Genomic DNA, 113,658 nt, shown 5'->3' with positions numbered 1-113,658 from the left:
GGTGCCGTGCCTGAATTGTTTAACCCCAGTCGCCCGGCGGGGCGGCGTTTACGGCATTCGGGACATTTTCTCGAATCCGCCGATGCTAATACATGCTTATATCCTCGCGGGTCCTAAAGTGTGACTTATGCAAATTCGCCCTCTGGACCTTCATGATGACGTTGTTATGGCCGATGCCTACCGCATTGAATGCGCGGCAACGCAAAGCGTCCGAACCGGTTGGACTCCCCTCGGCAAGGAAGCCCGGTTCCTGGCGTGGCGAACACCGAATGGGTGGCGGAACCATGTGGTCGGAGCATGGCACGGGACCACCCTGCTTGGCTTCGCGGCCGGCATGAATTCAGCCGATACCCCGGACACCACCTGGATATTCGTTTGGGTCGATCCTGCCCACCAAAACGCCGGGGTTGGGTCCGCGTTGGCGTGTGCGGCCGAAGGCGCCAGCCCGACGTCGACCAGGAGGTTCGTGGCAAGCGCTTACCGTTCCACCCCGGCCGAAATCGACGCGTTCACTCGAAACTTCGCTTGCCCTCTGGGCTACTCTCCGGCAACCACCGAAACCGTTGTGGAATTGGTTCTCCGCGACAGCCAGCTTGCCGGACCGACGACGGCGCCCGGTTACGAAATTTCCACCTACGTCAATGGCGTCCCGGAGCAGTTCCGTGAACAGGTGGGGCAGATTAAGGGCCTGGTCGATGCCGAGGCGCCAAACGGTGAGCTGGGCTGGGGCGAGACCACGGTATCGCCCGAGGAATATGCCGAGGAGATGAATCTCTGGGTCGCCCAAGGGTCCACGGTGTTTGAGTCGATCGCCGTGGACGAAGCTGGAAATGTTGCGGCATGGACCTGCCTGGTGGCGGCCGCCGATCCCGAACGGCCGGCGCAGATTGAAGGAACGCTTGTGGTCTCCGCCCACCGCGGCCACGGTCTCGGAGCAGCCGTGAAGCTGGCGTCGCTGCAGCGTGCTGCTGAGACGGGCAATGTCTCCAAGGTCCGGACCAGCAGCGATGACCGGAATGTGTGGATGCGCTCCATCAACACCAGGATGGGTTTCACGCCGGTCGAAACGGAGATCATCCTGCAGAAGGCAACCGTCAGGGCGTAGCGGTATCCGCTGTCAGGTGGGCGGCATACATCTTCTCGAAAGTGGCATGCAGGGACCAGAACTGGGAGGCGGGTATGGCGGTACCGGCGACGGCGGCTTCCATATACGTCAGGTGGGTAATCCAGCCGGGCCCGTAGGAATCAACGAGGGTCCCGAGATCGTGATGCGCGAAGTTCATCACGGTTCCTGTATCGGTGCCGCGAAGCTGGATGACGATGCGCGATTCGGGTTCCTCCGGGAACTCCCAAGACATGGCCAGCTTACGAGGGCGGTCCATATCAGTGATGACGCTCCTGGACAGATAGCCTCCGCCATGGTCCACAGAGACCATCCCGCGCGGCCTGACGTCGCATTCGGTCGGCCGGCCCAGCCACTGGGACAAGAGGGCGGCGTCAGTGAATCCTGCCCAGACGGCCTGTGCCGGCGCGGGAAACGCCCAGGAAATCAGAAGTGTTCCGTCGGCGGTTGATAAAGAGGTGAGCGGCATGGCCACGATTGTGGCACATACCTGGCGCCCGCCGCCCGGATCAGTTTGCGATGGCCAGTGCCATCTGTTCAGCGGACGCGACATCGGCCAGCACCACCTGGTAGCGGTGTCCGCCCGCGTCGGAAAACGTGACAGCACCGGCGCCCCCCATGTTCAGTCTCGTCAGGGAGCCGTGTCGGTGCCGCGTCACCGGCCAGTTCACGAGCCCGGTGTTCAGCCCGTTGTCTTTGGCCACCGTGACGTCCTGTACGTTTACGCGCTGAATGGAGCGCTTCCACAGGGGTCCTCTCAGGGTGACGGACTGCTGGTCCACCGCGACCGTAATCCGTGCAAGGAAACACCACCAGCCGGCAGCGAGCAAGAACGCTGCGGCGGCTAAATACAGCAGCCAGACCGACTCGGTGGCTGCCCCAACCGCAAACGCGGCTCCGACGGCTGCCAGAAAGGCACCGCCTCCCCACCGAAGCCATCCGGGCGAACGTTCCACAAACCTGCCACTGCTTACCGGTGCCTGCGGCGCCATGACCTTCCCCCTCATCGTTTCCGCCGGCGGTCCTGATTAGGGAACGCTACCTCATTTCCCTGCCGCCCCGAGGACAGCCGCTTATCGCATCCGTTCTTCCAGCTCGGCCAGGAACCCGCGGGCAGCGGACATTCCGGGGTCCGCTGCATCGGCGCGACGGATGGCGCCCGAGAGGATCTTCGCAGCCTGGACGGTATCGCCCTTGCTGTCAGCGAGGACTACGGCATTAGCCAGGCTCCGGGCAAGCGGTGACGTCTCCCCTTCCGAACGGGGAACAGGGCCTTCATTCATGATTCGAATCCAGTTTCCCGCCGGATCGATCAGACTGAATCCGGTCCTGCCGTCGGCATTCGCGCGTTGGCGCGGCCGGGTGATGCGCGGATAGCCGGATATGGGCAGCTTTCCGTAGGCGGTCTTCAGACCTGCAGCGAAAGCTTCAAAAAGGGATCCAGTGTCTGCCACCAGGATGCCGCAGGTGCTGTGTGATTCCTCGGCACGGTGCCCCTCCAGCCCGTAGTAGTGCAGCGGAAAACCATATCCTTCCACTGCGACGTAAGGGTTGGGCTTGGTCTGCCGGTACCGGATCTGAAAGCCCAGTGCGGAGAAGAAGGCAGACATTTCGTCGATATCCGCGCACGGAAGCATCGGAATGACCTGCGGAGGCATGCCCATATTGTGCGCCTCTGCGCAGCCAGCGAACAGGGCCGCAGGAAACTACCGTGGATCAGTCCCCGGGAGTGAACGGACCACGTCGTTGTAGACCCGGGACAGTTCCCGGTGACCCAGGCCCAGCTGCATCACGGGTGCCACGGAGACGTGACCGTACAGCTCAATCACCGTCTCTCCAACCGACCAAACGGCGGATCGGTTTCCCTTTATACCGGGCATTGTCAGGTTGCCCTCTATCGACGATTCCACCAGACACCTGGCCGCGGCTGCCTCGTCGTACACCCGATACCCGCAAGGTACTCCCCCAAACCGCCCGGATACTCCGGCCAGGCCCGGCCCACCACCTTGCCCACCAGCTCCACGATGAAGTCAGGGCTCGGGTCGAGCGGGATCTCGGTGCCTGCTGGAACGCTCATGCCCGTACTGTATGTCTGCAATCCCTGCCGACGCACCATGTTTGCCGGGCCCGGTTGAAAGGAACCTTCCATGACTATTGCCATCTTCGGCGCCACCGGGCAGCTCGGCGGTCTCACGATCGACTCCCTGATCAGACGCGGAACCGCGCCGGGCAACATCCTTGCCCTGGGCCGGAACCAGGATCGACTGACTGAACTCGCGGACCACGGCCTGCGCACCGCTCGGGTCGACCTCGACGATGCCGCCACCCTAGCCGGTGTGCTGGACGGCGTCGAAAAGGTATTCCTCATTTCGATGAACGAACCGGGACGCCGGGTTGCGCAGCATACCAACGCCGTCGAAGCGGCGCGGACCGCCGGCGTCCGGCAGCTGGTCTACACCTCAGTACTTGAGGCGCCGACGACGGTTCTCGCCCTCGCGCCCGAGCATCGTGCCACCGAGGAACTCATCACCGCGTCTGGCATTCCGGCGACGTTTCTCCGCCACGGCTGGTACACGGAGAACCACAGGCAGGAGTTCGACGTCGCCCGCCAAACCGGCGTCGTCGCCAACAGTGTTGGTGGAGGGCGTATTGCCAGCGCTCCGCGCCAAGACTATGCCGAAGCCGCAGCCGTCGTGCTCAGCACCCCCGGCCACGAAGGCAAAGCGTATGAACTGTCCGGGGACACCGGCTGGACCTATACGGAGTTCGCGGCGGCCGCACAGGAGGTCCTAGGGACCCCCGTCCGCTATGAGGTCCTGACTCCGGAGCAGGAACAGAAGCAGCTGATCGGCCTCGGACTGGATGAAGGAACCGCAGGATTCCTCGGCATGCTCAACGCCAACATGCGCGACGGCGCGTTGGCTCCGGCGACGGGTGAGCTGTCCAAACTGATCGGCAGGCCCACCGAGCCGCTGATTGAGACTATGCGTTCCTGGATGCCCTGAGGCATACTCCCGCACGAGGTCTCCATACTCGCTTCGGGGCCTCTCGAACTACTTGGTTTTTCTGCATCACGACGCGACTCATGTGCGGAAACTACGTGGTCGCCGAACCCGGCCGATCCTAGGCTCAGAATGCCTCGGCCGGGGGCGTGGCGGGAACCATGGGAGGCCTCGAGGCGAGTCTCGCATTGCACACCACCAATGCTGAGGAGATCACAGTGAAGAAATCATCACCCGTACTCGCCGTCCTCGCGGCTACGGCAGCCCTGGGGTTGGCGGCCGCACCTGCGTCCGCCGGCGGCCGGCACCACACACCGTCACCATCCCCCGTACCTGTTGCCGGGGAGGTGACCATGGTCGCCGACAGCCTGGTCAGCCCCCTGAGTTTCGCCGTCGGACGCGGCGGCACCCTCGACGTCGCCCAGTCCTTTATTGGACTCCTGACCCGCATCACCGACGACGGCGAACCGGAGGTCATCGCGGCGGCGCCCGAAGGCTATGGGACGGCCTCTGTTTCCCGCACGCGCGGCACCACCTACTACACCGTGGGCACCGGCGCAGGCACGAACGATCCGGCGGCGAACATCACGCTGCTTCAGTCGGTTGACCAGGACGGCACCATCCAAACCGTCGCCGACATCTCCGCCTTTGAATACGCCGAGAACCCGGACAGCATCAACACGTACGGATTCGAACAGGCGCTTCCCGCCGAATGCGCGGCACAGCTGCCGCCGGGTATCGGGGCATCCCCCTACACCGGCCTGCCCGACTCGAACCCGGTGGCTTCCCTTCCCGGTTTCGGCGGCATCATCGTTGCCGATGCGGGAATGAACGCCCTCATCCAGGTGGGCGACGACGGCGCCATCGAGACTGTCGCGGTGCTGCCGCCGGTGCCGCTCACCATTACCGCCGACACGGCCGCGGCCTTCGGATTGCCGGCATGCACTGCGGGACTGACCTACAACCTGGAACCGGTGCCGACCGACGTCGAACGCGGCCCGGACGGCGCGCTGTACGTGACGTCGCTGCCGGGCGGCCCGGAAGGGACAACACCGGGGGCGGTTTTCCGGGTTGATGATTCCACGGGTGAGTCGGAACTGGTGGCCACAGGGTTTGCCGGGGCCACCGGACTGGCAGTGAACGACAACGGCGACATCTTTGTCGCAGAGCTGTTCGGCAGCCGGATCTCGGTTGTGCCTGCAGGTTCGGACACCCCCGAACTCTTCCTTGAGGTTAATCAGCCGGCCGCACTGGAATTGCGTGGCGATGCGCTGTACGCCTCGGTGGATGCCCTGGTCGGCGGGACCCCGCCAGAGCCAGGCACTGAGGAACCGCCTACTCAGGAGCCCCCGGAGCCGCCGGCCGAGCCGGAGCCGTTGACGGGGAGCAGCATCATCCGGATTTCCCTCGACGACAACTGCGGCGGGTACCACCACGGCGGCGGACATTCCGGAAACGGCCTCCACGATGACGGCTCCGGAGAATAAGCCGATATGCCCGCAGAGAAAAAACCTTTCCTCCACCCCCTTGCGGGACCTACGATGGATGCGAACGGGAAACGAGCGGGTTTCCCCTGTGAAAGGAGGTGATCCGTGTCTGTATTTGACGAGCTCAAGGGCAGGGCCGGTGAGCTGAAGGAAAAGGCCAGCGGATTTGTCGGACAGAATGCCGACAAGATCAAGGGCGGCATCGACCAGGCAGGCAACTTCGTCGACCAGAAGACGGGTCGCAAGTACTCCAGCAAGATCGATGGTTTCCAGAGCAAGGCCTCCGAGGCGGTTGATAAGACCAACCGCAACCGCGAGCCGGGTACCGGCAACGGTCCCGGGCAGACGCCTCCGGCCTAACCAGCCCCAAGAGCACGACAAAGAAGCACCGGTCCCGCCGTGAGGCGGCACCGGTGCTTCCGTCGCTTAAGTGGGTAGTGCTAGGACTCTTCGCCGGTCTGGCCTTCGCGGGCCAGTGCGGTCAGGCGGGAAACGGCGCGGAAGTACTTCTTCATGTAGCCTCCGGCCATCATTTCCTTCGTGAACAGCTGGTCGAACGGCACGCCGCTGGCCAGGATCGGCACGTCCTTGTCGTACAGCCGGTCCGCGAGGACCACAAAACGCAGCGCCACCGACTGCTCGGTGATGGTCTGCACGTTGTGCCACGCCACGGCGTCCACCCCGTCAATCATCTGGCGGTACCGGCTCGGGTGCACCTGCGAGAGGTGGTTGATGAGTTCGGAGAAATCATCAACGGCCACGGTCCGGCCGGAGAACTCGGTTTCCATCCGCGCCTCGAGCTCCCCGTCGGCCAGCGGCTGCGGGGACTCCGGCAGGCCGCGGTGGCGGTAGTCCTCACCGTCGATGCGCACGACGTCGAACTGGTCCGCCAGGACCTGGATCTCGCGCTGGAAGTCGACGGCGGCAAAGCGGCCTTCGCCGAGGGAACCAGGCAGGGTGTTGGACGTGGCGGCGAGCTTGACGCCGGCGTCGGCCAGTTCCCGCATCAGGCGGGACATCAGCACGGTGTCGCCCGGATCGTCGAGCTCAAATTCGTCAATGCAGACCAGCTTGTAGGCGCTCAGCGCGTCCACGGTCTTGCGGAAGGACAGGGCACCGACGAGGTTGGTGTATTCCACGAACGTGCCGAACGCCTTGGGCCCTTCCACTGCGTGCCAGAGGGAGGCCAGCAGGTGGGTCTTGCCGACACCGAAGCCACCGTCCAGGTAGAACCCTGCCTTGGTTTCGGGCTTCCTGCCGCCGAAGAACTTCCGCAGGCCGCTGGGCTCGGGGACGTCGACGTCGGCCGCGAAGGAACGCATCGCGGAGACGGCTTTGGCCTGTGAGGGCTGCGCCGGATCGGGACGGTAGGAATCAAAGGAGACGCTGCCGAACCGGGGTGAGGGGAAGAATCCCTGCAGCAGTTCATCCACCGATACCTGGGGAGTCCGTTCTGTCAGGTGCTCGAGTTGTGCCACTGCGCGCTTTTCCGTCCGTTTGGTGCCCTGCCGGCAAAGGTCTGCCGGTTCTGATGCTGTTATCTGGCGGCGTTTTGCCGCTCTGCAAACGATACGCCAACGCGCCCGTGATTCCGGAAACGCTGCCGGTGGACCGGGGCGGGTCTGCGGTTCATAGTCGGAGTATGAGGCTGTGGGAAACAACCGTACGGTCCGGGCAGTATTCGCCGGAAGAGCGGGCCTTGATGGCTCTGGAGTTTAGTACTGCCACAGCGTCCATGAGCGCCGGCATACTTCTGGCACTGCGGCCCGACGGCGCCTTTCTACATTCCGCTCCATCCGTGCTGCGGCGTACCCCGTTTTCCGACTGGCGGCTTCCCGGTCTCCTCCTTGCCGGGGGTTGCGGCAGCGGTTACCTGACCGCCGGGCTGCTGCATCTGCGGCGTAACCGAGCTGCCCGGCGTGTTTCCGTGGCCGCCGGGCTTGCGCTCATCGGTCTGGAAGCGTGGGAAATGGCCTTCATTGAGTATCAGCTGCTGGAGCTGGTGCTCTCCGGGGTCGGAGCCGCCGTCGTCGTGCTGGCGCTGCGCCTTCCGAGGGGAACGGGTCATAACGGCGGCACCCGTTCCTGCAGTGATCCCTTCACCTCAGGCTCCTCCTGTTTCGCTCGGGTGGCATTCATACCCCGAGCTGATGCCGATACGGCAGTGTCCAGTTCCAGGAAGGGCTCGGTCCGGTAGACCCTCCCGGTCGGTGAGGTCCACTCGATCACCCCGGGCGTCGGTTGGCAGGCTTTCCAGTAGCCCAGTGTCTTGAACCGGTGATGCCGCCGGCACAGGTGTTCCAGGTTTCCGTGGTCGGTGGGACCGCCTTTTGCCCAGTCGATCGTGTGGTCGATGTCCGAGCTTGCGGTGCTGACCCGGCAGCCCGGGAACCGGCAGGTCCCGTCCCGGGCTCGGAGCCAACGGCGTAGTCCGGCTGGGACTTTTCTCCGCCTTCCCACCCCGAGGATTTCCCCGGTCCGCGGATCCCGGGCCAGTCCGGTCCAGCCTGCCGCGTTGCGGGCCAATCGGCGGGCGGCTTCTGCGCTGATAGGTCCGTAGCCGTGCAGTTCTGCCGGCCGGTCGTCGGCGCCGAAGAGGGTTTCGGCGTTGATGAGGACCATGATTTCCGCCCGGGGCACGGCAGTGGCTTCATCACTGTTGGTCGTGCCGGCTGGGGCCGCTTCGTGGTCAACGCCGATCATGTCTGCCCCGTTCGTCCCTCCGCCAGGCGGTGACCCGAAGCCGCCGTTACGCGGCGAGCCGAGACCGCCCATCAGCAGCTGCGCCAGGATGTCGGCCCGCAGCTGATCCGCAGTCCTCGGATCCCCGTCCGCTTGCTCTCCCCGCGCTGCGGTAGTCAGGGCCGTGTAGACCTGCTGGGCTTCTTCCGCCCGCAGATGAGCCGACAGGCAGGACATGCCATCCTCTTCACGATCCAGAGTGACCTTGCGCTGCTCGAACGCGGTGAGGTGCCTTTTCGCGATCGTGTCCGGATATTGTTTCTCCCGCAGCCGCCGGGCCTTGGCGGACAACTGCGCCCGGGTCTGCCCCTCGGCGGCCTTGAGCAGGCTGGCTTCGAATTCCGGCAGCGCATCAGCGGGAAGGTTCTCACACTGGTCCAGGACGACCTGCGCGTGGGCGTAGCTGAACCGTCCTTCCTCCATACCGGCCAGCGTGGCGGAATGGGTGTTGCAGAGGGTTCCCGCTTCGAACATCAACCGCTGGGCGGTGACCTGCGGAACGTTCAGAATGGCCGCGCATTCGGACGCTGCAACACTGAACGCCATCCCCGGCTCGACCCGCCCCGAACCCGCGGAGAAGCGGTTCCGGAAGATCTCCTCCATCCGGTCCATCAGACGGGCCTGCTGCGCCTGCGCCCAGAAATGAGGTGTGCCATCCTGCCCAGGGCTTCACCGGCCATGTCCTCGTCGAAAGCTTCGAGGTTTTGCAAAGCCAACACCCCGGTGAAACCGTCCGGGTACGCAGGATCGCGGCTGGGGTCCGCGTCAGCGGCAGGCTCAGCGGTGGCGGCGTCGGCAGGACCGGCGGCGGCAGGCTCAGCGGCGTCCACGTCTGCTTCCCCGGCACCTAAGTCGGCCCGGAACGCCGACAACGTGCAGGACACCTCGGCCTGACCCGCCGGCACGTCCGGCGGGTGGTCTTCGCTGCCTGGCTCTTCGGTTATCGGTTCGGTGTTCCCGAGCTGATCCATACCTCAGGATTTCATCCGGCACTGACATTTTTGGGTCCAATAACGGGCTCAAACGGGCCGATCAGAAACCTTCAAATACCCGTCTTTTTGAGCTCATTACCTGCCCGGAACCACGCACCCCGCTGGCCAGCATCCCGGCTCCAACCTTCACCGAAAGGTCCACTCCAGGTCGGGCGAGGACCTCCGGAAGATGTCCCCCCTGGCGTCCGACCCAAGCTGTCGGCACGCGACAGCCGGACCCCGCGCACCTCCAGGCCCCAGCCCGTGGAAGTTTTCCGTCGCCGTCGTCGTTAGGCTAGTAAGAAGCCCGATTTCCGAGGAAAGAAGTTTGTACGTATGTCGATCACCGCTGACAGCAATCCCAAGTTCGCCGCCTACGCCCATCCCGAACGCCTGGTCTCCACCCAGTGGCTGGCCGAGCACCTGGACGCGGAGAACCTGGTGGTCCTTGAATCCAACGAGGACATCCTGCTGTACGAAACGGGGCACATCCCGGGCGCCCGGAAGATCGACTGGCACACCGACCTCAACGACGCCGATACCCGCGACTTCGTCGACGGCGAAGCCTTCGCCCGGCTGATGGCCCGCAAGGGCGTCACCCGCGACTCCACCGTGGTCATCTACGGTGACAAGAGCAACTGGTGGGCAGCGTACGCCCTGTGGGTATTCACCCTTTTCGGCCACGAAGATGTCCGCCTGCTCGACGGCGGCCGCGACAAGTGGGTTGCCGAAGACCGCCCGTTCACCACGGACAAGGTCTCGGTTGAACCCACCGAGTACCCCGTGGTGGAGCGCAACGACGAGAAGATCCGCGCCTTCCTGCCCGACGTCGTCGGGCACCTGGGCAAGGGACCGCTGATCGACGTCCGCTCCCCCGCCGAATACACCGGCGAACGCACCCACATGCCGGACTACATGGACGAAGGTGCCATGAAGGGCGGGCACATCCCCACCGCGAAGTCCGTCCCGTGGAGCAAGGCCGCCGCCGAAGACGGCACCTTCCGTGCGCGCGAGGAACTCGAGGCGCTCTACAAGGACGACGCCGGCCTGAAGGAGGGCGACGACGTCGTGGCCTACTGCCGCATCGGTGAACGTTCCAGCCACACCTGGTTTGTGCTCAAGCACCTGCTCGGCTTCGAGTCCGTCCGCAACTATGACGGGTCATGGACCGAGTGGGGCAACGCCGTACGCGTCCCGATTGCCCGCGGTGAAGAACCCGGCAACGCCCCCAGCTGATCGTCCCCCGCTCCAAAGAGAGATTTACGCATGACTGCCACACCCGAAACCTCCGTCCCGAACTCCCTGGCGGAGATCATCGACGATTTCCAGGCGATGGAGGAATCCGACCGCCTGGAACTGCTGCTGGAATTCTCCCGCAGCCTGCCGGACCTGCCTGCCGAAATCGCCGACCGGCCCGAGCTGCTGGAGCAGGTGGTGGAATGCCAGTCGCCGGTCTTCCTCAGCCTGGACGTGGACGACTCCCCCGAGCACATCGTCACCCTGTTCTTCAAAGCCCCGCCTGAAGCGCCCACCACCCGCGGGTTTGCCAGCGTGCTGTACGAGGGCCTGAACGGGCTGCCGGCCGCCGATATCCTCGCAGTCCCGGCCGATGTTCCTGACCGTCTGGGCCTCACCCGGGCCATCACCCCGCTGCGCATGCGGGGAATGTCAGCCATGCTGGGACGCATCAAGCGCCGGCTCGCCCAGCACGAAAAGCTTTCACAGGGATAACTTTCGGCGCGGGACCAGACCCGGGCCAGGCTCGGGACCTTAGGAGGCAGCCATGTCAGGGAACCGCGACAAGCATTCAGGCAAAAGCGCGACGCCGGCCATCCGGGTGTTGGACGAAGCCGGAGTCTCCTACACGGTGCATCACTATGAGCACGACGCCGCTGCGCCGTCGTACGGACTGGAAGCCGCCGAGAAACTCGGCCTGCCGCCCGAAACGGTCTACAAAACGTTGATGGTGGATCTGGGCGGGCACCTGGCAGTGGCCATGGTTCCGGTGGCCCTCAACCTGGACCTGAAGAAGTTCGCCTCGCTGATGGGGGCGCGCAAAGCCGTCATGGCGGACCGGCGGGATGCGGAACGGCGCACCGGATACATGGTGGGCGGCATTTCCCCGCTGGGACAGAAACACTCCTCCCCCGCTGGCATTGATTCGCCGGTGGAGCTGCTGGACACCGTGTATGTATCGGGCGGGCGGCGGGGGCTGCAGATCGGGCTGTCGCCGTTTGACCTGATCCGGCTCACGCACGCCGTCGCAGCACCGATCGGTACGGCGCCTGCCTGACGGACGGTTTGCGGGGCGGCGGGTGGTTCATACGGCGGCGGGTTGTTCCTGCTGCTCGCTAAGTGCTCCCGTGCTTCAGTCCTTCCGAAGGTGGTGCAGCGCGTAGCCGTAGCTGAGCCGGACGCGCTGCGGATCGTTGCTTAGCCATTCATCAGCAGTCCCGTTGGGGAATTCCATGCTGATGACATCCGCCAGATCCTGCGGCTGATCGAAGGTCCAGCTGCTCATGACGACAGATGTTGAGGCACCCTTCTCCGCCCACCAGCTTTTGATGTAGTCGCCCTCGCCTTGGTGGGCCGATGCGTCAGCGGCCTTCAGCAATCCCGCAAACTCGCCGTCGCGCTGATCGTTGTCGATGACCACGAGCGAGCCGCCCGGACGCAGCACCCGCAGGACTTCCTCCAACCCTGCTGTGCAGTCGTTCTGCGGTAACGGGAAGAAGTACGCGAATCGGGCATGGACAACATCCACCGAAGCGTCAGGCAGCGGAATATGCTCGGCTGATCCGTGCAGGACCTCGGCTCCGCCGGGCCGCGCACGGGCAGCGCCGAGCAGCTCCGGATCGGGCTCGACGCCGATGACCGTATCGGCGTGCTCGGCATAGCGCGGCAGCCAGAAGCCGGTGCCGCAGCCGAGGTCGAGAAGGGTCCGGCCCGCCAACGGGGCCAGGTGCTCAAGTGCTGCCCAGACCACGCCTTCACGGTCCAGGGCCTGATTCTCGACTTCATACAGCTCAGGATGTGAGCCCTGGTTCCAAGCCCGGAAGAAGTCCTCCGGCACCGTGGTTTCCTGTTGATCCGGCATTTTGTCCCCCATGAGCGTCTTCGTGCGCCTTTAACCTACTCCGCGTCAACCCGGTGCTCGGAGGGATGCCGGGTGCGGCCCAGGGCATCGTTCAGCCAGCCCAGCACCACACGCTCCCACCGCTCGGGATCCACGTTGTATTCCTTGGTATGCCCGGCCTTGGTGAACGGCTCGAAGGTAATGACGTCCGGGTTTTTCTCCGCCAGTTCCGCGGACGGCCCGTACGGCACAAAATCGTCGTCCTTGCTGTGCAGGATGAGCGTGGGGATCCGGATTTCCTCCGCGCGGGTCACCCAGTCCATGCTCTTCAGGTCCAGCGGAGCGGCCAGCCCGGTCAGGGCGCGGCCTGCAGCGTTGGAGATCAGCCACTGGCCCAGACGCCCGGCCTGCGCCGGAATCCGGTTGACCCGGGCATGGTGGGCCAGCACATCCACCCAGTTGATCACCGGACCGTCCAGCACCATGGCGCGGATGTACCGGCGCAGCGGCGAACGGTCCGCAGCCTGCAGGCTGATCGCCCCGCCCATGGACCAACCGAACAGCACCACATCCTGGGCACCGTGTTCCAGTGCGTACCGGATGGCCGCCTCCACGTCCTGCCACTCGGTCAGGCCCAGCCCGTACCGTCCGTCGGACGCGTAGGGGGCCTCGCCGTCGTTCCGGTAGGAAATCAGGAGGCTGGTGAGACCGGACTCGCGGGCGGTGCGCACAGCACGCAGGCATTCGGTGCGCCGGGCCCCGCGTCCGTGGACCATGATCGCCCAGGTCTCGGCGCCGGGTGCACGCACCAGCCACGCCGGAGCGGTGCCGTTCTCGACCGGGATTTCGACTTCTTCTTCCGGAAGCCCGACGGCGGCGGGCGAAGGATAGATCGAGCCGCTCCACCAGCCGCGCCGCGCCTTGGCCAGGTCGCCGCTGTACACCTCTTCCACATCCCGCTGGACGGTGCCCTCACGCGGTACGTAGGAGCGGATGGCACCAATCCGGGCGTGCCCTTCGCCGTTGTCGAAGTACAGGCTGTACGTGCCTTCAACCGTGGTGTCTGCATTTGCCGGCAGGATCACCTGCCGGCCGTGCTCGCTCCCGGTGACCGCCAGGATCTCCAGATTGGCGTCCCTGTGGCGGGCCGGGGTGACCACCTGGCGCGCGAAGTAAATGCCGAGACCGGAGGCCGCGGCCACAAGCGCAGTGGATGCGGCAGCGCCAACACCGGCACCAAACGCCGTCCACCGGACCCACGGAACCGAAAGGACGGGAGCGGCACCGGCGGATGCATCAGAAGGAACGGAGATAGCCATACAACATTTTTACCGGATGGGCAGCGGGTCCGTGTAACGGCAGGCCGGTGGGCCGTGGCTGGTGTGCCGGGACGGGCGTACTAGGCTGGTGCGCATGACTTCGACAATTGTGGTGCTGACGGAAGAATCGCTGGGTAGCCGCGACGTTGAGAACCTGCTGGCCCTGGCCGGCGAGAACCCCACCCATTACGAGGTGCTGGTTCCTGCCGATCCGGGCCGAAACCTGCTGGTGGACGTGCTGGATAACCTCAGCCTGCTGGATTTTGCCGAGGCCTTCCGGAACCTCACCGGCGGCCGTCCCTCCAAAGCCGAGGAAGTGAAGGAGGCGGTAACCTCGCTTGCGGACTCGCTGGAGCAGCTTTCCGCAGCAGGCCTGGACGCGACGGGCACGGTGACCGGTGAAGACCCGGTGGCCGCCGTCGTCGAAACCGCCAAGCGCACCAACGCGGACCAGGTTGTCGTCATCACCACCCCGCACGCCATTGAGGACACCTTCGGCACCGACTGGGCGAACGAGGCACAGGACCGTCTGGGCGTGCCGGTGCTGCACCTGTACAGCGGCTCGGGATTTATTGGCGACTCTTAAGCGTTGACGCGGATATGACTACCGAAGAAAACACCGGAACCGTTCCCGTCCAGAAGTCCGATGAGCAGTGGCGCGAGGAACTGACTCCGCAGGAGTACGCGGTGCTGCGCAAGGCGGGCACCGAACGCCCCTACACGGGCGAGTACTGGGACACGAAGACCGCCGGCGTCTACCAGTGCCGCGCCTGCGGAAGCGACCTGTTTACCAGCAGCGAGAAGTTTGATTCGCACTGCGGCTGGCCGTCCTTCTTCGCGCCGCTCGCCGAAGGCAAGGTGCGCTACCTGCATGACCGCAGCATGGGCATGGACCGGGTTGAGGTCCGCTGCGCCAACTGCGATTCTCACATGGGCCACCTGTTCGAGGGCGAAGGTTTCGATACGCCCACCGACCAGCGCTTCTGCATCAACTCCATCTCCGTGAAGCTGGTCCCCCAGGACGCCTCCGCCGCCACCGCGGAGTAGGAATCCATGGAGCACGGAGTATTTCCCGGGGAAAGCGTCACAGCGCCGGATGTCCCGGACGAGGTCATTGACCGGTACCGGGAGCTGAGCGCGGACATCGCGTCCGGCGTCGGCGTGGTGTCCACACGCCTGCGCGGACGCGATTACGCGGCCACCGTCAGCGGGTTCCTCTCCGTCTCCTATGATCCGCCGACCCTCCTCGTGAGCCTGTACGCCGAGGCACGCATCGCGGAGGCAGTGCTCGACGCCGGCAGCTGGGTCCTGAGCCTGCTGCCGGCCCGGCTGCGGGGCACCGCCAACTGGCTTGCCAGTCCCGGATCGCCCCTCGAGGGGCTGCTGAATCAGGTCGACTACGGCCGCGCGCCGGAGACTGGCGCCGCCGTCATCGAGGATTCCATCGCCTGGTTCGAGGTCCGCACCACGCAGGTCATGACGGCGGCAACCCACCAGCTGATCGTGGGTGAGGTGGTGTCCATGGGCAGGCGCGCGGACGCCGACGACGAATCGGACCCCCTGCTGCACTTCGCCTCCGCCTACGCCCGGCTGGGCCGCTGACCCGTACCCCTGCGGCCCGCCGGGCTTGCGCCGCATACCCCAGGTTGCCGCCCGGAACCATTGTTTCCGCAGCGTGCCCCACGTAACGTCGAAGGACGGGGGAAACGTTCCGCAGCCGTCTGGACCGCGGGACCATCACCGGTCTTCAGGAGATGCAAATGGCCACAGACCAGTACCATGAGCCACCTTCCGAACTTCCCGCGGAAACCCGGACGTTTGCACGCATGTGTGCCAGCCTCGCCGAGGAAGCCGAGGCGATCGGCTGGTACGTCCAGCGGATGGCAGTGGAGCCCGACGCCGAGTCGCGGGCCATCATGCTCGATTCGCTGGGCGAGGAATTCAAGCACTTCAGCATGGAACTCGAATTCCTGCTGCGCCGCACGCCTCTCTGGAGGGAAATCGCCCAAGGCATCCTCTTCACCGACGGCGACATAGTCCGGCACGGCGAGGCCTCGGAGGCTGAAGCAACCGGCGAGTAGCTGCACCCAATCTTTCCTCCGCTCAGGGAGGTGCCGCATGGCACGCAACAGCCTGCTGGACCGTTTCCGTCCCGTTGGAGCCCCCGGCCCGGCCGGTCCTGCCGGGGTGCCGGCCCTCGACGACGAAGGGCCCGCCGCCGAACTGATCCCCGTCTTCGAAGCCCTCGATCCCGCGATCAGCGAAGCCCGCGGGCGGACCGATGCGGCAGCAGCCCATGCCCAGCAGACCGTTGCCGCCGCCCGCCGGCAGGCCGCGGCCCTCGTGGAGCAGGCCCGGATGGACAGTGCCGCCGTCCGGGCAGAAGCCGCGGACCAGGTCTCCGCAGCAGCCGCACGCGAGGATGAGCAGCTGCTCGCCGATGCCCGGGCGGAGGCACAGACACTTCGGAGCCGGGGCGAATCCCGCGTTCCCGAGCTTGCTTCCGCCATTGTCGCGGACCTGGTGCAGGACCTTCTGGGCCGCGGAACGGACACCGGCTGATGCGCGCCGACTGGGTGGCACCCTCAGTCCGGGCACGGTCCATGGCACAGCGGCGGGTTGGCGCCGGTACGTGCCGGAACCTTGCTGAACTGCCGGACCTGCCCGCTGCCGTGGAGACCCTGGACGGGTCCCTGTATGCCGGGGAGCTTTCCTCCGCCCGCACCTTGGACTCGGCACAGCAGGCCACCCGGACCACCGTACTGTGGCAGCTGCGGGTCCTGGCCGGCTGGCTGCCCGCCGGCGGAACGCAGCTGATCCGCGCCGCCGCCGCACGGTTTGAAGCGGACAACATCGTCGCCCTTGCCGCCGCACTGCAGGCGGCTGCCGCGCCTGCAACACCTGCCGGAGCTGCCGGCACCGGGACACCGGCCGTTTCCTCCCCCGCCCCCGCCTTCGACCTGGGCGGACTGGCGACAGCCTGGCCGCGGCTGCGTACCGCCGACTCCCCCGAAACGCTGCTGGCCATGCTTGCCTCCTCGCCCTGGGGCGAAGCCGGGCAGGCACCGGCCCTCCCGGATCTGCTCACCGCCGTCTGGCTCCGGCGCCTTGCCGCCGCCGCCCCCGCAGCGCGCCCCTGGGCCGTTGCAGGAGCCGTGCTGCTGGCCGCCCGCCTGCTGCTGGTGGACGCCGCCCGGCCGCCGGAACGGCTGGTGTCCCTGCTGCGCCCGCTGATCGGCACGGGATGGACCGAGGCCGGCTCCCTGCCGGAACTGACGCAGACGCTGAGCCCTGCCGCCGGCCAGGTCCTGGCCGAAGTGCAGGAGCCGCAGGAACTGTGGCAGGCCGAGGCCCGGCTTGCGGTCCGCGTGGAGGCGGACGGCTTCGATCTGCTGCGGGCTGGACTGCCCGGACCGGACGTGGTGCTCGGCGCGATGGCGGTCCTGGCCGTGGACGCCTGGCGGGTCCGGGCGGCGCTGGCCGCCGCCGCCGCCGGTACCGGAAGAAGCGAGGTGCTCGATGCCGTGGCGTGAAACCCTGAGCCCGGTCCGGATGGAGCGCATTGCCCTGGTCTGCCCGGCCGATGCCCGCCGTCCCGTCCTGGCGGAGGTGGCTGCCAGTGCCGCCGTCGAACTGGATCTGCCCTACGAGCCCGGCGACGGTCCCGAGGAGCTGGACCGCGCGGCGGATGCCGCCGTCGTGCACGGTCCCGTCGCAGCACTGGTGGGCTGGTCCCCTACCCGTGAGCTCCCCGGCCTGCGCAAGGCCCTGGAACCGCACGGCGCCTCCGCCGTTCCGCTGCGGCGTCCGCGCGGAGTGCAGCCGCCCACCCAGCTGACCGGCGACGAACGGCGCCGGCCGCGGCTGTCCCGGCTCCTCGTGGACACGTACACCACGGTGCCGTATGCGGACCTCGATCCGGCGCGGATAGCCGCGGTGGCGTACGTGGTGATGTTCGGGATGATGTTCGGCGACGCCGGGCAGGGGGCGCTGCTGGTGATCGCCGGACTGCTGGTCCGCTTCCTTCCGGTTCCGTGGCTGGAGCGTTACCGCCGGACCTGGCTCTTCATCACCGGGGCGGGCGCGGCCGCGGTGTTCTTCGGCGTGCTGTACGGCGAGTTCTTCGGTCCCACCCATGTGCTGCCGGTGCTGTGGCTGGAACCGCTCGAGGAACCCATCCCGCTCATCGTTGCCGCCCTGGTCCTCGGGGCGGTGCTGCTGGCCGGGTCCTATGTGCTCGGTACCATCAACCGGGTCCGGGAGGGCGGCTGGGCCTATGCCCTGTACGCCCGCTCGGGGCTGGCCGGGGCGCTGCTGTTCGCCGCGATCGGGCTGGTCGCGTGGGGGCTGCTGGCCGGGAGCCCGGTGATCCTGGTGGCCGCCGGAACCGCGGCGCTCATTGCCCTGGTGTTTATCTTCATCGGCCTGTTCGTGGAATCCGGCGGCGGTCCCACCGGTGGACTGCAGGCCACCGTGGAGCTGGTGGACACCGTGGTCCAGCTCGCGTCCAATCTGGTGTCCTTTACCCGCCTGGCCGCGTTCGGCCTCACCCATGCGGCCCTGATGATGGTGGTCTGGCAGGCCACCACCGCGATCTGGGAACCGGGCTGGCGGATCATTCCGGCCATCCTGATGTTTGTGCTGGGCAATGTGCTCACGTTCGCCCTGGAAGGCCTCGTCGCCGGCATCCAGGCCCTGCGGCTGGAGTACTACGAACTGTTCTCCCGTGTTTTTACCGAGGAGGGACGCCGTTTCCGGCCCTGGGCACCCGACCTCGGCGCCGCAACGGGCACTGCCGCCGCCTCCGCGCTTCCCCCTGTTGAAAGGCATCTGCCGTGAATCCCTGGTTTGCCGTCCTTCCGCTGGTCCTGGTCCTTACTGTCGTGCTGGCCGGAGGAGCGCTGGCCCTGATCCGGCGCCGCCGCCGGACGGGCGTCCGGGCGTTGCTGGGATTGAACGCCGTCCTCATGGCCGGCGCCCTGGCACTGCTGGTCTCCGCCCTGAACGCGGCCCCTGCGACGGCGGACGGCGGTGCCGCCGCCACCGCCGTGGCTGCTGCCACCGACGGCAGCGACAGCAGCGGGGCGGCGTTGATCGGAGCCGCCATCGCCGTCGCCGGATCCTCCATCGGTGCGGCAATAGCCGTCGCCTACACCGGCTCCGCTGCCCTGGCAGCAATGAGCGAACGGCCGGAGATCTTCGGGCGGGCGATGGTGGTGGTGGGCCTCGCCGAAGGCATCGCCATTTACGGGCTGATCATCTCCATCATCCTCATCGGCCAGGCATGAGCCGCCGGGAAGGAACCGTGGCCGCGCTCGGAAGCCCGGCCCTGCTCCAGGGATACCGGCTGGCAGGGGCGGTGCTGTATCCGGCCTCCGGCGCGGCGGACGTGCGGGCCGTCTGGCGCGGACTGCCCGACTCCGTGTGCGTCGTGCTCCTGGCTCCCGGCGCCGCGGCGGACCTCGGCATCGAACTCGCCGATCCGTCGTCGCCCCTCACCGTGGTGCTGCCATCATGACCCGGTTGCCGCAGGGCGCCGATGCCACCCTGGACCCGGTCCGGCAGGCACTGAAGCGGGACGCGGAGACGGCAGCGGCCCGGACCGACGCCGAGGCCCGCCGGCAGGCCGCCGATCTGTTGGGCCGCGCCCAGGCGGAAGCGGACGCCATCCGCCGCACCGCCCAGCGCGAAGGCGCCGAAGCCGCCCGGGCCGACGCCGTTGCCTCCTCCGCCCGTGCCCGCCGGCAGGCGCGGCGGACGGTGCTGTCCGAACAGGAGCACCTCCGGTCCCTGCTGGCCTCAGAGGTGCAGGAGCAGGTGCGAGAAGTGCGGCGGGATCCCCGCTATCCGCAGATCCTGCGTCGGTTGACCGCCCAGGCGGACCGGGTGCTCGGACCCATGGCGTCGGTGACGGAAAGCTACAAGGGCGGCGTGACCGGTACGGCAGGCTCACGGCGGCTCGACTTGTCCCTGCCCACCCTGGCCGGACAGGCGCTGGAGGACCACTCCGGGGAGGTGCGCCGGCTATGGGAGCACGCGTGAGGACCACGGGCGCCAACGCTGCAGACGGAGCGGCACAGAGCAGCACGCCACAGCGGGGCCAAATAACCCGGGTGAACGGACCCCTGGTGGAAATCAACGGACTGCCGGGATTGTCCATGCTCGAGGTGGTCAACATCGGCCCCGACGGCATTGCCGCGCAGGCGGTCTCCATCAACGGCGACGAAGCCACCCTGCAGGCGTACGAATACACCGGCGGACTGAAGGCGGGCGACCCGGCCGAACGGACCGGGCACCAGCTCTCCGGGCTGCTGGGACCGGGACTGCTGGGCACGGTCTTCGACGGCCTGCTGCGCCCGCTTACCTCCGCTCCCCTGTGGCTGACGCAGGAACGGCAGTCTTCCGCGGAGGACCCGGCCGTGCTGGACACCCGGTGGGAGTTCGCCCCGTCGGTAACCGTTGGGGACAATGTGCGTGCCGGCCAGGTGCTGGGCACCGTCCCCGGAGTGGGGACCATCGAGTTCCGGGTCCTGGCACCGCCGTCGGTCTCCGGGGAAGTCACCTGGGTGGCCGAGGGCAAGGTCCGGCCGCTGGATCCGGTGGCCCGGATCGGGGGCGTGGAGGTACCGCTGGCGCAGCGCTGGCCGGTACACCGTCCCCGGCCCTTCGGCGAGCGCATCACCGATCTGGCGCCGCTGCAGACCGGACAGCGGGTGCTGGATCTGCTCTTCCCCGTTCCCCGTGGTGCGGCAGCGGCGGTCCCCGGCGGCTTCGGCACCGGCAAGACCCTGACCCTGCAGCAGATCGCCAAGTGGTCCGACGCCGATGTGATTGTCTACGTGGGCTGCGGCGAGCGCGGCAACGAGATGGCCGACGTACTGGAGGGGCTCTCCGGACTGGACGATCCCCGCACCGGCGGCAAGCTCATCGACCGGACCGTCATCATCGCGAACACCTCCAACATGCCGATGATGGCCCGGGAGGCGTCCATTGCCACCGGCGTCACCGTGGCCGAGTTCTTCCGGGACATGGGCTACGACGCCGTGGTGATTGCCGATTCCACCTCCCGCTGGGCTGAAGCGCTGCGCGAGTTCGCCAACCGCAACGGTGACCTCCCCGCCGAGGAAGGCTACCCGGCCTCCCTCGCCAGTGAACTCGCCGCGTTCTACGAGCGTGCCGCCCGGGTCCGCACCCTGGGCGGGGCGACGGCGTCGGTCACCGTGATCGGGGCGGTCTCCCCTCCCGGCGGTGACATGAGCGAACCGGTCACCACGGGCACCCAGCGCTTTGTCCGCTCCCTGTGGCTGCTGGACCGGGACCTCGCCTATTCCCGGCACTACCCCGCGGTCAGCTGGCGCGGTTCGTTCTCCCGCGATGCCGAATCCCTGGGCCGCTGGTACTCCGCCCACGGGGACCCGGAGTGGGCGCAGCGCCGGGCGCGTGCCTCACTGCTGCTGTCCGAAGCGGACCGGCTCACCGCCCTGGCGGAAATCATCGGCGCCACCTCCCTCCCCGGGCATGAACAGATGGTGCTGCTGGGCGGGCGGCTAATACGCGACGGAGTGCTGCTGCAGAACGCGCTCAGCCCCAACGACGGCTACAGCTCCGCAGGCAAGGGTGCCGCCCTGCTGCAGACGATGCTGGACGTGGTCGAGACCTGCCAGACACTGGTGGCGCGCGGCGTGCCGCCCGCCGACGTCGAGCGTTATGACTTCTCCCCCGTCCTCCGCCTGCGGGAGGACACCGGGCCCACCGATGCTGACGGCGTCCGCGAGCGCGGCCGGGCGTTTGTGCGCCGGCTTACCGAGACACTGGACCAGCCAACGACCGGAGACGCCAATGGCTAGCGGAAACCGGGCGCAGGTAGGCCACAGCGACGTACGGGAACTGCGCGGACCGCTGCTGGTCCTCGGAGACACCGAGGGGGTGGGCTGGGACGAGTTCGCCACGGTCGACGTCGACGGCGGTCCGCAGCGGCACGGGCTGGTGCTGGAGGTCGACGGCGACGAAACCACCCTGCAGGTGCTTGAAGGCACCGAGGGCATGGCGCTGGGCGGAGTGGAGGTCCGGTTCCAGGGCAGGCCGCTGGCGGTACCGGTGGGCACCGGCTGGCTTGGCCGGGTCTGCAACGGTCGCGGTGAGCCGCTCGACGGCGGTCCACCCGTCACGGCGGACCATGTTTCCCCGGTAGGCGGCTGGCCCCTAAACCCCGTCTACCGGGAGCCGCCCCAGGATCCGGTGATCACCGGCGTCTCCGTGGTGGATGCCCTGACCACCCTGGTCCGGGGGCAGAAGCTGCCGATCTTCTCCATCCCCGGGCTGCCGCATCTGACCCTGGCCACGCAGATCGCCGCGCAGGCCACCGCTTCCTCCGGACGGGCGTTCCGGGTGGTCTTCGCGGCCATGGGCATGACCCACGCCGACATCGCCTATATCCGGGACCGGCTGGAGGAACGCTCCGCCGCCGGTGAGCTGGTGCTGCTGCTCAATGCCGCCGACGATCCGGTGATTGAACGCATCCTCACCCCGCGGATCGCCCTCACCATCGCCGAGTCCCTGGCGTACGACGACGGCTCGGACGTGCTGGTGGTGATGTCGGATATGACCAGCTATGCCGAGGCCGTACGCGAAGTTTCCGCCGCGCGCCGGGAAATCCCCGCCCGGCGCGGCTACCCCGGCTATCTGTACAGCGACCTGGCGACTCTCTACGAACGCTGCGGCCGGGTCCGCGGGCGGGAAGGGTCGGTGACCGTTGTGCCGGTGCTGACCATGCCCGCCGGGGACATCACCCACCCCGTGCCGGACCTCACCGGCTACATCACCGAGGGGCAGGTGGTGCTCGACGGCGACATCGACGCCCGCGGGATCTATCCGCCGGTGGACGTGCTCTCCTCCCTCTCCCGCCTGATGCGCAGCGGCGCCGGGCGGGGACGCACCCGGGAGGACCACCTCGACGTCGCCGCGCAGATTCTATCGGCCATGGCCCGTGCCCGCTCTGCCTCGGAACTCGCTGAACTGGTGGGTGCGGCGGCCCTGAGTGACACCGACAAGGCCTACATCGAGTTCCGGACCGTCGTGGAGCGGGAACTGCTCAACCAGGGGCGCGACGAGCTGCGCAGCCTGGAGCAGACCCTGGACCTGGCCTGGCAGGCTCTGTCCCTGCTGCCGCGCCGGGAACTGACCATGCTGTCCTCCGAGTTCCTGGACCGGTATCTGCCCGGTGCGGGCGGCGGGGCGGGGTTGTGAGCTGGCTCGTGGGAGGACTCTTGGGCGGGCGTTTGAGCTGGTTCGCGAGTGGAACGCAGCCATGAGCGGGTTCCGGTCCGGCGGCAGCCGCGCGGAGCGGGCCGAAGTGCAGCGCAGGCTCGCCACGGCCCGGCGGGGTGCGGAACTGCTGGAACGCAAGCAGCGGATCCTGCAGGCGGCTATCGACGGGCTACGGGAGCAGGCCGAGGCTGGGACCCGGACGTGGGAAACCGCTGCCCGTGCGGCTGCGGTGTGGCTGCAGCGCAGTACCGGGCTGGACGGTGCGGACCGGCTGCTGGCGGCGTCGCCGTCGGACGCTGCGGTCGCCGTCGTGCAGTGGGGCGGGGCCATGGGCATTTCCTATCCCGAGGCGGCGTCCTGCACTGTGCCGTCCGCTCCGCCCGCTGGGGGCAGCTCGGCCCTGGCCTATGCGGCGTCGGCGCACCGGTCCGCATTGGAAGCGGCGGTGTCCGCAGCGGCCGGGCAGCGTGCGCTGCTGCTGGTCTCCGAGGAACTGGCCGCCACCCGTACCCGGCAGCGGGCGGTGGAAAACCGCTGGATCCCCCGGCTGGAGGAACAGCTGGCCGCCATCGAGCGCCGGATCGCCGAGCAGGAGCTGGAGGAGAGCCTGCGGCTGCGCTGGGCTGCAGGGCTGATGTGAGGGCGGGACGCTTCCCGTTTCAGCAATCGATTCAGCAACATTTACGGTTTCAGCAATCGATTCAGCACGATTTACCGTTTTTGCGGCCGGAAATCGGTAAATTGTGCTGAATCGAGGCGGAACGCGCCGTCGTGAAGGTCCCCGGACCCCCGCTACAGCCGGAAGCCCTCGTCGAGGCGCTCGATGATGGTGACGTTGGCCTGGCCGCCGCCCTCGCACATGGTCTGCAGCCCGTAGCGGCCGCCGGTGCGCTCGAGCTCGTGCAGCAGGGTGGTCATGATCCGGGCACCCGTGGCACCGATCGGATGGCCCAGCGCGATGCCGCCGCCGTTGACGTTCACCTTGTCCATGTCGACGCCGAGTTCCCGCTGCCAGGCCAGCACCACGGAGGCGAAGGCCTCGTTGATTTCGAGCAGGTCCATGTCCCCGATACTCATCCCGGTGCGCTTCAGGGCATGCCGGGTGGCTTCGATGGGGGCGCTGAGCATCATGACGGGATCATCGCCGCGGGCGGAAATCGAGTGGATCCGGGCGCGGGGCTTAAGCCCGTAGCGGCGCACCGCATCTTCGGATGCCACCAGCAGCACGGCGGCGGCGTCGGAAATCTGCGACGACGTGGCCGCGGTCAGGGACCCGCCCTCCGCCAGCGGTGCCAGGGTGGCGATCTTTGCACGGTTCGGGTCGCGGGGACCCTCGTCCGCGGTGACGCCGTTCATCGGCAGGATTTCCCGGTCGAAGCGGCCCCCGGCCTGCGCGGCAATGGCGCGGACGTGGGATTCGACGGCGAAGTCCTCCATCTCCTCACGGGTCAGGCCCCACTGCTTCACCATCATTTCCGCCCCGATGAACTGGGAGATCTGCTGGTTCCCGTAACGCTTTTCCCAACCCACGGAGCCGGCAAACGGGTTCGGGAAACCCAGCTCCTTGGCTGCGGAGTTCGCGAAGGACAGCGGCACGGAGGACATGCTCTGCACCCCGCCGGCAATCACCAGGTCGCTGGTTCCGCTCATGACGGCCTGCGCGGCGTAGGACACAGCCTGCTGGCCGGAGCCGCACTGGCGCTCCACGGTGGTGCCGGGAACCCGTTCGGACAGTCCGGCGGCGAGCCAGGAGGTGCGGGCGATATCCATGGCCTGCGGTCCCACCTGGTCAATGGCACCGAGGATGACCTCGTCGTACTCCTCGGAGTCGATCCCCGCGCGCCGGACCGTTTCGGCGATCACGTGCGCGGCGAGGTCGGCAGGGTGGACCTTGCTCAGGCCCCCGTTGCGCTTGCCGACGGGAGTGCGGACGGCGTCGATGATGAACGCTTCAGCCATGGTGGCGGGCCTTTCGTCGTTGTAAGGCAGTCTGGTTCCAGGTCTTTCGGACCCGGGTGCGGCACCCGATGCCGGAGGCACGTGCCGTGCACCACAATAGGCGCTCCAGCCGGGCCGGTCACCAGACCACTGGTATGTGTCCGGCCGCGCCGCCTTCCCTCTCTGCAGTGCCCGGCGACGACGGCGGCACACCCGTCCGGGCGCCCGGCGGCTGACGGGTAGAATGAAAAAGCTGTGTTCTGAGCAGCCGGCTGCCGGGTACCACGCAGTTCCACCCACCAGCAGTTCCACCACCAGAGTCTGAAAGCAGCGGAGTGTCCCAACAGGTTTCCACCCCCGTCAGCGCCACCGCCACCAAAGAGATCGTCAAGGAGTCCGCCCGACGGCGTACCTTTGCCGTCATCTCGCACCCCGACGCCGGTAAGTCCACGCTCACCGAAGCGCTGGCCCTGCACGCCCGGGTGATCGGCACGGCCGGTGCCACCAACGGCAAGGAAAACCGCCGCGAAACGGTGTCCGACTGGATGCAGATGGAAAAGGACCGCGGCATCTCCATCAGCTCCACGGCCCTGCAGTTCGCCTACCGCGACACCGTGATCAACCTGCTGGACACCCCCGGCCACGCCGACTTCTCCGAGGACACCTACCGCGTCCTCGCCGCCGTGGACTGCGCCGTCATGCTGGTGGACGCCGCCAAGGGCCTGGAAACCCAGACCATGAAGCTCTTCGAGGTCTGCCGCTCCCGGAACCTGCCCATCATCACCGTCATCAACAAGTGGGACCGGCCCGGCCTGGACCCGCTGGCCCTGATGGATGAGATCACCGAACGCACCGGCCTCGAGCCCATGCCGCTGACCTGGGCCGTGGGCATTGCCGGCGATTTCCGCGGCGTGTGGGACCTGCAGAAGGACGAATACGTCCACTTCGAACGGCAGAACTCCGGCGCTTCCCTCGCAAAGGAAGAGCACTTCACCCCCGAGCAGGCCGTGGAACGCGAAGGCGACGTCTGGACCGATTCGCTGGACGAAGCCGAACTGGTCATTGACGGCCGTGAATTCGACCGCAACAAGTTCCTGGACGCCAAGGCGACGCCGATCCTGTTCTCCTCCGCTGCCTTGAACTTCGGCGTCAAGCAGATCCTGGATGCCCTGGTGGACCTGGCGCCGTCGGCCACCGCACGCGAAGACAAGGACGGCGGCCTCCGCCCGGTCGAGGCACCGTTCTCCGGATTCGTGTTCAAGGTGCAGGCCGGCATGAACAAGGCCCACCGCGACCACGTGGCGTTCATCCGTGTCTGCTCCGGCATCTTCGAACGCGGCATGGTGGTCACGCACTCCAACACCGGCAAGACCTTCGCCACCAAGTATGCCCAGCACCTGTTCGGCCGCGAACGCGAAGTCATCGACCAGGCGTATCCGGGCGACGTCGTCGGGCTGGTCAACGCCTCCGCCCTGCGGGTGGGCGACAGCCTCTATGTCGAGGAACCGGTGGAATACCCGCCCATCCCGTTCTTCTCCCCCGAACACTTCCGCGTGGCACGGTCCCAGGACCCCAGCCGGTACAAGCAGTTCCGGCGCGGCATCGACCAGCTCGAGCACGAGGGCATCATCCAGGTGCTTCGCTCGGACCGGCGCGGCGATCAGGCTCCGGTGCTGGCCGCCGTCGGCCCGATGCAGTTCGAAGTGGTCGAGGACCGCATGACGCAGGACTTCAACGCGCCCATGCGTTACGAGCAGCTCTCCTACTCAGTGGCCCGGCTCACCACCGCCGACGCCGCGGAGATCCTCAGTAACGTGCACGGCGCCGAAGTGCTGGTAAGGACCGACGGCGCCTACGTGGCCGTGTTCAACGATGTCTGGGCGCTGCGCCGGGTCGAGAAGAACCACCCGGAGATCAGCCTGACCGTCATCGGCACCGAGTCCCCGAACAGCAGCCGCGGCTACTAGGACCGCTGTACCTAGAGCGGAAGGTGTCGGCCAGCCTCCTCGGCAGCCCGGGGCCCGGACCGCGCCAGCCTTGGGCTCGTCGCTCATCCCCGGATCGCCCGGCGTGGTCCTCAGCGGTGATGCTGTCCCAGCAGGCCGGCTCAGGACAGCTGGAATTCCGGACTAAGAAACCGGCGACGCCGTGACAATGACATTCTTGCCCCACAGATCCTCGGTATAGCAGCTGATAATCACCAACCGGTTCGGGATGATTTGCCAGATGTCGCTGTCCTTGAGCGTGTCCTTGTCGTGCGTCGTGATCGAATCAACGACGTACTTCAGGGACCCGGCCTCGGTCTCCAGCGTGATGGCATCACCCACCGAGCTATGGGTGCTGAGCCGGTTGAACGGCGCCTCCCTGCCATCCCAGCTGTGCCCCGTCAGGTACGTGGTGTTGGAGGATCCCTCACCCGGCTGGCCATACGTGGCAAGCCAGTACCCGTCCTCCGTCATGGGAGGCACAATGGCCTGGTCGGCCAGCGCCTCCTCGGACGGCAGGAGCGGGAGGATCGGGACGGAGATCTCAGCGGCTTCGATGACCAGTCTCGTGGGCGGGGACGCTTCGACGGCTACGTCGTGGTCGCCGGCGTCTGCCGACGGGGAAACCGGTCCGTTAGCTGCCGGCGCGGCCGCTGAAGGACTGGGTTCGGCCCCCCGGGGACCGGCTGCCAGCAACCACGCCGCACACGCCATGAGGATCACCAACACTACGGCGCAACAGCCTGCCAGGACGGCCGTTTTCCGGGACGGTACACGCACCGATTTCCGCCGTTCGATTTAGTGTTTCCTGGGCGTACGGCGCGCGGCGGCCGTTACGCCGGCGACGAGAGCCAAAATTACTGCCGCAATGCCCGTTGCGATAGCGATGGCAGACGGTTCCGCACTGGACCCGGCGGAGTCGATATTTGTTCCGCGGTTGGTTCCTGGGGCCTCGTCAGCCCCGGTGGCTGCCCCCGGTTCCGGGGTTGCCGTCGGAGCGGAAGGAGCCGAGGGCGGTGCGGATGCGGTCGGAGCCGGCGCGCAGTTCGGTGCGGTAAAGGTGTTGTCCTCTAGTGTGACTGAGCCGTTCCGTGCCAGCGCCCTGCCCTCAACCACAGTATTGGTGGTGGCCGTGATCGATGTCAGGGCAAGAATGGTACCCATGAAGGATGAGTTAGTGCCCAGTGTCGCGGAACTGCCGACCTGCCAGTACACGTTGCAGGCCTGGGCGCCGCCAATGAGATTAACGCTGCTGGCGCTGGCGGTGATCAACGTATCCGCGGCCTGGAAAATGAACACGGCATTGGGATCACCCTGGGCATCCAAGGTCAGGGTGCCGCTCAGGGCAAGGGGGCCGGTCGAGTTGTACACGCCGGGACCCAGGGTTCGACCGACGAGGTCCCCGGCAACACTTTCCGTGGGAGCCCGGCCTGCCGCGTCGTCATAGGCGATGACAACATCGGCCTGTGCCTGTGCCGCCTGGGCATTAGCCAAATTCACCGATCCGCCCGCAAGTCCCGGCGGGAAACCGGTAATTTCTGAACCCGGACTTACCCCGAGATCAGCGTTCAGCCGACTCGGTCCGGTGTTGGTGACCGTTTGTCCGCCAAGTACCGAATAGCTGGCGGCCGTGCCCAGGCCCACTGGCGCTTCGGCGGCAAATGCTGCTGACTGGCCGGCCAGGACAGACAGGACTGTCAGTACTGCGGCGCCGATCCCGGCGGCCTTGCTGACAGCCGGAATTTTTGACGCCGTGGATTTTTGTGCACTGGTGGTACTCACAATCTTGCCTTTCAAACGGGGAAAGCGCCCAAAGTGAGATTCCACCGCTGCAAATCCAGCAAATGGCTCCGGGCCACGTCACAGAGACTGAATAAAAATTTCTTTGCGGCAATCCTGCCACTGAATGCGACTTTACCCAGACGCGGGCCGGCCGGGTGAATATGACTTTTTTCCGGCGTGTTTCCGTTCGTGTCCTGTGTAACATTCCGCGCCGGCGTCTCGTTTTCCTGCCGACAGCGGCGGGATTGCCTCGCCCTCCCACTTGGCAGGCGAGGGCGGGGCAGGCAAAGCTCGGCTTATGGTCGCCATCACGGTCTCGACGGCAGCATTAGAATCTCTTATCAATTGCGGGGTTTCCGGTAAGCATTAGGAATTCGTGAGTATGCTGGCGGCACAACTCCGCCTGCCGCCCCAGCGTCACAGGGGAAGGCCCGTTCCGGAAGGCAACCATGTCCTCCTCTGTTTCCGCATCCCTTTCCCGCCCGGTTTTCGCCCCAGTTCCCGCGGATGCCCGCCCCGCAGAAACGGAAGCGTGGGCTGCACTCAAACAGGCGGCCGTGGACCTGCAGCCCCTGCAGAACAAGAACGGTTCCGTGGATCCCGGACACCGCACCGAGGCAACCGGACTAATCGGAACCATCACCGCCGCGGTCACGGCCCTTGCCCCGGCCTTCCCGCACGACGCCGGGTACCTCCGCCTGGTGGTGGAAGACTTTGAACGCTGGGTGGACACCGGTCTGGAGACCGAGCCCGATTTCCTCGACTCCCTGCTGGCCTTTTCCCCGCAGCAGCACCGCACCAACGGTCTGGCCCATCTGGTGGTGTTCCCCATGTACACCCAGAACGGCAGTTCCAACCGCCTCGTGGAGGCCGTACTGATCGAGGTCATCTGGCCCGAGTTTGTGGCCGAACTCGAAGCCGGAGAATACTCCAACAAGCTGTTCGTCCCCATCCGATTCCTCGACTTCACCCCCGGCTACGACACCAATTCCGCAGTGCTTTTCCCGGAAACCGTCGCCGTCCGCGAAACCCCCGCCTTCACCTGGGGCGCCATCTTTGCCGACCGTGAAGCGGCCCGCTTCCGCCGTGTCCTGTCCGCCGCCGCGGACATCACCTCGCTGCAGCTGCCCGCCGAAGCCGCGGAACTGCTGCAGGACCAGCAGCTCACCGAGGAAACCTTCATCATGTGGGACCTCATCCACGACCGCACCCACATGCGCGGGGACCTGCCCTTCGATCCGTTCATGATCAAGCAGCGCATGCCTTACTTCCTCTACTCGCTGGAGGAACTGCGCTGTGATCTCACCGCCTTCCGCGAAGCCGTGAAGATCCAGCATGACGAGGACGCCCCGGAAGACACCCGCCGGCACGCGCGGCTGGTCCAGTACGCAGTCATCTTTGACCGCATTTTCCGCTTTGCCATCACCGGCAGCCGGGTGCGCAACTACGACGGCCTGGGTGGCCAGCTTCTCTTCGCCTGGATGCACCAGAACCACGTCCTGCACTGGACCGATGGGAAGCTGAGCATCGACTGGGAGGAAACGGCCGACGTCGTCGTCCGCCTCGGCGCGGAAATCGAGGACCTGTACTGGCGCTCCATTGACCGGCCCAAGACCGCCCACTGGCTGGCGGCCTACGATCTGGTGGCCGGAACGCTGACGCCGAACCCGGCCTCGGTCTGGGCCCAGGGACCGCAGGCACTGCCGCTGGACGGCCCGCCGCGCGGCCTTACCGACCAGGTGCTCGACGACGAGTTCCCGCTGTCCATGTTCTATGAGGCCCTGTCCAGGAAGATGGCACCGGTCATTGAATCCACCGCCGGAATCACCGGCACCAGGACGGGAGGCGTCCCCGAATGAGCGCAGAAGTCCGCACCGCGGCAGACGCAGCCGCGCTGGCGGGCCGGACGGTCCTCGTGGCCGGTGCCGGAAGCCCCTCGGGCACCGCCGTCTGCGCAGCCCTCGGGGCGGCGGGCGCCAAGGTGGTGGCGGTCGGCCGCGACGCCGCGCGCCTGGAGAAGACCCTGGCCCGCCCGGACGACGCCGATCTGCGCACCTGCGACCTCAGCGACGCCGGAGAGGTGGCGGCCCTGGCGGACGGCCTGCAGGAAACCTACGGCGGAATCGACGGCGTGATCCACCTGGTGGGCGGCTGGCGGGCCGGAACGGGCATCATCTCCCAGACCGAGGAGGACTGGGACTTCCTGGAGACCAACATCCTGCACACGCTGCGCAACGTGAGCCGCAGCTTCCACGGCCAGCTCGCTGCGTCCCCGGACGGCCGGCTGGCGATCGTTTCCTCCACGGCCGTCGACTCTCCCACCGCCGCGGGTGCCGGATACGCCGCTGCCAAGGCCGCCGCGGAAACCTGGGTCCGGGCGGTGGCCGCAGGGTTCCACGCCGCCCAGTCCGGGCGGAGTCACACCCCGGAACCGCAGCACTCGGCCGCCGCCGTTTTCGTGGTCAAGGCGCTGGTGGACTCCGAGCAGCGTTCCGCCGCCCCGGAGCGCAGGTTCCCGGGGCACACCGATGTCACAGACCTGGCCGCCGCCGTCGTCCGGCTCTTTCAGCAGGACGCCGCAGACGTCAATGGGCAGCGGATTTCCCTCGTCCCCGCGAAGTGACCTGAACTACACCGAGGTAAGAGATACTAGGAACCGTGACTGACATTCTCCCCCTGCACGACACCGCTATTAAGGCTTTTGCCTCCGATAACTACTCCGGCGTCCATCCGGAAATCCTCGCCGCACTCACTGCCGCGAACCAGGGCCACCAGGTTGCCTACGGCGAAGATGTCTACACCGCGAAGCTGCGCGAGGTCCTGACCGACCAGTTCGGCCACTCCATCCGTGCGTTCCCGGTGTTCAACGGCACCGGTGCCAACGTCATCGCGCTGCAGTCGCTGCTGCCCCGCTGGGGCGCGGTCATCTGCCCGACGACGGCGCACATCAACGTGGACGAGAACGGCGCTCCCGAGCGGGTCGGCGGCATGAAGCTGCTGGGCATCCCGACCGAGGACGGCAAACTCACTCCCGAACTGATCGACCGCGAGGCGTGGGGCTGGGGCGACGAGCACCGGGCCCAGCCGCTGGCCGTCTCCATCACCCAGTCCACCGAACTCGGCACGCTCTACACCGTGGACGAGATCACCGCGATTGCGGACCACATCCACGCCCGCGGCATGAAGCTGCACATGGACGGCGCCCGGCTGGGCAACGCCGCCGCGGCGCTGGGCGTCTCGTTCAAGGAAATGACCGCCGACGCCGGCGTGGACATCCTCTCCCTCGGCGGCACTAAGAATGGGATGATGTACGGCGAATGCATCATCACCTTCAATCCGGAGGCCTCCCCCGGGCTGGACTACCTGCGCAAGATGAACATGCAGCTGGCTTCCAAGATGCGGTTCATTTCCGCCCAGTTCGTCACGCTCTACGGCACCGACCTGTGGGAGCGCTCGGCCTCGCACGCCAATGCCATGGCCACCCGGCTGCGTGCCGCCGTCGAGAAGATCGACGGCGTGGAAATCACCCAGCCCACGCAGGTCAACGCTGTCTTCGCCAAACTGCCGGCCGGCGTCGCTGACCGCCTGCGCGGGGACTTCCGGTTCTATGACTGGGACCTGTCCACCGGCGAGGTGCGGTGGATGTGCACCTTCGATACTTCCGAGGATGATGTCGATGCCTTTGCCGCTGCCATCGCCCGTGAAGTCGCGGCGGATCCGGCGCCGCTGGCCGCCCACTGACCCCTCGTTGCCGGCCGTCCGTCCGCAGCCGCGGGACGGGCGGCGGGTAACGAAACGGTCACGGCGGCGAGCCTGCCCTGCCCGCCGTGTTCCCCAGGCCATAGTCTGCGGAGGTGAGTGCAATAGGTGACCTGTCCCAGGTGCCCCCGGATTTCCTGACCGCCCTCGGCGCCCTGCGCCGGGCAGCCTGCCGGGCCGAGCTGAAGCTTGAAGAGATCCCGGCACCCACCCGCCTGGCACCGTATGCCGTTTCCCTCGGCGCGGAGGTCCTGGCCCCCGGCCCCGCCGGCCCCGGAAGCCTCCACGGCCCCGCGGCCCTGCAGGTCCCCGAACAGCTCGAGCTGGCCACCGGGCGGTTCATCCTGCTGCACGATCCGGCCGGTTCACAGGTCTGGAACGGCACCTTCCGCATCGTCACGTACATCCGCGCCGAACTGGAACCGGACATGGGCAACGACCAGCTTCTCGGCTCGGTGGCCTGGACGTGGCTGGTGGAGGCACTGGAGCAGCACGGCGCCCGCCATTCCATGGCCGGCGGCACCGCCACCCGCGTGCTCTCGGAAAGCTACGGCACCCTCGAAGGCCGGGACGACTCCATCGACATTGAACTCCGCGCATCCTGGACCCCGGCCGACGCCGATGTGCAGTCGCATCTGGAGGCCTGGTCGGACATGGTGTGCACCTTCGCCGGCCTGCCCCCGCTGCCCGACGGCGTCACACCCCTTCCCGGGCGGCGCCGCAGTTAGGCACGGAACCGCACCCTGCGGCTGCCCGGGCACCGATGGCGCTGTCTGCGGCAACGGTCTTCCTCGGTAGAATGGAATCCTTATGACCGCGCACATACCCGGCAAGACCGAAAATCCATCCAGCACCGCCCCGGCCGATGCCGAAGAGACGCCGGAGCCACAGCCCATTCCGATGCTGGAGATGCCGCGGGACGGCGTGCCGCTGGTCATCGATTCCCAGCGCGGCCTCGAGCGGGCAGCCGCCGCCCTGGCCGCCGGCACCGGACCTGCAGGCGTCGATGCCGAACGCGCCTCCGGGTTCCGCTACGGACAGCGTGCCATGCTGGTCCAGATCCGGCGCGAAGGTTCCGGCACATGGCTTATTGATCCCGAAGCGTTCGACGACCTGCGGATCATCAATGATGCCCTGAGCGGCGTCGAATGGATCCTGCACGCCGCCACACAGGACCTGCCCTGCCTTTCAGCGCTCGGCATGTGGCCGGACAAGCTCTTCGACACTGAACTTGCCGCCCGGCTGGCCGGACTGCCGCGTGTGGGTTTGGCCGCCGTTATCGAGAGCCTGCTGGGCTTCTCGCTGGCCAAGGAACACTCGGCCGCCGACTGGTCCACCCGGCCCCTTCCCGAGCCGTGGCTGCGGTACGCCGCGCTCGACGTCGAGGTCCTCGCCGAGCTCCGCATCGAACTGATCCGCGTCCTTGACGAGGCGGGGAAACTCGAACTTGCCGAAGAGGAATTCGAAGCCATCCGAACCGCTCCGCCGGCACCGCCGCGGGTCGATCCGTGGCGCCGCACCTCCGGAATGCACCAGCTCCGGGACCGCCGCCAGCTTGCTGCGGTACGGGAGCTGTGGACCGAACGCGAGCACCTGGCTGAACTGCGGGACACCGCACCCGGCCGGCTGATTCCCGACTCGGCCATCGTTGCGGCGGCCCGGGCCATGCCGACCACCGTGCCGCAGCTGCTGAAGACCCCCGGGTTCCACGGCCGCGCCGCGCAGAAGGAAGCACCGCGCTGGCTGCGCTGCATCTCCGCCGCACGCTCCACCGGCGACCTGCCCCCGCTGCACATCCCCACCCATGCCCCGCCGCCCCCGCGCGTCTGGGCCAAGAACGATCCCGCCGCTGCGGCCCGGCTGCAGACTGCCAAGCCGCGGCTGACCGCCCTCGCGGAGAAGTTGAACCTGCCGCTGGAGAACCTGCTCACCCCCGACCACCTGCGGCGCCTCGCCTGGCGTCCGCCGGCCGAAATCAACCTGGACACGGTTGGTGCGGCGCTGCGCGCACTCGGCGCCCGGGAATGGCAGATCGAGCAGACCGCCGCCGTCCTCACCGTCGCCTTCCTGGATCCTGATCCGCTGGAGGACAAGCCGGCGGAGGACCGGCCGGCTCGGGAACAGCCAGCGGGCGGGCGTCGCCGGTAGTTCCTGTTCCACCTTGGAGCAGTCGACCCCGGCACCTACACCCGGTTGAAGGCGGCCCGAAGAAGCGTTTCCGGTGGCCTGGCACTCTAGAAGGCCCGGAGGGTTGGGCCGGCCGTTGGGCGGGGCAATAATGGGGGATGCCACTTCTCACATCGACCCCTGACACCCTGCAGGTGGGACGGTTTGCCCTCCATATCGTGACATCCCAGGACTGGCCCCTGGAGCAGTCGCTGTCGATGGACGACGACGTCATCCGGTGGACCCTGTTCCCGCCGCACCTCAGCGACGAGCTGGCACGGTACCGGATGACACGGGCCGAAGAGGCCCGCGGGGAGAGTCTGCTGGCCCGGTACACCGTGTGGGACAGCGGGGATGTGCTGGGTACGGCCGGGATTTCCGCCACCGTGGACGGGGCACCGGAACTGTTTTACGCACTCCTCCCTTCCGGGCGCGGACGGGGAGCCGCCACGGCCGCCACACGCGGTCTGAGCGACTGGGCGCTGGCCAACGGCTTTCCTCGAGTGGCGCTGCGCACCATTTACGGGAACACCCTGAGTGAAGCCGTCGCCCGGCGCGCACGGTTCCGCCCGGTTAGGACCGAGCAGCAGCGCCAGCGCGGGAGCATGGTCAAGATGCTCTACTGGACCCGGTCGGCCCGGGACGCAGCCCGGTAGGTGCACGTGCCAGGAGCGCGGGCCGTCAGCTTTACATAGGGAAGCTGACCGGCTAGGTTGGAACTCCCTTGGTTTAGACGTGGGCCTGGGTTCCTAAGTTAGGACTCTCATGACCCAACGTCCCATTGTCTCCGTCGATGTTTTCCCTGATCTGTCCACGATGACGGTCAGCACACTCGAGTCCCTGTCCGATCAGGCGTTTATCCAACTCGAAGATGGCCCCGTTGTTGAAGGTCTCCTCGGCTTCTATTTGTCCGTCCAGACAGAACTTGAAGACCGCCAGTCCCCCGCCGAGCCGCACGGGATTCACCGCCAGACTTCATCGGAGCCCGTTCCCGTCTAAAGCACGGCGCTGGTGCCGGTCCTGTTCACTGGTCCGGTTGGAATATAGTCCGGTTGAAACAGCCCCCTAAACAAAAACGTCCCGGTACTCCATGACGGAGTACCGGGACGGTTCGTTTAATCGGCCGGGTTAGCGGCGGACCTGGTTGCCCTTGCCGCGGCCGGCAACGCCTTCGGCGACACCGATCAGCAGGACCGACGCGATCACGGCGACGATGAATCCAACCACGTTGAGTTCCCAGATGTCTCCGGTGCCCAGCAGATTGGCGATGACTCCGCCAATCACGGAGCCGACGAGGCCAAGCAGCAGGGTGGCCACAATGCCCAGGTTCTGGCGGCCCGGCTTAATCAGCCGTGCCAGTGCGCCGATAATGAGGCCTGCAACGATAAATCCGATCATGGTTCTGTTCCCTTCATAACGGTGAATGCGGAAAGCGCGGAGCTCCGCAGGTTCCTGTCTGCCATCAATCCTAGACGGAGACACACCGATTTCCCTAAGCCTGCTGTCTAATCCGGCGCGCCGGGCCGGGATAGCCGGCGGCTTTAGCCCGGCCGTCCCGGCCAGCGGGCAGGCTCTCCCGGCCAGCGGGCAGTGGATACCGTTATTCGAAGACGGGTACTCCGTTCCGCACCAAACGCCAGTTGTTTTCAGCGAAGTCGGCCGGATCCACGGCCCCCTCGGCCACCACGTAGTCAATGAGCAGCTGGCGGATTTCCGTCTGCTGGTTCACCAGTACCGGAGCCGTGCTGATGTGCGGGAAGTTGCCGCCGCCGGACTGCCGGTAGTTGTTGGTCGCCACGGCGAACCGCTGGGCCGGATCCACCGGCGCCCCGTTGAAGCTCAGGTTGACTATCCGCTCCCCCACGGGCCGGCTGATATCGATGTCGTAGGAGACGCCGGACATCATGTCGTAGTTGTAGTCGGGGGTACCGTTCGCATTGGTCAGCGTGGCGGGATCCACGGGGACACCCGGGGCGGTCTGGTTGAAGTACTTCGCCGAGTACTCCAGATAGTCCTTGACCTGGGCGCCGGTCATTTCCACGCCGAAGAGGGTGTTCGGGAAGACGTACAAACCGGCCAGGTCGCGGATGGTGACCGGACCGGCCGGGATTTCCGCGGTCCTGCTGAACGGTGCCACCAGCGAAAGAACCGGCAGGTCGGCGTTGGGGCCGCCGTCGAGCGCCAGGTCCACCGCCTGGGCCTGGACGGAATTCACGAAGTCCATAACGGCGGTGTCGCGGTAACGGGATTCCTCCGCAGGCATTGACTCGGTGGCGGTGCCGACCGGCGTATTCACATATTCGATGACGCGCTGGTGCTGCTCGGCAACCAGCTTGGAGACCACGGGGTCCGCCTCAACGGTGTTGGCGTTCAGGAGCGACGACGACGCCGACACCACGTCCCACTGTCCGCGCACCTTGGCCAGTTCGAAGTCCATCACGGACAGCCGCATACCCCAGTTCAGCGGCTCGGTCAGCAGGACCTGCTCACCGGTGGTCTTGTTGGCCACGAAACGCTCCGGGATTTCCTGATGCGCATGGCCCACCAGAATGGCATCAATGCCGGGCACGGTTTCCGCCAGCTGGGTGGACGCGTTTTCCAGGGGCAGGTCGTCGCCATAGGAGGAGGTGCCGGAGGTTCCGGAATGCGAGCTGACCACCACGACGTCGGCACCGCGGGCCTTCATCTCCGGTACGTACTTCTGTGCCTGCTCCACGATGCCGGGGAATTCGAGTTTTCCATCAACATTGTTCTTGTCCCAGATGGCCACCCCGGGATTGGTGAGGCCCAGGATTCCGACCTTTACGGGTTTGTTGCCCTTGGTCTTCACTGTCTTGATGATGTACGGGGTGAAGGCCGGTTTGTCCGTTGCGGAATCCACCGCGTTTGCTCCGAGCAGCGGGAAGTCCAGCTGGTCCTCGAACTTCCGCAGCAGCTCCAGGCCGTAATTGAATTCGTGGTTTCCCAACGCGGCGGCGTCATAGTCCATGGAATTCATTGCCGCGGCCATGGGATGGATTTCCCCGGTTTCGGTGATCGGCTCCGTATTGGCGAAGTAGTCGGTCAGGGAAGTGCCCTGGATCGTGTCGCCGGCGTCAATCAGCATCGTCGACTCCGGGCCCCGGTCTGCACGGACCGAGTCCACCAGGGTCGAAACCTTGGCCAGTCCGACGTCGTTGTGGGCGGCGTCGTCATACTCGGCGTCGTTGAAATAGTCCCAGTTCTCGATGTAGCCGTGCATGTCGGAGGTACCCATCACCGTGACCCTGGTTTTCTGGTCCTTGCCGGCATGTTCCGGCGGTGCGGCGGCCGCGGGTGCCATCGACACGAGTGTTACTGCCACGGCCGTAGTGACTGCGGTGGCAGCACCCCGGCGTCGGGCGGATGAATGCATCAATCTCAACAACTCCTCATAGTGCGTGTAAATGTCCCCTTAGGCACCCTTACAGGTGAAAGGTGCATTCCGGAAGCCCGAGCCACGATACTGCTGCATCTTTTCTTCACATTCGACAAACACCGGCATGTTCTCCCCCACCGGGCACCGGTGAAACGTAATGTGACGGCACCTCACCCGCATTTCTGTTCTAAGGGGAAGCCTTGAAAATCGAAAACAGGCACCGGAGTTTCCGGTCCGCATTGGTGCTCGCCATTGGCAGTGCCGTTGTCCTTTCCCCGGTCGCGGCTGTCGCCGCCCCGGCCAAGCCAGTGCAGGCGCCCGGAGCGTTCTCCGGTGCACCGGGAGCCGAGGGGAACGCCGCCAAAGCCGACGACCGTTCCGATCCGGCAGCCGATGAGCGGCGCCAGCTGAACCAGCAGGCCATCGAAAAGGTGATCCGCGGCGAAGCGCCCGTCCAGGCCAAGGGCGGTTCCAAGTCCGTCCAGGTGGCCCCGGGCCAGTGGGCCGAATACGGGCTGGAGGACAGCGACCAGATCCTGTCCTTCCTCATCGACTTCGGCGACCAGGTGGATCCGCGCTTCCCGGCTGCAGGGCCGGGACCCCAGCACAACGAGATCCCCCAGCCCAACCGTGCGGTAGACAACTCCACTTACTGGGAGCCGGACTTTGACCGGCAGCATTACCTGGACATGTTCTTCGATCCGCAGGAAGAGTCGCTGAAGACCCTGTATGAGGAAATGTCCAGCGGCCGCTACACCGTTGACGGCGATGTCAGCGACTGGGTCACGGTCCCCTACAACTCCGCCAGCTACGGTGAAACCGAGAGCCAAGTGGACATGACCCGCTTCGTGCAGGACGCGGCCGACGCCTGGTACGACGCCCAGATCGCTGCCGGAAAGAGTCCTGCGGAGATTGACGCCTACCTGGCCGGATTCGACCAGTGGGACCGCTACGACTACAACAACAACGGCAACTTCGATGAAGCCGACGGCTACATCGACCACTTCCAGGCCATCCACGCAGGTGAAGGCGAGGAAGCCGGCGCTCCGACGTCGACCATCTGGGCACACCGCTGGTCCGTGGGACAGGCGGGCACCGGCACGCAGGGGCCGGGCACCAACCCGTTCGGTGGTATCCGGATCGGCGACTCGAAGGTCTGGATCCGGGATTACACCACGGAGCCGGAAAACGGCGGACTAGGCGTCTTCGCCCATGAGTACGCCCACGATCTCGGACTTCCGGACCTCTACGACACCAGCGGCGGGGAGAACAGCACCGGCTTCTGGACGCTGATGAGTTCCGGTTCCTGGCTGGGCCACGGCAACGGCACCATCGGCACCACACCCAACCACATGGGGGCCTGGGAAAAGCTGCAGCTCGGCTGGCTGGATTACGATACGGCCGCTGCGGGTGCGAAATCCACGCACAAGCTCGGCCCGTCCTACCATGCCACCAAGAAGCAGCAGGCACTGGTGGTCACGCTGCCCCGGGATGCCGCCGGCAACGGCCGCTACTACATCGCGGAGAACCGGCAGTACATGAGCTACGACGACACGCTGCGCACCGGTCCGTACAACTTTGGCTGGGCACTCAGCGCCCCGGACCGGGTGGAGCATTACCCGTACCAGGACGGCCTGCTTGTGACCTACTGGAACGCCGGACAGCGGAACAACAATACCCAGCAGCATCCCGGGGCGGGCCTGGTCCTGCCTGTGGATTCACATCCGCAGACACTCCGGTGGTCCGACGGCACTATCGCCCGCAACCGGATCCAGAGTTTCGATGCCACCTTCGGCAAGGAAGCCACGGATCCGATTTCCCTGCACCGTGAAACTGCGGCCGGAATGACCACCCTCCAGGCACCGGCCCGGCCCGGCGTCCCGGTCTTCGATGACACCAATCCGAACGCCTACTACGATCCGGCCAATCCGCAGGCCAGCGTAGTGGTGGCGGGGACGGGCACGAAGATTACCGTCGTGAACAGTAATCCGAAGGGCATGATGACGGTTCGGGTGAACTAGGGCGTTTTTGCGGAGGGTCCGCTTCTTCGGCTTGGCCCGCCTGCGGGGCCTGGCTCCGGCGGCAACGAAATTCCAAAGCTCGCAGAGCTCGCTTGGAATATTAAAGCCGCCTCCGCCAGGCCCCTACGGCTAAAGCGGCAGCGTCACCGCACGCACAAAAGAAAAGGCAGGTCCCCGGGATTGTCCGGGGCCTGCCTTTTCGTTGCCGTCGTCCCTAAAGGATCCGCTGGAAGAGAAGGTGGTCCTGCCACTTCCCGGCGATGCGGAGGTAGTCCGGTGCCATGCCTATCCGCTCAAACCCGGAGCGGGCCAGGACTTTCTGCGACGCGGCGTTCTCCAGCAGTGTCGCGGCCTGGACCCGGTGCAGTCCCAGTTCGCTGCGGGACAGTTCGACGACGGCGGCCACCGCGGCTGTGCCGATCCCCCGGCCCGCGTAGTCGCCGTCGACCCAGTAACCCAGGTTGCCCGACTGGAAGGGACCGCCGACTATCCCGGTAAGGGTAATCGTGCCGATGATCCGCTCCTCGTGGACCAGGACCCAGGGAACCTCCGTACCCGCTGCATGCTGGACGAGCTTTGCCCGCAGAACCTCACGCTGGCCCGCGGGGGTGAAGAACGTGTCCTCCCGGAGTGGTTCCCAAGGCGCCAGATAGCTCCTGTTCCGCTGGTACGCGGCGGCGAGGGAATCGGCGTCGGACAGGTCCGCGGTCTTAAGGCGGACGCCGTGCAGCAACTGGGTGGCGGGGAACGGTTCGCTAAGCACGCTTCAGCGTAGCTCCACTGTTCCCGGTCACAGCTAAAGCGGATACGGCCGCGCGTCGGCGTCTGCGGGGATGCCGGCGAGGCTAACTCGCAGGTTCGCGTGGAAGACTTGCCGGATGATGACGACGGAACAGATCCCGCCATGGCTGCGCCGCACCGGCATTGAGGTGGCGGGGTGGTCCCTGGTCGTTCTGGGCCTGGCTGCCCTGGTGCTCCCCGGGCCCGGATTGCTGATGGTTGTCGCCGGGCTGGCTGTGCTGTCCCTGCGCTATCACTGGGCACACCGCTGGCTGCATCCGGTCAAGGAACGTGCCTTCCGGGCAGCCGCCCAGCAAGTGCAGACCGTGCCGCGGATCATCGCCACCGTCTGCGGCGGTCTGCTTGTGATCGCGGCCGGCGTGATCTGGGGGCTCTGGCGGCAGGTGCCAAACTGGTGGCCCCTGCAGGATTCCTGGTGGCTGCCCGGCGGCTGGGTCACTGGTGGGACCCTTATCGGGTCCGGCTGCATCGGCCTGGCACTGATCGTCTACAGCTACATACGCTTCCGCCGCCCGGGCTCGTCCCCGCACAGCTAAGCGGCGCCCCTTCCGTTTAATGCGAAGGGCGCCGCCGGTGCTTACCGAAGCTGCTTGAGCGCGGCCGAAAGATACGGTGCCGTCCGGCTGGCGTCGCAGGCGGCGACGTCGTCGGCGGTGCCGGCGCAGATAATCCGGCCGCCTTCCTCACCGCCGGAGGGTCCCATGTCGATGACCCAGTCCGCGGACGCAACCACGTTCATGGAATGCTCCACCACCACCACGGTGTTTCCGGCATCCACCAGCCGGTTCAGCTGGCGCAGCAGCAGCTGCACGTCCTGCGGGTGCAGGCCGGTGGTCGGCTCGTCCAGCAGGAACAGTGTGGAGCCGCGGCGGGCGCGCTGCAGTTCGGTGGCAAGCTTGATCCGCTGTGCCTCGCCGCCGGAGAGTTCGGTGGCGGGCTGGCCCAGGCGGAGGTAACCCAGTCCGACGTCGAGCAGCGTCTGCAGGCTCCGCGAGGCCGCCGGCACATCGGCCAGGAACTCGGCTGCTGTCTCCACCCGCATTCCGAGCACATCGGCGATGCTCTTGCCGCGGTAGGTGACTTCGAGGGTTTCCTCGTTGTAGCGGGCGCCGTGGCAGACCGGGCAGGGCCCGTAGGTGCCGGGCAGGAACAGGAGTTCGACGGCGAGGAAACCTTCGCCCTGGCAGGTCTCGCAGCGGCCGCCGGTCACGTTGAAGGAGAACCGGCCGGCGTTGTAGCCGCGGGCGCGGGCTTCCTCGGTGCCGGCGTAGAGCTTACGGACGGCGTCGAAGAGGCCGGTGTAGGTGGCCAGGTTGGAGCGCGGGGTGCGGCCGATGGGCCGCTGGTCCACCCGGACCAGCCGGTCCAGGTGCTCCAGTCCGGCGATGCTGCGCACATGCGCCCCGGGGTCGGTGTCTTCCGCAGCGTCGGGGTCCTCGGGTTCCGTCGGTACACCGTTAATCTGGCGGCCCACGGTTTCGGCCAGCACCTGGCTGACCAGGGTGGACTTGCCGGAGCCGGACACACCGGTGACCGCCGTGAAGACACCCAGCGGAATCTCGGCATCCAGGCCGCGCAGGTTGTGCCGGGTGATGCCCTTCAGGCTCAGCCACTGGTCCGGGGTCCGGCGGGCGGGCTTCGCCGTCTCCGCTTCCCCGAACAGGAACGGACGGGTCGCGCTCTCGGCAATCTCCGCCAGCCCCGCCACGGGTCCGCTGTAGAGCACGGTTCCGCCGCCGTCGCCGGCCTGGGGCCCTACATCGACGATCCATTCGGCGCTGCGCACCACGTCCATGTTGTGTTCGACAACGAACACGGAGTTGCCGGCGTCCTTAAGTTCCTGCAGCACGGTGAGCAGCGGCTCGGCGTCGGCCGGGTGCAGTCCCGCGGAAGGTTCATCCAGGACGTAGATAACCCCGAAGAGGCCCGAGCGCAGCTGCGTGGCGATGCGCAGGCGCTGCATTTCCCCGGGCGAGAGGGTGGGAGTGGCGCGGGAGAGGCTCAGGTAGCCCAGTCCCAGTCCGATCAGCACTTCCAACCGGCCCAGCAGGTCCCGGGTGATGGTCACGGCCACTTCGGTGTCTTCGTTGGACGCCGCGGCGCGGGAGGCGGTGCCCGCGGACTTCAGTTCCGCCGTCGGCCGGATGATCTCGGCCAGCTCCGCCAGCGTGGCTCCGTTGAGCTCGGCGATGTTCCGGCCGGCGAACGTCACCGCGAGGGCCTCGGGGCGCAGGCCTGCTCCCCCGCACACCGGGCACGGGCCGGAAACCATATAGGCCAGGACGCGTTCGCGCATCTGGGCGCTGCCCGAATCGGCGAGCGTGTGCATGACGTAGCTCTTGGCGCTCCAGAACCGTCCCTTGTACGGTTTGGCCACGCGGTCACGCTGCGGGGTAATCATCACCACCGGCTGTTCTTCGGTGAACAGGATCCAGTCGCGGTCCTTCCTGGACAGCTGATTCCAGGGCACATCGACGTCGTAGCCGAGCTGGATGAGGATGTCGCGCAGGTTCTTGCCCTGCCAGGCGCCGGGCCAGGCCGCAATGGCACCGTCCCGGATGCTGAGGCTGGGATCGGGAACCAGGGAGTCCTCGGTGACGGTGTGGGCAATACCGAGTCCGGAGCACTCGCGGCAGGCGCCGGCGGCAGTGTTGGGCGAGAACGCATCGGAGTCGAGGCTGCCCGGTTCGGCGTCGGCCGGATAGGTGCCGCCGCGGGAGAAGAGCATCCGCATGGAATTGGAAAGAGTGGTGAGCGTGCCGACGGTGGAGCGCGAGCTGGGGGCTCCACGGCGCTGCTGGAGTGCGACGGCGGGCGGCAGGCCGGCGATTTCCTCCACCTTCGGGTTGGACCCCTGGGCGAGCAGCCGGCGTGCATACGGTGCCACCGACTCGAAATAGCGGCGCTGCGCCTCTGCGTAGATGGTGCCGAAGGCCAGGGAAGATTTACCCGAACCCGACACCCCGGTGAAGGCGACAATCGCGTCGCGCGGGATGTCGACGTCGACGTTGCGCAGGTTGTTCTCCTGCGCTCCGCGGACGCGCACCATGCCGCTGGCGTGCAGATTAGGGGCAGATTCCGGGGAAGTTTTCGCGCTACTCATCATCTTTAGGTTACCGAGGCTTCCCCCGCGGAGCTAAACGGTAAGCCTGCTTTCCGCCGAGGGCGTGACCTGCCGGACCGGACGTTCGCCAACCCGCAGCCGATTTCGTGCACTGCGGCTAGGGACCGGGATGCTGGTCTAAAATGCGGCACAAGATATGTTGTGCCGAAGGAATGGACGGAACGTCCTGTGCAACGGCATTAAACGTTGACATTTCGGCAATTGAATTCAAATGGGGGAACTTTGAGCAACAATCAGCAGTCACCGGAGCCGTGGCAGCCGCCATCCACCGGCCAGGAGGGAACGCCCACTCAGTACCAGGCGCCGCCCGCAGAGCAGCAGTACCCGGCGTACCCCGGCGCCCAGCAGAACCCCGCCCAGCAGTACCCGGCGTACCCCGGCGCCCAGCAGAATCAGCCGTACCCCGGCGCCCAGCAGTATCCCGCGCAGCAATACCCCGGCGCCCCCGCCACGGGGCTGGGCTACGGTGTACCGCCCCAGCCGGGGCGGCAGACGGGAAAACGGATCACCAGCATGGTGTTCCTGGTTATCGGCTACGTCGTGGGGGGCCTCTTTCTACTCGCTGTTCCCTCGGTACTGCCGGGAGTGTTTGCAGACGCTGAAACGGAAGGTGGCGCCTACTTGATAGGCGGGATAATCGGCACATTCCTTTTCCCCGTGCTCTCCGCTGGTCTCGTGGTTGCCATGCACCTGTGGCGCCGCAGGATTAAGCAGGATGAGCTTCGCAAAATGAAATACTGACGCAGCTTTTTCCTGCGGCCGTCCTGGCGAGTCATCAAGGCGGCCGCAGATCAGCACCCTCGCTGGCCATCCAACGCCTGGCCGTCAGCCACCCGTCTCAGGGAAACGCCGTACTGCCCCAGCAATGCGTCTCCTGCCTGACGTGCCGCCGGCGACACGGTATCCAGCGTCAGGAAGCCATGGACGAGGCCGGCGTGGGGAACATACTCGACGTCCCCTCCTGCCGCAGCCAGCGCATCGGCCAGCAGTTTTCCCTCGTCCCGCAGGGGATCGTGTTCGGCAGTAGCCAGAATGGTTGGCACCGCCGACGCTGGGCCGGGGACGGAGAATCCGTGCACCGGGCTGAACTCCGCCAAGGCTCCGGGCGAGGGATCCGGAACCCATTGCGAGAGGTAAAAGGACAGGTCCCGCACCGATAACCCCCACCCTTCGCCCTTGGCCCGGGCGCTGGGCAGGCTGAGGGTCAGATCGGCGTTCGGATAGGCCAGGAACAGGAGCACCGGCTGGGACGGCGTGCCGGCCAGCCGGCGCGCTGCGAGAAACGCAATGAGTCCCCCGGAACTGTCGCCGGCCAGACCGGTACCCGGCAGCACCGGCCCCAGCTCTCCCGGTCCTCCGGCCACCCAGGCCAGCACCGCAGCGACGTCGTCCACCGCTGCCGGGGCCGGATGCTCGGGCGCCAGCCGGTAATCCACGGCGAGCACGGCTGTTCCGGCCAGCAGGGCCAGCCGCCGGCACAGCCGGTCGTGTGATTCCAGGCCGCCGAACACGAATCCCCCGCCGTGGACAAACACCGTCACGGGCTGGGGCTCTGTGCTGGAGCGGTACAGCCGGCACGGCACCGGAACGCGCGAGGGAACCAGCACGTCCCGCACCTGGTCCACATCGGGACCGGCCGGGCGTGGACGCGGCAGGCGCAGCTGCCGGATCCGTTCCAGTGACGGCTCCTCCGCCTCACCGCGGCGGACCTCCTGCAGCCAGGCGGCCAGCTGGGGATCGGCGACAGTATCCATCGGGCCAACCTAGCACCGGGTTTCTCGAACAGCAGTATGTCGGTAGGGTCGGTGCGGGGACACAGCGTGATCCAGGACATAGCGGGTTCCTGCGCTGCCGTCCCCGGCGTCCTTGCAGCCTATGTTACTCACGAGTAACATCGAGCCGGACGTAGTTCCGTTTCATATCTCAAAGAGGAGTAAGTACGTGAGCCCACAAAGCCGATCGCGGCAGATCAGGGACGTAGTTTTCGTTGACGGAGTGCGGACCCCGTTCGGCAAAGCCGGCGAAAAGGGTATCTACGCCGGCATGCGGGCTGATGACCTGGTGGTCAAGTGCATCCGCGAGCTGATGCGCCGCAACCCCTCCCTTCCTCCGGAACGCATTGACGAAGTGGCCATTGCCGCCACCACCCAGTCCGGCGACCAGGGCATGACCATCGGGCGCACCGCCGCGCTCCTGGCCGGCCTGCCGCGCACCGTGCCCGGCTTCGCCATCGACCGCATGTGCGCCGGCGCCATGACGGCCGTGACCACCACCGCTTCCGGCATCGGCTTCGGCGCCTACGACGTCGTCATCGCCGGCGGTGTGGAGCACATGGGCAACCACCCGATGGGCAAGGACGCCGATCCGAACCCGCGCTTCATGACCGAGCGCCTGGTGGACCCCGCGGCCCTGAACATGGGCAACACCGCGGAGAACCTGCACGACCGGTTCCCGCACATCACCAAGGACCGCACCGATGCCTACGCGGCCGCCAGCCAGGAGAAGCTGGCCAAGGCCTACGCCGGCAACTCCATCCAGCCGGACCTGGTGCCCGTGGCCACGAAAAAGCCCGGCACCGGCTGGACCCTGAACACCGTGGATGAGCCCCCGCGGCCCGGCACCACCGTCGAGGACCTCGCGCAGCTGCGCACTCCGTTCCGTGCACACGGCCGGGTCACCGCCGGCAACGCCGCCGGCCTGAACGACGGCGCCACCACCGCTCTGCTGGCCTCCGCCGAAGCCGCCGAGGAACTTGGCCTGGGCGTCAAGATGCGCCTGGTCGGTTATGCCTTCGCCGGCGTCGAACCCGAGGTCATGGGCTACGGCCCGGTCCCCGCCACTGAGAAGGTGCTGGAGCAGACCGGACTGTCCATCGAAGACATCGGCCTGTTTGAAATCAACGAGGCGTTCGCCATCCAGGTGCTGGCCTTCCTGGACCACTTCGGCATCGCCGACGACGATCCCCGCGTGAACCGCTACGGCGGCGCGATCGCCGTCGGGCACCCGCTGGCTTCCTCGGGTGTGCGCCTGATGAACCAGCTGGCCCGCCAGTTCGAGGAAGACCCGACCGTCCGCTACGGCATGACCACCATGTGCATTGGCCTGGGCATGGGCGCGACCGTCATCTGGGAAAACCCGAACCACCCCGACTACAACACCGATTCCACGGAGGCCACGAAGTAATGTCTGCTCCTGACTACCAGCGCCTCGCGGGACTGTTCCCCACCGAGGTCGTCACCCACTCCTACGTCTCCGACATCCAGCTGCCGGGCAACCAGGGCACCTTCGCGCTGATCACCCTGGACAACGACGTCGACCACTCCCGTCCCACCACGCTCGGACCCAACACCCTGCTGGAGCTGGGAACGAAGCTCGACGAGCTCAAGGCCCGCGCGGACCGCGGCGAGATCGTCGGCGTCGGCGTCACCGGCAAGCCGTTCTACCTGGTTGCCGGCGCGGACCTTTCGGCCGTGAAGTCGATCTCCGAATACGAAGACGGCGTCGCCATGGCCCACCTCGGCCACGACGTCTACGCCAAGCTCGGCAATCTGGGCGTCCCCAGCTTCGCATTCATCAACGGCGTTGCCCTCGGCGGCGGCCTCGAGATTGCGCTGCAGTCCGACTACCGCACCGTGTCCACCGGCGCCGGCGCGCTCTCGCTGCCGGAAGCCTTCATCGGCCTGGTACCCGGCTGGGGCGGCGTTTACCTGCTGCCGCGCCTCATCGGTCCCGAGAACGCCGTGAAGGTGATGATCGAGAACCCGCTGAGCAACAACCGCACGCTTTCCGGCAAGGCCGCCTTCGATTTGGGCATCGCCGATGCATTGTTTGAACCGGCGGATTTCCTGGAGCAGTCCCTCGCCTGGGCCTCCCGCGTGATCAGCGGCCAGGAGCAGGTAGCCCGGCCCAACGCCGTCGAACCCGCCGACGCCGGCGCTGCGTGGGACGCCGCCGTCGCCAAGGGCCGTGCCTTTGTGGAGGCCAAGACCTCCAACGCGGCCCCCGCTCCGGCCCTGGTCCTGGACCTGCTTGAAAAGGGCAAGACCTGGACCCGGGAGGAATCCCGTGACGCCGAGTGCAAAGCCCTGGCCGAACTGATGCAGACCCCGCAGTTCCGCTCCACGGTCTATGCGTTCCTGGACCTGGTCCAGAAGCGCGGCAAGCGTCCGGCCGGTGCCCCGGATAAGAAGCTGGCGCGCCCGGTCACCAAGGTGGGCGTCGTCGGCGCCGGCCTGATGGCCAGCCAGCTGGCCCTGCTCTTCGCCCGCCAGCTCAAGGTGCCCGTGGTCATGACGGACATCGACCAGGCGCGCGTGGACAAGGGCGTGGGCTACGTGCACGCCGAGGTGGATAAGCTCCTGGCCAAGAAGCGCATCTCCCCCGACGCCGCCAACCGCACCAAGGACCTGGTTACCGGCTCGGTGTCCAAGGAAGCGTTCTCCGACGCCGACTTCGTCATTGAGGCCGTGTTCGAGGAACTTTCCGTGAAGAAGCAGGTGTTCGCCGAGGTGGAGGCCGTGGTCTCCCCCGAGTGCATCCTGGCCACCAACACCTCGTCGCTCTCCGTCACCGAAATGGCGGCGGACCTGAAGCACCCCGAGCGTGTGGTGGGCTTCCACTTCTTCAACCCGGTGGCCGTGATGCCGCTGCTGGAAATCGTGCGTGCGCCCAAGACCGACGACGCCGTGCTGGCCACCGCGTTCGTGCTGGCCAAGCAGCTGAAGAAGACCGCCGTGCTGGTCAAGGATGCCGCCGCGTTCGTGGTGAACCGCATCCTGGGCCGCATGTTCGGCGAGATCACCATGGTCTTCGACGAGGGCACCGACGCCGCCACGGCGGACAACGCGCTGCGCCCGATGGGCCTGCCGATGTCTCCGTTCACCCTGCTTGCCCTCGTGGGCCTGCCGGTGGGCCAGCACGTGCAGGAATCCCTGCATTCGGCCTTCGGTGAGCGGTTCTGGCTCTCGAAGAACTCGCAGAAGATCATCGACGCCGGCATCAAGTCCCTGTGGCAGAAGGACGAGAACGGCAACGCCTACATCCCTGAAGAAACCCTGGCGATGCTGGACTTCGGCACCACGCCTTCCACCTCCGAGGAAGTCCTGCGCCGCACGCAGGATGCCCTGGCCGAGGAAATCGGACTCATGCTCGAAGAAGGCGTCGTGGCAGGTCCCGAGGACATCGACCTGTGCATGATTCTCGGTGCCGGCTGGCCGATGCACCTGGGCGGCATCACGCCGTACCTGGACCGCGTCGGTGCCTCCGAGCGCGTGAACGGCAAGAAGTTCCATGAGGCGGCTGTGGCTGCACCGGCCTAGCCAGTAGCCTCAGGTTCTGCCCGCGCCGGGCGGACCGGAACGGCGGCAACGAAAATCCTTTGCTCGCAGAGCTCGCAAGGATTATTAAAGCCGCCTAACCCGGTCCGTCCGGCGCTTTTGCGTGTCCCTCCCGGCGTACTTTCCATCAGGTCTGGTCACCGTGCAGCGCCCGCGCTAATCTCCCTGCATGAGTCTGGAACCGGCGTGGTCGCAGAATCGTGCCAAGCGGATGGTTGTGCTCATGCTCAGCGCAAGCGTCTCCTTGTGGCTGGTTCTTCTCTTACCGTTCGACGAGCCATGGAACTGGCTGTTGGTAGGTCTTTTCCTGGCATTGGCAGCGGCTTTCATCAGGCTGGCTGCACTCTTTGTCCTGCAGCAGCGGAACGATTCCTGGCGCGACCACAAAAGGGACACCGGCGGTTAGCCATCAAGAGTTAAGGAGAACTAGATGTCCTTCCAGGCCTACCTTGATGCCATCGAAGAGAAAACGGGACTAACTCCCCGCCAACTCGTGGATATCGCCGGAACAAAAGGCTTTTCCGGCGGAAACGTCAAAGCTGCGGAAGTCCTTGAATGGCTCAAGACCGACTACGCCATCGGCCGCGGACACGGGATGGCCCTGGTCCATGTCATAAAGAACGGCGCCCAAATAGACACCAAACACGTCGGCACCACCGGAACGCACCGGGACGATTCCGACACCCTGTGGCTGGACGGCAAGGCCACCAATCCCGCCTGAACCTCCCTGCCCTTGATCCTTTCGGCGCCTGGGCACCTGGAGGGTCCAGTGCGTCCGGTGTCCGGAGGCTCTGAAGGGTGAGGTGAGGGGCGTCGGCGAGTCTAGAGGGTGCGGAGGGCCCGGAGGGTCCGGGTGACGGAGGGTCCCGAGGCGCCGGAGGCGCCGGGTGACGGAGGGTCCCGAGGCGCCGGAGGGTCCGGGTTAGGCGGCTTTAATAATCCGAGCGAGCTCTGCGAGCTCGGATTTTCGTTGCCGCCGTTCCGGACCCACCGGCGCACCCAAGGCGACGCACCGTTGCGACGGGCCTAGAACAAAGCAACCTTCGGCGTCCGCGGGAAGATCCGGTCCAGTTCTTCGAGGTCCTTCTCCGACGGCACCCAGGCAACGGCCTCAGCGTTCTGCTGAACCTGCTCCACCTTCGTCGCCCCCGCAATCACCGAGGCGACCGACGGCTGGTCTGCGAGCCAGGAGAACGCCACCTGCACCTCGGTCAATCCGCGCTCGGAGGCGAAGCGGCCAAAGTCGGCGAGCTGCTCCATGTCGGCGTTCTCCAGCAGGTTCTTGCGCGAGTGGGTCAGCCGGCTGCCCTCAGGCGCCTGGCCGCTGCTGTACTTGCCGGTGAGCAGCCCGTTGGCCAGTGGGAAGTAGGGCAGCAGGCCCAGTCCGTAGGCCTCGGCTGCGGGAGTGACTTCGAGCTCGGCCCGACGGTCCAGCAGGTTGTAGTGGTTCTGCGCGGAGATGAACGGGGTGTATCCGCCCATGCGGGCCGTGAACTCTGCTTCGGCAATCTGCCAGCCCGTCCGGTTGGAATGGCCGATGTAGCGGACTTTGCCGCTGGTGACCAGGTCGTCCAGGGCGGCGAGGGTTTCCTCGATCGGGGTCAACGGGTCCGGGGTGTGGAACTGGTACAGGTCAATCCAGTCCGTGTTCAGGCGGCGCAGGGAGGCCTCCGCCGCCCTGACGATGTACCGGCGGGAACCGCGGGCCCCGAAGTCAGCGCCGTTGACGCCCTGCATGTCCATCCCGAACTTGGTTGCCAGCACAATGTCATCGCGCCGGGTGCCCAGCGCCTTGCCCAGCATTTCCTCGCTCAGCCCCGGGGTGCGCCCGTAGGTATCGGCGACGTCGAACAGGGTGATGCCGGCGTCGACCGCAGCGTGGACGACGGCGTCGGTGCCCTCCTGCGACTCAGTGGGCGTGCCGGGACGGCCCAGGTTGTTGCAGCCCAGACCGACCGTGGACACGGTCAGGCCGGAATTTCCGAGTCTGTTGTATGAAGTCATGGAAGCTACGCTACTCCGGCCAGGCGGGGGCACCGGACTTCCTCCCTCTTTGGGAAGAATCCACCAGTTTGGGAAATCCCTGCCACTGCGCAGCGGCGCCTTTTCCCAAACTGGCAGCAAAACCGCGGTCCGGCAGCAGAAAGCCCTACCCCGGAAGCGTCCCCAGGGTGCTGTTGGGTCCCGGAGCCTTGTCGGTCTCGAGGATGTACTGAATGGGAATGGACCCGGTAGGCAGCAGGCCGGTGTAGACCTGTTCACTGCGCCGGCGTTCCTCCTCGATTCCCTCGCCCTGGACCGCGGCGGAGAAAGCCTGCATCGCAGCAGGTTCCACCCCCTGCTGTTCACTCCAGACGATGTACATGCCGTAGAGGTCGGCCACGGGGGTCACTTCGTCATCCAGGTCGCCAACGGTGCATTCGGTGAGAAACCGTTGGACGTCCGGCAGTATGTCCTGAGCCATACTTTGACCCTAGCCCCTGCTCCGGATGCGCGGCAGTCCCCCCGGGACCTTACTTAGTTGCCCGCTGCAGGTAATCCTCAAAACCCAGCGGAGCAATGCCGGTGAGACGCTCGATATCCGGGCTGACCGGCGCCAGCTGCCCGGCCGCGATGGCGTGGTAGCTGCTGGTCCAGGCTTCAGCCTGCCAGCGGGCTGCACCGGCCTTCATCCGCGAGGCAATGGCTTCATCGTAGGTTTCCGATTCGTAGCGCACCGGTCTTCCGGTCACTCTGGCCAGGATGCCGGCAACATCCCCCATGGTCAGCTCCGCTGGTCCCGTCAGGGTGTACGTACGGTCCCGGTGAGGCTCCGGGTCAAGCAGGATCCGCGCGGCGGTCCGGGCAATATCGATGCGTGCCACGGGGGCGAACCGGCCTTCCCCCGCCGGGCCCCGGATGACGCCGTCGGGCTGGATGAAGGTGGGCAGCACATCCTGGTAGAGGCAGTCGCGCAGGAAGGTATGCGAAAGCCCCTCCCGGGAGGAGATGTACTCCTCGGTCGCAGCATGGTCGCGGGCAAGGGTAAAGACGGCCTCGGCCGAGGCCCCCATAAAGGATGTGTACACAATGTGCTCCACCCCGGCCTCGACGGCGGCATCCACGAAGGTGCACTGGTCCTCGACCCGGTGCGGGCTTTCCGCGGCGGACACCATAAACAGCGTGTGCACCCCGCGCAGCGCGCTGACCGCCTGCGGCCGGTCCAGATAGGACGCCGCAAAGACGGGGGTGTCCGGCAGCTCGGGCAGCCGGGCAGTGCGCCGTGCAAGCAGCCGCTGCCGGACCCCGGCCTCCGCTAGGAGCCGGGCAACGGCGCCGCCCAGGGCGCCGGTCGCTCCGGTGACGGCGAGGGTAGGAACGTTATCCGCCATGGTTACACCCCTTCAACGGCGGCCCGCGCCGGCGGGCCTGGCGCGGCTACTGGATTTTGGGTACCTGACCCGTCGGTATGTCGGAGCCGGGCAGGGGCCGGGCAAACGGCACCTTGGTACCCAGGACCTGGGCGACGACGTCGTTGGCGATCTGCCGGGCGGTCAGTCCCACCCGCTCCAGCACCTCGCTGCGGCTGCCGTGGTCCAGGAATTCTGCCGGGAGACCTACCTCGTTCAGTGCGGTGTCGACGCCTGCGGACCGCATTTCCTGCCGGATCCGCGAGCCGACGCCGCCGGCACGCACACCGTCCTCAATCACGATGACGATCCGGTGGTCGGCGGCGATATCAATGATGGACCGCGGCACCGGCAGCACCCAGCGCGGGTCCACCACGGTGGAGCTGATGCCCTGATCCCCCAGCCGGCCGGCGACGTCGAGGGCAATATCCGCCATGGCGCCCACACTGACGATCAGCACGTCGTTGGAGCTGTCCCCGGCGGGACGGCGGGCCAGGATGTCCACACCGTCGGAGGTCCGCTCCTCGGCGTCGATGTCGCGGCCCACGGTGCCCTTGGAGAACCGCACCACGCTGGGCGCATCGGAGATGGCTACGGCTTCGCGCAGTTCCTCCTTCAGCCGGGTGGCGTCGCGCGGAGCGGCCAGGTGCAGTCCGGGAACGATCTGCAGCATGGACATGTCCCACATGCCGTGGTGGCTGGCGCCGTCCGGACCGGTGACACCGGCACGGTCCAGCACAATCGTGACGCCGGCCTTGTGGAGGGCAACATCCATCAGCAGCTGGTCAAAGGCGCGGTTCAGGAACGTGGCGTAGAGCGCCACCACCGGGTGCAGCCCGCCGAAGGCCATGCCCGCGGCGGAGGTGAGGGCGTGCTGCTCGGCGATGCCGACGTCGATCACGCGGTCCGGGTGCCGCTCGGCGAACCGGTGCAGACCCACGGGAATGAGCATCGCGCCGGTGATTCCGACAATGTCGGACCGTTCGTCCGCGATCTCGGCGATTTCCGTAGCGAACACGGACGTCCAGGATTCCTTGCCGCCCGGTGCCACCGGGGCGCCGGTTTCGGGATCGATGATACCTACGGCATGGAACTGGTCCGCCTCGTGGGCACGGGCCGGAGCGTAGCCGCGGCCCTTCTCGGTCATCGCGTGCACAATCACGGGGCCGGCATAGTTCTTGGCCTTCTGCAGTGCGCGTTCGACGGCGTCGATGTCGTGTCCGTCGATCGGTCCCACGTACTTCATGCCGAGGTCCTCGAACAGGCCCTGCGGCGTCCACCAGTCCTTGATGCCCTTCTTGGCGGCGTGCAGGCTCCGGTAGGCGAACCGGCCGGCCGGGCCGCCCTGCTGCAGGCGGTGGCGCCACCACCCGAGGGTGTTTTCGTACGCGTGGTGGGTACGCACCGCGTCAATGGTGGGACGCAGGGAGGCCAGGTAGTCCGCCACGCCGCCGATGGTCGGGGCGTAGGAGCGGCCGTTGTCATTGACCACGATCACCACGCGGCGCCGCTGGTCAGCGGCAATATTGTTCAGTGCTTCCCAGGCCATGCCGCCGGTCAGGGCACCGTCGCCGACCATAACCACGGTGTACCGGTCGCCTTCGCCGTTGAGCTGGCGGGCCCGGGAGATGCCGTCCGCCCAGGAGAGGGAGGAGGAAGCGTGGGAACTCTCGACGATGTCGTGGACCGATTCCGCGCGCGAGGGATAGCCGGACATGCCGCCCTGCTGGCGCAGCGTGGCGAAGTCCTGGCGCCCGGTGAGGATCTTGTGCACGTAGGACTGGTGCCCGGTGTCGAAGACGATGCTGTCCCGCGGAGAATCAAAGACCCGGTGGATGCCCATGGTCAGTTCCACCACGCCCAGGTTCGGGCCCAGGTGTCCGCCGGTCTGTGCAACGTTGGTGATCAGGAATGAACGGATCTCTTCAGCAAGACGCTTTAGCTGGGTCAGCGAAAGCCTGCTGAGGTCCCGAGGATCCCGGATTGTTTCCAGAAGTCCCAACAGGGTGCCTCCCTTGAGTCGTAATCGGCGGCACTGCACACCGTCGCAATGGATTAACTCTAACGCGCGGCGTGCGCTGCGCGGTTCCTACCCAACGCTTCAGGGCCCCGTTTCCCCTCCTCCGCCCTCTGGACGGATCGGGGAAACGGAGCCCTGAACGTGGTGCGTTTACTACTTTGCGGAGATCTGGCGCAGTACGTACTGCAGGATGCCGCCGTTGCGGTAGTAGTCGGCTTCGCCCGGCGTATCGATGCGGAGGACCGCATCGAACGTGATGGCTTCGCCGTTCTCGGGGGTGGCCGTGACCCGGACGGTCTTGGGCGTGGTCCCGTTGTTCAGTTCGGTGACGCCTTCAACGGAGAAGGTTTCCGTACCGGTGAGGCCCAGCGACTCGGCGTTGACGCCGGCCGGGTACTGCAGCGGAAGGACGCCCATGCCGATGAGGTTGGAGCGGTGGATACGCTCGTAGCTCTCGGCGATGACGGCCTTGACGCCCAGCAGTGCGGTGCCCTTGGCTGCCCAGTCACGCGAGGAACCGGATCCGTATTCCTTGCCGGCCAGGACAACCAGCGGAGTGCCGGCGGCCTGGTAGTTCATCGCGGCATCGTAAACGGCAGCCTGCGGCGCGTCGGCCTGGCTGAAGTCACGGGTGAAACCGCCTTCAACGCCGTCGAGCAGCTGGTTCTTGATGCGGATGTTGGCGAAGGTGCCGCGGATCATGACTTCGTGGTTGCCACGGCGCGAGCCGTAGGAGTTGAAGTCCTTGCGGGCCACACCGTGCTCCAGCAGGTACTTGCCCGCAGGAGTGTCGGACTTGAAGGAGCCGGCCGGGGAGATGTGGTCGGTGGTGACCGAGTCGCCCAGCTTCAGCAGCACGCGTGCGCCGGAGATGTCCGAGACGGGTTCCGGCTCGGCCTTCATGCCCTCGAAGTACGGGGGCTTCCGGACGTACGTGGACTCCGCATCCCACTCGAAGGTCGCACCCTCGGGAGTGGGCAGGGACTGCCAGCGCTCGTCGCCTTCGAAGATGGTGTTGTAGCTGTCGCTGAACATCTTCTGGTCGATGGAGGCATCGATGATCTGCTGGACCTCGACCGGGTTCGGCCAGATGTCCTTGAGGTAGATGTCGTGTCCGGCTTCGTCCTGGCCCAGCGGGTCATTCTCGAAGTCGAAGTCCATGGTGCCGGCCAGGGCGTAGGCGACTACCAGCGGCGGGGAGGCCAGGTAGTTCATCTTCACGTCCGGGTTGATGCGGCCTTCGAAGTTACGGTTGCCCGACAGCACCGCGGTGACCGCAAGGTCTGCTTCGTTGATCGCTTCGGAGATTTCCTCTTCGAGCGGACCGGAGTTACCGATGCAGGTGGCGCAGCCGTAGCCGACCACGAAGAAGCCGAGCTTCTCGAGGTACGGAATCAGGCCGGACTTCTCGTAGTAGTCCGTGACGACCTTCGAGCCCGGGGCGACGGAGGTCTTGACCCACGGCTTGGACGCCAGGCCCTTGTCCACCGCGTTGCGGGCCAGCACTGCGGCGGCCATCATCACGGAGGGGTTGGACGTGTTGGTGCAGGAGGTGATCGAAGCGATCGTCACTGCGCCGTGGTCCAGGTCGAAGGTGCGGCCGTCCGCCATGGTGACCGGCACGGAGTTCGTGGCGCGGTGGGCGGGAGCATCCGCCTCGGCAACCAGGTCGTGCTCGTGGTCTTCAACCGTGGTGGCGTTCGCGTTGAACGAGGGGGCGTCGGAGGCCGGGAAGGTCTCTTCCAGCGTCTCGTCGACGGTGCCGTTCTTGGCTTCAACGGTTTCGTGGACGTAGTTCTTCAGGTCATTGCGGAACTGCGTCTTGGCGTTGGTCAGTTCCACACGGTCCTGGGGACGCTTCGGGCCTGCGATGGAGGAAACCACCGTGGACAGGTCCAGTTCCAGGTACTCGGAGTACTTGATCTCCTTGGACGGATCGTGCCAGAGGCCCTGTTCCTTGGCGTAGGCCTCGACGAGATCCACGTTCTCTTCGGAGCGGCCCGTGAGGCGCAGGTATTCGAGCGTCACGTCGTCGATCGGGAAGATCGCCGCAGTGGAACCGAATTCCGGGCTCATGTTGCCGATGGTGGCGCGGTTGGCCAGCGGAACTGCGCCGACGCCTTCGCCGTAGAACTCCACGAACTTGCCGACCACGCCGTGCTTGCGCAGCATTTCGGTGATCGTCAGGACGACGTCGGTTGCCGTGGCACCGGCGGGGATCTCGCCGGTCAGCTTGAAGCCGACGACGCGCGGGATCAGCATGGAGACGGGCTGGCCGAGCATTGCTGCTTCGGCCTCAATGCCGCCCACGCCCCAGCCGAGCACACCCAGGCCGTTGACCATGGTGGTGTGGGAGTCGGTGCCGACGCAGGTGTCGGGGTAGGCACGCAGGACGCCGTCAACTTCACGGGTCATGACGGTACGGGCCAGGTACTCGATGTTGACCTGGTGCACAATGCCCATTCCCGGGGGAACGACCTTGAAGTCGTCGAAGGCCGTCTGGCCCCACCGGAGGAACTGGTACCGCTCGCCGTTGCGCTGGTACTCAATCTCCATGTTGCGCTCAAGGGCGCCCGAGTTGCCGAAGGCATCGATCTGCACGGAGTGGTCAATGACCATTTCGGCAGGTGCCAGGGGGTTCACGCGCTTGGGGTCGCCGCCGAGATCGGCAACGGCCTCACGCATGGTGGCCAGGTCGACGATGCAGGGTACGCCGGTGAAGTCCTGCATGATCACCCGTGCCGGGGTGAACTGGATTTCGGTGCTGGGCTCTGCGTCCGCATCCCACTGCGCCAGGGCGCGTACGTGGTCCGCGGTGATGTTCGCACCGTCTTCGGTGCGGAGCAGGTTCTCCAGCAGGACCTTGAGGCTGAACGGAAGGCTCTGGGCGCCTTCGACGGAATTCAGCCGGAAAATTTCATACTCGGAACCTTTGACGTCTAAGACGCCCTTGGATCCGAAGCTGTCCACATTAGTCATAACAGGACTCCTCTCGCCACCTTGTTATCTTTGTCCAGGTCACAACTGCCCGCCAGTTAGGTTTCCCTAAGAGTCGGACAAAAGGGGCGGCAAGGAAACCGGTGGTTCATTTCCCGCCGACACAGGCCCCCTGCCTGGGCAATGATTCCCCCGAAAGTGGAAAACTCCCCGGAAACTCCCCCGTAAAAGGCGCAGGACTGGACAACTGCCTCCCATCCTAGCCTTTACAGGGGCGCCCGGAGGAGATATGGGCCACGACGCGTCGTGACGGGGATCCCGGGACGCCCTGCCGGGCGGCGCCGGGACCCCGACGGCGGCTGGCTAGCGCTTCCGCAGGACGGCGAAGGACTCCATGTGGTGGGTGTGCGGATACAGGTCGAACACCCGCAGGCTGTCCATTTCCCACCCGGCGCTGCGGAAATAGCCCAGGTCACGGGAGAAGGACGCGGGATCGCAGGACACATAGCCGACCACCCGGGGCGCGGCAGCATCGATCTGCTCCACCACTGCCTTTCCGGCTCCGACCCGCGGCGGATCCAGGAGCACGACGTCGAGGTCCCCGGCATCGCGGAGCATCTTGTCCACCCGGCCCTGGCTGATCTGCACCTGGGGTGCGGCGAAGAGGTTCTTGCGGGCATCGCGGCTGGCGCCCGGGGAACCTTCCACCGAGAGCACACGGCCGGATTCACCGGCTGCCGCCGCCAGGGGTGCCGTGAACAGCCCGGCACCGGCGTAGAGGTCCGCCACGGATTCCCCGGACTGCACGTCCAGGCCCTCGAGGACCGCGCCGGCCAGGGTCTGCGGGGCCGAACGGTGGATCTGCCAGAACCCGGCGCCGGTCACCCGGTAGTCATGGCCCAGGACCGTTTCCTGCACCCAGGTCCGTCCCTTCAACCGGGTGAGCTCATGGCTTTCCGGATCCCAGGCGGCCACGGACACGCCGTCGGGCAGGGACCCGGCGATCCGGGCCGGCACCCGCGGATGGGTTCCCGGCGCAGGGATCAGCAGGACCAGGGGCGGGCCGCCCACCGCCGGAGCGGCTATCTCCACACGGTCGATACCGGTGAAATCCGCCTCCCACAGCCGCAGGGCGTTGATCGAATCGGTGGCCAGGGGCATCGCCTCGACCGGAATCAGCTCATCTGAGCGGTGGGCATGCATCGCCAGCCGACCGCTGGGTGCCACGGAGAAACTGACCCGCGTACGCCAGCCCAGGCCATCGGCGCTTTCGTCCGCGGCGGGTTCAACCTCGGGAACCAGGTCTGTGCCGCCGAGGCGCTGCAGCTGCTCCGCGAAGACCTCTGCCTTGAGGCGGCGCTGGACCGGCAGGTCGATGTGGCCGAACTCGGCCCCACCCACGGGCAGCTTGCCGCGGGCCGCGGCGCGCAGGGCGTCCGCGTCCTTCCAGAAATGCTCCCGGCGTCCCTCGGCGGCTTCGAGGACTTCCACAACGTCTCCCCGCCAGAACTTGGCGTCTTCGCCGGACTCGGTAAGCCGGACCCGGACCCGCTCCCCCGGGAGGCCGTGCCGGACAAACACGACGCGTCCTTCGTGCCGGGCTACAAAATGGCCGCCGTGGGCCGGGGCACCGATGGTGAGTTCAATCGTCATGGGGGGTGCAGTACTTCCTTCAAAGGGACCTAAAAGTCCATCTCACCACGAGAGCGGAGCCCGGTGCTATTTGGGCCGCCGTCAGGACTAAGCTGGCGTTGATTGTTTTTTAGGTACGGGCAGGCAGAACCGGCCCGGTACGGCCGGTCCCCCGGCACGGCAATCAACTACAGGACCAAACCGAAACCGAGGTAGGGCAGTTGGCCCATTACGTGATCATGGGGTGCGGGCGCGTCGGCGTCAGCCTCGCGCATACCCTGGATAATGCCGGCCATTCGGTCGCCATCATCGACCAGGACGAGCGGGCTTTCCGCCGGCTCCGGCAGACGTTCACCGGACGAAAGGTGACCGGCGTCGGCTTTGACCGCGAGACGCTGAAGGCGGCGGGCATCGAAGAGGCGTACGCCTTCGCCGCTGTGTCCAGCGGTGACAACTCCAACATCCTGGCCACCCGGGTGGCCCGCGAGACCTTCCACGTCGGCCACGTCGTCGCACGCATCTACGATCCGGGACGCGCGGAAATCTACCAGCGCCTCGGTATTCCCACGGTCGCCGCTGTGCGGTGGAGCGCTGACCAGGTGCTGCGCCGGATCCTGCCGGAGCAGAGCATCAACGGTGACTTCCGCGAATCCTCCGGCCGGCTGATCCTCGGTGAGCTGTCCCTGCATGAAGGCTGGCTGGGCCGCTCGCTGGGAAGCATCGAGACCGCAGCGGGTGTCCGGATTGCCTACATCACCCGGTTCGGGGAAGGAATCCTCCCGCGCCCGGACAGCAGCTATCAGGAAGGTGATGTCCTGCACGCCATGATGTCCGTGGACCGCACAGCCGAAATCAGCAAGATCCTGTCCAAGGAACCAGCCAAGGAGTCCCTGTGAAAGTTGTGATTGCCGGCGCCGGCAGCGTGGGATCGTCCATTGCCAAGGAGCTGTTGGGCCACGGCCACGATGTGCTGCTGATTGATGAGAAACCCGAATGTGTGGGCCGCAGCGGCCTGCGCGGAGCGCGGTGGCTCATCGGCGACGCCTGCGAGCTGACCACGTTGAAGGACGCGCTCCTGGAGGAAGCCGACGTCGTGGTTTCAGCCACCGGCGATGACAAGGTCAACCTTGTGGTCTCGCTGCTGGCGAAAAGCGAATTCGGCGTGGCGCGGACCGTGGGCCGCGTCAACAATCCCAAGAACGACTGGATGTTCGACGATTCCTGGGGTGTGGACGTAGCCGTGAACACGCCGCGCCTGATGACCGCACTGGTGGAGGAAGCCGTGGAAATCGGCGACCTGGTCCGGCTGCTGACCCTTCAGACGGGTGTGTCTTCCATGGTGGAGTTCACTGTTCCTACGGATTCGCACCTGACGGGCCGGACCCTGGGTTCCATCGACTGGCCCCTGGATGCCACGGTGGTTGCGATCCTGCGGGACGACGCCCCGATCACGCCCAGCAACGACGACGTCGTGGAGCCGGGAGACGAGCTGTTCTTCATCACCACCATCGCGGCCGAAGACGAGCTGCGGGCGGTCCTGTCCCCCGCGGCCGCCGAGGCAACCGCGAAAGCGCGTCAGGACTCCGGCGGGGCCGTGGAAGCCGAACCTGTGGAACCGGCGGCCGGCACAACGGCCGACGGCTTGGAAACAACCCAGGCCAGCCAGAGCCCGAGCGCGTAGAGCGGAACACCCATGGCCAGGCGCATGGTGCCCAGCGCTGCGACATTGCCCGCCAGGTAGAGCGGAAGCTGGACGGCCAGGCGCAGGGCAAAGACCCCGACAATGATCCAGCTGGCCCACATGTAGGCGCGCAGCCGCACGGGCACGGTACGCCACTCCAGGTTTTCGCCGCGGATGAAACCGAACAGCAGGCCGGCGACGGGCCATTTCACCGCGATGGAGACCAGGAACGCCAGGATGTACGCGCCGTTCACGTAGAACCCGGGAACGAAGAACGTGGCCCCGTCCCCGCTGCGCAGTGCCACGAAGGCGCAGATGGCCACCCCGGCCACTCCCGTGAGGGACTGCATCAGGGGACGCCGCTGAACGAGGTTGGCCACCGAGAAGACGGCAGCGGCGGCCACGGCGGCACCGAGTGCGAGGTTCAGCTCCGCCCCGACGGTGTAAAGCAGGGTGAACAGCAGCCCGGGAACGATCGCCTCGGCCAGTCCACGGACCCCGCCCACGGACTTGAGCACGTCGATCTGTCCGTCGTCACGGCGTTCGACGCCGGATTTGGCGGCGTACTGCCCGGCCAGCTGGTTCAGGTCCGGCTGGCCGTCGTCCGGCCGCTGGGGTGTGCTCATGCGTCGGCCTCCGGGCGTCCAATGATTTCGTATCGCGGGTTAAAGATCGTGGGCCGGCCGTCAACGTCGGAGACCATGCCTTCGAAGGCCAGATAGGTGCCGGCTTCGATTCCCGGCACCCGCCGCTGCCCTACCCAGACCAGCCGCACCTTGGGCCGCGGGGCCAGCTGGTTTTCGCGGTACGCGGCCATCGAGTCCTCCACCACGGCGGTGAACCGGGGCGGGTCGTTGGCCGGCACCACGGTGATGGCCGAAACATAGCCGCGGCAATAGGCCCGGCCGCGGCCGGGCAGGGTCTTGATGCTGGCGCAGTGGGTGGAAGCGGATGCTGCTGGCACAAACTAGCCGATCGTCGTGATTTCAGGGCCGCGCTCCGGCGCTGCCGGCTTTGCGGTGTCCTTGGCACGCGGGAGCGGGGACGCGTCGCGGGGCAGCCGCAGCTGCAGCAGGTCACGAGGCGGCAGAGGCTGCTCGCCCCGGACCACAACCACATTGCGGAAGACTTCCTCCAGCGGACCGGCGGCATCCGGGTTCATCGCTGCCGGACCGCCGAACACGCCGCGCAGGAACCAGCGGGGACCGTCGACACCAACGAAGCGGGCCACACGGTATCCCTTGGACCCGTCCTGGGCCTGGGCCGGTACCTTGGCCAGCAGCTCGGTGCCGAAGGTCCCGGTGAGCTCGTCCACGGTGCCGCCCTGGGAGCCGACCGATGTGCCGATCTGCTCACGGATGTCGTCCCAGAGGGTCTCCGAACGCGGGGCGGCGAAAGCCTGCAGCTGGAGGCTGGACCCTTCCAGGTCCAGGGTCACGGCAACCACGCGCTGGGTCTTCTCCTCGACTTCCAGCCGCAGCTGCAGGCCCTGGGAAGCGGCAATCCGGAGTGCGCCCAGATCAACGTAGCCCTCCTCGGAGGGACGCTCACTCAGATCGTAGGGACCGCCTGCGGCCGGAGCCTGCACGGCGTCACCGGAGTCACTGGCGGAGCCGGTCTCTGCCGTGGATGTCTCACCGGCGGTTTCCGCAGCTGTTTCCACAGCTGCGTCCTCTGCCTTGGATTTCTTACGGCGCCCAAATGCCATAACCAGGTTCCTTCTCTCTCATCTGCAAGTTCTTAGTATGGCCGCCGGCTGCTGCCGGCCGTCCGGTTACCCGGACGGCGTAAAGCGGGTCAGGCCGGAACGGCGGTGAATCCACCGGTGGATCCGAACCCGCCGGCGCCGCGGACGGAATCCGGCAGCTCGTCCACGGGAACAAATTCAGCGGTTTCCACCCGTTGGATCACCAGCTGGGCAATCCGGTCGCCGCGCTGCAGGGTCACCGGCTGCGTGAGGTCGGTGTTGATCAGGGTGACGGAAATTTCCCCGCGGTAGCCCGCGTCCACGGTGCCGGGGGCATTCACGATGCTCACCCCGTGCTTGGTGGCCAGTCCGGACCGGGGATGTACGAACGCTGCGTAGCCGAAAGGCAGGGCCAGCGAAACACCGGTGGGAATCAGTTGGCGTTCCCCCGGAGCAAGGGTGAAATCGATCCGGGAGCGGAGGTCCGCTCCGGCATCGCCGGGGTGCGCGTACGACGGCGGTTCCAGGCCGTCGTCGAGCATTTTGAGCTGTACCTTCAGGGTTGTCCCTGCACCTTGCACCAGTTTCTCCGGTTTCCATTGATATCCATAGACTGCCAGCTGCTGCAGCCTGGGGAGGCTGCTCGGGCGGTGTGGCATTCGGGGACGGCGTCCGGGCGGGCGGAGCCGCCGGGGCCGGCCCCCGGCCAACCCACCACACTTTAGCGCGTTTTCCTGTACGGGAGCCGGGCTGCGTGGTACCGGCACGGCGCGGGATGAAAGAAGCTGCCAAAGGTGAAAAGCTGGAGGTATGTCATCCCCTTCTGCAAAAAGCTCCGCCGACACCGTGGTGTACAGCGAACGCCTCACGCCTTCCTTCGGAATCTGGTTCATTGCGGCCGCACTTGCCGCCGCCTGCATCCTGGTCTTTATACCCATCAGTGTCGGAGCCGGCATCACGGCGGCCGTCGTCGCCGCGCTCATCCTGGCCGTGCTGCTGGTGATCTCCACTCCCCTGATCCGGGTCACCCCTGACACCCTGCAGGTGGGCCGGGCGCAGATCGAGCGCCGCTTCATCGGCAAGGTCGAAGCCTTCCGCGGCGAAGACGCCACCATGCAGCGCGGTCCCGGACTCAACGCCACCGCCTACATGTGCATCCGGGGCTGGATTTCGCCGGTCGTCCGCATCGAAATCACCGACCCGGCGGACCGCACGCCGTACTGGCTCACGTCCACCCGCCGGCCCGAGAAGCTGGTCGAAGCACTCACTTCCGGCCGCTGACCTACCCCCTGCAGTCCACGCAGTAAAGCATTCCGTCTTTTTCCAGGGCTATCTGTGAACGGTGCCGGACCAGGAAACAGGAGGCACACGTGAATTCGTCCGCCTGTGCAGGGAGGATGCGCACCAGCACCTCCTCGGTGGAGAGCTCGGCGCCGGGCAGCTCGTACCCGTCGGCGGCCTCCGCCTCGTCCTCGTCCACCACCGCGGACTGCGGGTCGTGACGCCGGGTCCGGAGCGCCGCTACCGGCTCCTCGCCGGCCTCTTCCTCGGTCTTGCGGGGGGCGTCATAATCCGTCGCCATAATGTCTTGTCTCGCCGTCCGGTTGTCTGGTCTTCGCTGCTGTCAGGGCCCTTGCGGCGGACCGGCTGCCCGGACCCGCATCATGACCCGCAGATAGCAACGCCACGGGTACCTGTTTTGTGCCCGTAACGCAGAGATTTTTACCTACCCCACGTCAAAAAGCGAACCGGACCCAGTTCGGACACGCGTTTGGTCCCGCGGATGATGTCCCGCCGGGCCTTCCAAAACCGCCACACCCGGGCAAAGCTTAGGTTTTCACCGCTGGGGATGGCATTGTTTCAAGAAGGAATTGCTATCGGGTGGAGGACTTTTTGATGCAGGATCTACGGCTGGTGGGTGTCCATGAAGGTGGCGAACATCTGCTGTTAAGCGGCAAGGGCGGGGAAACCTTCCGCCTTCGGATTGACGAAGCCCTCCGGGTGGCGGCCTCGCGTCCCACACACCGGTCCGCGCCGCAGGCTGCTCCGTCAGCAGGCGCCGGCATGAGCCCGCGGGATATCCAGGCCCGGATCCGCTCCGGTGCCAGCGCAGAAGAGGTGGCCGAGCTTTCCGGCCACGATCTTGCCCACATCCGCCGCTACGAGGGTCCGGTCCTCGCCGAACGCGAATACGTCGCAGGGCAGGCCCGGGCCGTGGAAGTGGCAGCCCCGATGTCCGCCACCAACGACGGCTACCGCAGCACCTTCGGGGAGAACCCGGTAAACCTCGGGGACATGGTGATCCACCGGCTGCGCTCATTCGGTGTTGACCCGGATTCTGTCGAGTGGGACGCCTGGCGCCGCCCGGACGGCACCTGGGAAGTTGTGGCCCGCTTCGCGTTGACCGAGAAATCCCGCGTCGCCATCGGCGAAGAACCGCCCGCCCGCTGGATTTTCAGCCCGCTGCGCAAGAGCGTCACCAACACCAACCGCTGGGCACAGGTGCTCAGCGAACTGGAACCGCTGGACACCCCCGTGCCCACCCGCCGGCTCACCGCCGTCGCGGACCGCGTCTTCGATTTCGAAGCCGAAGGCGGCGCACCTGACACGGACGGGATCCTCGACGTCCTGAGGTCCCGGCGCGGCCAGCGGCTGGGCAGCGACGAAGACGGCGACGACGCACTGGCGAGCCTGCTCTCCAAGGGCACCGTTCCTGCGGCACACCCGCGGGACGGCAGCGCCGACACGGACGAAGAGGATGTCAAGCGTCCGCGTACCGGCCGGCTTACCCTTGCACCGTCCGTCGACTCCGCGGACACCGAGGACCCGGTTGATCCGGTGGCCCTTCCCGGAAGCGTGACCCAGACCCGCGAAATCAGCGTGCTGGCCCGTCCGTTCCGCCGCCGTCCGGCACGCACTGAGGAGCCGGCTGCCGCCGACGAGCCCGCTGCCGATCTGCCGGCAGACCCCGGGCCCGAGGTTGCGGAGGAAGCAGCACCTGTTGAACCGGCATCCACCGCCCGGAAGAACGCCGGGCGCGATTTCCCCTGGGACCGCCTCCCCAACGGTGGACGGGGCCAGCGGCCGGAGGACGCCGACGCCGATAAGGGCGAAGCCAAGGATGAGGGCTCGCAGGAACGGCGCTCCATCAAACCGAAGCGCTCCTCGGTTCCCTCGTGGGACGAGATTGTCTTCGGCACCAAGGGCGACTAGCTCCTGCCATCGACGGGGGTCCTGCCGGGCCCGGGTCCCGGGAGGACTCTGGTTGAGTAGTCGAACTGTTCATATGGTGCTTGATGTACGCAGTACATCCACCGGAACAGGGAGTATCACCCGTGACCACCATCGGCATTCTTGGCGCCGGCCAGGCGGGAAGCACACTTGCCCGCGCGGCGATCGCAGCCGGTTATGACATCGTCATTGCCAACTCGCGGGGACCGGCGACACTGAAGGAACTCGTCAGTGAGCTGGGCCCGCGGGCGCGCGCCGCAAGCGCGGCCGATGCGGCGGAGGCAGGGGACTTCGCGTTCACTGCTTTCCCGTACTCGCCCTCCGACCGGCTTCCGGTTCAGGAACTTGCGGGAAAGGTCGTGATCGACAACAACAATTACATGGTCTGGCGGGACGGAAACTATCCCGAGGTCGACTCGGGCCGCAAAACCATTCATGAGCTGCGCCAGGAGCAACTGCCGGACTCAAAGGTCGCCAAGGCGTTCTCGCACATCCAGTTCCACGAGCGTTTCTCCCTCAGGGTCCCCAGTGACGCGCTGCCGGGCCTGTTCCGCCTGGCGAGGCCGGCCGGGGCGCCGGACCGAAAGGCGTTGGTCGTCTCGAGCAACTACCCCGACGCCGTCGAGCTGGTGACCCGGTTCTACGACGATCTTGGGTTCGACGCCGTCGACAACAGTCCCTTGAGTGAATCGTGGCGCAGTGCGCCCGGCACCCCCATGTGGCGCCACCATGTCGACGGACAAAGCCGCGCCGAACTCATCCACAACCTGCAGTTGGCCCAGCGGATCGAAAGCCGGCTCAAGGAACGGTCTGCCTATCGCCCCGGCTGAACGCGCTGGGCCTAAAGCGGGAACCGCTCCGCCGTGGACTCCACGGAGCACACCGGCCCCTGGGCCTGCTCGAGGGCGGCCGCCTGCTGCGCCGTAACCCTGCGCATATAGTGCCGGCGGCAGAGCGTCTCATAGCCGACTACGGGTCCTGCGGCCTCCGTGCCCGCCGGGGATCCAGTGCCTTCGGCACCCATCAGGTCGCCGGCGTCGAACAGGGGCTGATCGTCGAATAAGGGCCGGTCCTCGAACAGGGGCTCATGCTCAACCGGAGGGTGGCCGGTTTCGGCGGCGGCTGAAGGGGTGCGGGACTCGACGTCGCCCACCACCACCTGGTCCCCCTCGGTCACCATCACGCCGTCGACGGTCCGCGCGTTGTGGGTCGCCCGCCGGCCGCACCAGCACAGGGCCCGCACCTGGAGGACCTCCATGCGGTCTGCGAGTTCCACGAGGCGCTGCGAGCCGGGGAAGAGCCGCGTCCTGAAGTCGGAGGTGATGCCGAAGGCAAACACGTCAATGTCCATTTCGTCCACGATGGAGGCCAGCTGCTCGACCTGTTCGGCGCTGTAGAACTGTGCCTCATCGCAGATGACGTAATCCACGTTGTGCCCGGATTCCCGGCAGGTCCGTACCTCGGCCCAGAAGTCCGTGTCATCACGGACTTCGACGGCCGGAGTCTGCAGTCCGAGGCGGCTGGAAATCATCGATTCCCCTGCGCGGTCATTGCGGCTGAACAGGATCCCGCCGCGCCCGCGGGCACTGTGGTTGTAGTCCATCTGGAGTGCGAGCGTCGACTTGCCGCAGTCCATGGTGCCGGAGAAAAAGACCAGTTCGGCCATGGCTACTTCCCGCCCTGCGTCGTGGAGGACTTGTTTTTGCGTTGTTCGGGCTGCGCGAGGACCAGCAGGGGAACCTCGCACTCCGCACGCGTCAGGGAACCGTGCTGGCCAGTGACGTCCAGTGCCGTGGCGGCGACCCTGCGGGTGTCGAACAGGGCAATGGGCTCGCGCGCGGCAATCATGAGGTCACCAATGCGGGGCAGCACGGCAGCGTCCACGCCGGGCCCGAAATAGCCGGCCTGGACGGCTTCGTCCCGGGTGAACACCCAGGCCCGGGTGCCATAGGCGGCCTGCCACGCGGCCTTGAGCCGGTCAAGCGCACCGGAGCCTGCATCCGGTTCCAGGTACAGGTGAACCATCCGCGGCTCCCCCGCCGTATGCCGGACCCCGTCGATCAGTGCCGGCTGCGTGCTGAAGTCGAACCGCTGCGTCACTGGAACGTCCACCATGCCGTGGTCCGCGGTCAGGAGCACCAGGGTGCCGGCCGGTACCCGGGCCACGAGCCGTTTCAGGGCGCTGTCGAGTTCTTCCAGCTCGTTGCCCCACTCCGGAGAGGCCGCGCCGTACCGGTGTCCGGCCTTGTCCAGCTCGTTCCAGTACAGGTACATAAGCATGCTGTCCGCGCCGGCCAGTGCGTCGACGGCGGCGGAGACCCGGGCGTGCACACCGGTCGCCGGGATGAACGTGCCGCCCCGGAGCGCGGCACGGGTCAGCGGCGACTCGGCGAACCGGGGAAGGCTGACCGTGGCGACCGGAAGGTGTTCAGCGGCCTTCTCGAGGATGGTGGGATAGGGCTGCCACTTCAACGGATCGACTCCTGCATCCCAGGACCCGAGCATGTTGACCACTTTGTCCTGTTCAGGATCCAGGACGTCGTAGCCCACCAGTCCGTGCCGGCCGGGGGCAAGCCCGGTGCCCAGGGATGCCAGTGACGCCACGGTGGTGGTGGGGAAGGACGCGCTGAGGGTGCGGGCGGTGGGCAGGAAACCCTTGAGGAACGGGGCGTGGCCCGCACGCTTCCGAAGCAGTGACAGGCCCAGCCCGTCCACCATAACCACGCAGACCCGGCGGGCTGCGGGCAGGGAGAGCCGGTTTTCGTAGCCCGGCACACCCAGCACCGCCGCAGCGCTGGACAGCACGTCGGCTACGGAACGGTTTCCGTAGGCCGGCGCGGCGGGCAGGGATTCAGGGACGGAGGGGATTGCTGCCACGGCGTCAGCGCTGCGGGTGGGCACGGTTGAAGCGTCCCCCGATGCCGGGCATGCGCTGGCGGGGATCACCGCCGTCCACCGGCCGGGGAACCGCAGTGGTATCGGTGTTGACCTTGCGCAGGGCCCGGGCGAAGGCCTTCGCGTTCTTCACCGCCTGCGCGCCGTCCGCTTCCGCACTGACGCGGAGCACAATGTCCTCCTGTGCAATGTTTCCGGTGTAGCCGTGGTCCGCATCGCACTGCGGATCCGCACAGCCGGCCGGGCCCATGTCCAGGCGCTGTCCGCCGGACCAGGCGATGGCGAGGGTCATTTCACGCGCCGGGTCGGAGGGCTTGTAGTTCTGCGGCTGCGCATACATGTACCCGAGCACCACCGAGCGGATCTGCGTCACGGGTACGGACTCGGTGGAGACCTGCGCCATCATCTGCTCACCGGCGTCGTCGAGCTGCTGGTCATCCACGTGTGTGATCACCAGCATGTCCTCGGTCAGGACCAGGACGGTGATGTGGCGGTGCACCTCGGTACGCTCAAAATGCGTTTCAAGGTGGATCAGGTGGGAAAGCGGTTCGCGTCCGTCCAGGGCATCGTGGACCACGTCGGCCAAAAGCGTCGGATAGAAGCCTGCCCGTTCCATGGAGGCGTCAAGACTGCGGCGTTCAGCGGAAAGTAACGGCGACATGGTTCCAGTTTCCCCCAGACCGCCCCTTCATGCCTAAATGGCGCGCGGGTGGACCAGCAGATCAGTCGCGCATTGCCCGCCGGGCGCTGTCGGTCCGCCGCTGCGGGTGGCCCAGCCGAATGTCGGCACTCAGTACCGTCACGCCGCCGGCCGACACCAGGACCGGGTTGATTTCGATCAGGGCAATCTGCGGGTGCTGGTCCTTGAGGACAGCCAGCCGGGCGATGAGGTCCTCCAGCCCCGCTATGTCGGCTTCGGGCAGGCCCTGGTAGCCGAGCAGTTTCGCGGCGGCGCGGGGAGTGCGCACCAGATCGGAAATGTCGCGGTCCGTAAGCGGCGGCACACCGTGCGCCCAGTCGTCCAGCAGGGCGGTCGCGTCGCCGGCAAGGCCGAAGGAGATCACCGGACCCAGCAGTGGATCTTCGATGGCGCGGATCCGGCAGCCCTGCCCGCTGACAGCCATGGACTGGACCTCCATGGCGAAGTCACCATAACGCTGCAGCGCCTGGTGCATCTGTTCGATATTGGTCCGCAGCGCCTCGGGGGTGGCGATGTTCAGCCGCACCCCGCCAAGATCCAGACGGTGGCGCAGGTGCCCGTCCCGGGTCTTCACCGCAACGGGCCAGCCCAGCAGATCTGCGGCGGCCACGGCTTCGTCCGGTGTGTCGAAACCGACCGCGGGCAGTACGGTGACGCCGTAGAAGTCCAGCAGCTTGGCCGTCTGCTCCGGGTCCAGCCGGGTCAGGGTGTCCCCTTCCACGCTGTCCATCAGTGATTCGATCCAGGCGTTTGCTCCCTCGGAGTCCACGCCGGCCGGTTCAACGAAGCTGCCGTGGTCCCGGTTGGCCCATTCGGTGTAGCGCACCACTGCCGCCAGGGCGGTGACCGCTGCTCCGGGGCTGCTGAAGCATGGCAGGCCTCCCCCTGGAAGATCGGGGTCGGCGGCAAGCAGGCCCTCGACGTGGGCCCGGGGATCCACGATCCCGGTAAAGGCCGCAACCAGCGGCTTGCCGGTTGCCTGCACGCATTCGGCCAGGGCCGCCGCTATCGCTTCGGTCCGCAGTCCCGGCGCCGGGAGGATCGCGACGACGCCGGCGTCCACGGCGTCGTCGGACAGTACCTCGGTGACCGTCCGGCGCAGCTGCGGCAGGGCTACGCTCATGCCCGTGTCCAGGGCCAGATCCGTCTCCAGGCGGGTGATATCCAGGTCGAGCCCGGTGCAGGCATCGGCCAGGACCCGGCCCAGCGCTGCCGAATTGCTGAACACGGCCACCCGGCGTCCGCGCGGCAGCGGCTGGCTGACGGCAATCTGGGCCACGTCGATCAGCTGTTCGTTGGTGCTCACCCGGATGACGCCGGATTGGCGCAGCATCGCGTCCAGTGCACCGGGAGGCGCCTGCGTGGTCCGCACGGCGTGGCCCGGCGGAAGCTGGAGGCCGGTTACGTCCGACTTGGCGACAATGACCGGTTTGGTGCGGGCCAGCCGGCGTGCCAGCCGGGAGAACTTACGCGGGTTGCCCACCGACTCGAGGTACATCGCGACAACCCGCGTATCGGCGTCGTCCTCCCAATACTGCATGGCGTCATTTCCGGAGACATCAGCCCGGTTGCCCGCGGAGATGGTGGAGGACAAGCCGAGGGCACGGCGCTGGGCGGTGGCGTACAGCAGCACGCCGATGGCAGCGGACTGGCTGAACAGCCCCAGTCCCCCGCGCTTGGGCAGGGCCGGCGCCATGGAAGCGTTCAGGGACACGTCCGGACGCGTGTTGATCAGGCCCAGCGACGCCGGCCCGACCACCCGCATGCCGTGCGCGCGGGCCCGGCGGACCAGGTCACGCTGCCGGGCCAGGCCCTCGGGTCCCTTAGGACCGAAGCCCGCGGTGACCACCAGCAGGGCCTTCACACCCGCCGCGGCGCATTCGTCCGCTACTTCGAGGACCTGCCCGTACGGGACGGCAATAACGGCCAGCTGCACGGTTTCCGGCACGTCGGCGATCCGGCTGTAGGAGATCATGCCGGCCAGTTCGAAGGCTTCCGGATTGATGGCATACACCGAACCCTTGAAGCCGCCTTCGATGATGTGTTCCAGGAGCTGGTACCCCACCGAACCCCATTCGCGGCTGGCACCGATGACGGCGATCGACGACGGCGAGAGCAGGTCCGCGACGCTGCGGGCCTCGGCGCGGTGCTCGCGGGCTTCCATGACCGCCAGCGACTTCTCCGTGGGGTCGATATTGAAGTCCAGGGCGATCACGCCGTCGTCAAAGTGCCGTCGGACCTCGTACCCGGCGTCCGCGAACACGTCGATCATCTTCCGGTTTTCGGGCAGGACCTCGGCGGAGAAGCGGCGGATGCCGTTTTCCCGGGCGGCGGCGGCAAGGTGTTCCAGCAGGATGGACCCCAGTCCGCGGCCCTGGTGGTCGTCGGAAATGTTGAAGGCGACCTCAGCTTCGGTGGGATCGTCCAGGCGGTCGTAGCGGCCGATGCCGATAATTTCGTCACCTATGGTGATGACAAAGGCCACACGGTTCCGGTAATCGACGTTGGTGAAGCGCTCCAGCTCCTTGTTGGTGAGCTTAGCCTTGTAAGTGAAGAACCGGAGGTAGATGGAGCTCTGTGACTGCCGCATATGGAACGCCTGCAGCGCCTGTGCATCCGAGGGGGAAACGGGCCGCAGATGGCCCGTGCCTCCGTCACGCAACACGACGTCGGCTTCCCAATATTCGGGGTAATGTCCCTGCTCCACCATAGACTCAGAGTAGTGGGCATTCTTCCCCAGAGTCATCTGCCCACTCCGTACTGCGTTATCCAATACTGCGTGATTCCGTACTGCGTGAGCCAGTACTGCGCGATCCACTACTGTGTGATTCAGTTCCCTACCACTGCGAGGACCCGACAACAGCATGGCCCGGCGCCAATCCGTCTCCAAGTCCGTACCCGGCGAAGTGATCGCCGAGAACATCATCGACATAGACGTCACCACCGAGATGGAAGGCTCCTTCCTGGAGTACGCCTATTCGGTGATCTACTCGCGTGCCCTTCCTGATGCGCGCGATGGGCTCAAGCCTGTCCAGCGGCGCATCCTGTACATGATGTCCGACATGGGGCTGCGCCCCGACCGCGGGCATGTGAAGTCCGCCCGCGTGGTGGGCGAGGTGATGGGCAAGCTGCACCCCCACGGAGACACGGCCATTTACGACGCCATGGTGCGCATGGCCCAGGACTGGGCGCTGCGGCTGCCGCTGATTGACGGACACGGCAACTTCGGCTCGCTCGACGACGGCCCGGCCGCCGCCCGCTATACCGAGGCACGGCTGGCCGCGCCCGCCCTGTCCATGACGGACCACCTGGACGAAGACGTAGTGGACTTCGTTCCAAACTATGACAACCAGCTCCAGCAGCCCGAAGTGCTGCCCGCGGCTTTCCCCAACCTGCTGGTCAACGGCACCACCGGCATTGCCGTGGGTATGGCCACCAACATGGCCCCGCACAACCTGGGCGAGGTGATTGCCGCCACGCAGCACCTGATCGCCAATCCCGACGCCGGCCTGGACGAGCTGATGCGTTTTATCCCGGGACCCGACCTGCCGACCGGCGGGCGCATTGTGGGCCTGGACGGCATCCGCGATGCCTATGCCACCGGCCGTGGCTCGTTCAAGACGCGCGCCAAGGTGGAGGTGGAGCAGCTCACCGCACGCCGCACCGGCCTGGTGGTCACCGAACTGCCCTACATGGTCGGCCCTGAAAAGGTCATCGAAAAAATCAAGGACGCAGTGACGTCCAAGAAGCTGCAGGGCATCTCCGACATTGTGGACCTGACGGACCGCAGCCACGGGCTGCGCCTGGTGATTGAACTGAAGAACGGCTTCAATCCCAACGCCGTGCTGGCCCAGCTGTACAAGTTCACCCCCATCGAGGATTCCTTCGGCATCAACAACGTCACCTTGGTGGACGGCCAGCCCCGGACCCTGGGCCTGGTCGAGCTGCTGCAGGTCTACGTTGCGCACCGCCTGGGCGTGGTCCGCCGCCGCACTGCCTACCGGCTGGGACGCAAGAAGGACCGGCTGCACCTGGTCGAAGGCCTGCTGATCGCCATTGTGGACATCGACGAGGTCATCCAGATCATCCGGTCCTCGGATGAAACCGCCCAGGCACGGGAACGGCTGATGGCGGTCTACGACCTGACCGAAATCCAGGCCAGCCACATTCTGGAGCTGCGCCTGCGGCAGCTGACCAAATACTCCCGCATCGAGCTCGAGAAGGAACAGGACGAGCTGCGGAAAGCCATCGAGGAGCTTGAGGCCATCCTGGGCTCCGAACAGCGGCTGCGTGCCCTGGTGTCCTCGGAACTGGGCGAGGTCGCCGCAAAGTACGCCACGCCGCGGCGCACGGTCCTGCTTGAATCGGAAGCCGCCGCTCCCCTGAAGGGCGCTGCGGTAACCGCCGCAGCCGGAGCCGCCGGCAAGGGCGCCAAGGCGGTCCTGCCGCTGGAAATCGCGGACGATCCCTGCTGGGCCATCCTGTCCGCCTCGGGCCAGGTGGCCCGCACGTCGGACCAGGAACCGCTGGTCGAAGGCGGGCAGCGGGTGCGCCACGACGTGTTCCGTTCGGTGGTGAAGACCACCGCGCGCGGAGAGATCGGCGCACTCACCTCCTCGGGCCGGATGATCCGCATCTCCGTCCTGGACCTGCCTTCCCTGCCCCCGACCGCCGGACTGCCCAACCTTGCCGGCGGCGTCCCGGTCAAGGACTTCATGACCCTGGGCAAGGGCGAGAAGCTGGTCGGGCTCGTTCCGCTGAACGCCGTGCTGGCCATTGGCACCCGGAACGGTGTGGTCAAGCGGGTCAACCCCGACTACCCCCTCAACCGGGATGACTGGGAAGCCATCACGCTCAAGCCCAAGGACGAAGTGATCGGGGTGTCCGTCGCCGCCGAGGAGACCGATGAGCTGGTCTTCATCACCCGCTCCGCGCAGCTGCTGCACTTCCCTGCCTCCACGGTCCGCGCGCAGGGCCGCACGGCGGGTGGCGTGGCCGGGATCAAGCTGGCGGCCGACGACGCCGCCGTGTTCTTCGGTACCGTGGCCGCTGACGATCCGGACGCCGTCGTCGTGACCGTTTCCACCACCACCGAGGCACTGCCGGGCACGCCCGGCGGGTCGGTGAAGGTCACGCCGTTCGCCGAGTACCCGGCGAAGGGCCGCGCCACGGCGGGTGTCCGGGCACACCGGTTCCTGAAGGGTGAGGATTCCCTCGCGGTGGCCTGGGCCGGGCACGGTCCGGCAAAGGCCTCGGCCGCCAACGGCGTGGCCCGGGCACTGCCCACCGAGCACGGACGCCGGGACGGATCCGGTGTGCCGCTGGCCAACGCGGTGGACAGCGTCGGGCCAAGCCTGGGCTGACAGTCCACCTGGGCTTAACGGGGCCGGGCCGGTCCGCGGAGCGTTACGCTCCACGGACCGGCCCGGTTTTTTGTCTATCTATAGGACTCCTATTTGCCGAAACTGCGCAGCCGCAGGGAGTTGCCCACCACCAGCACCGAGCTCGCCGCCATGGCGGCGCCGGCGATCATCGGGTTAAGCAGCCCGAACGCTGCCACCGGGATGCCCACCGCGTTGTAGAAAAACGCCCAAAAGAGGTTGGTCTTGATGGTCGCCAGGGTCCGCCGGGAGAGTTCGACGGCGGTGGCCACCTGTCCCAGGCTGCTGCCCATCACGGTCAGGTCAGCTGCTTCCATGGCAACGTCGGTGCCCGATCCCATGGCAATGCCCAGGTCCGCCTGTGCCAGTGCGGCGGCGTCGTTCACGCCGTCCCCGGCCATCGCCACGGTGCGGCCCTGAGCCTGGAGCCGCCGGACGGCGTCGACCTTCCCTTCCGGACGGACATCGGCCAGCACATCCTCCGCCGGAATCCCGACCTGTTCCGCGACCTGGGCGGCCACCACCGCGTTGTCCCCGGTCAGCAGCACCGGGTGCAGACCCAGGCTGCGGAACCGTGCGATGGCTGCCGCGGAGCCCTCCTTAATGGTGTCCTGCAGGCTGATGATGGCCACGGCCCGGTGATCGACCGCCACCAGGACGGCAGTGGCTCCCGTTTCCTGCTCTTTCCGCAGTGCGGCGTAGGCAGTGTCCGGCAGGTCAACCCCGTTCTCGTCCAGCCAGGCCGGACGTCCGGCAACAATGAGGTGTCCCTCGACGGTGCCGCGGACTCCCCCGCCCGGAGCCGAATCAAACCCGGTAACCGGTGCCGTGCCCGGCCCGAACCGGGCGGACGCGGCGACGGCCCGGGCAATCGGGTGCTCCCCCGCGTCTTCCACCGAGCCGGCCAGGCGCAGCAGGCTGTCCGCGGTGAGGTCCGCTGCAGCACTATCCAACAGCCGGATCCGGGCCACGGACAGCCGGCCCGAGGTGATGGTGCCGGTCTTGTCCAGCACAATGGTGTCCACCGTGCGGGTGTCCTCCAGCACCTGGGCGCCCTTGATGAGGATGCCCAACTGCGCGCCGCGGCCCGTTCCGGTCAGCAGGCCCACCGGGGTGGCGAGGCCGAGGGCACAGGGGCAGGCAATGACCAGCACCGTGACGGCGGCGGTGAAGGCTGCCTGCAGGTCGCCCGTCAAGACCATCCACAACACAAAGGTCAGGACGGCGATCCCGAGTACCACCGGAACAAAGACGGCACTGATCCGGTCCGCGAGCCGCGCGATCGGGGCCTTGGAAGATTGGGCGTCACTGACCAGGCGGCCCATCTGCGCCAGGGTCGTCTCGCTGCCGATCCTTGTGGCCCGCACCAGCAGCCGGCCGGAGGTGTTGATCGTGGCCCCCGTGACCGGGCTGTCCACGTCCACCTCCACGGGCAGGGATTCCCCGGTGATCAGGGAAGCGTCCACTGCGGAACGTCCCTCCACCACCACGCCGTCAGCCGGGATCTTTTCCCCGGGACGGACAACGAAAACCTCACCCACTGCCAGCCGGTCCGCCGGAATGCGGATTTCCTGCCCGTCCCGCAGGACCGTTGCGTCCTTTGCGCCCAGATTCAGCAGGGCCTTCAGCGCATCCGTTGCCTTGGTTTTGGCGTTGGCCTCCAGGTAGCGGCCCAGCAGCAGGAAGGTGACCACCACGGAGGCGACCTCGAAGTACAGGTGCGGGTCCGTGCCCATGCCCGGATCCGCGGTGAGACCCGGGTCCACGGCCAGCTGGCCTACCGAGAAGAGGTAGGACGCAGCGACGCCGAGGGAGACCAGGGTGTCCATGGTGGAAGCCAGGTGCCGGGCATTGATGGCCGCGGCCCGGTGGAAGGGCCAGGCGGACCAGGTCACCACCGGCAGGGCGAGCAGGGCGGCCACCCATCCCCAGTTCGGGAACCCGAGGGCGGGAACCATGGAGATCAGCAGGACCGGAACGCTCAGGACGGCAGCGAGGATCAGCCGGGGCCGAAGCTGCGCTGCGGTTCCGCCGTGGGACAGGTGGTCCTCATGGGACATTGTGTCGCCGTGGTGCATTTGGTCCTGATGGGAGTGGTCCCCGTGGGGCACGCCGGCACCATGCCCGTGCTGCGGGGCGGCGGTGCGGTGTTTCACCTTGGCGGTGTACCCGGCGGCATTCACCGCGTCTACGATCTGCTGGTCCGTCACCGATGCAGGCACAGTAACCTGGGCACTTTCCAGCGGGAGGTTGACCGCCGCATGCACGCCGTCGATCTTTCCAAGTTTGCGTTCCACCCGCGCAACACAGGAAGCGCAGGTCATCCCCTGGATCTCGAGGTCAACTGCCCTGTGGTCCGCTTCTTCGCGAGTGTCCATCGTGGTTCCCTCCATTACTTTCTGTCCGTAGGCCGCACCGGGGCCGCTTCCACGCACCGGCTAGGCGTCGGCGTCGACCACCAGATAGCCGGCCTCAGCTACTGCTTCTCCGAGTTCAGCCGCCGTGAGGCTTCGGCTCGCGGTGACGGTCGCGGTGGAGATGCCCCCGGCGTTCAGGTCAACCGAAACACTGTTGACGCCGTCGAGCGCCTCGAGTTCCTCGGTCACCGAGGCGACGCAGTGTCCGCAGGTCATTCCGGAAATGTTCAGCGTGGTGGTTTCCATGTTTTTAGTTCTTCCTCTGGTTTGGATGAATCGGGTGCCGGGTGCCGGGTGCCGGATGCCGGATGCCGGGCGCTAGCGCAGCAGCCGGCCGATGGCGTCGGCGGCTTCCTGGACCTTTGCCGTGACAATCTCGGGGTTGCCCGTCCGTTCGGATTCCTGCGCCGCGTCCACCATGCAGTGCGACATGTGATCCTGGACCAGCCCCAGGCTGACCGCGTGCAGCGCCTTGTTGATGGCGGCGATCTGGGTGAGGATGTCGATGCAGTATTTGTCCTCTTCGACCATGCGGGCGATACCCCGCACCTGTCCCTCGATCCGGCGCAGCCGGCGGAGGTAGGCGTCTTTATCAGATGTGTAACCGTGCGGCCCGTCGTGGGATTCCACGGGTTCCGGAACGTTCTGTGTCACTGAGTCCATTGCCTCTGCTCCTGTCCTTGGCTGCCTCCAAGTTATACCCTGCCGGGGTATCGGTTCAAGTACCCCTAGGGGGTATTTATTCCCGAAGCGGCGGTGTTCTGCCAGTAAGGTGGAGTCCGTGGCGCACAGTGAACTCTCGACAGCAAGCCAGGACTACCTCAAGGTCATCTGGACCGCACAGGAATGGACCGATGAGCCCCTGACCGTGTCCGCGCTGTCGGCGCACATGGGCTTCTCGCCGTCGTCGGTCTCCGAGGCCGTGAAGAAGCTGACCGGCCAGGGCCTGGTGACGCACGCGCGCTACGGATCCATTGCGCTGACGGATGCAGGCCAAAAAGCCGCTGTGGGCATGGTGCGCCGCCACCGCCTGATTGAAACGTTCCTGGTCCAGTACCTGGGCTACGGCTGGGACGAGGTCCATGACGAGGCGGAGCATCTGGAACATGCTGTCTCGGACAAAATGGTTGATGCACTGGCTGAGCGCCTCGGCCATCCGGTCCGCGACCCGCATGGCGATCCGATTCCCGCCGGCGACGGGAGTTTCCCCGTGCTGGACGCCTTCCGGCTAAGCCGCTGCGAGCCGGGCACCCGGGGCCTGGTGGCCCGCGTATCGGACAATGACCCCGAGCTTCTGCGCTATATTGCCGGCCTGGGCCTTCACCTGGACACCGTGGTGTCGGTGGTGCAGCGCCAACCCTATGCCGGCACGATCACCATCGAGACCGGCGGCCGCGCCCTGGACCTGGGCCTGCCCGCAGCGGAAGCCATCTGGATCCTGCCCGCCGCCGATGCAGTGGTGTCTTCGTCCCGCTAGGGGACGTGCCTGTCCCTGTTCTGTCCCTAGAGCACCGTCTTGTCGAAGACCACTTCCCGGTGCGTGGGCCGGTAGCCCAGGCTTTCGTACAGGCCCAGGGCCCCCGAGGGGTTCTCCGTGTCGACGCCCAGGGTGGCGTTGTCCATGCCGCCCTTGCGGAAGCGCCGCATTGCCTCGCGCAGCATGGCCGGAGCCAGTTTCCGGCCCCGCCAGTCCCGCCGGACGCCAAGGAGCATGGTGTAGCCCTCCTTGTAGCCGTGGATGTCCTTGCTCTCCGGATCAAAGCTGGCCAACTGGTAGGCGGCCACTTCACCGGAGGCGGTGTCGATGACGGCAAAGCTCCATTTCGGCCGGAACTGCGGATGGTCCACGGTGAATCCCCAGCGCTCCTTGTTGCGGGGCTCGCTGCCCCAGTGGTCCCGGAACGCCTCATTATGGGCCAGCCGCACGGCGTCGGAAATCTCCGCATCGAAGGTCCGGAACTCCATTCCCTCCGGCAGCTCCGCGTCCGGCAGGTCGCCTGCCAGCGGCCGGGTCATCTCGGTGAAGTACCGGACCACTTCCGCCCCCTCGGACTGCAGCAGTGCCACTTGTGAGGCATTGGATTCCTCTGCGTAGGTGCGCAGGACACCATGCTTCCGGTGTTCGGTCAGCAGCCGCTGGCGCAGCCGGGTTTCCTGCCAGCGGTAGACCTGCGCGCCGATGCCGCGGCGCCGCCACTGCGGATCCACGCCGCCGAAGCCGGAGCCGGTTTCGGAGCCGGGGTTCAGGGCGATCCGGCCGTAGGCGCGGGCGGTCCCGGCCTTATCCAGTCCGATCAGGGTGTCCTGCGCAGGGTCTCCAGAGGTGGTTTCCAGCGCCTGTTCCAGATCGCGGCGGTCCTCCACCCATGCCGGTTTGTCGGCGTCCGCCATCCGCCGGATCAGCGCATGCCAGGCGTCGACGTCGTCGTCCGCAATGGACCGCCAGCGGAGGCCGGTTTCCGGCCCGGGAAGCACAGGTGGGGAGGGCGTCTGCATCCACCCACCCTAGGACATCAGCACCGCTCCCAGTGAGACCTCCCGCCCACACCAGGCGGCATCGGCCGGATTATGCGTAACCACCACGACGGCCTTGCCGGCCAAACCCGATTTCAGGTCCGCCATCAGCTGCGCTCCCGCTTCCGCGTCCAGATGGGCCGTGGGTTCATCGAGCAGGACGACGTCGGCTTCCGAAAGCAGTGCCCGGGCGACGGCCAGCCGTTGGCGCTGGCCGCCCGAGAGGAAATGACCGCCCGCCCCAATGGGAGTATCCAGCCCTTCAGGCAGTGTGTCGAACAGCGGCCCCAGCCCGACGGCGCGGAGGGATCCGATCATTTCCGCTTCGTTCGGGGCGAGTGCACGGTCCCGGGCCAGGAGCAGATTGCCCCGCAGGCTGGAGTCGAAGAGATGCGCCTCCTGGGGGCACCACGCCATCCGGCGGGCGGCGGGCGGCAGTGTCCCGGCGGGGACGCCGTTGATGAGGTAGGAGCCGCTGCGCGGCGGCAGGAAGCCCAGCAGAACGCCCAGCAGCGTGGATTTGCCGCTGCCGGAGGGGCCGGTGACGGCAACCCACTCCCCTGCCGCGACGTGCAGGTCCACTCCCGTCAGCACGTCCTCGGGTGCGCCGGGATAGCGGTAGCGGATGCCGGTCAGCTGCAGGTCCTCCACCTTGCCGAACCGCTTCCGGGCCGCGGTTTCCTCCGCAGTGTCATCGGCGGCAACCTCCTCGCTGCCCAGGTCGGGCAGCACCTTGTCGCCCAGGGTGCGCCACGCGGCGAACTGCTGGATGGAGCCGTTGACGGCAACAAAAGGTTCGATCAGCGCGAGCTGGACCAGCACGACGACGGCGGCCACGGTGGCGTGCGATCCCTGCGAGGCACTGAGCATGTAGAGCGCGGCGAGGGAGCAGGCCAGGGCCGTGACGGCGTTGGCGAGGCCCTGTGCCCAGGCGCTGCGGCGGACCGCCTTGGCAGCAGCGGCTTCGAATTCCTCCTGCCGGGCCAGGACCGGTCCGGAACTGGCATTGGCTTCCAGATCCTGTGCGGCCGTGAGCAGGCGGGCCATCGAGGACATGGACCGGGCCTGCAGGTTTACCGTGGCGGCGCGGGCCGCGGAGTCGGCGAACAGGGCCAGCAGCGGGGCAACCACCATTCCCACTACGCACAGTGCCACCTGCACTACCAGGCCTTCCGGGACCAGCAGCCAGGTCACCACGCAGGCGCCGGCGGCAGTCAACAGGCCGGTCAAGGGCGCAAAGACCACCCGGGGCGCAATGTCCCGCAGTTCGTCCACATCACCCACCAGGCGTTCCAGGGCACCGGAGCCGCGCGCCACCCGGCGCCAGCCCTCGGGCCGCTGCAGCAGTCCGTTCCACAGCCGCACCCGCAGCACATTGGTGGCGCGGAAGACGGCGTCATGCAGGGACAGCCGCTCCAGATAGCGCAGCAGGGCGCGGCCGATGCCGAAGAACCGCACACCCACAATGGCCATGAGCAGGTACAGGATCGGCGGCTGCTCGGACGCCCGGACAATCAGCCAGGCGGACAGCGCCGTCAGGGCGACGGCGAACATGGTGGCGCCGGTGCCCAGCACCAGGGCAAGGACAAACTGTTTGCTCCAGGGCTTCAGCACCAGGAGGTTCTTCCAGAGGGGCTGATGAACTTGCTGGTCCGCGGCGGCTGTCCGCGTGCCGGGCGCGCCGCCGCCCGTGTCCACACCGGCATGCGCCGGCTCGACGCCGCCGGCAGCCGGAACTGCTGCCGGGGCCATCCCGGCCGGGTCCGCTATCGCAGCGTGTTTTCCCCGAACCCGGCGCTGGGGTCCGGTGACGGCCGTCTCGACGGGGATAACGACGTCGGCGATCGCCGCGGTGGCGGCATCATGGGCAACCATCAGCACGGTGACCGTGCCCCGGAGCCGGGAAAGTGCGGCCCGGACCGACGAGGCACTTTGCGCATCGAGGTGCGCCGTGGGTTCGTCCGCGAGCAGGATCCGGACCTCGGGACGGGCGGCGATCCGGGCCAGCGCACGCGCCACAGCCACCCGGCGCTGCTCCCCGGGGCTCAGGTCCCCGGCGGCGGCATCCAAAAGGTGGACGGCATGGATCTGTTCCAGTGCGGCCCGGGCGGCGGCACGGCCCGGGCTTTCGCCGGCGTCCCATCCTCCGGCAGTGCCGCTCCCGGCAGCCGGGAAGCCCGCGTAGAGGGCGATCTCCTCCGCAACGGTGTCCTCGACCAGCACGGGATGCTGCGGGATCCAGGCCTGCGAGGCAGGGCCGATCCCGTTGACGGAACCGGCCAGCCGGGTGTCACCGCCGTCGCGGCGCAGACCGGCCAGGACCTCAAGGACGGACGTTTTTCCTGCACCGCTCGGTCCGGTCAGCGCGGCGATGGTCCCTGCGGGCACCGTGAAACTGAGGTTCTCCACCGCCGGCTGCGGCCGTCCCTCGTACGTGATGGTCAGGTCCCGGACCTGCAGCTCCACACTTCCGGTATCCACTGCCAGCGGCCGGGCTTCGGGCGCCTTCAGTACCGCATTGGTCCGGTTCAATGCCTCGAGGCCGTCCTCACTGGCGTGGTGGGCGGTGCCCAGGTCGCGCAGCGGCTGGTAGCACTCGGGCGCCAGGATCAGTGCCAGCAGCCCCAGTTCCAGCGGCATGCCGCCGTGCACCAGCCGGACACCGATGAACACGGCCACCAGCGCCACCGAGATGGTGGCAATCAGTTCCAGGGCCAGCGAGGACATAAACGCCACCCGCAGGGTCGCCAGGGTGGTGACCCGGTAGCGGTCGGCCACGTCCCGCAGTGCCCGGGTCTGTGCCCGGGCCCGGCCCAGGCCCACCAGCACGGGCAGGCCCCTGGCCAGTTCAAGCATGTTGTCCGAGAGCCGGTTCAGTGCGTCCACGGCGGCTTCGGTCTTGTCCTCGGTGTGCAGGCCGATCAGGATCATAAACACCGGGATAAGGGGAACGGTCAGCACGATCGTGACTGCACTGACCCAGTCTGCGGCCAGGATGCGGGCTCCCACCAGCAGGGGCACGACGGCGCAGGTCACCAGGGCGGGCAGGTACTTGGAGTAGTAGTTGTCCAGTCCATCCAGGCCGCGCGTCAGCAAAACGCTCAGCGCGCCGCTGCCCATCCCCGGGACCGTGCCGCCGTCGGCCAGCACCCGAACGGACAGCTGACGGCGCAGCTCGTCCTTGACACCCGCGGCCGCCCGCTGAGCCACCGTGTCCTGGCCCCAGACGGCTACGGAGCGCAGCACGGCGCCCGCGGCACCGAGGAGGAACACCCGGTTCCAGTCGGGCCCGCCGGCTGCCAGTCCGGCGATACCGCCGGCCACGGCATCGGCCAGCAGGACCAGTCCCGCGGCCTTGACGGCGGCAAGCAGCCCGAGGAGGTACAGCGCCCGGCGGCTGGTGGCGCTGACCGGCAGTACCGGTTTCACTGGTTCTTGAAGCTGTGGGGGGCGGGGATTGCCTCGGCGGAGACCCGCTTACGGAACACCCAATAGGTCCAGCCCTGGTACAGCACCACCACCGGCAGGCCGAACAAGGCTACCCAGCTCATGACCTTCAGGGCGTAGGGCGAGGCGGACGCATTTTCCACCGTCAGGTTCCAGGCGGCATCGAGCGTGGAGGGCAGTACCACGGGGTACATGGAGGCGAAGATGGTCGCTGCTCCGGCCACCAGGAAGACGCCGAGGCTGATGAAGCCCAGACCCTCACGGCCCCGCCGCACGTAGATCCAGGCCAGGAGGGCTCCCACCACCGCAATCACCAGCAGGGGCAGCGTCCCAACCTTGGCATTCATGAACTGCACAATGATGGCCCACGCCGCCAGCGGCAGGATGCCGACGGGCAGCCAGCGCAGCACGATGCGCCGGGCACGGTCCCGGATCTCTCCGTCGGTCTTGAGCATCAGGAAGACACACGCATGGATCAGGCAGAAAGCCACCACGGCGACTCCGCCCAGAACTGCGTACGGAGTCAGCCAGGCAAACGCCCCGCCCACCCGGTCGCCGTTCTCGTTCAGCGGCAGTCCGGTGGTGGTCAGGCCAAGTGCGGCGCCGACGCCGAAGGCGGCCGTGAACGCACCTAGGGCATGTGCCCAGTCCCAGCGGTTGCGCCAGCTCTCGCTGTCATGCTTGCCGCGGTATTCGATGGAGACGGCCCGGAAGATGAGTCCGAGCAGGACGAAGACCAGCGGGACATAGAGAGCGGAGAACAACGAGGCGTACCACAGGGGGAAGGCCGCGAAAGTCATCGCGCCGACCGTGATCAGCCAGACTTCATTGCCGTCCCACACCGGGCCGATGGTGTTGAGCAGCACCCGGCGGTCCTTCTCATTGCGGGCCATCAGCTTCAAGAGCATGCCCACCCCCAGGTCGAATCCCTCCAGGAAGAGGTAACCGACCCAGAGGAACGCAATCACAATGAACCAGAAAAGCGGTAGCGACATTACTTTCAGAGCTCCAGAAATGCCGGCAGCCGGCAGGTTGCAGGGTGTTCGGACAGGATCCGGAGGGTCGCCGTATGCACGGTTCCCCTCCGGAGAATCTCAGTAGGCGAAGTCGAGGACATCGTCCTTCTTCTTTCCGGGGCTGCCGTCCGGGTCACCGCCGGCCGAATCGAGGCCGCCCGTGCCGCCGTCGTCGTTGCCCAGCAGATCCGGCATCGCTGCCGGGACGCCGCCGCGGACGAACTTGAACAGCAGCCGCACCTCCACGATCAGCAGGGCCAGGTAGACCAGCGTGAAGGTGATGACGGAGAACAGCAGCTCCCCCAGGCTCACGCCGGGCGAGACGGCTGCCGCGGTGAACATAAACACACCGTCGGAACCGGTGGGGTTCGGGGCCACCACGAACGGCTGGCGGCCCATTTCAGTGAAGATCCAGCCCGCGGAGTTGGCACCGAAGGGCGCCAGGATGCCGAACACAGCAAGGCGCATCAGCCATTTGGATTCGGGAACCGTGCCCTTGCGGACCACCCAGAGGGCGAAGGCTGCCGCGACGGCGGCGATGCCGCCGAAGCCGATCATGATGCGGAAGCCCCAGTAGGTCACGGCGAAGTTCGGCGTGTAGTCGATTTCGGCACCGGAGTTGACGCCGTACATCTCGTTGTCCGGAAGGTGGGTGCCGTAGGCGTCCTGGTACTGCTCCAGCAGGGTGTTGACGCCCCGGATTTCGGTGTCGAAGTCTCCGTTGGCGAGGAAGGACAGCATGCCCGGAATCTCGATCAGGGTGTCCACGTCCTCGCAGTCCGCCGCGCCGGGATCACCGATGGACAGCACGGAGAAGGATGTCCCGTCATGGCACGCGGCCTCCGCGGCGGCCATCTTCATGGGCTGCTGCTCAAACATCAGCTTGCCCTGCAGGTCACCGCTGACAGCGACGCCGGCAAAGGAGATCATGGCGACGACGGCGCCGATGCGCAGGGACCGCAGCCACACTGCATGGTCGGTCTTGTCGCGGCCGATCGCGGCGTTTTCGCCCACCACCACGTTGCCCTTGGCATCCACGGTGTCAATGCCGTCGCGGCGCCGCTTCCAGAGGTGGTACCAGGCAATGCCGAGCAGGAATCCGCCGGCAACGGCAAAGGCACCGAAGATAGTGTGCGGGAACGCGACGAGCAGGGTGTTGTTGGTCAGGACGGCCCAGATATCGTTCATGACCGGGCGGCCATCCACCATTTCCACGCCCACGGGGTGCTGCATCCACGAGTTCGCGGCGAGGATGAAGTAGGCCGAGAGCATGGAGGCCAGGGTGGTGATCCACAGGCACGCTAGATGGATCTTCGGCGGCAGGCGTTTCCAGCCGAAGATCCAGAGGCCGAGGAACACCGATTCGGTGAAGAAGGCCAGCAGGGACTCCAGCGCCAGCGGGGCGCCGAAGACGTCGCCGACGAAGCGGCTGTATTCACTCCAGGCCATGCCGAACTGGAACTCCTGGACCAGGCCCGTGGCCAGGCCGAGGATGAAGTTGATCAGAAACAGCTTGCCCCAGAACTTCGTCATTCGGAGGTACTGCTCTTTGCCGGTGCGCACCCAGGCGGTCTGCATGGTTGCCACCACGATCCCCAGCCCAATGGTCAGCGGGACCATGAGGAAGTGGTAGACGGTTGTGATGCCGAACTGCCACCGGGCGATATCCAGTGCTTCCACGCTTATGTCCTTCGGCTTGAGGAACGACTTCTACGCCACGTAGAATTCCTTACTTCTACACAGCGTAGAACAACTCCCGTAAGATTTCTACGTGATGTAGAACAATCCTCGGGAACGCGCTATATTAGTAAGTCTGGACCCGATCCAAGGGTCCGCCGGGGTCTCGATGAAAAAAAGGATGCACATGGCAACGCTCGGTGAGCTGGAACGCGCAATGATGGATCTGCTGTGGGAATCAAACGAAGCAGCCACGGCCAATGAGCTCCGCGAGAAACTGGCCCAGCGTGAGGACTCCGCCGACGGCAAGGGCCTGGCGGTCACCACCGTGCTGACTGTTCTGTCACGGCTGGAGAAGAAGTCCCTGGTCCAGCGTGAGCGTGACATCCGCCCCCACCGCTACCGTGCCGTGACCAGTCGCGCCGAACACACGGCCGAACTCATGCATGAAGCCCTCGGAACTGCGAATGACCGGGAAGCCGTGCTGGCCCGGTTCGTCGGCTCCGTCTCCGACACCGAGGCACAAATGCTGCGCAGGCTGCTCGGCGCCTAGCACCGGCACCCCGGGTGTTCTGGGCCTCCTACGCACTGGCTGCGCTGGCGATTGTGCTGGCGTGGCCCGTTCCGGTTCTTCTTTCGCGGGCGCAATGGCCCGCGCGCTCCCCCTTTACGGCCATGGTCCTGTGGCAGGCGATAGCCCTCGCGGGTGGCCTGTCGATGATCGGGGCCATGCTTGCCTGGGGCCTTGAACCACTGGGCAACAACCTGCTGGCCGGTCTGCACGGCCTCTGGCGCATCCTTCTGGAGGGCGCTCCGGCCAGCACCCTGGGACTGGTCCACGTCTTTGCCCTCAGCGCGGCGACGCTCCTGAGCATCCATCTGGTGTTCACCCTGCTGCTGACGTACTACCGCATCCTGCGTGGCCGGCACCGGCACCGGGACATGCTCAACCTGCTCAGTTCCCCTTCGGCGGATACTCCTGCCACGCTGGTCATCCAGCATCCGACGCCGGTGGCCTACTGCCTGCCCGGCGGCGCACGTTCGGTGACCGTGCTCTCCGACGGGCTGCTGAATATGCTCTCCAAGGATGAGCTTTCCGCAGTGCTGACCCATGAACGGGCCCACCTGGCCCAGCACCACCACCTCCTGCTGTGGGCCTTCGCAGCCTGGCGTGCGGCCCTTCCGTGGCTGCCGACGTCGCTGCTGGCCCAGCGCTCGGTCAACGAACTCATTGAAATGCTCGCCGACGACGAGGCGCTGGCGAAGGTGGACCGGATGACCCTCGTCCGCGCGGTGGCCATCGTCGGCTCGGGGTCCCCGGCACCGGACACTTCAGGTCCCGCACAGCCCCTGGCCCTGGGCAGCCCGGAGGGAACCGAACCGCTGGGCACTGCAGGCCGGCTCAGCCGGCTGCTGACACCGCAGCCGCCGCTGCCCCGCTGGCAGCAGTGGGGCGTACTGTGCCTCTCGGTCCTGCTGCTCGCCGTACCCACCACACTGCTGATGGCTCCGGGTCTCTTGGATTAGCGCTGCCTGCTGGACCGGCGCTGGCTACTGGATTAGCGCTGCCCGCTGGATGCGCCGAGCTTGACCCCGGCACGACCGTTAGGCGTCGATCCGGTCCCGGTCCAGCATGGCGGCGCCGGCGATGATGAAGTCCTTGCGGGGCGCCACGTCGCTGCCCATCAGCAGCTCGAATGCCTGCTCGGCTGCGGCGGCCTCGGAGATCCGGACCCGGCGCAGGGTGCGGTGGCGCGGGTCCATGGTGGTTTCAGCCAGCTGGCCGGCGTCCATTTCGCCCAGGCCCTTGTACCGCTGGATCGGCTCCTTGTAGCGCTTACCTTCCTTCTCCAGCCGGTCCAGCACCTGGTGCAGCTCCTTTTCGCTGTAGGTGTAGACCATCTCGTTGTTCTTCGAGCCCGCGTTGATGACTTCCACGCGGTGCAGCGGCGGCACCGCGGCGTAGACCCGCCCGGCATCGACCAGCGGCCGCATGTAACGGAAGAACAGCGTGAGGAGCAGGGTGCGGATGTGGGCACCGTCGACGTCGGCGTCGGTCATGAAGATGACCTTGCCGTAGCGGGCGGCGTCCAGCTGGAAGCTGCGGCCGGAGCCTGCGCCGACCACCTGGATCAGGGCGGCGCACTCGGCGTTGGACAGCATGTCCGCGACGGAAGCTTTCTGCACGTTGAGAATCTTGCCGCGGATCGGCAGCAGCGCCTGGTAGTCCGAGGAGCGGGCGAGCTTGGCGGTGCCGAGCGCGCTGTCGCCCTCCACGATGAACAGTTCCGACCGTTCCTGGTCATCGATCCGGCAGTCCGCCAGCTTGGCGGGCATGGTGGAGGTTTCCAGGGCGTTCTTCCGCCGCTGGGTCTCCTTGTGCACGCGGGCGGAGATACGGGACTTCATCTCCGCCACCACCTTTTCCAGCAGCTGCGAGGACTGAGCCTTGTCAGCACGGGCGGTGGAGTTCAACCGGGCGGTGATCTCCTTCTCCACGACCTTGCTCACGATGGCACGTACGGCGGAGGTGCCGAGGATTTCCTTGGTCTGGCCCTCGAACTGGGGTTCGGCGAGGCGGACGGTCAGCACCGCGGTCAGCCCGGCGAAAACGTCGTCCTTTTCGATCTTGTCGTTGCCTGCCTTGAGCTTGCGGGCATTGGCTTCGATGACCTTGCGGAACGTCTTCAGCAGGCCCTGTTCGAACCCGGTCTGGTGCGTTCCACCCTTGGGCGTGGCAATGATGTTCACGAAAGAGCGGATGGTGGTTTCGTAGCCGATCCCCCAGCGCAGGGCGATATCCACCTCCGCCTCGCGCTCAATTTCGGTGATCCGGCTGTGCCCGTTCTCATCCAGCACCGGCACGGATTCCTTGAACTTTCCGGAGCCGTGCAGCCGCCAGATGTCGGTCACCGCGGCGTCGGCGGCCAGGTACTCGACGAACTCGCCGATGCCGCCGTCGTGGTGGAAGACCTCCTCCACCGGGCCGTTTTCCCCCGGGGTTCCGGGCAGGCGGCGTTCGTCGCGCAGCGTGATCCGCAGGCCGGGCACCAGGAAGGAGGTCTGGCGGGCGCGGGCCTGCAGCTCGGTGTAGGAGAACTTTGCGTCCGGGGTGAAGATCTGCCGGTCCGCCCAGTAGCGGATCCGGGTACCGGTGACGCCACGCTTGGCCTTGCCGACAACTTCCAGCCGCGAACTGTCCAGGAACGGAGAGAACTTGGCCTCGGGGCCGGGCTTCCGTCCGGTGTCGTCGAAATGCCCGGGCTCGCCGCGGCGGAAGGCCATCTGGTAGGTCTTGCCTGCACGGTCCACCTGGACGTCGAGGCGGGAGGACAGTGCGTTGACCACGCTGGCGCCCACGCCGTGCAGCCCGCCCGAGGCGGCGTAGGATCCGCCGCCGAACTTGCCGCCTGCGTGCAGCTTGGTGAACACCACTTCGACGCCGGACAGCCCGGTTTTCGGTTCGATATCCACCGGGATGCCGCGTCCGTCGTCGTGGATTTCCACTGAACCGTCCGGGTGCAGGATGACCTTGATGCTCTGGCCGAAGCCGGCCAGCGCTTCGTCGACCGAGTTGTCGATGATCTCCCACAGGCAATGCATCAGGCCGCGTGAGTCGGTGGACCCGATATACATGCCGGGACGCTTGCGGACGGCCTCCAGCCCTTCCAGTACGGAAAGGTGCCGGGCAGTGTAATCAGAACTAGGGGGCGCCACGTGTGTTGAAACTCCTTGGTGCCGGCTCTTATGCCGGTAGGGATATCCGGAACAATCAGGAACTCCTCCTAGGTTAATCCCCGGCGGTGACACTTTGGCCCAACGACTCAGCCGGGTGAGTCTGGCCACATAGCCTGCCGCGATGGGTACGCGCAGAGCGAAAGGCGGCCCAACCTGCACGGGACGGGGTGTCAAAGGTGGTTATATGAAGTATCAACACCCTTGAGGAGGCAACTCATGACAGCAGCAGTAGCAACCCGTGAGCTGAACAGCCTGGACCGCTGCGACCGTTGCGGCGCACAGGCATATGTACGTGCAGTACTGGAATCCTCCGGTGGGGAACTGCTTTTCTGCGGGCACCACGCACGGGCGGTCGAGGCAAACCTCCGTCCGCTCACCTCGGAATGGCAGGACGAGACGTCACGCCTGAACGAGAAGGCACCCGTCCCTGCAGAGTAAACAGGCCGTGACCTGTAGGCGCCACGGAGTAACGTCCGCTTGCGACGCCGCGTACCAAGCTTGAAGTAATCCCCTTCCGGGTCGGAAGGGGATTTCTTTTTGCCACCCGGGGCCAGGAGCGTGGGTCTGGATACAGCCGCTCACGGGTAGACGACGGCACCCCGGACATTAACCACCCGGACATTAAGCACCCCGGACATACAACAGGCCGGACATACAACAGCACCCCGTCCGCCGAAGCGGAACGGGGTGCAATTGGCGGATTCAACCAGCCGGGCGGTCCTAGTCCAGGTAATCCCGCAGGACCTGGGACCGGGACGGGTGGCGCAGCTTGGACATGGTCTTGGATTCGATCTGGCGGATACGTTCACGGGTGACCCCGTAGACCTTTCCGATTTCATCCAGGGTCTTCGGCTGGCCGTCGGTGAGGCCGAAACGCATCGCCACGACGCCGGCTTCGCGCTCGGAGAGGGTGTCCAGCACCGAGTGCAGCTGCTCCTGGAGCAGCGTGAAGCTCACGGCATCAGCGGGGACAACGGCTTCGGAGTCCTCAATGAGGTCACCGAACTCGGAGTCGCCGTCTTCACCCAGCGGGGTGTGCAGGGAGATCGGCTCGCGGCCGTACTTCTGGACCTCGACAACCTTTTCGGGTGTCATGTCCAGTTCCAGTGCCAGCTCTTCGGGAGCAGGCTCGCGGCCCAGGTCCTGGAGCATCTGGCGCTGGACGCGTGCCAGCTTGTTGATGACTTCCACCATGTGCACCGGGATACGGATGGTGCGCGCCTGGTCCGCCATGGCGCGGGTGATGGCCTGGCGGATCCACCAGGTGGCGTACGTGGAGAACTTGAAGCCCTTGGTGTAGTCGAACTTCTCCACGGCGCGGATGAGGCCCAGGTTGCCTTCCTGGATCAGGTCCAGGAAGAGCATGCCGCGGCCGGTGTAGCGCTTGGCCAGGGACACGACGAGGCGAAGGTTCGCTTCGAGCAGGTGGTTCTTGGCACGCTTGCCGTCGTGGGAAACCCACTGCAGCTCGCGCTTGAGCTTGGGATCCATGTCCGGATCGCCTGCGAGCTTCTCTTCGGCGTACAGGCCGGCTTCGATCCGCAGTGCGAGGTCCACTTCCTGCTCTGCATTCAGCAGGGCGACCTTGCCGATCTGCTTCAGGTAGTCCTTGACCGGGTCCGCCGTGGCGCCGGCGGATACGACCTGCTGGGCAGGTGCGTCGTCATCGTCGGCGTCCGAGTACACGAAACCGGATCCGGTGGGTGCTGCTGCGGCATCTCCGGCTTCGGCGGCATCTGCGTCGGGCTCGGCCTCGTTGGCCTCGACCTCTTCATCGACCTCGGGCTTCGCAGCCTTGGCGGTCTTGGCAGCGGTCTTTCGTCCGGCTGCGGTGGTGCCGGCCTTCGCCGGAGCCTTCCGGGCCGCCGGCTTGCGGGCCGTCTTAGCGGCGGTCTTTTCGCCGGAAGCGGCCTCCTTCGCGGCAGCCGCGGACGGGGCCTCAGTTGCGGCAGTGCGCTTATTTGCAGTGTCAGTCTCTTCGACTGCAGTTGTCTTTCTCGGCGACACAGAAAACCTTTCATACGGCGGGTTGTGGCGCCGCCAATGGGGGCAACACCACTATGACCCTGTCAAGTCCGTGCTTCTATCCAAGTGTTTCGGTTAGGTCTGTTCCTGGTAGAACACACCGTGCCGGTGATTTGTTCCGCTGGCCACTGGGACTGGCAGTTCAAAGGACACTTGATACACGAACCCGACCGGGTCTCGGTTCCCATTGTCGCACGTTTTCCCTTCCACTACAGCACGGCTTCCCCTCCTTCACCCGTCCCGGTTCCCGGGCCAGGATCCCTCACGTGTGCGGGCCCAGTCGGGAAGGACGCCGGTGCCGAGCAGTTCACGCAGCAGCAGCGCGAGGCGGTATCCGGGGCACGCCTCGAGTGCGCGCTCCAGGTAGACGTGGGCCCGGGAGCCTCTCCCCCGGGCCCATTCGATCCAGGCAAGGAGTGAGAGCAATCCCGCCCTCGCATCGCCCTCGGCTGCGGGCACCAGATCGGTGAACACTGCATGGGCACGGTCCAGCCGGGCCCAGTCCGGGGCGGCAGGTCCCCGTCCCACCAGCAGGCTGCGGAAATCCGCGGCTGCATGCCTTCGGGGGCGTGGCGGCAAGGGGACGGTCCCGGACTCCGCGGGGAACGCATCCCGGGGTGCACCACCGGGCCGCACAGGAGGATGGTCCTGCCGCCGGAGCATGCCGTTTGCTTCCGCACCCTCCAGTGCCGGGCCTTTCCCTACAGCGGCCAGGACCAGCAGCGCATCCCGGATTCCGCGGTCCCCGAGGCTGGCCAGCAGGAATCCTGTGCCTTCGGGATCACTGTGCAGCCGGTCTCCGTGTGCGCCGCTGGCAGTGGGTGTGCCGCCGAAACAGTCCGACCATGCCTCCAACGTGGCTTGGAACTGTTGGCGTTCACACCACTGCCCGGCCAGCTGCTCCGCGAAGCGGGCCTGTGCTGCGGCCACCTCCTGGTGATTGGTCCATTGCCCTGGGAAGGACTCTCCCACCGCCCGTTCAATCGACGCCGCGAAAGCGCTGCCGCGGTAGACCAGTTCGGTATTCAACCTGCTGTCGGCTATCCGTGACCGCGGCGTGCCGGGCCACGGGCAGCAGTCCGTCCGGGTGCAGAAATAATCCCGCCAGGTCTCCGGACCCACCAGCCAGCCGTCCTGCAGCGGAACACCCGCCGCGGCAAGTTCCTTTTCCAGCCGGCGCACCAGCGGCCTGTACGGCGGGTGCGCCGGATCCCGCCACGGAGCGTCCGTATACATGGCCATCAGCACGCCGTCGGCCTCCGTATCGGACGCCAGGAACCTGGCGGCAGTGGCTGCATACGCACCGTTCGCCCCGCTCTTCGCTGCGGCCCCAGGCGGCAGGTCAACACGCAGTGTGGCGCCGACCCGGCCGCCGCACAAGGCCAGGAACACCAGCGAGCTGCGGGGCTCAAAGCCCAGCGTGTGCGGGATCAGGCTGAGGATGTCCTCCGGGGCGTTGACGCGGTAGGGGTTGCGCGGGGTGCCGTCAGCCGGTTCTGTGCTCATGGCCCAAGGTTTCCCGGATGCAGGCGCCCGGAACAGCTCCGCTCCGTTGGCTGTGCGTCCGGCGCTGATGGAGCCGCACATTCGGCGGCAGTGGAGGACGGGTGGGACCGGTCAGGCGCCATGCCAAAGCGCTGCGCCAGCCGGCAGCGGAACGCTCACCGCCAGCGGAAGACCCTGGCAGCCAGTGCAGCGCAGATAACGGTCCAGCCAAGCATGACCAGGAAGGGCGCCACGGTGAGGCTTCCTCCGTACCAGGCCGCGGTCAGTGCCTGGGTCATGGAGCCGAGGGGGCTGAAGGCCGCGATCTGCCGGATACCGTCGGGCATCAGCGGTCCCGGTGTCCACAGTCCGGCAGTGAACATACACAGCATGAAGACCACGAACCCGATGCCGTAGGCATTCTGGGCCGTCCCCGCCAGGGCGGCGATCACAGAGCCCACGGCCATCATGGCGGCCGCGCCGCAGACCAGGACGAGCACCACAACGCCGGGGCTTTCCGGCATCAGGCTGCCAAACACCAACCGCGAAACCAGGACGGCGGCAGCCACCGCCGCGGCGAGCGACGCGGCGCTCACAATCCACTGGGCGAAGAGGATCCGGTTTGCCCCGACAGGCGTCACGCCCAGACGGCGCAGGACGCCGGTCTCCCGGTAGCCGCTGATCGCGGATGGATAGTTGGTGACGGCCACGCTGGCCAGGGCGACGGCAATGGACAACGGCACGAGAAGGTCAATCAGGCGGAGGTTGGCATAAACGGGATCACTGCCTCCCATCGGGACCCGGGTGCCGGGAATGATGAAGCCCTGCAGCAGCAGGATTGCCGAGGGCAGCACCAGTGCCATGAAAATGCTTACCGGGTTGCGCAGATACAGTGTGGCCTCAGTCCGCGTCAGTGCTCCCAGCGCCCGCATGCTCTTCCCTTCACTCTGCTGCCGGCTGCTCGATGAACGCCAGATAGGCATCCTCGAGGGCGCCGGCCCCGTCGGCACCGGCACCGGTAACGGCAAGCAGTTCCGCCGGAGTGCCCACGAACCGTGTCCGGCCGGCGTCGATGATTGCCAGGCGGTCGCACAGGCGCTCGACGTCGTCAAGGTAGTGGGTCACGAGCACCACCGTGATGCCGCTGTCCTTCACCTGCTGAACCAGCTGCCGGACATCGCGCCGGCCCTGGGGGTCGAGTCCGGTGGTCAGCTCGTCGAAGACCACCACGTCAGGGTTGCCAATGAGTGCGAGGGCAATCGAGAGCCGTTGCTTCTGCCCGCCCGAAAGACTGCCAAAAGGACGCTTACGGTGCTTCTCCAGCCCGACCGTCCGCAGCAGTTCCGGGACGTCCGCGGGGGTGGGGTAGAACGCGGCGAACAAGCGCAGCGCTTCCCCTACACGGAGGGCGGGAGGAAGCGCCGTGGACTGGAGCTGGTAGCCGACGCGGCCGCGCACCGTTGCCCGGTCCTTCGCGGGATCCACTCCCAATACCTCGATCCGGCCGCCGTCGGGCCGCAGCGCGCCGGCTACGCATTCGACCGTCGTCGTTTTGCCGGCGCCGTTGGGACCGAGGATTCCGAAGGTTTCACCCGCCTGGATCGAGAACGTGACGTCCGCCAGGGCAACAACGTCCCGGAATGTCTTGGAGAGTCCACTCGCGCTTACCACCGTGCCGGTGGGCGCCTGTGCCCTGGTCATGCGGATCATTCTGGCGGCGGTGCCGAACAGGGTCAAGGGTGCCCGGCGGTGTGCGCGGCTACGGGTTTTCCGGCCTCCGGCGTTCCTCGCGGCGGCGCTGCCGTTCGCGTGCCAGCGCGGCGCGGAGCGGCGGCAGCGGGGATCCTTCGTCCGCCAGCCGCGAACGGATCCTGGCGCGGGTCCGCAGGATGCCCACCACGCCCACTGCCATCACGGCGAACTGCACGGACAGGGCGATCCGGAAGGAGTCCAGGGCGTACAGATCGCCACCGGAGAACCCGCTGTTGTTCAGCACGTCCAGCACCACCCCGATCAGGTACATGCTGACCAGGGACGCGATGAAGCCGCCGATATTGACGATCCCCGTGGCAGTGCCCAGACGGGAGCTGGGGTTGTAGGTCCTGGCGAAGTCGAAGCCGATCATGGAGCCGGGACCGCCGATGGCCAGCAGTGCCACCAGGAGCACCAGCAGCCACAGTGGCGCCGGTCCGGGATACAGCAGGACGGCGGCCCATCCGGCCGCCATGGCGGCGGCAATCAGGAGCACCATGGTGGAGCGGCGCAACGGGTGCCGGCCCACCCACGAGCCCATCCACGGACCGCAGACAATGGCCACGACCACGAAGAAGGTCATCAGGCCGGACGCAACGGCGGAGGAGACTCCTTCGGCACTGACGAGATACGGGAATCCCCACATCATGACGAATACCGTGCCGGGGAACTGCACGGTGTAATGCGTCCACATGCCCAGCCTGGTTCCGGGCTGGGCGAAGGCCTGCGCCAGGGAGGTGCCGGTCTGCCGCAGGGGCAACGGCACGGGGGCTTCACCGCCGGCGGGCCGGTTCCGTACACAGGCCAGGACCAGGACCAGCGCGAGGAGGGACAGGGACGCAGCAGACAGGAACGCCGTGCTCCAGCCGAAGCGGTGCAGCACAAAGGCAAAGGGAATGGCACTGGCAATCTGCCCCAGCTGCCCAACGATGCCGGTGTACTGGGTCAGGACAGGGATCCGCCGGCCGGAGAACCAGGCGGGCAGCAGACGCAGCACGGAAATGAAGGTCAGCGCGTCACCCGCGCCGACCAGGGAGCGCCCAAGGATGCCGGCACCTACGGATTCGGCGCCTGCCAGCTGGAGCTGGCCGGCAAGCATCAGCGCCGCCCCTCCGGCGATCAGCAGCCGGGGACCGAACCGGTCCACCAGCACACCCACGGGTATCTGGAGCCCGGCGTAGACCAGGAGCTGCACCACCGTAAAGATGGACAGGATGGACGCCGTCGCGGAAAAGCGCTCGGTGGCTTCGATGCCGGCCACGCCGAACGTCGTGCGCTGGGTTACCGCCACCATGTAGGCGAAAACGCCGACGCCCCAGACGATCCAGGCCCGGGTTCCGTTCACTGGTGCGCCTGCCCCGGGCGGGGGCCGTTAGGTGCGGCCTCAGCCCGGGCCGGGCCGCCCGTCGTCGCTGCCGTGGCCTTCAACCGTGCCCTCGGTGGCATCTGGTGCAATCTCCTGATCTGTTGTACCGCTCGCCGGGGTGGCTGCGGGGCCGTGCTGGTTTTCCGGCCAGAGCGCCTCCGATTCCTCTTCGGCCTGCGGGCTGGCCAGATAGGCCTCCACCGCAGCTCCGATTTCTTCGGCGTCCGCCAGCTCGTCATTATCCTTGACCAGCAGGGAGCGCAGCACGGTGCTTTCGGTGTATTGGTCGTAGCGCTTCTCCAGCGTGGCCACCACGCCCTTGACCTCCGCCGATGCCTCCACCTGTTCGGCTATCTGGCGCTCCACGTCGCGGCCGACCTCGCGGAGCCGGTCGGTGGGCAGCACCAGCGAGGCCGCGGCACCGAGGTACTCGAGGCCGGCGACGGCGGCAGGCGGGAACTCCGCCTCGGCAAGGTAATGCGGGACATGCACCACGTGCCCGACGACGTCGACCCCGGCCTCGACGAGGCGCAGTTCCAGGACGTGCCCGACGGCGGCCTGCACCTGTGCGATCGGGGTCCAGGAGCTGATCCCCTCGATCAGGTCGGGCCGGTTGCCGTGCGCGGTCACACCAATGGGACGCGTGTGCGGAACGGGCATTGGAATGGAGTGGACCCAGCTGACGAGGGTCACTTCGAAGGCCTTCACCAGGTGCAGCACGGCGGCCGTGAAGCGTTCCCACTGCAGGTCGGGCTCGAAGCCGGTCAGGAACAGGAACGGCTCCCCCAGCCCGTCATACATCCGGTGCAGTTCAAGCCGCGGCGGCTCATAGTCGCTGAGGTGGTCCTCCACGAAGGAAATCTGCGGCCGGCGGCTGCGGTAGTCAATGAGCTGGTCGGCGTCGAAGGTGGCCACCAGATCATGGTCCAGGGCGTCGAAAAGTTCATCCCGGATTTGGCTGACCACATGGCCGGCCTCGCCAAAGCCGGTGAACCCGGCCAGCATCGTCAGGCCGGTGAGGTCCCCGGATTCCGCGACCTCCGGATTCAGATTAAACAGGGTCAACGGATCGAGCATGTCTTACCCCTCCCGGGAACTCATCGCGTGCGCTCTTGGCACAGGACGGTATCCACCGGTGGTCCGGCTGCTTTTAACCGCTGCTGTGCCCTTACTCAAGGGTAAACGCACGGACAGGCCGGTTTCATTCCACGGCCGGCGCGGACGGCCGCAACGATGCGGCGCGGGGGCGTTCAGAGACTACGATCGGTGGAATAAGCGCAAAGCAACACAGAAACGTGAGGAAGCAGCTTCGTGAACAAAGCCAGTGAACCCAGCCTGTCGGCCGTATCCCGGGACGGACGGAAGGTCTCCGCCAGTGCCCTCGTGATCGGCGTCGGCCAGACACCCGAGGGTCCCGTCCTGATTGAGAGCCCGCTTTCCCCCAAGGCGTCTGCTGCGCTGGCCGCTTCACTGCCGCTGCTCGGCGTCACCGGCGCAGCCGATGAAGTCCACCGCCTGCCCGGACTTCCCGAGGTCGACGCCGAGATGCTGGTCCTCACCGGCCTGGGTCCGGTTTCAGCCGGCGTGGCCCTGACCGAGGAATCCCTCCGCCGCGCTGCGGGTTCGGCCGTCCGCCAAATTGCCGGCACCACTTCCGTGGCCCTCGCCCTCCCGGCCGGTACGGTGGCCGACGCCGCCGCCGTCGCCGAGGGTGCCCTCCTGGGTGCCTACAGCTTCACCGAACACCGCAGTGCCGCCACGGTGGACAAGGTTCCCGCGCCGGTCGCCGAAATCACGGTTATTACTGCAGCCGCGGATGAGAAGGCACTCCGGCCCGCCCTGGAGCGCGCCCGCATCCTCGGGCGTGCCGTGAACGCCACCCGCACCCTCGTAAACCAGCCGCCGAGCCACCTCTACCCGGAAACCTTCGCAGCCGCTGCCAAGGACCTGGCCAAGTCGCTGCCGGTGAAGGTCACGGTCATGGATGAAAAGAAGCTTGAACGTGAAGGCTTCGGCGGAATCCTCGGCGTGGGCAAGGGCTCGGCCCGTCCCCCGCGCCTCGTGAAGCTCGAATACGCGCCGCTGCGGTCCAAGGTCAAGCTGGCCCTCGTCGGCAAGGGCATCACCTTTGACTCCGGTGGACTGTCCCTGAAGCCTGCCGCCGGCATGCAGGCCATGAAGTCGGACATGGGCGGCGCCGCCGTCGTGCTGAACGCGCTGCTGGCCATCGCTGAACTGGGGCTCCCCATCAAGGTGACCTCATGGCTCTGCATTGCGGAGAATATGCCCTCCGGCACCGCCCAGCGCCCCTCCGACGTAATGACCACCTACGGCGGACGTACCGTTGAGGTCCTGAACACCGACGCCGAGGGACGGCTGGTGATGGCTGACGGCCTGGTCGCCGCCAGCGAGGAAGCCCCCGACGCAATCATCGACGTGGCCACCCTGACCGGCGCCCAGATGATCGCCCTGGGCAACCGCGTTTCCGCGGTCATGGGTGAAGAAGGGGTCCGCGACGCCGTCAAGGCAGCAGCGGACCGCGCCGGCGAGCTGTTCTGGCCCATGCCGATCCCGGAGGAGCTGCGCGCGAGCCTGGACTCGCAGGTGGCCGACATCGCCAACCACGGGGAGCGTTTCGGCGGCATGATGACCGCCGCCACCTTCCTGCGCGAATTTGTCGGGGAAGTCAACGGAACCAAGATCCCGTGGGCACACCTGGACATTGCGGGACCGGCCTTCAACGAAGGCTCCCCCTACGGCTACACACCGAAGGAAGGCACCGGCGTCGCTGTCCGCACTCTGGTGGCCTACGCGGAAGACGTCGTGGCCCGCGCCTCATAGCATCGAATCCGGTTCCGTGAAACGGAACTGACGGTTGTGGCAGGTGTTTCTCATTACACTTCGCCCCCTACTGCCTGTGTCCAAGTGGATGCTGGTGGTAGGGGGCGATAGGGTGAGGACTGATCACAAACGCCCAATAACTCATCGGCGCGCAAGGGCGCGTCAACGAATACGCGAGGGAGCGTCCAAGTGGCCGATAAGGCAGCTGCGCAAGAGTTCGACATCCTGATCCTCGGCGGAGGCAGCGGCGGCTACGCCGCGGCACTGCGCTCCGTGGAGCTGGGATTCTCCGTAGGTCTCATTGAAAAGGGAAAGCTGGGCGGCACCTGCCTCCACAACGGCTGCATCCCCACCAAGGCGCTGCTGCACTCCGCCGAAATCGCGGAGAACGCCAAGACGGCCTCGAAGTACGGCATCAACGCCACCTTCGACTCCATCGACATGACCGCAGTGAACGCCTACAAGGACAACATCATTGCGGGCAAGTTCCGCGGCCTCCAGGGCCTGATCAAGTCCAAGGGCATCACCGTCATCGAGGGCGAAGGCAAGCTCACCAGCGAAAAGACCATTGAGGTCAACGGCGAGACCTACACCGGCAAGAACATCATCCTGGCCACCGGCTCCTACTCCCGTTCACTGCCGGGACTGGAAATCGGCGGCAAGGTCATCACCTCGGACCAGGCCCTGCAGATGGACACCGTACCCAAGAGCGCGGTCATCCTCGGCGGCGGCGTCATCGGCGTCGAATTCGCTTCGGTCTGGAACTCCTTCGGTGTGGACGTCACCATTGTTGAGGGCCTGCCCTCCCTGGTCCCCAACGAAGACGCAGCGATCATTAAGCAGCTGGAACGCGCCTACAAGAAGCGCGGCATCAAGTTCAGCACCGGCATCTTCTTCGACAACGTCCAGCAGAACGACGACGGCGTCGTCGTCACGCTGGCCGACGGCAAGACCTTCGAAGCCGACCTGCTGCTCGTGGCCGTGGGCCGCGGCCCCGTCACCGCCAACCTGGGCTACGAAGAAGCCGGCCTCACCATGGACCGCGGCTTCGTTATCACCAACGACCGCCTGCACACCGGCGTCGGCAACATCTACGCCGTGGGCGACATCGTCCCCGGCCTGCAGCTGGCCCACCGCGGCTTCCAGCAGGGCATCTTCGTTGCCGAGGAAATCGCCGGCCTGAAGCCGGTGGTCGTCGACGACGTCAACATTCCCAAGGTCACCTACTGCGAGCCGGAAATCGCCTCGGTCGGCCTGACCGAAGCCAAGGCGAAGGACAAGCTGGGTGCCGAGAACGTCGAGGTCCAGGAATACAACCTGGCCGGCAACGGCAAGACCTCCATCCTCGGTTCCTCCGGCCTCATCAAGATGGTGCGCGAGAAGGACGGCCCCATCGTGGGCGTCCACATGATCGGCGGCCGCATCGGCGAGCAGATCGGCGAAGCCCAGCTGATCGTCAACTGGGAGGCGTACCCTGAGGATATTGCCAGCTTGATCCACGCGCACCCGACCCAGAACGAGGCGTTGGGCGAGGCTGCGATGGCCCTGGCCGGCAAGCCCCTTCACGGTTAATAGCTCAAGATTCACTCCCCGCGGCCGCCTCCGGATTAACCGGAAGCGGCCGCGGGAAATCATCACCAGCACCAGCGGCACGGCTGGTCACAAAAGATCTAACAAGGAGAAACGGGGACAATATGTCTGAAACCGTGAACTTACCAGCCCTTGGTGAAAGCGTCACCGAAGGCACCGTTACCCGCTGGCTGAAGAACGTGGGCGACCGCGTCGAGGTCGACGAGCCCCTGCTCGAGGTATCCACCGACAAGGTCGACACCGAGATCCCCTCCCCCGTGGCCGGCGTGATCGAGGAAATCCTCGTGGCCGAAGACGAAACCGCCGAGGTCGGTGCAGCACTCGTGCGCATCGGCGACGGTTCCGGGTCCGGCGAACAGCAGGACGACGGCGGCAGTGCCGCCAACCAGGAAGCTCCCGCAGAGGAAGCTCCGGCTGAAGAGGCTCCGGCCGCCCCGGCTGCTGAAGAGGCTCCGGCCGCCGAAGAAGCTCCCGCTGCTGAATCCGGCTCCGGTGAAGGCACCGAAGTGACCCTCCCCGCCCTGGGCGAGTCCGTCACCGAAGGTACCGTCACCCGCTGGCTCAAGGCAGTGGGCGACGACGTCGAAATGGACGAGCCGCTGCTGGAGGTGTCCACCGACAAGGTCGACACCGAGATCCCCTCCCCCGTGGCCGGCAAGCTGCTGGAAATCCGGGTCAACGAAGATGACACCGCCGAGGTTGGCTCCGTGCTGGCTGTTATCGGTTCCGGTGCTTCGGCACCCGCCAAGGCAGAGCCGAAGAGTGCCGAGCCCGTAGCGGCCGCCTCGAAGGACGAGCGCGAAGCTCCGGCCGTTGAGCCGGAAAAGCAGGAAGCCCCCAAGGCTGAAGCCCCGAAGGAGGAGGCTCCCAAGCAGGAAGCCCCCAAGGCCGAGGCTCCGAAGCAGGAAGCTCCCAAGCAGGAAGCATCCAGCGGTTCCAACGACGGCGGCACCTACGTCACTCCGTTGGTGCGCAAGCTCGCCAACGAGCACGGTGTTGACCTCTCCAGCATCAAGGGTTCCGGCGTTGCCGGCCGCATCCGCAAGCAGGATGTGCTCGAAGCCGCCGAGGCCAAGAAGGCCGCCTCGCAGCAGCCGGCAGCATCCGCTCCCGCAGCCGCAGCCTCCGAGAAGGCAGCACCGGCAAAGATCAGCGAAGCCAGCGCCAAGCTGCGCGGCACCACGGTCAAGGCACCCCGCATCCGCCAGACCATCGCGCGCCGCATGCGCGAGTCCCTGGAGGAGTCGGCACAGCTGACTCAGGTCCACGAGGTCGACATGACCCGCATCGCGGCCCTGCGCCAGAAGGCCAAGGGCAGCTTCCAGCAGCAGAACGGCGCGAAGCTGACCTTCCTGCCGTTCATCGCCAAGGCAGTTGTCGAGGGCCTGAAGCAGCACCCGGTCCTCAACGCCTCCTACGACAACGAGACGCAGGAGATCACGTACCACGACTCCGAGCACCTCGCCATTGCCGTGGATACCGAGAAGGGCCTGCTGGTTCCGGTCATCAACGACGCCGGTGACCTCAACATCACCGGTCTCGCCAAGAAGATCGCCGACGTCGGCAGCCGGACCCGCAACAACAAGATCGGCCCCGACGAGCTCTCCGGCGGTACGTTCACCATCACGAACATCGGCAGCGTCGGCGCGCTCTTCGATACGCCGATCATCAACCAGCCGCAGGTCGGCATCCTGGGCACGGGCGCGATCGTCAAGCGTCCCATGGTTGTCACCGATGCCGAGGGCAATGACAACATCGCCATCCGTTCGATGATGTACCTCTCCCTGACGTACGACCACCGCCTGGTGGACGGCGCCGATGCAGGCCGCTTCCTGCAGACGCTGAAGGCACGCCTGGAAGAAGGCAACTTCGAGGCTGAACTGGGACTCTAGTTTCCGGATCTGCCCAACACAGGGCGCTCTCCCGTTACCGGGAGGGCGCCCTGTGCCGTTTCCCGGGCTGATCCTCCGGAATGGCGGACCCTCCGGAACTTTCTCTACATGTTGTAGAAAAGTTACCCCCTCCGGTGGCCCTTCCCCCGAGTTGCCGACTTCCAGTCGGTAAACTAGCGCTATGGACTTCCTTCACAACTTCCTTGTCTTCCTGCACATCCTCGGCGCAGCCATCATTGTCGGCATCTGGTTTGCCCGCATTAAGAACCCGACAGTGCTGCCCGGCCAGTTCCACGCAGCGCTGCTGCAGCTGGTCACCGGCCTGGCGTTGGTGGCGGTCAACGAGATGGGCGACGGCGACGTCAACCACCTGAAGGTGGGCATCAAGCTGCTGATCACCCTGGTAATTGCCGTACTGGCCTTCATTGGACAGCGCCGCTACAAGAAGGACGAGCCGGTTTCCTCCGGACTGGCCAATGGTGTGGGCATCCTCGCGGTCGTCAACATTGCCGTAGCCACTATGTGGTAGTCCGCACAACAGCGGAAATAGGATGGGATGGTGCGCCGGCTTGGTGCCGGCCCCGTCCCATCACTGCTTAAGGAGACCCCCATGGCTACAGTCCGTTCAGCCCATACCGTCTGGAATGGCGACCTCTTCAACGGCAAGGGAGATGTCACCCTCGACTCCTCCGGACTCGGCACCTACGACGTCACGTGGAAGGCCCGCGCCGAAGAAGCCAACGGCAAGACCAGCCCCGAGGAACTGATCGCCGCAGCCCACTCGGCCTGCTTCTCCATGGCCTTCAGCAACGCCCTGGCCGAGGCCGGCAAGACTGCCGAGCGGATCGAGACGTCCGCCGATGTGACCTTCGTTCCGGGCACGGGCATCACCGGCAGCCACCTCAAGGTCACCGCCGTCGTACCGGGACTGACGGCAGAGCAGTTTGACGAGATTGCCGAGTCGGCTAAGACCGGCTGCCCCGTGTCACAGGCCCTCACCGGCATCGACATCACCATGGACGCCACACTGGAGTCATAGGTCCACGTTCAACCCCGCCACACACAGAAACGGCCCGATCCGCTGATCGGGCCGTTTCTGCGTGCTGGTACTGCTTCTCCCCTAGTGCCGGTTGTCCCGGTTTGCTCCGTCCGGCCCGGCCCCCGCGCTGACGGGTGTAGGCAGCGACGGATCCCCGTCTTCCTGCCGGTCCTGGGGCCGGTGCGGCAGAGGAGCGGGCTGGAGGCTGCGGTATCCCTCGAGCGCCGGCGGCTCGTCAGTGGGCAGCTCGGACTGCATTTCCCGCAGGATGCCTACACCGTGCTCCAGCTGCGGGTCATCTCCGGCCACATACGCGTGAGGCGGGAAAGCCACCTCAATGTCCGGTTCCACTCCCCGGTTCTCCACGCCCCAGCCTGCGCCGCCCGTGAACCAGTAGGCGTACCGCGGCTGGTTCACTGCAGTTCCATCCACGAGGGTGAAGCGTCCGTCGATTCCGACGACGCCGCCCCAGGTGCGGGTGCCCACTACCGGCCCGATGCCGCGCAGCTTCGACACCTGCGTGACAATGTCGCCGTCGGACCCGGCAAACTCATCCGTCAGGATCACCACAGGACCACGGGGAGCGTGTGCCGGGTACGGGGTGGGCGTGCCGCCGCGCGGGGTGCTCCACGCAGTGACCTTCCGGCCAATCAGCTCCGCGACGAGCTGGGAGGTGTGTCCCCCACGGTTCCGCCGCACGTCAACCACCAGGGCCCGCAGGGACGCCTCCTGGTCCAGGTCCCGGTGCAACTGGGACCAGCCGTTGGCCATCATGTCGGGAATATGCAGATACCCGAACTCCCCGTTGGAGGCTTCCCGCACGATCCGGCGGTTGGCACTGACCCAGTTCTGGTACCGCAGGCGTTCCTCGCTGCGCAGCGGAACGACGGCGATCCGCCGCTGCTCCGGTGCGCCGTCGTCGGCAGTGGACACCATCGTCAGTTCCACGGTCCGGCCGGCGGCGCCGGCAAGCAGGACAGCAGGTCCCTCGTTGGCCGGAACCTGCTGCCCGTCCACCGCGGCGATGATGTCACCCACGTGCACATCGGCACCCGGAGCGCTCAGCGGAGACGTGGCCTCGGGATCGGAGGACTCGGCTCCCAGAATCCGGACGACTTCCCAGCCGCCGGCGCCGGGACGCAGGTCGGCGCCGAGGAAACCCTGCCCGCCCGATCCCGGTTCGGTGACGGGAACGGGATTTACGTAGGCATGGGACGTGCCGAGCTCTCCGTGCATTTCCCAGAGCAGGTCCACCAGGTCGTCATGGCTGCCCAGGTTTTCCACCAGAGGCCGGTACCGGGTGTGGACACCTTCCCAGTCCAGTCCGCCCATGTCCGGTGCCCAGAAGAAGTCACGCTGCAGGCGCCAGGCTTCGTCAAAGGCCTGGCCCCACACCTTGACCGGATCGATCCGGACGCGGATGCGCTCCAGCTCCACCCGTACGCTGTCGGCGGAGTCCTCCTCCACCCGTGCAGCCGCCGGAACCATCCGGACGCTGCCCTGGTGGCGCAGCACCACCTTGGTGCCGTCGCCGCTGACTTCGAAATCGTCCAGCGCCGGAACCAGGACGGAGACATCCTTCTTCTCCAGGTCAAAGCGCTCAAGCCGTGCTGCCGGATCCCGGTCGGCGGCCGAGGCCCGGCCGTCGCCGGTGACACCGTAGATGTCCGATGCCTGCCACAGCAGGGCTCCCTCGGCGCTCCGAAGCTTCGTGTAGCGGCCCTGGGGAACGGGGACGGCGATCAGGCGGTCACCGATCCGGTCGGCGTCAACGCGTACCTCCGGTGCCGCGCCTGCAGCGTCGTCCGTGTCGGTTTCCGGCTTAGCCGTATCTTCGGACGCGGCTGCAGCCACGAAGGTTCCGGATACCGAGGGGCCGAACGGCGAGGGTGTCCCGGCGGCCAGCGCCACTAGGAAAGGCTTGGTGGAGGACGGGAAGCTCAGGTCGAACCGGTGGGTGTCGTATACCGGATCGAAGCTGCGCTCGGAGAGGAAGGCAAGATACCGGCCGTCGGTGGTGAAGGACGGGTCGTGGTCATTGAACCGGCCGTCGGTTACGTCGACCACCGGTGCCTCCGTGTCCCGCACGGACCGCAGCCGGATCCGTGACCGTCCTTCGGCGCTGGAGGGTTCCGCCCATGCCAGCCACTGGGAGTCCGGCGAGAAGGCCATCTGGTCGACGGCTCCAAACTCCGACGAAGCGACGGGGAACAGCTCGGCCGTTGCCACCTCGAGGACAAACACTTCACCGTATTCGGTGGACACACCTACACGCTGTCCATCCGGGCTGGGGACCATCTCGCTGACACGGGTGGGCCGGTCGAACCCAATCCGGACCAGGCCGTTGCCGGCGGAGGTTTCCTGGGCTTCGGCATCCACCGGAGCGCTGCTTCCGCGCTGGGACGAATCCCCGGATCCGTTCTCCTCGCTGGCCGGAACAGCAACACCGGAGGCCGACACCGGGCTGGGCAGAACCAGCCCGTTGTTGCCTGCGTCCATGGCGGGCGTTCCGGCCACGGAGATTCCCTCGGCGGGAGTGGCAGCCGGGCTACCGGACACCAGGACAACGTCAGCGAAGACGTCCTTGATGTAGATAGCTTCCTCGCCGTGGTGGTCCGCCACGAATACCGCACGCGACCCATCCAGGGGCCGGCCGAGGCGGCTGCGCACGGCCGAATCGGCTTCGATCACACGGGACGGTCCATCGCGGTGGGTCAGCCAGTGCAAAGTACCGTGGCTTTCCACGATGCTCGCGGTTCCCCGGGCGTCCGGAACGGCTGCCTGCAGGTGTTTTGCGACGTTCAGCGCACGGGGGCGACGCGCAGTTCCGGCCGATGCCAGAGCGATGTCCAGCGGCTGGGCTTCGGCATCCAGCGAAGGCAGGAGCCAGATGCGTCCCGCCGATTCGAACACGATCCGCTGGCCGTCAGAGGACGCGTGCCGGACGTAGAACCCTTCGAAGTCCGTATGCCGGCGGAGGTCTTCGCCCTGGGGCGTGACCGAGTAGAGGTTGCCGTAGCCTTCGTGATCCGAAAGGAAAACGACCCGGCCGTCAATCCACATGGGATCCGACAGGTTCCCGTCCAGTTCGGGAACGAGGCGGATAAATTCTCCGTTGCCGTCCGCGTCGATCCAGAGCTTCCCGGCGGTGCCGCCGCGGTAGCGCTTCCACCACGCCTGCTCCCGGGTCAGCATGCTGCCAATGACCATCGGGCGTTCATCACCGACGGAGGGGCCTTCGGCGATGGTCTCCACCGGGCCGTACGGGAGCTTCACCGGTGCCGAACCATCCAGCGGGACTGCGAAGGCCCAGCGCAGCCGGTTGTCCTCCTGCTCCACCGAGCAGGTGGCAATGACCTGTCCGGCGGAGTTGAATCCCTTCATACGCGTGCTCTGGCTGCCCCAGAAGGTCAGCTGCCGGAAGTCTCCGCCGTCGACGTCGGCCGTGACGATTTCAGGTGCACCACCCTGGACCACCTGCCAGGCAAGGCGGCTGCCGTCCGGGGAGAACTTCGGGCTGCGTGCGGGCAGCTGCATGGCGGAAACCCGCCAGGCACGGCCGCCCGTGACGGGCGCCATCCAGACATCGTCTTCAGCGACGAAGGTGACGAGGTTCCCGTGCAGATCGGGGTAACGAAGGTACGAAGTTGGACTCATGGATTGATCCTATCTTTCGCCACCGACTTGTCTGCGTAGCAACGTGCCTCACGAGGGGGCCACAACGCTGCTGATCCGCCACGTTCCCTCAACTCTCACCAGCACCAACAGCACTTCCTGCTCCTGCGCCGGCATCTGCTGCAGCACCGCACCGGCCCTGTCCACCTGCCGGTAGGGGGCAACCTTAGTGTGGACCCGGAGTTCCGCGTCTGCTGTCCCGTCCGGAGCTGCCTGATCAAGCACTGACACTTCCATGACCAGTCCGTCGAGGGTATGGCCGGCCGCCGACAACTTCCCGATCTGTTCCCGGTCGGCCAGTAGGGCTTCGGACCCTGGAGCATCAACATGATTCAGGAGCGCCGGGTCTGCCGTTCTGAACGCCCTGCTCCGAAGCTCGGCGAGCGCCGGCAGCGCCTGTGCCGCGTCCTCTGCCTTGGTTTCCTCCCTGAGCGTTTCGACGGTTTTTGTGGACGCAGCTGTTCCAGCTGAAACGGGGCCGGGTGAAGCAGAACCGGATGTTGCAGGGCTGGATCCTGCAGGGCTTGATACAGCAGCACCGCCGAATCGAAGGAGGTCCGGGGCTGCGAGCGCTATCCCGGCAAGTATCAGTACCAGTGCAACCACTCCTGTCGCGGCAACAGGCAAGACACGGCTGCCGGAGACGTTCCGGTCCCGCCGTCGCCGCCCGGCCGGTGGAGCCTCCTGCTGCCGGCTCACAGCCTGACGTCCACTTGCCTGACGTCCAATTGCCTGGCCTCCCATCGCCTGCCGTCTGATGCCGGCCCGTCCCGTAACGCCACGCCCTACCGCCGTAGGCCTGTGCCACCACCTCCTCCGCCGTCCGGTGCCGGAACCAGCGGAGCCAGTCCGGCGGGTCAGCAGCTGAGGACGAACGTCCGGATGGACAGCAGCTACGAGGTCCACCGGCAGTGCGGGGGCACAACGGTAGGCGGCGGCTGCAAATTCATCAGCAGTAGGCCGCTGGCCGGGGTCCTCCGCCAATCCCGCCTCCAGCAGGGCCGGCAAGTCCCTGCCTACCCCGGGAACCAGGATCGAAAGCGGCGGCCGGTCACGGCTGGGTGGGGGAACCCGTCCAGTCAGCAGGAACCAGCCCACGGCGGCCAAGGCATACACGTCGCCCGCCGTTCCCAGTCCGCTGCCCGTTCCGTCGTCGCTCTCGGGCGCATGGAAACCCGGGGTCCCCTGCCGCGACGCACCGGACTCACCCAGTAGCCGCCCTGAGCCAAAGTCGGCCAACAGCGGCCTGCCCTCGGACGCAAAGAGGATGTTTCCGGGAGACACGTCCCCATGTGCCGTGCCCCGGGCGTGGAGGTAATCCAACGCAGCGGCGATCCCCACGAGCACCGTGACCGCTTCACCGGGCAGGACCGGCCCCCGTGCCGCCACCAGCCCTGCTGCACTACCTCCGGGTGCGTACCCAGTGAGGAGGCCAGCACCTTGATCGGTTTCAACGACGCCGTGCAGCTTCAACAGGTGCGGATGCTCCAGTCGGGCATGGATGTTCACCTCCCGCCTGGCTTCAAAGGCATTCATCGAGTTCCCCTGCCCTGCTGCTGGGACCTTCAGCGCGAACGATGCGCCGTCGTCGTCCCGGACCAGCCAGACGGCGCCGCTTCCGCCCACTCCCAGCAGCCGGACCACCCGGTAGCCGAGCACCTCCGGGGCAGGAGGCGCAGGGACGCCGCCGGCATCTGCAGGCGTTTCGGAAGCTTCGCTGGAGCGGGCAGGGTCCGGTGTTGTGTCCATGGGAGCAAAGTCTTAACCTCCGCCGGAGCTCCTCGGCGGTTTTCCACAAGGTAGTGGACCTATGGGGAGTGCCGGAAACACTCCTGCCGGGCTGGCCGTCGAGTGTGGTCCACATCACGCCAGTGGGGGTCTAGGCTAGCCCCATGGCTTTGGAGTTCACCCGCGTAGGCCTGGCTCCGCACTACGTGGATTATTCAGCAGGCTGGGATCTCCAGCAGCAGCTGCACCGGCAGGTACTTGAGGGCAGGACGCCTAACACAGTGCTGCTGCTTGAGCACACTTCCGTCTACACGGCGGGGCGCCGCACCGAGCCGCACGAACGGCCTTTCGACGGCACACCGGTGATCAACGTAGACCGGGGTGGGAAGCTGACCTGGCACGGGCCGGGTCAGCTGGTCGGCTATCCGATCGTGAAGCTCGCCGATCCATCATCGATCAAGGCATATGTCGCCGTCCTGGAAGCCGCAGTGATCAGCGTGCTGCAGGGCTACGGGATTGCCGGCGTCCGGGTCGAGGGGCGCTCCGGTGTCTGGGTCCGCGGCGACGGGAAACCGTTCGGAGTGCCGGACCGCAAAATCGCTGCGGTGGGGATCCGGGTCCATCAGGGAGTCACGATGCACGGATTCTCCCTGAACTGCAGTAACGATCCCGCACCCTACAGCCAGATCGTCGCCTGCGGCATCACCGACGCCGGAACCACCTCGATCAGCGCGGAGACGGGCGAGGCAGTGTCCCCGGCCGACGTCGTCGGGCAGGTGGAAGCCGCACTCGCCGCCCGTGAGTCGGACATGACCGGCACCATCCCACCGAAGACCCCCTCCGGCGCCGGCGCCATCCCTGCCGCCAGCCGGCCGAAAGGAGCCCTGCTGTGACCCTCGCCCCTGAAGGACGGCGCCTGCTGCGCATCGAACAGCGCAACGCTGCCGTACCGGTGGAACGCAAGCCCGAATGGATCAAGGCCAAAGTCAATATGGGCCCTGAGTATGTTGAGCTGAAGAAGCAGGTGAAGAAGGAAGGCCTGCACACTGTCTGCGAAGAAGCGGGCTGCCCCAACATTTTCGAATGCTGGGAGGACCGCGAAGCCACCTTCCTGATCGGCGGGTCCGAATGCACCCGGCGCTGCGACTTCTGCCAGATCGACACCGGCAAGCCCTCGCCGCTGGACCTGATGGAACCCACCAAGGTGGCCCGCTCGGTGCAGCAGATGAACCTTCGCTATGCCACGGTCACCGGAGTGGCCCGGGATGACCTCGAAGACGAAGGCGTGTGGCTCTATGCCGAAACCATCCGCAAGATCCACGAACTCAACCCCGGCACCGGCGTCGAAATCCTGATTCCCGACTTTTCCGGGAAAGTGGAGCACATCATCGACATTTGTGAAGCCCGGCCCGAGGTCTTCGCCCACAATGTGGAGACCGTGCCCCGCCTGTTCAAGCGGATCCGCCCCGCCTTCCGGTATGAACGCTCCCTGGACGTCATCACGCAGGGGCAGAACATGGGCATGGTCACCAAATCCAACCTGATCCTTGGCATGGGTGAAACCCGTGCGGAAATCTCCGGAGCGCTGAAGGATCTGCGCGACTCCGGCTGTGACCTCATCACCATCACCCAGTACCTGCGGCCCAGCGAACGCCACCTGCCCGTGGACCGCTGGGTCAAGCCGCAGGAATTCGTCGAAATCAGTACGGAAGCGGAGGAACTGGGCTTCCTGGGTGTGATGAGCGGACCGCTGGTGCGGTCCTCCTACCGTGCCGGGCGGCTGTGGGCCGGCGCCATGCGCCGCAAGGGTCTGGAGCTGCCTCCGCAGCTGGCGCACATCGAGGATTCCGGGTCCACGTACCAGGAAGCTTCGTCCATTCTGGCCCGCCGGTGACTGCGGTCCTGCGTCCCCGGATACGGCATGGACACCACTGCGTGCCCCGCTTCCTGCCTGACAGTGCAACCTTCCTGACCCCACGCCCGCATCACGTAGAATGAACTCATTATGGCCAAAAGCACTGATTCAGACGCATCCCAGAGCGCCCGCAAAGGCGTCTTTTCCCGCAAGCCGAAGGGGGAAAAGAAGCCCAAGAAGCAAGGGCGCATGAAGCAGATCGCCGAGGTCTTCAAGATGACCCGGCGGAACGATCCGAGTGTCGTCTGGCTGATGATCGGCGCGTTCCTCGGCATTATCGCCGTGGGCCTGCTGATCGGCTTCCTGATCGACAACTGGATCACGATGCTCATCATCGCCATCCCCCTCGGCCTGCTTGCCGCCGTGTTCATCCTGTCCCGCCGCGCCGAACGCGCCGCGTTCTCGCAGATCGAAGGCCAGCCGGGTGCTTCCGGCGCAGCCCTCAGCGTCCTGCGCCGCGGCTGGATCCTCGAAGAACAGCCTGTGGCAGTGAACCCGCGCACCCAGGAAGCCGTCTTCCGGGCCATCGGACGTCCCGGCATTGTCCTGGTCACCGAGGGCTCCCCCGCCCGTGCCAAGGCGCTGGCCGACAGCGAACGCCGGAAGATGAGCCGCATTGTGCCCAAGGTTCCGGTCACGGTCATCCAGACCGGCCGCGGCGAAGGCCAGGTGCCGCTGTCCAAGGTCGCCACCACGGCCAAGAAGCTGCCGAAGGAACTGACCAAGCAGGAAGTCGCCACCGTCAACAAGCGGCTCTCCGCCCTGGGCACCCGGTTGCCGATCCCCAAGGGCATCGACCCGTACCGCGCCCGCCCGGACCGCAAGGCCACCCGCGGACGCTAGCCGCCACTAACAAGGGCCCCTTTCGAGGGGCCCTTTTGTTTTGCCCTGCTACCTTTCGAACGGGGACGCGCCCACCGCGTCCAGCAGGGCCAGCAGCTCGCTCTCTTCGGCCTGTCCTGCTACTTACCGGACAGGCCCGCGCCCACCGCGTCCAGCAAGGCCAGCAGTTCGCTCTCTTCGGCCTGCGTGAGTCCTGCTCCACGGGGACGTGCGACGCCGGCAGCTTCCTCCCAGGCGAGGGTATCGGCGAGCGTCTGCCGCAGCGGCCGCAGCTGCAGTCCAGCCTGGCGCGCCCGGGCATTGGACCGGGCGTTCATGCCGTGCCAGTCCGGATCCTCCAGCCACAGCGCCAGCGAGCGGGGGCCGGACCACTCGTTCACATCCTGTTCGCGGAGCCAACGTGCCGGAGCCGGGACGGCAACAGCCGCCACGCCGGGTGGTCCCGCCACCGCCGCCGCCGCCTCAAGATGCTCCGCGAACGGCACCGTATCCCCCACGGCGTTGAACACGCCGGCGGTCCGTTCCTCTGCCACCTGCACGAGCCACTGCGCCAGGTCGCGGACATCAATGAGCTGCGTAGGCTGGCGCGGCACGTCGGGTACGAGGACTCGCCCTCCCCGTGCGAACCGCAGCGGCCAGTATCCGCTGCGTCCGGAGGTGTCGCCCGGCCCGCCGATGAGGCCGGACCGGACTATCGCGCGGGAACCGGAGCCAAAGCCTTCAGTGACAGCCTGCTCACACGCAACCTTGGCCGGGCCGTAGTTTTCCATGCTGCCCATGACGTCGTCCGTGAGGGGTGCCAGCAGTGCGGCGTCTTCGTCCTGGCCCCATTCCCGTTGGCTGGCATACACGTTTCCGGTGGAGACAAAGACATAGAAGTCCGCAGCACCCCTCAGGCCGCGGACGGCACGGCGGACCTGTCCGGGCTGGCGGGAAACGTCGATGACCGCATCCCAGTGCCGGTCAGCGGCCGATGCGAGCCCGTCGTCGGCGTCGCGGTCTATCTGAAGGAAGGCGGCCCCGGCCGGCGGCTTCCCCGACGTTCCACGGGCAGCGCAGGTTACTTCGTGGCCGGCAGACACGGCAGCGGCAGCGGTCTGGTGGCCGAGCCAGGCGGTTCCGCCCAATATCAGGAGTTTCATACCTGGAATCTGCCAGATTCAGGGGCGGGTTGGAAAGCCTAGTGTTTTACCTTCACCAGTACGGTGCCCAGTGCCCGGTCGTGCAGGCCGCGCTGGTCGGCGTCGAACACCACTGCGGGAATCACCAGGCACAGCAGCAGCGTGCGGACAACCGCTGCGGGAATCCCGGCGGCGCGGCCGTCCATTTTCTGCACCTGGAGGCTGAAGATCCGGTGTCCGATGCTGTAGCCGAGCAGGCTGATCAGCAGGATCTGTTCGACGGCGAAAATTGCCAGGATAGCGAAGTCGTCACCGCCGAAAAGCCAGTAGGCAATGAGGGAAGCAATGGCCCAGTCAATGAGCAGGGCGCCCAGGCGCGGGCCCACACGCGCGATGGATCCGGGACCGGTACGCGGCCTGCCGAGGTGTTTACCCGGCCACGTACTCTCATCGGAGGGAGGGCCTTCCAGCCAGGAACCTATATCGCTTCTATCGACCACGGTTAAAGACTACCCGGGTGGCTGGGGCACAAATGAACCCCTTATTATCACTGCCCCCACCTGTTGCGGATAGGGTGGAAGGGAGACCATCGACTGCGTAACGTACCGGAAACACACGTGTCACCGCCGGGAAACCGGATCCCTTTAGGGTCAAGGGGACGCGCCGGACGGTCAAAGGCCCGGCGCCAGCCAGGTCTTGCAGCCCGAGGTCTTCCATCCAAACAGTTG

Annotated in this window: 105 protein-coding genes; 53 read left to right on the top strand and 52 right to left on the bottom strand. The window is 66.6% G+C overall.

Translation table 11 applies throughout. From position 1 onward, the window contains the following. Nucleotides 1-127: 127 nt before the first annotated feature. Complete coding sequence (locus QNO03_RS01035; protein WP_289601404.1) at nucleotides 128-1,105, top strand: GNAT family N-acetyltransferase; 978 nt, start codon at nucleotides 128-130, stop codon at nucleotides 1,103-1,105. Here the strand turns inward: QNO03_RS01035 and QNO03_RS01030 are convergent. The 5 genes from QNO03_RS01030 to QNO03_RS01010 form a co-directional block, all read right to left on the bottom strand. Beyond that, nucleotides 1,095-1,592: an SRPBCC domain-containing protein gene (locus QNO03_RS01030; RefSeq protein ID WP_289601403.1), complete on the bottom strand. Its 498-nt coding sequence runs from the start codon at nucleotides 1,590-1,592 to the stop codon at nucleotides 1,095-1,097. The two genes, QNO03_RS01035 and QNO03_RS01030, sit on opposite strands and share 11 nt — an antisense overlap. Before the next feature lie 40 nt (nucleotides 1,593-1,632). Then, nucleotides 1,633-2,079 (bottom strand): hypothetical protein, encoded by a 447-nt coding sequence (locus QNO03_RS01025; RefSeq protein ID WP_289601402.1) that lies wholly within the window; start codon nucleotides 2,077-2,079, stop codon nucleotides 1,633-1,635. 117 nt (nucleotides 2,080-2,196) lie between these two features. Then, nucleotides 2,197-2,781, bottom strand: coding sequence for a DUF8817 family protein (locus QNO03_RS01020; RefSeq protein WP_289601401.1), 585 nt, complete (start codon nucleotides 2,779-2,781; stop codon nucleotides 2,197-2,199). A gap of 48 nt (nucleotides 2,782-2,829) precedes the next feature. After that, complete coding sequence (locus QNO03_RS01015; RefSeq protein WP_289601400.1) at nucleotides 2,830-2,952, bottom strand: hypothetical protein; 123 nt, start codon at nucleotides 2,950-2,952, stop codon at nucleotides 2,830-2,832. Nucleotides 2,953-3,017: 65 nt separating this feature from the next. Then, the gene (locus QNO03_RS01010; protein ID WP_289601399.1) at nucleotides 3,018-3,200 is read right to left on the bottom strand and encodes a hypothetical protein; all 183 of its coding nucleotides are present in this window, start codon (nucleotides 3,198-3,200) and stop codon (nucleotides 3,018-3,020) included. Nucleotides 3,201-3,270: 70 nt separating this feature from the next. Between QNO03_RS01010 and QNO03_RS01005 the strand changes: the two genes are divergently transcribed. The 3 genes from QNO03_RS01005 to QNO03_RS00995 all read left to right on the top strand — a co-directional run bounded on the left by QNO03_RS01005 (nucleotide 3,271) and on the right by QNO03_RS00995 (nucleotide 5,972). After that, nucleotides 3,271-4,128, top strand: coding sequence for an SDR family oxidoreductase (locus QNO03_RS01005; RefSeq protein ID WP_289601398.1), 858 nt, complete (start codon nucleotides 3,271-3,273; stop codon nucleotides 4,126-4,128). Nucleotides 4,129-4,343: 215 nt separating this feature from the next. Further along, entirely contained in the window at nucleotides 4,344-5,612 is a 1,269-nt protein-coding gene (locus tag QNO03_RS01000) for a ScyD/ScyE family protein (RefSeq protein ID WP_289601397.1), read from the top strand. Between the two features lie 105 nt (nucleotides 5,613-5,717). Next, the gene (locus tag QNO03_RS00995; RefSeq protein ID WP_229947812.1) at nucleotides 5,718-5,972 is read left to right on the top strand and encodes an antitoxin; all 255 of its coding nucleotides are present in this window, start codon (nucleotides 5,718-5,720) and stop codon (nucleotides 5,970-5,972) included. An 80-nt stretch (nucleotides 5,973-6,052) separates the two neighbouring features. Here QNO03_RS00995 and zapE read toward each other — a convergent pair whose 3' ends face one another. From zapE to QNO03_RS00975, 4 genes are all read right to left on the bottom strand, one after another. Beyond that, nucleotides 6,053-7,090 (bottom strand): cell division protein ZapE, encoded by a 1,038-nt coding sequence (zapE, locus tag QNO03_RS00990; protein WP_229947809.1) that lies wholly within the window; start codon nucleotides 7,088-7,090, stop codon nucleotides 6,053-6,055. A gap of 302 nt (nucleotides 7,091-7,392) precedes the next feature. Continuing rightward, on the bottom strand, nucleotides 7,393-7,680 hold the full coding sequence (locus tag QNO03_RS00985) for a hypothetical protein (RefSeq protein ID WP_289601396.1): 288 nt from the start codon (nucleotides 7,678-7,680) through the stop codon (nucleotides 7,393-7,395). After that, nucleotides 7,677-8,966 carry an HNH endonuclease signature motif containing protein gene (locus tag QNO03_RS00980; RefSeq protein WP_289601395.1) on the bottom strand — a complete coding sequence of 430 codons (1,290 nt, stop codon included), beginning with the start codon at nucleotides 8,964-8,966 and terminating at the stop codon, nucleotides 7,677-7,679. Before QNO03_RS00980 ends, QNO03_RS00985 begins: the two co-directional genes overlap by 4 nt. Continuing rightward, entirely contained in the window at nucleotides 8,966-9,325 is a 360-nt protein-coding gene (locus QNO03_RS00975; protein WP_289601394.1) for a hypothetical protein, read from the bottom strand. The genes QNO03_RS00980 and QNO03_RS00975 overlap by 1 nt, the downstream gene beginning before the upstream one ends. A gap of 336 nt (nucleotides 9,326-9,661) precedes the next feature. Here QNO03_RS00975 and QNO03_RS00970 point away from each other — a divergent pair, with 336 nt between their 5' ends. The 3 genes from QNO03_RS00970 to ybaK are packed head-to-tail and all read left to right on the top strand — an operon-like array spanning nucleotide 9,662 to nucleotide 11,618. Then, on the top strand, nucleotides 9,662-10,561 hold the full coding sequence (locus QNO03_RS00970; protein WP_289601393.1) for a sulfurtransferase: 900 nt from the start codon (nucleotides 9,662-9,664) through the stop codon (nucleotides 10,559-10,561). Nucleotides 10,562-10,591: 30 nt separating this feature from the next. After that, nucleotides 10,592-11,056: a SufE family protein gene (locus tag QNO03_RS00965; RefSeq protein ID WP_289601392.1), complete on the top strand. Its 465-nt coding sequence runs from the start codon at nucleotides 10,592-10,594 to the stop codon at nucleotides 11,054-11,056. A gap of 52 nt (nucleotides 11,057-11,108) precedes the next feature. Beyond that, the gene (gene ybaK / locus QNO03_RS00960) at nucleotides 11,109-11,618 is read left to right on the top strand and encodes a Cys-tRNA(Pro) deacylase (protein ID WP_229947801.1); all 510 of its coding nucleotides are present in this window, start codon (nucleotides 11,109-11,111) and stop codon (nucleotides 11,616-11,618) included. Nucleotides 11,619-11,693: 75 nt separating this feature from the next. Here the strand turns inward: ybaK and QNO03_RS00955 are convergent, their stop codons facing one another. Next, the gene (locus QNO03_RS00955) at nucleotides 11,694-12,422 is read right to left on the bottom strand and encodes a class I SAM-dependent methyltransferase (RefSeq protein ID WP_289601391.1); all 729 of its coding nucleotides are present in this window, start codon (nucleotides 12,420-12,422) and stop codon (nucleotides 11,694-11,696) included. Nucleotides 12,423-12,457: 35 nt separating this feature from the next. Next, a complete protein-coding gene (locus QNO03_RS00950; protein WP_289601390.1) occupies nucleotides 12,458-13,720 on the bottom strand; it encodes an alpha/beta hydrolase family protein in 1,263 nt (420 codons plus the stop codon). 94 nt (nucleotides 13,721-13,814) lie between these two features. Here QNO03_RS00950 and QNO03_RS00945 point away from each other — a divergent pair, with 94 nt between their 5' ends. From QNO03_RS00945 to QNO03_RS00885, 13 genes are all read left to right on the top strand, one after another. Further along, nucleotides 13,815-14,306 carry a putative universal stress family protein gene (locus QNO03_RS00945; protein WP_289601389.1) on the top strand — a complete coding sequence of 164 codons (492 nt, stop codon included), beginning with the start codon at nucleotides 13,815-13,817 and terminating at the stop codon, nucleotides 14,304-14,306. Between the two features lie 14 nt (nucleotides 14,307-14,320). Then, nucleotides 14,321-14,767, top strand: coding sequence for a peptide-methionine (R)-S-oxide reductase MsrB (msrB, locus tag QNO03_RS00940; RefSeq protein WP_229947786.1), 447 nt, complete (start codon nucleotides 14,321-14,323; stop codon nucleotides 14,765-14,767). Nucleotides 14,768-14,773: 6 nt separating this feature from the next. Then, the gene (locus QNO03_RS00935) at nucleotides 14,774-15,322 is read left to right on the top strand and encodes a flavin reductase family protein (protein WP_289601388.1); all 549 of its coding nucleotides are present in this window, start codon (nucleotides 14,774-14,776) and stop codon (nucleotides 15,320-15,322) included. 158 nt (nucleotides 15,323-15,480) lie between these two features. After that, nucleotides 15,481-15,801: a ferritin family protein gene (locus tag QNO03_RS00930; RefSeq protein WP_289601387.1), complete on the top strand. Its 321-nt coding sequence runs from the start codon at nucleotides 15,481-15,483 to the stop codon at nucleotides 15,799-15,801. A gap of 37 nt (nucleotides 15,802-15,838) precedes the next feature. Next, the gene (locus QNO03_RS00925; protein WP_289601386.1) at nucleotides 15,839-16,282 is read left to right on the top strand and encodes a hypothetical protein; all 444 of its coding nucleotides are present in this window, start codon (nucleotides 15,839-15,841) and stop codon (nucleotides 16,280-16,282) included. Further along, a complete protein-coding gene (locus tag QNO03_RS00920) occupies nucleotides 16,282-17,253 on the top strand; it encodes a hypothetical protein (RefSeq protein ID WP_289601385.1) in 972 nt (323 codons plus the stop codon). Before QNO03_RS00925 ends, QNO03_RS00920 begins: the two co-directional genes overlap by 1 nt. Beyond that, a complete protein-coding gene (locus QNO03_RS00915; protein ID WP_289601384.1) occupies nucleotides 17,240-18,559 on the top strand; it encodes a V-type ATPase 116kDa subunit family protein in 1,320 nt (439 codons plus the stop codon). The genes QNO03_RS00920 and QNO03_RS00915 overlap by 14 nt, the downstream gene beginning before the upstream one ends. Beyond that, nucleotides 18,556-19,008 (top strand): ATP synthase subunit C, encoded by a 453-nt coding sequence (locus tag QNO03_RS00910; protein WP_229947780.1) that lies wholly within the window; start codon nucleotides 18,556-18,558, stop codon nucleotides 19,006-19,008. The genes QNO03_RS00915 and QNO03_RS00910 overlap by 4 nt, the downstream gene beginning before the upstream one ends. Then, on the top strand, nucleotides 19,005-19,238 hold the full coding sequence (locus tag QNO03_RS00905) for a hypothetical protein (protein ID WP_289601383.1): 234 nt from the start codon (nucleotides 19,005-19,007) through the stop codon (nucleotides 19,236-19,238). The genes QNO03_RS00910 and QNO03_RS00905 overlap by 4 nt, the downstream gene beginning before the upstream one ends. Then, a complete protein-coding gene (locus tag QNO03_RS00900) occupies nucleotides 19,235-19,762 on the top strand; it encodes a hypothetical protein (RefSeq protein WP_289601381.1) in 528 nt (175 codons plus the stop codon). Before QNO03_RS00905 ends, QNO03_RS00900 begins: the two co-directional genes overlap by 4 nt. Beyond that, the gene (locus QNO03_RS00895) at nucleotides 19,747-21,567 is read left to right on the top strand and encodes a V-type ATP synthase subunit A (RefSeq protein WP_289601379.1); all 1,821 of its coding nucleotides are present in this window, start codon (nucleotides 19,747-19,749) and stop codon (nucleotides 21,565-21,567) included. The genes QNO03_RS00900 and QNO03_RS00895 overlap by 16 nt, the downstream gene beginning before the upstream one ends. Beyond that, on the top strand, nucleotides 21,560-22,966 hold the full coding sequence (locus tag QNO03_RS00890; RefSeq protein WP_289601378.1) for a V-type ATP synthase subunit B: 1,407 nt from the start codon (nucleotides 21,560-21,562) through the stop codon (nucleotides 22,964-22,966). The genes QNO03_RS00895 and QNO03_RS00890 overlap by 8 nt, the downstream gene beginning before the upstream one ends. A 61-nt stretch (nucleotides 22,967-23,027) precedes the next feature. Continuing rightward, nucleotides 23,028-23,627 (top strand): V-type ATP synthase subunit D, encoded by a 600-nt coding sequence (locus tag QNO03_RS00885; protein WP_289601377.1) that lies wholly within the window; start codon nucleotides 23,028-23,030, stop codon nucleotides 23,625-23,627. A gap of 152 nt (nucleotides 23,628-23,779) precedes the next feature. On the opposite strand, the gene QNO03_RS00880 is transcribed toward QNO03_RS00885, so the two are convergent. After that, nucleotides 23,780-24,946, bottom strand: coding sequence for an acetyl-CoA C-acetyltransferase (locus tag QNO03_RS00880; RefSeq protein ID WP_289601376.1), 1,167 nt, complete (start codon nucleotides 24,944-24,946; stop codon nucleotides 23,780-23,782). Between the two features lie 314 nt (nucleotides 24,947-25,260). Between QNO03_RS00880 and QNO03_RS00875 the strand changes: the two genes are divergently transcribed. Further along, nucleotides 25,261-26,892, top strand: a complete 1,632-nt coding sequence (locus QNO03_RS00875) for a peptide chain release factor 3 (RefSeq protein ID WP_289601374.1) — start codon at nucleotides 25,261-25,263, stop codon at nucleotides 26,890-26,892. Between the two features lie 162 nt (nucleotides 26,893-27,054). Here QNO03_RS00875 and QNO03_RS00870 read toward each other — a convergent pair whose 3' ends face one another. Next, the gene (locus QNO03_RS00870; protein WP_289601373.1) at nucleotides 27,055-27,639 is read right to left on the bottom strand and encodes a class F sortase; all 585 of its coding nucleotides are present in this window, start codon (nucleotides 27,637-27,639) and stop codon (nucleotides 27,055-27,057) included. A 69-nt stretch (nucleotides 27,640-27,708) separates the two neighbouring features. Beyond that, on the bottom strand, nucleotides 27,709-28,692 hold the full coding sequence (locus QNO03_RS00865) for an ice-binding family protein (protein ID WP_289601372.1): 984 nt from the start codon (nucleotides 28,690-28,692) through the stop codon (nucleotides 27,709-27,711). Between the two features lie 449 nt (nucleotides 28,693-29,141). Here QNO03_RS00865 and QNO03_RS00860 point away from each other — a divergent pair, with 449 nt between their 5' ends. From QNO03_RS00860 to QNO03_RS00830, 7 genes are all read left to right on the top strand, one after another. Beyond that, entirely contained in the window at nucleotides 29,142-30,551 is a 1,410-nt protein-coding gene (locus QNO03_RS00860; RefSeq protein WP_289601371.1) for a DUF6421 family protein, read from the top strand. Beyond that, on the top strand, nucleotides 30,548-31,315 hold the full coding sequence (locus QNO03_RS00855) for an SDR family oxidoreductase (RefSeq protein ID WP_289601369.1): 768 nt from the start codon (nucleotides 30,548-30,550) through the stop codon (nucleotides 31,313-31,315). Before QNO03_RS00860 ends, QNO03_RS00855 begins: the two co-directional genes overlap by 4 nt. A 35-nt stretch (nucleotides 31,316-31,350) precedes the next feature. Then, nucleotides 31,351-32,433 carry a threonine aldolase family protein gene (locus QNO03_RS00850; RefSeq protein ID WP_229947762.1) on the top strand — a complete coding sequence of 361 codons (1,083 nt, stop codon included), beginning with the start codon at nucleotides 31,351-31,353 and terminating at the stop codon, nucleotides 32,431-32,433. Nucleotides 32,434-32,555: 122 nt separating this feature from the next. Continuing rightward, a complete protein-coding gene (locus QNO03_RS00845; RefSeq protein ID WP_229948002.1) occupies nucleotides 32,556-33,179 on the top strand; it encodes a DUF3000 domain-containing protein in 624 nt (207 codons plus the stop codon). An 82-nt stretch (nucleotides 33,180-33,261) separates the two neighbouring features. Then, complete coding sequence (locus QNO03_RS00840) at nucleotides 33,262-34,599, top strand: HRDC domain-containing protein (RefSeq protein WP_289601367.1); 1,338 nt, start codon at nucleotides 33,262-33,264, stop codon at nucleotides 34,597-34,599. Nucleotides 34,600-34,736: 137 nt separating this feature from the next. Continuing rightward, nucleotides 34,737-35,273 (top strand): GNAT family N-acetyltransferase, encoded by a 537-nt coding sequence (locus tag QNO03_RS00835; RefSeq protein WP_289601366.1) that lies wholly within the window; start codon nucleotides 34,737-34,739, stop codon nucleotides 35,271-35,273. Between the two features lie 109 nt (nucleotides 35,274-35,382). Further along, nucleotides 35,383-35,616 carry a hypothetical protein gene (locus QNO03_RS00830; RefSeq protein WP_229947757.1) on the top strand — a complete coding sequence of 78 codons (234 nt, stop codon included), beginning with the start codon at nucleotides 35,383-35,385 and terminating at the stop codon, nucleotides 35,614-35,616. A 129-nt stretch (nucleotides 35,617-35,745) separates the two neighbouring features. On the opposite strand, the gene QNO03_RS00825 is transcribed toward QNO03_RS00830, so the two are convergent. Together QNO03_RS00825 and QNO03_RS00820 are read right to left on the bottom strand one after the other, a co-directional pair. Further along, the gene (locus QNO03_RS00825; RefSeq protein ID WP_229947755.1) at nucleotides 35,746-36,015 is read right to left on the bottom strand and encodes a GlsB/YeaQ/YmgE family stress response membrane protein; all 270 of its coding nucleotides are present in this window, start codon (nucleotides 36,013-36,015) and stop codon (nucleotides 35,746-35,748) included. A 202-nt stretch (nucleotides 36,016-36,217) separates the two neighbouring features. Beyond that, nucleotides 36,218-37,960, bottom strand: coding sequence for a bifunctional metallophosphatase/5'-nucleotidase (locus tag QNO03_RS00820; RefSeq protein ID WP_289601365.1), 1,743 nt, complete (start codon nucleotides 37,958-37,960; stop codon nucleotides 36,218-36,220). Between the two features lie 254 nt (nucleotides 37,961-38,214). Here QNO03_RS00820 and QNO03_RS00815 point away from each other — a divergent pair, with 254 nt between their 5' ends. Beyond that, the gene (locus QNO03_RS00815; RefSeq protein ID WP_289601364.1) at nucleotides 38,215-40,035 is read left to right on the top strand and encodes an immune inhibitor A domain-containing protein; all 1,821 of its coding nucleotides are present in this window, start codon (nucleotides 38,215-38,217) and stop codon (nucleotides 40,033-40,035) included. Between the two features lie 214 nt (nucleotides 40,036-40,249). On the opposite strand, the gene QNO03_RS00810 is transcribed toward QNO03_RS00815, so the two are convergent. Next, entirely contained in the window at nucleotides 40,250-40,798 is a 549-nt protein-coding gene (locus QNO03_RS00810; RefSeq protein ID WP_289601362.1) for a GNAT family N-acetyltransferase, read from the bottom strand. A 115-nt stretch (nucleotides 40,799-40,913) separates the two neighbouring features. Here QNO03_RS00810 and QNO03_RS00805 point away from each other — a divergent pair, with 115 nt between their 5' ends. After that, nucleotides 40,914-41,372 (top strand): PGPGW domain-containing protein, encoded by a 459-nt coding sequence (locus QNO03_RS00805; RefSeq protein ID WP_289601361.1) that lies wholly within the window; start codon nucleotides 40,914-40,916, stop codon nucleotides 41,370-41,372. 41 nt (nucleotides 41,373-41,413) lie between these two features. Here the strand turns inward: QNO03_RS00805 and uvrA are convergent, their stop codons facing one another. Next, complete coding sequence (uvrA, locus tag QNO03_RS00800; RefSeq protein ID WP_289601360.1) at nucleotides 41,414-43,939, bottom strand: excinuclease ABC subunit UvrA; 2,526 nt, start codon at nucleotides 43,937-43,939, stop codon at nucleotides 41,414-41,416. Between the two features lie 243 nt (nucleotides 43,940-44,182). Here uvrA and QNO03_RS00795 point away from each other — a divergent pair, with 243 nt between their 5' ends. Then, the gene (locus QNO03_RS00795) at nucleotides 44,183-44,701 is read left to right on the top strand and encodes a hypothetical protein (protein WP_289601359.1); all 519 of its coding nucleotides are present in this window, start codon (nucleotides 44,183-44,185) and stop codon (nucleotides 44,699-44,701) included. A gap of 50 nt (nucleotides 44,702-44,751) precedes the next feature. Here the strand turns inward: QNO03_RS00795 and QNO03_RS00790 are convergent, their stop codons facing one another. Continuing rightward, entirely contained in the window at nucleotides 44,752-45,714 is a 963-nt protein-coding gene (locus tag QNO03_RS00790; RefSeq protein ID WP_289601358.1) for an alpha/beta hydrolase fold domain-containing protein, read from the bottom strand. Nucleotides 45,715-45,928: 214 nt separating this feature from the next. Between QNO03_RS00790 and QNO03_RS00785 the strand changes: the two genes are divergently transcribed. The 4 genes from QNO03_RS00785 to QNO03_RS00770 all read left to right on the top strand — a co-directional run bounded on the left by QNO03_RS00785 (nucleotide 45,929) and on the right by QNO03_RS00770 (nucleotide 50,017). Beyond that, the gene (locus QNO03_RS00785; RefSeq protein WP_442860246.1) at nucleotides 45,929-47,143 is read left to right on the top strand and encodes a thiolase family protein; all 1,215 of its coding nucleotides are present in this window, start codon (nucleotides 45,929-45,931) and stop codon (nucleotides 47,141-47,143) included. After that, on the top strand, nucleotides 47,143-49,278 hold the full coding sequence (locus QNO03_RS00780) for a 3-hydroxyacyl-CoA dehydrogenase NAD-binding domain-containing protein (RefSeq protein ID WP_289601357.1): 2,136 nt from the start codon (nucleotides 47,143-47,145) through the stop codon (nucleotides 49,276-49,278). Before QNO03_RS00785 ends, QNO03_RS00780 begins: the two co-directional genes overlap by 1 nt. 187 nt (nucleotides 49,279-49,465) lie before the next feature. After that, on the top strand, nucleotides 49,466-49,702 hold the full coding sequence (locus QNO03_RS00775) for a hypothetical protein (protein ID WP_289601355.1): 237 nt from the start codon (nucleotides 49,466-49,468) through the stop codon (nucleotides 49,700-49,702). 24 nt (nucleotides 49,703-49,726) lie between these two features. Next, entirely contained in the window at nucleotides 49,727-50,017 is a 291-nt protein-coding gene (locus tag QNO03_RS00770) for a DUF4287 domain-containing protein (RefSeq protein WP_289601354.1), read from the top strand. A gap of 305 nt (nucleotides 50,018-50,322) precedes the next feature. Here the strand turns inward: QNO03_RS00770 and QNO03_RS00765 are convergent, their stop codons facing one another. From QNO03_RS00765 to QNO03_RS00740, 6 genes are all read right to left on the bottom strand, one after another. Beyond that, nucleotides 50,323-51,300 carry an aldo/keto reductase gene (locus QNO03_RS00765; RefSeq protein WP_289601352.1) on the bottom strand — a complete coding sequence of 326 codons (978 nt, stop codon included), beginning with the start codon at nucleotides 51,298-51,300 and terminating at the stop codon, nucleotides 50,323-50,325. A 145-nt stretch (nucleotides 51,301-51,445) separates the two neighbouring features. After that, entirely contained in the window at nucleotides 51,446-51,760 is a 315-nt protein-coding gene (locus QNO03_RS00760) for a hypothetical protein (protein WP_229947718.1), read from the bottom strand. A 49-nt stretch (nucleotides 51,761-51,809) separates the two neighbouring features. Further along, the gene (locus QNO03_RS00755) at nucleotides 51,810-52,667 is read right to left on the bottom strand and encodes an SDR family oxidoreductase (protein ID WP_289601350.1); all 858 of its coding nucleotides are present in this window, start codon (nucleotides 52,665-52,667) and stop codon (nucleotides 51,810-51,812) included. Nucleotides 52,668-52,713: 46 nt separating this feature from the next. Further along, on the bottom strand, nucleotides 52,714-54,687 hold the full coding sequence (gene dxs / locus QNO03_RS00750; protein WP_289601349.1) for a 1-deoxy-D-xylulose-5-phosphate synthase: 1,974 nt from the start codon (nucleotides 54,685-54,687) through the stop codon (nucleotides 52,714-52,716). Nucleotides 54,688-54,858: 171 nt separating this feature from the next. Next, nucleotides 54,859-57,684, bottom strand: a complete 2,826-nt coding sequence (locus QNO03_RS00745; protein ID WP_229947711.1) for an aconitate hydratase — start codon at nucleotides 57,682-57,684, stop codon at nucleotides 54,859-54,861. Nucleotides 57,685-58,005: 321 nt separating this feature from the next. Then, on the bottom strand, nucleotides 58,006-59,295 hold the full coding sequence (locus QNO03_RS00740) for a class I SAM-dependent RNA methyltransferase (RefSeq protein ID WP_289601348.1): 1,290 nt from the start codon (nucleotides 59,293-59,295) through the stop codon (nucleotides 58,006-58,008). A gap of 200 nt (nucleotides 59,296-59,495) precedes the next feature. On the opposite strand from QNO03_RS00740, the gene QNO03_RS00735 reads away from it, so the two are divergent. Together QNO03_RS00735 and QNO03_RS00730 are read left to right on the top strand one after the other, a co-directional pair. After that, the gene (locus QNO03_RS00735) at nucleotides 59,496-60,170 is read left to right on the top strand and encodes a potassium channel family protein (protein ID WP_229947707.1); all 675 of its coding nucleotides are present in this window, start codon (nucleotides 59,496-59,498) and stop codon (nucleotides 60,168-60,170) included. Further along, nucleotides 60,167-60,955 (top strand): potassium channel family protein, encoded by a 789-nt coding sequence (locus tag QNO03_RS00730; protein WP_289601346.1) that lies wholly within the window; start codon nucleotides 60,167-60,169, stop codon nucleotides 60,953-60,955. Before QNO03_RS00735 ends, QNO03_RS00730 begins: the two co-directional genes overlap by 4 nt. Here QNO03_RS00730 and QNO03_RS00725 read toward each other — a convergent pair. From QNO03_RS00725 to dut, 4 genes are all read right to left on the bottom strand, one after another. After that, nucleotides 60,850-61,581, bottom strand: coding sequence for a DUF3159 domain-containing protein (locus QNO03_RS00725; RefSeq protein WP_289601344.1), 732 nt, complete (start codon nucleotides 61,579-61,581; stop codon nucleotides 60,850-60,852). The two genes, QNO03_RS00730 and QNO03_RS00725, sit on opposite strands and share 106 nt — an antisense overlap. Next, on the bottom strand, nucleotides 61,578-61,919 hold the full coding sequence (locus tag QNO03_RS00720; RefSeq protein WP_289601342.1) for a single stranded DNA-binding domain-containing protein: 342 nt from the start codon (nucleotides 61,917-61,919) through the stop codon (nucleotides 61,578-61,580). Before QNO03_RS00720 ends, QNO03_RS00725 begins: the two co-directional genes overlap by 4 nt. 3 nt (nucleotides 61,920-61,922) lie before the next feature. Then, nucleotides 61,923-62,663: a DUF3710 domain-containing protein gene (locus QNO03_RS00715; protein ID WP_289601341.1), complete on the bottom strand. Its 741-nt coding sequence runs from the start codon at nucleotides 62,661-62,663 to the stop codon at nucleotides 61,923-61,925. A gap of 89 nt (nucleotides 62,664-62,752) precedes the next feature. Then, on the bottom strand, nucleotides 62,753-63,226 hold the full coding sequence (dut, locus tag QNO03_RS00710) for a dUTP diphosphatase (protein WP_269437816.1): 474 nt from the start codon (nucleotides 63,224-63,226) through the stop codon (nucleotides 62,753-62,755). 226 nt (nucleotides 63,227-63,452) lie between these two features. Between dut and QNO03_RS00705 the strand changes: the two genes are divergently transcribed. Further along, nucleotides 63,453-63,923, top strand: a complete 471-nt coding sequence (locus tag QNO03_RS00705; protein ID WP_229947697.1) for a DUF3093 domain-containing protein — start codon at nucleotides 63,453-63,455, stop codon at nucleotides 63,921-63,923. A gap of 1 nt (nucleotide 63,924) precedes the next feature. Here QNO03_RS00705 and QNO03_RS00700 read toward each other — a convergent pair whose 3' ends face one another. Further along, nucleotides 63,925-64,224 (bottom strand): DUF4193 domain-containing protein, encoded by a 300-nt coding sequence (locus QNO03_RS00700; protein WP_289601340.1) that lies wholly within the window; start codon nucleotides 64,222-64,224, stop codon nucleotides 63,925-63,927. 314 nt (nucleotides 64,225-64,538) lie between these two features. Here QNO03_RS00700 and sepH point away from each other — a divergent pair, with 314 nt between their 5' ends. Continuing rightward, nucleotides 64,539-65,855 carry a septation protein SepH gene (gene sepH / locus QNO03_RS00695; protein WP_289601339.1) on the top strand — a complete coding sequence of 439 codons (1,317 nt, stop codon included), beginning with the start codon at nucleotides 64,539-64,541 and terminating at the stop codon, nucleotides 65,853-65,855. A 122-nt stretch (nucleotides 65,856-65,977) separates the two neighbouring features. After that, nucleotides 65,978-66,703 carry an NADPH-dependent F420 reductase gene (locus QNO03_RS00690; RefSeq protein ID WP_289601337.1) on the top strand — a complete coding sequence of 242 codons (726 nt, stop codon included), beginning with the start codon at nucleotides 65,978-65,980 and terminating at the stop codon, nucleotides 66,701-66,703. 11 nt (nucleotides 66,704-66,714) lie between these two features. On the opposite strand, the gene QNO03_RS00685 is transcribed toward QNO03_RS00690, so the two are convergent. The 4 genes from QNO03_RS00685 to QNO03_RS00670 form a co-directional block, all read right to left on the bottom strand. After that, nucleotides 66,715-67,539, bottom strand: coding sequence for a thymidine kinase (locus QNO03_RS00685; RefSeq protein WP_289601335.1), 825 nt, complete (start codon nucleotides 67,537-67,539; stop codon nucleotides 66,715-66,717). 2 nt (nucleotides 67,540-67,541) lie between these two features. Then, nucleotides 67,542-68,774 carry an alkaline phosphatase family protein gene (locus tag QNO03_RS00680; protein ID WP_289601334.1) on the bottom strand — a complete coding sequence of 411 codons (1,233 nt, stop codon included), beginning with the start codon at nucleotides 68,772-68,774 and terminating at the stop codon, nucleotides 67,542-67,544. Beyond that, the gene (locus QNO03_RS00675) at nucleotides 68,755-69,429 is read right to left on the bottom strand and encodes a DUF5998 family protein (RefSeq protein ID WP_289601333.1); all 675 of its coding nucleotides are present in this window, start codon (nucleotides 69,427-69,429) and stop codon (nucleotides 68,755-68,757) included. Before QNO03_RS00675 ends, QNO03_RS00680 begins: the two co-directional genes overlap by 20 nt. 61 nt (nucleotides 69,430-69,490) lie before the next feature. Continuing rightward, nucleotides 69,491-72,178: a bifunctional acetate--CoA ligase family protein/GNAT family N-acetyltransferase gene (locus tag QNO03_RS00670; RefSeq protein ID WP_289601331.1), complete on the bottom strand. Its 2,688-nt coding sequence runs from the start codon at nucleotides 72,176-72,178 to the stop codon at nucleotides 69,491-69,493. Between the two features lie 154 nt (nucleotides 72,179-72,332). On the opposite strand from QNO03_RS00670, the gene QNO03_RS00665 reads away from it, so the two are divergent. Next, nucleotides 72,333-74,831, top strand: a complete 2,499-nt coding sequence (locus QNO03_RS00665; protein ID WP_289601330.1) for a DNA gyrase/topoisomerase IV subunit A — start codon at nucleotides 72,333-72,335, stop codon at nucleotides 74,829-74,831. An 89-nt stretch (nucleotides 74,832-74,920) separates the two neighbouring features. Here QNO03_RS00665 and QNO03_RS00660 read toward each other — a convergent pair whose 3' ends face one another. The 3 genes from QNO03_RS00660 to QNO03_RS00650 all read right to left on the bottom strand — a co-directional run bounded on the left by QNO03_RS00660 (nucleotide 74,921) and on the right by QNO03_RS00650 (nucleotide 77,929). Further along, nucleotides 74,921-77,227, bottom strand: a complete 2,307-nt coding sequence (locus tag QNO03_RS00660; protein WP_289601328.1) for a heavy metal translocating P-type ATPase — start codon at nucleotides 77,225-77,227, stop codon at nucleotides 74,921-74,923. A 60-nt stretch (nucleotides 77,228-77,287) separates the two neighbouring features. Further along, a complete protein-coding gene (locus tag QNO03_RS00655; RefSeq protein WP_289601327.1) occupies nucleotides 77,288-77,512 on the bottom strand; it encodes a heavy-metal-associated domain-containing protein in 225 nt (74 codons plus the stop codon). 72 nt (nucleotides 77,513-77,584) lie between these two features. Continuing rightward, nucleotides 77,585-77,929 (bottom strand): metal-sensitive transcriptional regulator, encoded by a 345-nt coding sequence (locus QNO03_RS00650; RefSeq protein ID WP_289601326.1) that lies wholly within the window; start codon nucleotides 77,927-77,929, stop codon nucleotides 77,585-77,587. Nucleotides 77,930-78,047: 118 nt separating this feature from the next. On the opposite strand from QNO03_RS00650, the gene QNO03_RS00645 reads away from it, so the two are divergent. Continuing rightward, nucleotides 78,048-78,743: a metal-dependent transcriptional regulator gene (locus QNO03_RS00645; RefSeq protein WP_289601325.1), complete on the top strand. Its 696-nt coding sequence runs from the start codon at nucleotides 78,048-78,050 to the stop codon at nucleotides 78,741-78,743. 26 nt (nucleotides 78,744-78,769) lie between these two features. Here the strand turns inward: QNO03_RS00645 and QNO03_RS00640 are convergent, their stop codons facing one another. From QNO03_RS00640 to QNO03_RS00625, 4 genes are all read right to left on the bottom strand, one after another. Then, on the bottom strand, nucleotides 78,770-79,762 hold the full coding sequence (locus tag QNO03_RS00640) for a GNAT family N-acetyltransferase (RefSeq protein WP_289601323.1): 993 nt from the start codon (nucleotides 79,760-79,762) through the stop codon (nucleotides 78,770-78,772). Between the two features lie 9 nt (nucleotides 79,763-79,771). Further along, nucleotides 79,772-83,209 (bottom strand): thiol reductant ABC exporter subunit CydD, encoded by a 3,438-nt coding sequence (gene cydD, locus QNO03_RS00635; protein WP_289601322.1) that lies wholly within the window; start codon nucleotides 83,207-83,209, stop codon nucleotides 79,772-79,774. After that, nucleotides 83,206-84,222: a cytochrome d ubiquinol oxidase subunit II gene (cydB, locus tag QNO03_RS00630; RefSeq protein WP_289601321.1), complete on the bottom strand. Its 1,017-nt coding sequence runs from the start codon at nucleotides 84,220-84,222 to the stop codon at nucleotides 83,206-83,208. Before cydB ends, cydD begins: the two co-directional genes overlap by 4 nt. 99 nt (nucleotides 84,223-84,321) lie before the next feature. Then, complete coding sequence (locus QNO03_RS00625) at nucleotides 84,322-85,923, bottom strand: cytochrome ubiquinol oxidase subunit I (RefSeq protein ID WP_229947663.1); 1,602 nt, start codon at nucleotides 85,921-85,923, stop codon at nucleotides 84,322-84,324. A gap of 184 nt (nucleotides 85,924-86,107) precedes the next feature. On the opposite strand from QNO03_RS00625, the gene QNO03_RS00620 reads away from it, so the two are divergent. Then, on the top strand, nucleotides 86,108-86,473 hold the full coding sequence (locus tag QNO03_RS00620; protein ID WP_229947661.1) for a BlaI/MecI/CopY family transcriptional regulator: 366 nt from the start codon (nucleotides 86,108-86,110) through the stop codon (nucleotides 86,471-86,473). 14 nt (nucleotides 86,474-86,487) lie between these two features. After that, complete coding sequence (locus tag QNO03_RS00615; protein ID WP_289601320.1) at nucleotides 86,488-87,447, top strand: M56 family metallopeptidase; 960 nt, start codon at nucleotides 86,488-86,490, stop codon at nucleotides 87,445-87,447. Nucleotides 87,448-87,525: 78 nt separating this feature from the next. Here QNO03_RS00615 and QNO03_RS00610 read toward each other — a convergent pair whose 3' ends face one another. Further along, a complete protein-coding gene (locus tag QNO03_RS00610; RefSeq protein ID WP_289601318.1) occupies nucleotides 87,526-89,637 on the bottom strand; it encodes a DNA gyrase/topoisomerase IV subunit B in 2,112 nt (703 codons plus the stop codon). A gap of 237 nt (nucleotides 89,638-89,874) precedes the next feature. On the opposite strand from QNO03_RS00610, the gene QNO03_RS00605 reads away from it, so the two are divergent. Further along, nucleotides 89,875-90,096 carry a DUF7455 domain-containing protein gene (locus QNO03_RS00605; RefSeq protein WP_229947654.1) on the top strand — a complete coding sequence of 74 codons (222 nt, stop codon included), beginning with the start codon at nucleotides 89,875-89,877 and terminating at the stop codon, nucleotides 90,094-90,096. 282 nt (nucleotides 90,097-90,378) lie between these two features. On the opposite strand, the gene QNO03_RS00600 is transcribed toward QNO03_RS00605, so the two are convergent. The 6 genes from QNO03_RS00600 to QNO03_RS00575 form a co-directional block, all read right to left on the bottom strand. After that, nucleotides 90,379-91,665 carry an RNA polymerase sigma factor gene (locus tag QNO03_RS00600; RefSeq protein WP_289601316.1) on the bottom strand — a complete coding sequence of 429 codons (1,287 nt, stop codon included), beginning with the start codon at nucleotides 91,663-91,665 and terminating at the stop codon, nucleotides 90,379-90,381. A 249-nt stretch (nucleotides 91,666-91,914) separates the two neighbouring features. Then, nucleotides 91,915-93,189 (bottom strand): DUF4192 domain-containing protein, encoded by a 1,275-nt coding sequence (locus QNO03_RS00595; RefSeq protein WP_289601315.1) that lies wholly within the window; start codon nucleotides 93,187-93,189, stop codon nucleotides 91,915-91,917. A gap of 155 nt (nucleotides 93,190-93,344) precedes the next feature. After that, complete coding sequence (locus QNO03_RS00590; protein ID WP_289601314.1) at nucleotides 93,345-94,100, bottom strand: ABC transporter permease; 756 nt, start codon at nucleotides 94,098-94,100, stop codon at nucleotides 93,345-93,347. 10 nt (nucleotides 94,101-94,110) lie between these two features. After that, nucleotides 94,111-94,869, bottom strand: coding sequence for an ABC transporter ATP-binding protein (locus QNO03_RS00585; protein ID WP_229947644.1), 759 nt, complete (start codon nucleotides 94,867-94,869; stop codon nucleotides 94,111-94,113). Nucleotides 94,870-94,927: 58 nt separating this feature from the next. Further along, entirely contained in the window at nucleotides 94,928-96,265 is a 1,338-nt protein-coding gene (locus QNO03_RS00580; protein ID WP_289601313.1) for an MFS transporter, read from the bottom strand. A 39-nt stretch (nucleotides 96,266-96,304) separates the two neighbouring features. After that, nucleotides 96,305-97,363 carry a proteasome assembly chaperone family protein gene (locus tag QNO03_RS00575; protein WP_229947640.1) on the bottom strand — a complete coding sequence of 353 codons (1,059 nt, stop codon included), beginning with the start codon at nucleotides 97,361-97,363 and terminating at the stop codon, nucleotides 96,305-96,307. 234 nt (nucleotides 97,364-97,597) lie between these two features. On the opposite strand from QNO03_RS00575, the gene QNO03_RS00570 reads away from it, so the two are divergent. From QNO03_RS00570 to QNO03_RS00550, 5 genes are all read left to right on the top strand, one after another. Continuing rightward, nucleotides 97,598-99,127, top strand: coding sequence for a leucyl aminopeptidase (locus tag QNO03_RS00570; protein WP_229947635.1), 1,530 nt, complete (start codon nucleotides 97,598-97,600; stop codon nucleotides 99,125-99,127). Nucleotides 99,128-99,316: 189 nt separating this feature from the next. Continuing rightward, nucleotides 99,317-100,699, top strand: coding sequence for a dihydrolipoyl dehydrogenase (lpdA, locus tag QNO03_RS00565; RefSeq protein ID WP_229947634.1), 1,383 nt, complete (start codon nucleotides 99,317-99,319; stop codon nucleotides 100,697-100,699). Nucleotides 100,700-100,821: 122 nt separating this feature from the next. Next, nucleotides 100,822-102,609: a 2-oxoglutarate dehydrogenase, E2 component, dihydrolipoamide succinyltransferase gene (sucB, locus tag QNO03_RS00560; RefSeq protein WP_289601310.1), complete on the top strand. Its 1,788-nt coding sequence runs from the start codon at nucleotides 100,822-100,824 to the stop codon at nucleotides 102,607-102,609. Nucleotides 102,610-102,790: 181 nt separating this feature from the next. Continuing rightward, nucleotides 102,791-103,138, top strand: coding sequence for a hypothetical protein (locus QNO03_RS00555; RefSeq protein ID WP_229947630.1), 348 nt, complete (start codon nucleotides 102,791-102,793; stop codon nucleotides 103,136-103,138). Between the two features lie 81 nt (nucleotides 103,139-103,219). Continuing rightward, nucleotides 103,220-103,648 (top strand): OsmC family protein, encoded by a 429-nt coding sequence (locus QNO03_RS00550; protein ID WP_289601308.1) that lies wholly within the window; start codon nucleotides 103,220-103,222, stop codon nucleotides 103,646-103,648. An 81-nt stretch (nucleotides 103,649-103,729) separates the two neighbouring features. On the opposite strand, the gene QNO03_RS00545 is transcribed toward QNO03_RS00550, so the two are convergent. After that, the gene (locus tag QNO03_RS00545; protein WP_289601307.1) at nucleotides 103,730-107,305 is read right to left on the bottom strand and encodes a S41 family peptidase; all 3,576 of its coding nucleotides are present in this window, start codon (nucleotides 107,303-107,305) and stop codon (nucleotides 103,730-103,732) included. 48 nt (nucleotides 107,306-107,353) lie between these two features. Continuing rightward, nucleotides 107,354-109,072 carry a serine/threonine-protein kinase gene (locus QNO03_RS00540; protein ID WP_289601306.1) on the bottom strand — a complete coding sequence of 573 codons (1,719 nt, stop codon included), beginning with the start codon at nucleotides 109,070-109,072 and terminating at the stop codon, nucleotides 107,354-107,356. Nucleotides 109,073-109,215: 143 nt separating this feature from the next. On the opposite strand from QNO03_RS00540, the gene lipB reads away from it, so the two are divergent. The 3 genes from lipB to QNO03_RS00525 all read left to right on the top strand — a co-directional run bounded on the left by lipB (nucleotide 109,216) and on the right by QNO03_RS00525 (nucleotide 111,809). Then, entirely contained in the window at nucleotides 109,216-109,944 is a 729-nt protein-coding gene (gene lipB / locus QNO03_RS00535) for a lipoyl(octanoyl) transferase LipB (RefSeq protein WP_289601304.1), read from the top strand. Beyond that, on the top strand, nucleotides 109,941-110,945 hold the full coding sequence (lipA, locus tag QNO03_RS00530) for a lipoyl synthase (protein WP_289601303.1): 1,005 nt from the start codon (nucleotides 109,941-109,943) through the stop codon (nucleotides 110,943-110,945). Before lipB ends, lipA begins: the two co-directional genes overlap by 4 nt. 111 nt (nucleotides 110,946-111,056) lie before the next feature. After that, nucleotides 111,057-111,809 carry a DUF4191 domain-containing protein gene (locus QNO03_RS00525; RefSeq protein ID WP_229947618.1) on the top strand — a complete coding sequence of 251 codons (753 nt, stop codon included), beginning with the start codon at nucleotides 111,057-111,059 and terminating at the stop codon, nucleotides 111,807-111,809. Nucleotides 111,810-111,928: 119 nt separating this feature from the next. On the opposite strand, the gene QNO03_RS00520 is transcribed toward QNO03_RS00525, so the two are convergent. Both QNO03_RS00520 and QNO03_RS00515 read right to left on the bottom strand, forming a co-directional pair. Further along, nucleotides 111,929-112,951, bottom strand: coding sequence for a Rossmann-fold NAD(P)-binding domain-containing protein (locus QNO03_RS00520; protein ID WP_289601302.1), 1,023 nt, complete (start codon nucleotides 112,949-112,951; stop codon nucleotides 111,929-111,931). Between the two features lie 38 nt (nucleotides 112,952-112,989). Next, nucleotides 112,990-113,430, bottom strand: coding sequence for an RDD family protein (locus QNO03_RS00515; RefSeq protein ID WP_229947615.1), 441 nt, complete (start codon nucleotides 113,428-113,430; stop codon nucleotides 112,990-112,992). Between the last annotated feature and the right edge of the window lie 228 nt (nucleotides 113,431-113,658).

The sequence above is a fragment of the Arthrobacter sp. zg-Y877 genome (genome assembly GCF_030373105.1).
Classification (GTDB): domain Bacteria; phylum Actinomycetota; class Actinomycetes; order Actinomycetales; family Micrococcaceae; genus Arthrobacter_B.
Note: the sequence above shows the minus strand (reverse complement) of the source record. Positions and strands in the feature narration are given on the sequence as shown.

Excerpts from the sequence above, each read along its gene's own strand:
- QNO03_RS01035 (WP_289601404.1), top strand. The coding sequence starts at position 128 with ATGCAAATTCGCCCTCTGGACCTTCATGATGACGTTGTTATGGCCGAT.
- QNO03_RS01030 (WP_289601403.1), bottom strand. The coding sequence starts at position 1,592 with ATGCCGCTCACCTCTTTATCAACCGCCGACGGAACACTTCTGATTTCC.
- QNO03_RS01020 (WP_289601401.1), bottom strand. The coding sequence starts at position 2,781 with ATGCCTCCGCAGGTCATTCCGATGCTTCCGTGCGCGGATATCGACGAA.
- QNO03_RS01010 (WP_289601399.1), bottom strand. The coding sequence starts at position 3,200 with ATGAGCGTTCCAGCAGGCACCGAGATCCCGCTCGACCCGAGCCCTGAC.
- QNO03_RS01005 (WP_289601398.1), top strand. The coding sequence starts at position 3,271 with ATGACTATTGCCATCTTCGGCGCCACCGGGCAGCTCGGCGGTCTCACG.
- QNO03_RS00985 (WP_289601396.1), bottom strand. The coding sequence starts at position 7,680 with ATGACCCGTTCCCCTCGGAAGGCGCAGCGCCAGCACGACGACGGCGGC.
- QNO03_RS00980 (WP_289601395.1), bottom strand. The coding sequence starts at position 8,966 with ATGGACCGGATGGAGGAGATCTTCCGGAACCGCTTCTCCGCGGGTTCG.
- QNO03_RS00975 (WP_289601394.1), bottom strand. The coding sequence starts at position 9,325 with ATGGATCAGCTCGGGAACACCGAACCGATAACCGAAGAGCCAGGCAGC.
- QNO03_RS00970 (WP_289601393.1), top strand. The coding sequence starts at position 9,662 with ATGTCGATCACCGCTGACAGCAATCCCAAGTTCGCCGCCTACGCCCAT.
- QNO03_RS00965 (WP_289601392.1), top strand. The coding sequence starts at position 10,592 with ATGACTGCCACACCCGAAACCTCCGTCCCGAACTCCCTGGCGGAGATC.
- ybaK (WP_229947801.1), top strand. The coding sequence starts at position 11,109 with ATGTCAGGGAACCGCGACAAGCATTCAGGCAAAAGCGCGACGCCGGCC.
- QNO03_RS00955 (WP_289601391.1), bottom strand. The coding sequence starts at position 12,422 with ATGCCGGATCAACAGGAAACCACGGTGCCGGAGGACTTCTTCCGGGCT.
- QNO03_RS00950 (WP_289601390.1), bottom strand. The coding sequence starts at position 13,720 with ATGGCTATCTCCGTTCCTTCTGATGCATCCGCCGGTGCCGCTCCCGTC.
- QNO03_RS00945 (WP_289601389.1), top strand. The coding sequence starts at position 13,815 with ATGACTTCGACAATTGTGGTGCTGACGGAAGAATCGCTGGGTAGCCGC.
- msrB (WP_229947786.1), top strand. The coding sequence starts at position 14,321 with ATGACTACCGAAGAAAACACCGGAACCGTTCCCGTCCAGAAGTCCGAT.
- QNO03_RS00935 (WP_289601388.1), top strand. The coding sequence starts at position 14,774 with ATGGAGCACGGAGTATTTCCCGGGGAAAGCGTCACAGCGCCGGATGTC.
- QNO03_RS00930 (WP_289601387.1), top strand. The coding sequence starts at position 15,481 with ATGGCCACAGACCAGTACCATGAGCCACCTTCCGAACTTCCCGCGGAA.
- QNO03_RS00925 (WP_289601386.1), top strand. The coding sequence starts at position 15,839 with ATGGCACGCAACAGCCTGCTGGACCGTTTCCGTCCCGTTGGAGCCCCC.
- QNO03_RS00920 (WP_289601385.1), top strand. The coding sequence starts at position 16,282 with ATGCGCGCCGACTGGGTGGCACCCTCAGTCCGGGCACGGTCCATGGCA.
- QNO03_RS00915 (WP_289601384.1), top strand. The coding sequence starts at position 17,240 with ATGCCGTGGCGTGAAACCCTGAGCCCGGTCCGGATGGAGCGCATTGCC.
- QNO03_RS00905 (WP_289601383.1), top strand. The coding sequence starts at position 19,005 with ATGAGCCGCCGGGAAGGAACCGTGGCCGCGCTCGGAAGCCCGGCCCTG.
- QNO03_RS00900 (WP_289601381.1), top strand. The coding sequence starts at position 19,235 with ATGACCCGGTTGCCGCAGGGCGCCGATGCCACCCTGGACCCGGTCCGG.
- QNO03_RS00895 (WP_289601379.1), top strand. The coding sequence starts at position 19,747 with ATGGGAGCACGCGTGAGGACCACGGGCGCCAACGCTGCAGACGGAGCG.
- QNO03_RS00890 (WP_289601378.1), top strand. The coding sequence starts at position 21,560 with ATGGCTAGCGGAAACCGGGCGCAGGTAGGCCACAGCGACGTACGGGAA.
- QNO03_RS00885 (WP_289601377.1), top strand. The coding sequence starts at position 23,028 with ATGAGCGGGTTCCGGTCCGGCGGCAGCCGCGCGGAGCGGGCCGAAGTG.
- QNO03_RS00880 (WP_289601376.1), bottom strand. The coding sequence starts at position 24,946 with ATGGCTGAAGCGTTCATCATCGACGCCGTCCGCACTCCCGTCGGCAAG.
- QNO03_RS00860 (WP_289601371.1), top strand. The coding sequence starts at position 29,142 with ATGTCCTCCTCTGTTTCCGCATCCCTTTCCCGCCCGGTTTTCGCCCCA.
- QNO03_RS00855 (WP_289601369.1), top strand. The coding sequence starts at position 30,548 with ATGAGCGCAGAAGTCCGCACCGCGGCAGACGCAGCCGCGCTGGCGGGC.
- QNO03_RS00840 (WP_289601367.1), top strand. The coding sequence starts at position 33,262 with ATGACCGCGCACATACCCGGCAAGACCGAAAATCCATCCAGCACCGCC.
- QNO03_RS00835 (WP_289601366.1), top strand. The coding sequence starts at position 34,737 with ATGCCACTTCTCACATCGACCCCTGACACCCTGCAGGTGGGACGGTTT.
- QNO03_RS00830 (WP_229947757.1), top strand. The coding sequence starts at position 35,383 with ATGACCCAACGTCCCATTGTCTCCGTCGATGTTTTCCCTGATCTGTCC.
- QNO03_RS00825 (WP_229947755.1), bottom strand. The coding sequence starts at position 36,015 with ATGATCGGATTTATCGTTGCAGGCCTCATTATCGGCGCACTGGCACGG.
- QNO03_RS00805 (WP_289601361.1), top strand. The coding sequence starts at position 40,914 with ATGATGACGACGGAACAGATCCCGCCATGGCTGCGCCGCACCGGCATT.
- uvrA (WP_289601360.1), bottom strand. The coding sequence starts at position 43,939 with ATGAGTAGCGCGAAAACTTCCCCGGAATCTGCCCCTAATCTGCACGCC.
- QNO03_RS00790 (WP_289601358.1), bottom strand. The coding sequence starts at position 45,714 with ATGGATACTGTCGCCGATCCCCAGCTGGCCGCCTGGCTGCAGGAGGTC.
- QNO03_RS00780 (WP_289601357.1), top strand. The coding sequence starts at position 47,143 with ATGTCTGCTCCTGACTACCAGCGCCTCGCGGGACTGTTCCCCACCGAG.
- QNO03_RS00775 (WP_289601355.1), top strand. The coding sequence starts at position 49,466 with ATGAGTCTGGAACCGGCGTGGTCGCAGAATCGTGCCAAGCGGATGGTT.
- QNO03_RS00770 (WP_289601354.1), top strand. The coding sequence starts at position 49,727 with ATGTCCTTCCAGGCCTACCTTGATGCCATCGAAGAGAAAACGGGACTA.
- QNO03_RS00765 (WP_289601352.1), bottom strand. The coding sequence starts at position 51,300 with ATGACTTCATACAACAGACTCGGAAATTCCGGCCTGACCGTGTCCACG.
- QNO03_RS00760 (WP_229947718.1), bottom strand. The coding sequence starts at position 51,760 with ATGGCTCAGGACATACTGCCGGACGTCCAACGGTTTCTCACCGAATGC.
- QNO03_RS00755 (WP_289601350.1), bottom strand. The coding sequence starts at position 52,667 with ATGGCGGATAACGTTCCTACCCTCGCCGTCACCGGAGCGACCGGCGCC.
- QNO03_RS00745 (WP_229947711.1), bottom strand. The coding sequence starts at position 57,684 with ATGACTAATGTGGACAGCTTCGGATCCAAGGGCGTCTTAGACGTCAAA.
- QNO03_RS00740 (WP_289601348.1), bottom strand. The coding sequence starts at position 59,295 with ATGACGATTGAACTCACCATCGGTGCCCCGGCCCACGGCGGCCATTTT.
- QNO03_RS00725 (WP_289601344.1), bottom strand. The coding sequence starts at position 61,581 with ATGAGCACACCCCAGCGGCCGGACGACGGCCAGCCGGACCTGAACCAG.
- QNO03_RS00715 (WP_289601341.1), bottom strand. The coding sequence starts at position 62,663 with ATGGCATTTGGGCGCCGTAAGAAATCCAAGGCAGAGGACGCAGCTGTG.
- QNO03_RS00705 (WP_229947697.1), top strand. The coding sequence starts at position 63,453 with ATGTCATCCCCTTCTGCAAAAAGCTCCGCCGACACCGTGGTGTACAGC.
- QNO03_RS00700 (WP_289601340.1), bottom strand. The coding sequence starts at position 64,224 with ATGGCGACGGATTATGACGCCCCCCGCAAGACCGAGGAAGAGGCCGGC.
- sepH (WP_289601339.1), top strand. The coding sequence starts at position 64,539 with ATGCAGGATCTACGGCTGGTGGGTGTCCATGAAGGTGGCGAACATCTG.
- QNO03_RS00685 (WP_289601335.1), bottom strand. The coding sequence starts at position 67,539 with ATGGCCGAACTGGTCTTTTTCTCCGGCACCATGGACTGCGGCAAGTCG.
- QNO03_RS00675 (WP_289601333.1), bottom strand. The coding sequence starts at position 69,429 with ATGTCGCCGTTACTTTCCGCTGAACGCCGCAGTCTTGACGCCTCCATG.
- QNO03_RS00670 (WP_289601331.1), bottom strand. The coding sequence starts at position 72,178 with ATGGTGGAGCAGGGACATTACCCCGAATATTGGGAAGCCGACGTCGTG.
- QNO03_RS00665 (WP_289601330.1), top strand. The coding sequence starts at position 72,333 with ATGGCCCGGCGCCAATCCGTCTCCAAGTCCGTACCCGGCGAAGTGATC.
- QNO03_RS00660 (WP_289601328.1), bottom strand. The coding sequence starts at position 77,227 with ATGGACACTCGCGAAGAAGCGGACCACAGGGCAGTTGACCTCGAGATC.
- QNO03_RS00655 (WP_289601327.1), bottom strand. The coding sequence starts at position 77,512 with ATGGAAACCACCACGCTGAACATTTCCGGAATGACCTGCGGACACTGC.
- QNO03_RS00650 (WP_289601326.1), bottom strand. The coding sequence starts at position 77,929 with ATGGACTCAGTGACACAGAACGTTCCGGAACCCGTGGAATCCCACGAC.
- QNO03_RS00640 (WP_289601323.1), bottom strand. The coding sequence starts at position 79,762 with ATGCAGACGCCCTCCCCACCTGTGCTTCCCGGGCCGGAAACCGGCCTC.
- cydB (WP_289601321.1), bottom strand. The coding sequence starts at position 84,222 with ATGTCGCTACCGCTTTTCTGGTTCATTGTGATTGCGTTCCTCTGGGTC.
- QNO03_RS00620 (WP_229947661.1), top strand. The coding sequence starts at position 86,108 with ATGGCAACGCTCGGTGAGCTGGAACGCGCAATGATGGATCTGCTGTGG.
- QNO03_RS00605 (WP_229947654.1), top strand. The coding sequence starts at position 89,875 with ATGACAGCAGCAGTAGCAACCCGTGAGCTGAACAGCCTGGACCGCTGC.
- QNO03_RS00595 (WP_289601315.1), bottom strand. The coding sequence starts at position 93,189 with ATGAGCACAGAACCGGCTGACGGCACCCCGCGCAACCCCTACCGCGTC.
- QNO03_RS00590 (WP_289601314.1), bottom strand. The coding sequence starts at position 94,100 with ATGCGGGCGCTGGGAGCACTGACGCGGACTGAGGCCACACTGTATCTG.
- QNO03_RS00585 (WP_229947644.1), bottom strand. The coding sequence starts at position 94,869 with ATGACCAGGGCACAGGCGCCCACCGGCACGGTGGTAAGCGCGAGTGGA.
- QNO03_RS00575 (WP_229947640.1), bottom strand. The coding sequence starts at position 97,363 with ATGCTCGATCCGTTGACCCTGTTTAATCTGAATCCGGAGGTCGCGGAA.
- sucB (WP_289601310.1), top strand. The coding sequence starts at position 100,822 with ATGTCTGAAACCGTGAACTTACCAGCCCTTGGTGAAAGCGTCACCGAA.
- QNO03_RS00555 (WP_229947630.1), top strand. The coding sequence starts at position 102,791 with ATGGACTTCCTTCACAACTTCCTTGTCTTCCTGCACATCCTCGGCGCA.
- QNO03_RS00550 (WP_289601308.1), top strand. The coding sequence starts at position 103,220 with ATGGCTACAGTCCGTTCAGCCCATACCGTCTGGAATGGCGACCTCTTC.
- QNO03_RS00545 (WP_289601307.1), bottom strand. The coding sequence starts at position 107,305 with ATGAGTCCAACTTCGTACCTTCGTTACCCCGATCTGCACGGGAACCTC.
- QNO03_RS00540 (WP_289601306.1), bottom strand. The coding sequence starts at position 109,072 with ATGGACACAACACCGGACCCTGCCCGCTCCAGCGAAGCTTCCGAAACG.
- lipB (WP_289601304.1), top strand. The coding sequence starts at position 109,216 with ATGGCTTTGGAGTTCACCCGCGTAGGCCTGGCTCCGCACTACGTGGAT.
- QNO03_RS00525 (WP_229947618.1), top strand. The coding sequence starts at position 111,057 with ATGGCCAAAAGCACTGATTCAGACGCATCCCAGAGCGCCCGCAAAGGC.
- QNO03_RS00520 (WP_289601302.1), bottom strand. The coding sequence starts at position 112,951 with ATGAAACTCCTGATATTGGGCGGAACCGCCTGGCTCGGCCACCAGACC.